Origin of the sequence: Streptomyces sp. NPDC052225 (assembly GCF_040679615.1) — a bacterium.
Classification (GTDB): Bacteria; Actinomycetota; Actinomycetes; order Streptomycetales; family Streptomycetaceae; genus Streptomyces.
In genome coordinates this window covers 1-112024 of the sequence record NZ_JBFAVD010000002.1, presented here as the reverse complement: position 1 = coordinate 112024, position 112024 = coordinate 1, and the positions used below count along the sequence as shown (strand labels likewise).

104 protein-coding genes and 7 pseudogenes are annotated in these 112024 nt (G+C 69.6%); 60 read left to right on the top strand and 51 right to left on the bottom strand.

Annotated features, from left to right (window positions below):
• Positions 1–101 precede the first annotated feature (101 nt).
• Together AB0L37_RS03630 and AB0L37_RS03625 are read left to right on the top strand one after the other, a co-directional pair.
• Positions 102–761 (top strand): NAD(P)H-dependent oxidoreductase, encoded by a 660-nt coding sequence (locus AB0L37_RS03630; protein WP_365499503.1) that lies wholly within the window; start codon positions 102–104, stop codon positions 759–761.
• Positions 758–1081, top strand: coding sequence for a multidrug efflux SMR transporter (locus tag AB0L37_RS03625; protein WP_365499500.1), 324 nt, complete (start codon positions 758–760; stop codon positions 1079–1081). Before AB0L37_RS03630 ends, AB0L37_RS03625 begins: the two co-directional genes overlap by 4 nt.
• 106 nt (positions 1082–1187) lie before the next feature.
• On the opposite strand, the gene AB0L37_RS03620 is transcribed toward AB0L37_RS03625, so the two are convergent.
• The 3 genes from AB0L37_RS03620 to AB0L37_RS03610 form a co-directional block, all read right to left on the bottom strand.
• Positions 1188–1949, bottom strand: a complete 762-nt coding sequence (locus AB0L37_RS03620; protein WP_365499497.1) for an alpha/beta fold hydrolase — start codon at positions 1947–1949, stop codon at positions 1188–1190.
• 199 nt (positions 1950–2148) lie between these two features.
• Positions 2149–2730, bottom strand: a complete 582-nt coding sequence (locus AB0L37_RS03615; protein WP_365499494.1) for a sigma-70 family RNA polymerase sigma factor — start codon at positions 2728–2730, stop codon at positions 2149–2151.
• 140 nt (positions 2731–2870) lie between these two features.
• Positions 2871–5987, bottom strand: a complete 3117-nt coding sequence (locus AB0L37_RS03610) for a BTAD domain-containing putative transcriptional regulator (protein ID WP_365499491.1) — start codon at positions 5985–5987, stop codon at positions 2871–2873.
• Between the two features lie 399 nt (positions 5988–6386).
• Here AB0L37_RS03610 and AB0L37_RS03605 point away from each other — a divergent pair, with 399 nt between their 5' ends.
• The 3 genes from AB0L37_RS03605 to AB0L37_RS03595 all read left to right on the top strand — a co-directional run bounded on the left by AB0L37_RS03605 (position 6387) and on the right by AB0L37_RS03595 (position 9666).
• Entirely contained in the window at positions 6387–7535 is a 1149-nt protein-coding gene (locus tag AB0L37_RS03605) for a serine hydrolase domain-containing protein (RefSeq protein WP_365499488.1), read from the top strand.
• Positions 7536–7899: 364 nt separating this feature from the next.
• Complete coding sequence (locus AB0L37_RS03600) at positions 7900–8730, top strand: alpha/beta hydrolase (protein ID WP_365499485.1); 831 nt, start codon at positions 7900–7902, stop codon at positions 8728–8730.
• 102 nt (positions 8731–8832) lie between these two features.
• Positions 8833–9666, top strand: a complete 834-nt coding sequence (locus AB0L37_RS03595; RefSeq protein WP_365499482.1) for an alpha/beta hydrolase — start codon at positions 8833–8835, stop codon at positions 9664–9666.
• Positions 9667–9848: 182 nt separating this feature from the next.
• On the opposite strand, the gene AB0L37_RS03590 is transcribed toward AB0L37_RS03595, so the two are convergent.
• The 3 genes from AB0L37_RS03590 to AB0L37_RS03580 all read right to left on the bottom strand — a co-directional run bounded on the left by AB0L37_RS03590 (position 9849) and on the right by AB0L37_RS03580 (position 14211).
• The gene (locus AB0L37_RS03590) at positions 9849–11039 is read right to left on the bottom strand and encodes a chemotaxis protein (protein ID WP_365499479.1); all 1191 of its coding nucleotides are present in this window, start codon (positions 11037–11039) and stop codon (positions 9849–9851) included.
• A 431-nt stretch (positions 11040–11470) separates the two neighbouring features.
• Positions 11471–13066, bottom strand: coding sequence for a cation acetate symporter (locus AB0L37_RS03585; RefSeq protein WP_365499476.1), 1596 nt, complete (start codon positions 13064–13066; stop codon positions 11471–11473).
• 278 nt (positions 13067–13344) lie between these two features.
• On the bottom strand, positions 13345–14211 hold the full coding sequence (locus AB0L37_RS03580) for an alpha/beta hydrolase (RefSeq protein WP_365499473.1): 867 nt from the start codon (positions 14209–14211) through the stop codon (positions 13345–13347).
• Positions 14212–14426: 215 nt separating this feature from the next.
• Between AB0L37_RS03580 and AB0L37_RS03575 the strand changes: the two genes are divergently transcribed.
• The 5 genes from AB0L37_RS03575 to AB0L37_RS03555 all read left to right on the top strand — a co-directional run bounded on the left by AB0L37_RS03575 (position 14427) and on the right by AB0L37_RS03555 (position 17423).
• Entirely contained in the window at positions 14427–15038 is a 612-nt protein-coding gene (locus tag AB0L37_RS03575; RefSeq protein ID WP_365499470.1) for a CAP family protein, read from the top strand.
• Positions 15039–15305: 267 nt separating this feature from the next.
• Entirely contained in the window at positions 15306–15485 is a 180-nt protein-coding gene (locus AB0L37_RS03570) for a hypothetical protein (protein WP_365499467.1), read from the top strand.
• A 108-nt stretch (positions 15486–15593) separates the two neighbouring features.
• Complete coding sequence (locus AB0L37_RS03565; protein ID WP_365499464.1) at positions 15594–16199, top strand: class I SAM-dependent methyltransferase; 606 nt, start codon at positions 15594–15596, stop codon at positions 16197–16199.
• A gap of 104 nt (positions 16200–16303) precedes the next feature.
• Positions 16304–16867: a cysteine hydrolase gene (locus AB0L37_RS03560; RefSeq protein WP_365499461.1), complete on the top strand. Its 564-nt coding sequence runs from the start codon at positions 16304–16306 to the stop codon at positions 16865–16867.
• Positions 16868–17264: 397 nt separating this feature from the next.
• Entirely contained in the window at positions 17265–17423 is a 159-nt protein-coding gene (locus AB0L37_RS03555; protein ID WP_365500615.1) for a hypothetical protein, read from the top strand.
• 309 nt (positions 17424–17732) lie between these two features.
• Here the strand turns inward: AB0L37_RS03555 and AB0L37_RS03550 are convergent, their stop codons facing one another.
• Positions 17733–17912, bottom strand: coding sequence for a hypothetical protein (locus AB0L37_RS03550; protein ID WP_365499458.1), 180 nt, complete (start codon positions 17910–17912; stop codon positions 17733–17735).
• Between the two features lie 195 nt (positions 17913–18107).
• On the opposite strand from AB0L37_RS03550, the gene AB0L37_RS03545 reads away from it, so the two are divergent.
• Together AB0L37_RS03545 and AB0L37_RS03540 are read left to right on the top strand one after the other, a co-directional pair.
• Positions 18108–18479, top strand: a complete 372-nt coding sequence (locus AB0L37_RS03545; protein WP_365499455.1) for a hypothetical protein — start codon at positions 18108–18110, stop codon at positions 18477–18479.
• A 315-nt stretch (positions 18480–18794) separates the two neighbouring features.
• Positions 18795–19325, top strand: coding sequence for a MarR family transcriptional regulator (locus AB0L37_RS03540; RefSeq protein ID WP_365499453.1), 531 nt, complete (start codon positions 18795–18797; stop codon positions 19323–19325).
• A gap of 143 nt (positions 19326–19468) precedes the next feature.
• Here AB0L37_RS03540 and AB0L37_RS03535 read toward each other — a convergent pair whose 3' ends face one another.
• A complete protein-coding gene (locus tag AB0L37_RS03535) occupies positions 19469–19828 on the bottom strand; it encodes an STAS domain-containing protein (RefSeq protein WP_365499450.1) in 360 nt (119 codons plus the stop codon).
• A 293-nt stretch (positions 19829–20121) separates the two neighbouring features.
• Here AB0L37_RS03535 and AB0L37_RS03530 point away from each other — a divergent pair, with 293 nt between their 5' ends.
• Positions 20122–21321, top strand: coding sequence for a PP2C family protein-serine/threonine phosphatase (locus tag AB0L37_RS03530; RefSeq protein WP_365499448.1), 1200 nt, complete (start codon positions 20122–20124; stop codon positions 21319–21321).
• A gap of 87 nt (positions 21322–21408) precedes the next feature.
• Here the strand turns inward: AB0L37_RS03530 and AB0L37_RS03525 are convergent, their stop codons facing one another.
• From AB0L37_RS03525 to AB0L37_RS03500, 6 genes and pseudogenes are all read right to left on the bottom strand, one after another.
• A complete protein-coding gene (locus AB0L37_RS03525) occupies positions 21409–21516 on the bottom strand; it encodes an LPXTG cell wall anchor domain-containing protein (RefSeq protein ID WP_365499445.1) in 108 nt (35 codons plus the stop codon).
• A gap of 123 nt (positions 21517–21639) precedes the next feature.
• A complete protein-coding gene (locus AB0L37_RS03520; RefSeq protein ID WP_365499442.1) occupies positions 21640–23226 on the bottom strand; it encodes an FMN-binding glutamate synthase family protein in 1587 nt (528 codons plus the stop codon).
• A gap of 80 nt (positions 23227–23306) precedes the next feature.
• Positions 23307–23831 (bottom strand): MarR family transcriptional regulator, encoded by a 525-nt coding sequence (locus tag AB0L37_RS03515; RefSeq protein ID WP_365499439.1) that lies wholly within the window; start codon positions 23829–23831, stop codon positions 23307–23309.
• Positions 23832–23885: 54 nt separating this feature from the next.
• A complete protein-coding gene (locus AB0L37_RS03510; protein WP_365499436.1) occupies positions 23886–24359 on the bottom strand; it encodes an STAS domain-containing protein in 474 nt (157 codons plus the stop codon).
• Positions 24356–25435: a cobalamin-dependent protein gene (locus AB0L37_RS03505; protein WP_365499433.1), complete on the bottom strand. Its 1080-nt coding sequence runs from the start codon at positions 25433–25435 to the stop codon at positions 24356–24358. The genes AB0L37_RS03510 and AB0L37_RS03505 overlap by 4 nt, the downstream gene beginning before the upstream one ends.
• Positions 25432–27088: pseudogene (locus tag AB0L37_RS03500) on the bottom strand (GAF domain-containing SpoIIE family protein phosphatase). The gene AB0L37_RS03505 and the pseudogene AB0L37_RS03500 overlap by 4 nt, the downstream one beginning before the upstream one ends.
• 455 nt (positions 27089–27543) lie before the next feature.
• Here AB0L37_RS03500 and AB0L37_RS03495 point away from each other — a divergent pair.
• A complete protein-coding gene (locus AB0L37_RS03495) occupies positions 27544–27699 on the top strand; it encodes a DUF6131 family protein (RefSeq protein WP_365499430.1) in 156 nt (51 codons plus the stop codon).
• Positions 27700–27972: 273 nt separating this feature from the next.
• A complete protein-coding gene (locus AB0L37_RS03490; RefSeq protein WP_365500530.1) occupies positions 27973–28314 on the top strand; it encodes an ATP-binding protein in 342 nt (113 codons plus the stop codon).
• 318 nt (positions 28315–28632) lie between these two features.
• Here the strand turns inward: AB0L37_RS03490 and AB0L37_RS03485 are convergent, their stop codons facing one another.
• Both AB0L37_RS03485 and AB0L37_RS03480 read right to left on the bottom strand, forming a co-directional pair.
• Positions 28633–29022: a hypothetical protein gene (locus tag AB0L37_RS03485; protein ID WP_365499427.1), complete on the bottom strand. Its 390-nt coding sequence runs from the start codon at positions 29020–29022 to the stop codon at positions 28633–28635.
• A gap of 145 nt (positions 29023–29167) precedes the next feature.
• Positions 29168–29572, bottom strand: a complete 405-nt coding sequence (locus AB0L37_RS03480; RefSeq protein ID WP_365499424.1) for an ATP-binding protein — start codon at positions 29570–29572, stop codon at positions 29168–29170.
• A gap of 496 nt (positions 29573–30068) precedes the next feature.
• Between AB0L37_RS03480 and AB0L37_RS03475 the strand changes: the two genes are divergently transcribed.
• The 4 genes from AB0L37_RS03475 to AB0L37_RS03460 all read left to right on the top strand — a co-directional run bounded on the left by AB0L37_RS03475 (position 30069) and on the right by AB0L37_RS03460 (position 33065).
• On the top strand, positions 30069–30437 hold the full coding sequence (locus AB0L37_RS03475) for an STAS domain-containing protein (RefSeq protein WP_365499421.1): 369 nt from the start codon (positions 30069–30071) through the stop codon (positions 30435–30437).
• A 123-nt stretch (positions 30438–30560) separates the two neighbouring features.
• Positions 30561–30962 carry an ATP-binding protein gene (locus AB0L37_RS03470; protein ID WP_365499418.1) on the top strand — a complete coding sequence of 134 codons (402 nt, stop codon included), beginning with the start codon at positions 30561–30563 and terminating at the stop codon, positions 30960–30962.
• A 174-nt stretch (positions 30963–31136) separates the two neighbouring features.
• Complete coding sequence (locus tag AB0L37_RS03465; protein WP_365499415.1) at positions 31137–31793, top strand: hypothetical protein; 657 nt, start codon at positions 31137–31139, stop codon at positions 31791–31793.
• Between the two features lie 255 nt (positions 31794–32048).
• Positions 32049–33065 (top strand): helix-turn-helix domain-containing protein, encoded by a 1017-nt coding sequence (locus tag AB0L37_RS03460; protein ID WP_365499412.1) that lies wholly within the window; start codon positions 32049–32051, stop codon positions 33063–33065.
• Here the strand turns inward: AB0L37_RS03460 and AB0L37_RS03455 are convergent.
• Complete coding sequence (locus AB0L37_RS03455) at positions 33032–33913, bottom strand: hypothetical protein (RefSeq protein WP_365499409.1); 882 nt, start codon at positions 33911–33913, stop codon at positions 33032–33034. The genes AB0L37_RS03460 and AB0L37_RS03455 overlap by 34 nt on opposite strands.
• Before the next feature lie 113 nt (positions 33914–34026).
• Positions 34027–34422 (bottom strand): hypothetical protein, encoded by a 396-nt coding sequence (locus AB0L37_RS03450; protein ID WP_365499407.1) that lies wholly within the window; start codon positions 34420–34422, stop codon positions 34027–34029.
• A gap of 470 nt (positions 34423–34892) precedes the next feature.
• Between AB0L37_RS03450 and AB0L37_RS03445 the strand changes: the two genes are divergently transcribed.
• Complete coding sequence (locus AB0L37_RS03445; protein WP_365499404.1) at positions 34893–35570, top strand: DUF2238 domain-containing protein; 678 nt, start codon at positions 34893–34895, stop codon at positions 35568–35570.
• On the opposite strand, the gene AB0L37_RS03440 is transcribed toward AB0L37_RS03445, so the two are convergent.
• Together AB0L37_RS03440 and AB0L37_RS03435 are read right to left on the bottom strand one after the other, a co-directional pair.
• On the bottom strand, positions 35550–37532 hold the full coding sequence (locus AB0L37_RS03440) for a hypothetical protein (protein ID WP_365499401.1): 1983 nt from the start codon (positions 37530–37532) through the stop codon (positions 35550–35552). The genes AB0L37_RS03445 and AB0L37_RS03440 overlap by 21 nt on opposite strands.
• Before the next feature lie 62 nt (positions 37533–37594).
• Positions 37595–39415 carry an RICIN domain-containing protein gene (locus AB0L37_RS03435; RefSeq protein ID WP_365499399.1) on the bottom strand — a complete coding sequence of 607 codons (1821 nt, stop codon included), beginning with the start codon at positions 39413–39415 and terminating at the stop codon, positions 37595–37597.
• Positions 39416–39587: 172 nt separating this feature from the next.
• Between AB0L37_RS03435 and AB0L37_RS03430 the strand changes: the two genes are divergently transcribed.
• Positions 39588–40832, top strand: coding sequence for an ROK family protein (locus AB0L37_RS03430; RefSeq protein ID WP_365499396.1), 1245 nt, complete (start codon positions 39588–39590; stop codon positions 40830–40832).
• A 23-nt stretch (positions 40833–40855) separates the two neighbouring features.
• On the opposite strand, the gene AB0L37_RS03425 is transcribed toward AB0L37_RS03430, so the two are convergent.
• On the bottom strand, positions 40856–42163 hold the full coding sequence (locus tag AB0L37_RS03425; protein ID WP_365499393.1) for a phospholipase D-like domain-containing protein: 1308 nt from the start codon (positions 42161–42163) through the stop codon (positions 40856–40858).
• A 234-nt stretch (positions 42164–42397) separates the two neighbouring features.
• On the bottom strand, positions 42398–42661 hold the full coding sequence (locus AB0L37_RS03420; protein WP_365499390.1) for a hypothetical protein: 264 nt from the start codon (positions 42659–42661) through the stop codon (positions 42398–42400).
• Positions 42662–42935: 274 nt separating this feature from the next.
• On the opposite strand from AB0L37_RS03420, the gene AB0L37_RS03415 reads away from it, so the two are divergent.
• The 4 genes from AB0L37_RS03415 to AB0L37_RS03400 all read left to right on the top strand — a co-directional run bounded on the left by AB0L37_RS03415 (position 42936) and on the right by AB0L37_RS03400 (position 44711).
• Positions 42936–43073 (top strand): hypothetical protein, encoded by a 138-nt coding sequence (locus tag AB0L37_RS03415; RefSeq protein ID WP_365499387.1) that lies wholly within the window; start codon positions 42936–42938, stop codon positions 43071–43073.
• A gap of 380 nt (positions 43074–43453) precedes the next feature.
• Complete coding sequence (locus tag AB0L37_RS03410) at positions 43454–44017, top strand: DUF4383 domain-containing protein (protein ID WP_365499384.1); 564 nt, start codon at positions 43454–43456, stop codon at positions 44015–44017.
• Positions 44018–44309: 292 nt separating this feature from the next.
• Complete coding sequence (locus tag AB0L37_RS03405) at positions 44310–44438, top strand: hypothetical protein (protein ID WP_365499381.1); 129 nt, start codon at positions 44310–44312, stop codon at positions 44436–44438.
• Between the two features lie 9 nt (positions 44439–44447).
• Positions 44448–44711 carry a hypothetical protein gene (locus tag AB0L37_RS03400; RefSeq protein ID WP_365499378.1) on the top strand — a complete coding sequence of 88 codons (264 nt, stop codon included), beginning with the start codon at positions 44448–44450 and terminating at the stop codon, positions 44709–44711.
• 73 nt (positions 44712–44784) lie between these two features.
• Here the strand turns inward: AB0L37_RS03400 and AB0L37_RS03395 are convergent, their stop codons facing one another.
• Positions 44785–45393 (bottom strand): sigma-70 family RNA polymerase sigma factor, encoded by a 609-nt coding sequence (locus tag AB0L37_RS03395; RefSeq protein ID WP_365499376.1) that lies wholly within the window; start codon positions 45391–45393, stop codon positions 44785–44787.
• A 114-nt stretch (positions 45394–45507) separates the two neighbouring features.
• Complete coding sequence (locus tag AB0L37_RS03390) at positions 45508–45732, bottom strand: hypothetical protein (protein WP_365499374.1); 225 nt, start codon at positions 45730–45732, stop codon at positions 45508–45510.
• A 180-nt stretch (positions 45733–45912) separates the two neighbouring features.
• Here AB0L37_RS03390 and AB0L37_RS03385 point away from each other — a divergent pair, with 180 nt between their 5' ends.
• Positions 45913–46944 carry a MerR family transcriptional regulator gene (locus AB0L37_RS03385; RefSeq protein ID WP_365499371.1) on the top strand — a complete coding sequence of 344 codons (1032 nt, stop codon included), beginning with the start codon at positions 45913–45915 and terminating at the stop codon, positions 46942–46944.
• 45 nt (positions 46945–46989) lie between these two features.
• Here AB0L37_RS03385 and AB0L37_RS03380 read toward each other — a convergent pair whose 3' ends face one another.
• Genes AB0L37_RS03380 through AB0L37_RS03370 form a run of 3 tightly spaced genes read right to left on the bottom strand, consistent with a single transcriptional unit; the run spans position 46990 to position 50485 of the window.
• Positions 46990–48528, bottom strand: a complete 1539-nt coding sequence (locus tag AB0L37_RS03380) for an NAD(P)/FAD-dependent oxidoreductase (RefSeq protein WP_365499368.1) — start codon at positions 48526–48528, stop codon at positions 46990–46992.
• On the bottom strand, positions 48525–49247 hold the full coding sequence (locus AB0L37_RS03375) for a class I SAM-dependent methyltransferase (RefSeq protein WP_365499365.1): 723 nt from the start codon (positions 49245–49247) through the stop codon (positions 48525–48527). The genes AB0L37_RS03380 and AB0L37_RS03375 overlap by 4 nt, the downstream gene beginning before the upstream one ends.
• A 50-nt stretch (positions 49248–49297) precedes the next feature.
• A complete protein-coding gene (locus tag AB0L37_RS03370; RefSeq protein ID WP_365499362.1) occupies positions 49298–50485 on the bottom strand; it encodes a lycopene cyclase family protein in 1188 nt (395 codons plus the stop codon).
• 217 nt (positions 50486–50702) lie between these two features.
• Between AB0L37_RS03370 and AB0L37_RS03365 the strand changes: the two genes are divergently transcribed.
• From AB0L37_RS03365 to AB0L37_RS03335, 7 genes are all read left to right on the top strand, one after another.
• Positions 50703–51965 (top strand): polyprenyl synthetase family protein, encoded by a 1263-nt coding sequence (locus AB0L37_RS03365; RefSeq protein WP_365499359.1) that lies wholly within the window; start codon positions 50703–50705, stop codon positions 51963–51965.
• On the top strand, positions 51962–53500 hold the full coding sequence (crtI, locus tag AB0L37_RS03360) for a phytoene desaturase family protein (RefSeq protein ID WP_365499356.1): 1539 nt from the start codon (positions 51962–51964) through the stop codon (positions 53498–53500). Before AB0L37_RS03365 ends, crtI begins: the two co-directional genes overlap by 4 nt.
• A complete protein-coding gene (locus AB0L37_RS03355; RefSeq protein ID WP_365499353.1) occupies positions 53497–54540 on the top strand; it encodes a phytoene/squalene synthase family protein in 1044 nt (347 codons plus the stop codon). Before crtI ends, AB0L37_RS03355 begins: the two co-directional genes overlap by 4 nt.
• Positions 54537–55544 (top strand): DUF5914 domain-containing protein, encoded by a 1008-nt coding sequence (locus AB0L37_RS03350; RefSeq protein ID WP_365499350.1) that lies wholly within the window; start codon positions 54537–54539, stop codon positions 55542–55544. Before AB0L37_RS03355 ends, AB0L37_RS03350 begins: the two co-directional genes overlap by 4 nt.
• 1173 nt (positions 55545–56717) lie before the next feature.
• Positions 56718–57236 (top strand): GNAT family N-acetyltransferase, encoded by a 519-nt coding sequence (locus tag AB0L37_RS03345; protein ID WP_365499347.1) that lies wholly within the window; start codon positions 56718–56720, stop codon positions 57234–57236.
• 232 nt (positions 57237–57468) lie between these two features.
• Positions 57469–57897 (top strand): NUDIX domain-containing protein, encoded by a 429-nt coding sequence (locus AB0L37_RS03340; protein ID WP_365499344.1) that lies wholly within the window; start codon positions 57469–57471, stop codon positions 57895–57897.
• A 282-nt stretch (positions 57898–58179) separates the two neighbouring features.
• Positions 58180–59094, top strand: coding sequence for an SDR family oxidoreductase (locus AB0L37_RS03335; RefSeq protein ID WP_365499341.1), 915 nt, complete (start codon positions 58180–58182; stop codon positions 59092–59094).
• Between the two features lie 95 nt (positions 59095–59189).
• Here the strand turns inward: AB0L37_RS03335 and AB0L37_RS03330 are convergent, their stop codons facing one another.
• The 3 genes from AB0L37_RS03330 to AB0L37_RS03320 form a co-directional block, all read right to left on the bottom strand.
• Positions 59190–59528, bottom strand: coding sequence for a hypothetical protein (locus AB0L37_RS03330; RefSeq protein WP_365499338.1), 339 nt, complete (start codon positions 59526–59528; stop codon positions 59190–59192).
• Between the two features lie 155 nt (positions 59529–59683).
• The gene (locus AB0L37_RS03325; protein WP_365499335.1) at positions 59684–60253 is read right to left on the bottom strand and encodes a suppressor of fused domain protein; all 570 of its coding nucleotides are present in this window, start codon (positions 60251–60253) and stop codon (positions 59684–59686) included.
• Positions 60254–60528: 275 nt separating this feature from the next.
• Complete coding sequence (locus tag AB0L37_RS03320; RefSeq protein WP_365499332.1) at positions 60529–61008, bottom strand: GNAT family N-acetyltransferase; 480 nt, start codon at positions 61006–61008, stop codon at positions 60529–60531.
• Positions 61009–61439: 431 nt separating this feature from the next.
• On the opposite strand from AB0L37_RS03320, the gene AB0L37_RS03315 reads away from it, so the two are divergent.
• Positions 61440–62681, top strand: coding sequence for a serine hydrolase domain-containing protein (locus AB0L37_RS03315; RefSeq protein WP_365499329.1), 1242 nt, complete (start codon positions 61440–61442; stop codon positions 62679–62681).
• Positions 62682–62969: 288 nt separating this feature from the next.
• Here AB0L37_RS03315 and AB0L37_RS03310 read toward each other — a convergent pair whose 3' ends face one another.
• Complete coding sequence (locus AB0L37_RS03310) at positions 62970–63176, bottom strand: hypothetical protein (RefSeq protein WP_365499326.1); 207 nt, start codon at positions 63174–63176, stop codon at positions 62970–62972.
• Positions 63177–63787: 611 nt separating this feature from the next.
• On the opposite strand from AB0L37_RS03310, the gene AB0L37_RS03305 reads away from it, so the two are divergent.
• The 3 genes from AB0L37_RS03305 (at position 63788) to AB0L37_RS03295 (ending at position 67946) form a co-directional block, all read left to right on the top strand.
• Positions 63788–65014 carry a SpoIIE family protein phosphatase gene (locus AB0L37_RS03305; protein ID WP_365499323.1) on the top strand — a complete coding sequence of 409 codons (1227 nt, stop codon included), beginning with the start codon at positions 63788–63790 and terminating at the stop codon, positions 65012–65014.
• 883 nt (positions 65015–65897) lie between these two features.
• Positions 65898–66101, top strand: a complete 204-nt coding sequence (locus AB0L37_RS03300) for a cold-shock protein (RefSeq protein WP_114041062.1) — start codon at positions 65898–65900, stop codon at positions 66099–66101.
• 954 nt (positions 66102–67055) lie between these two features.
• Positions 67056–67946, top strand: coding sequence for a LysR family transcriptional regulator (locus AB0L37_RS03295; RefSeq protein WP_365499320.1), 891 nt, complete (start codon positions 67056–67058; stop codon positions 67944–67946).
• A gap of 79 nt (positions 67947–68025) precedes the next feature.
• On the opposite strand, the gene AB0L37_RS03290 is transcribed toward AB0L37_RS03295, so the two are convergent.
• The gene (locus AB0L37_RS03290) at positions 68026–68532 is read right to left on the bottom strand and encodes a DinB family protein (protein ID WP_365499317.1); all 507 of its coding nucleotides are present in this window, start codon (positions 68530–68532) and stop codon (positions 68026–68028) included.
• The gene (locus AB0L37_RS03285; protein ID WP_365499314.1) at positions 68529–68936 is read right to left on the bottom strand and encodes a VOC family protein; all 408 of its coding nucleotides are present in this window, start codon (positions 68934–68936) and stop codon (positions 68529–68531) included. The genes AB0L37_RS03290 and AB0L37_RS03285 overlap by 4 nt, the downstream gene beginning before the upstream one ends.
• 360 nt (positions 68937–69296) lie before the next feature.
• Between AB0L37_RS03285 and AB0L37_RS03280 the strand changes: the two genes are divergently transcribed.
• Both AB0L37_RS03280 and AB0L37_RS03275 read left to right on the top strand, forming a co-directional pair.
• Positions 69297–70667: a hypothetical protein gene (locus AB0L37_RS03280; RefSeq protein WP_365499311.1), complete on the top strand. Its 1371-nt coding sequence runs from the start codon at positions 69297–69299 to the stop codon at positions 70665–70667.
• 148 nt (positions 70668–70815) lie between these two features.
• The gene (locus AB0L37_RS03275) at positions 70816–71298 is read left to right on the top strand and encodes a hypothetical protein (protein ID WP_365499308.1); all 483 of its coding nucleotides are present in this window, start codon (positions 70816–70818) and stop codon (positions 71296–71298) included.
• 136 nt (positions 71299–71434) lie between these two features.
• Here AB0L37_RS03275 and AB0L37_RS03270 read toward each other — a convergent pair whose 3' ends face one another.
• Both AB0L37_RS03270 and AB0L37_RS03265 read right to left on the bottom strand, forming a co-directional pair.
• Positions 71435–72973, bottom strand: a complete 1539-nt coding sequence (locus AB0L37_RS03270) for an ISKra4 family transposase (RefSeq protein WP_365499305.1) — start codon at positions 72971–72973, stop codon at positions 71435–71437.
• A gap of 69 nt (positions 72974–73042) precedes the next feature.
• Positions 73043–73570 carry a hypothetical protein gene (locus AB0L37_RS03265; RefSeq protein ID WP_365499302.1) on the bottom strand — a complete coding sequence of 176 codons (528 nt, stop codon included), beginning with the start codon at positions 73568–73570 and terminating at the stop codon, positions 73043–73045.
• Between the two features lie 171 nt (positions 73571–73741).
• Between AB0L37_RS03265 and AB0L37_RS03260 the strand changes: the two genes are divergently transcribed.
• The gene (locus AB0L37_RS03260; RefSeq protein WP_365499299.1) at positions 73742–74239 is read left to right on the top strand and encodes a hypothetical protein; all 498 of its coding nucleotides are present in this window, start codon (positions 73742–73744) and stop codon (positions 74237–74239) included.
• A gap of 656 nt (positions 74240–74895) precedes the next feature.
• On the opposite strand, the pseudogene AB0L37_RS03255 reads toward AB0L37_RS03260, so the two are convergent.
• Positions 74896–76018, bottom strand: a pseudogene (locus AB0L37_RS03255) (IS630 family transposase).
• Positions 76019–76489: 471 nt separating this feature from the next.
• Between AB0L37_RS03255 and AB0L37_RS03250 the strand changes: the two are divergent.
• Complete coding sequence (locus tag AB0L37_RS03250) at positions 76490–77704, top strand: SMI1/KNR4 family protein (RefSeq protein ID WP_365499296.1); 1215 nt, start codon at positions 76490–76492, stop codon at positions 77702–77704.
• Positions 77705–78172: 468 nt separating this feature from the next.
• Here the strand turns inward: AB0L37_RS03250 and AB0L37_RS03245 are convergent, their stop codons facing one another.
• Positions 78173–79084 carry an AraC family transcriptional regulator gene (locus AB0L37_RS03245; RefSeq protein WP_365499293.1) on the bottom strand — a complete coding sequence of 304 codons (912 nt, stop codon included), beginning with the start codon at positions 79082–79084 and terminating at the stop codon, positions 78173–78175.
• Between the two features lie 105 nt (positions 79085–79189).
• Between AB0L37_RS03245 and AB0L37_RS03240 the strand changes: the two genes are divergently transcribed.
• The 3 genes from AB0L37_RS03240 (at position 79190) to AB0L37_RS03230 (ending at position 81981) form a co-directional block, all read left to right on the top strand.
• The gene (locus tag AB0L37_RS03240; protein WP_365499290.1) at positions 79190–80086 is read left to right on the top strand and encodes an MBL fold metallo-hydrolase; all 897 of its coding nucleotides are present in this window, start codon (positions 79190–79192) and stop codon (positions 80084–80086) included.
• Positions 80087–80888: 802 nt separating this feature from the next.
• Positions 80889–81335: a VOC family protein gene (locus tag AB0L37_RS03235; protein ID WP_365499287.1), complete on the top strand. Its 447-nt coding sequence runs from the start codon at positions 80889–80891 to the stop codon at positions 81333–81335.
• Between the two features lie 166 nt (positions 81336–81501).
• The gene (locus AB0L37_RS03230) at positions 81502–81981 is read left to right on the top strand and encodes an SLATT domain-containing protein (protein ID WP_365499284.1); all 480 of its coding nucleotides are present in this window, start codon (positions 81502–81504) and stop codon (positions 81979–81981) included.
• 769 nt (positions 81982–82750) lie between these two features.
• On the opposite strand, the gene AB0L37_RS03225 is transcribed toward AB0L37_RS03230, so the two are convergent.
• Positions 82751–83098: a hypothetical protein gene (locus AB0L37_RS03225; RefSeq protein WP_365499281.1), complete on the bottom strand. Its 348-nt coding sequence runs from the start codon at positions 83096–83098 to the stop codon at positions 82751–82753.
• A 268-nt stretch (positions 83099–83366) separates the two neighbouring features.
• Between AB0L37_RS03225 and AB0L37_RS03220 the strand changes: the two genes are divergently transcribed.
• Positions 83367–84464: a barstar family protein gene (locus AB0L37_RS03220; protein ID WP_365499278.1), complete on the top strand. Its 1098-nt coding sequence runs from the start codon at positions 83367–83369 to the stop codon at positions 84462–84464.
• 144 nt (positions 84465–84608) lie between these two features.
• Here the strand turns inward: AB0L37_RS03220 and AB0L37_RS03215 are convergent.
• The 5 genes and pseudogenes from AB0L37_RS03215 to AB0L37_RS03195 form a co-directional block, all read right to left on the bottom strand.
• Positions 84609–84895, bottom strand: a pseudogene (locus tag AB0L37_RS03215) (hypothetical protein); the annotation flags it as partial.
• 121 nt (positions 84896–85016) lie between these two features.
• The gene (locus AB0L37_RS03210) at positions 85017–86351 is read right to left on the bottom strand and encodes a glycoside hydrolase family 125 protein (protein WP_365499275.1); all 1335 of its coding nucleotides are present in this window, start codon (positions 86349–86351) and stop codon (positions 85017–85019) included.
• A 106-nt stretch (positions 86352–86457) separates the two neighbouring features.
• Positions 86458–87495 (bottom strand): LacI family DNA-binding transcriptional regulator, encoded by a 1038-nt coding sequence (locus AB0L37_RS03205; RefSeq protein ID WP_365499272.1) that lies wholly within the window; start codon positions 87493–87495, stop codon positions 86458–86460.
• Between the two features lie 53 nt (positions 87496–87548).
• A complete protein-coding gene (locus tag AB0L37_RS03200) occupies positions 87549–88496 on the bottom strand; it encodes an ROK family protein (RefSeq protein ID WP_365499269.1) in 948 nt (315 codons plus the stop codon).
• On the bottom strand, positions 88493–90205 hold the full coding sequence (locus AB0L37_RS03195) for a class I mannose-6-phosphate isomerase (protein ID WP_365500527.1): 1713 nt from the start codon (positions 90203–90205) through the stop codon (positions 88493–88495). The genes AB0L37_RS03200 and AB0L37_RS03195 overlap by 4 nt, the downstream gene beginning before the upstream one ends.
• 307 nt (positions 90206–90512) lie before the next feature.
• Between AB0L37_RS03195 and AB0L37_RS03190 the strand changes: the two genes are divergently transcribed.
• The 5 genes from AB0L37_RS03190 to AB0L37_RS03170 all read left to right on the top strand — a co-directional run bounded on the left by AB0L37_RS03190 (position 90513) and on the right by AB0L37_RS03170 (position 98207).
• Positions 90513–91826: an extracellular solute-binding protein gene (locus AB0L37_RS03190; protein ID WP_365499266.1), complete on the top strand. Its 1314-nt coding sequence runs from the start codon at positions 90513–90515 to the stop codon at positions 91824–91826.
• On the top strand, positions 91823–92782 hold the full coding sequence (locus AB0L37_RS03185) for a sugar ABC transporter permease (protein ID WP_365499263.1): 960 nt from the start codon (positions 91823–91825) through the stop codon (positions 92780–92782). The genes AB0L37_RS03190 and AB0L37_RS03185 overlap by 4 nt, the downstream gene beginning before the upstream one ends.
• A 3-nt stretch (positions 92783–92785) precedes the next feature.
• Positions 92786–93601: a carbohydrate ABC transporter permease gene (locus AB0L37_RS03180; protein WP_365499260.1), complete on the top strand. Its 816-nt coding sequence runs from the start codon at positions 92786–92788 to the stop codon at positions 93599–93601.
• 118 nt (positions 93602–93719) lie between these two features.
• A complete protein-coding gene (locus AB0L37_RS03175) occupies positions 93720–94916 on the top strand; it encodes a glycoside hydrolase family 76 protein (RefSeq protein ID WP_365499257.1) in 1197 nt (398 codons plus the stop codon).
• A 138-nt stretch (positions 94917–95054) separates the two neighbouring features.
• Positions 95055–98207: a glycoside hydrolase family 38 C-terminal domain-containing protein gene (locus AB0L37_RS03170; protein ID WP_365499254.1), complete on the top strand. Its 3153-nt coding sequence runs from the start codon at positions 95055–95057 to the stop codon at positions 98205–98207.
• Between the two features lie 231 nt (positions 98208–98438).
• On the opposite strand, the gene AB0L37_RS03165 is transcribed toward AB0L37_RS03170, so the two are convergent.
• Positions 98439–98738 carry a hypothetical protein gene (locus tag AB0L37_RS03165; RefSeq protein ID WP_365499251.1) on the bottom strand — a complete coding sequence of 100 codons (300 nt, stop codon included), beginning with the start codon at positions 98736–98738 and terminating at the stop codon, positions 98439–98441.
• A gap of 251 nt (positions 98739–98989) precedes the next feature.
• Entirely contained in the window at positions 98990–99976 is a 987-nt protein-coding gene (locus tag AB0L37_RS03160) for a hypothetical protein (RefSeq protein ID WP_365499248.1), read from the bottom strand.
• A 185-nt stretch (positions 99977–100161) separates the two neighbouring features.
• On the opposite strand from AB0L37_RS03160, the pseudogene AB0L37_RS03155 reads away from it, so the two are divergent.
• The 4 genes and pseudogenes from AB0L37_RS03155 to AB0L37_RS03140 all read left to right on the top strand — a co-directional run.
• Positions 100162–100362: pseudogene (locus AB0L37_RS03155) on the top strand (ISL3 family transposase); the annotation flags it as partial.
• Positions 100363–100736: 374 nt separating this feature from the next.
• A pseudogene (locus tag AB0L37_RS03150) lies at positions 100737–100868 on the top strand (hypothetical protein); the annotation flags it as partial.
• A 150-nt stretch (positions 100869–101018) separates the two neighbouring features.
• On the top strand, positions 101019–101768 hold the full coding sequence (locus AB0L37_RS03145) for a transposase (protein WP_365500524.1): 750 nt from the start codon (positions 101019–101021) through the stop codon (positions 101766–101768).
• 188 nt (positions 101769–101956) lie between these two features.
• Positions 101957–102238, top strand: coding sequence for a hypothetical protein (locus AB0L37_RS03140; protein WP_365499245.1), 282 nt, complete (start codon positions 101957–101959; stop codon positions 102236–102238).
• Between the two features lie 303 nt (positions 102239–102541).
• Here the strand turns inward: AB0L37_RS03140 and AB0L37_RS03135 are convergent, their stop codons facing one another.
• Positions 102542–103000, bottom strand: coding sequence for a hypothetical protein (locus AB0L37_RS03135; RefSeq protein ID WP_365499242.1), 459 nt, complete (start codon positions 102998–103000; stop codon positions 102542–102544).
• 153 nt (positions 103001–103153) lie between these two features.
• Here AB0L37_RS03135 and AB0L37_RS03130 point away from each other — a divergent pair, with 153 nt between their 5' ends.
• On the top strand, positions 103154–103786 hold the full coding sequence (locus AB0L37_RS03130; protein WP_365500521.1) for a hypothetical protein: 633 nt from the start codon (positions 103154–103156) through the stop codon (positions 103784–103786).
• Positions 103787–104089: 303 nt separating this feature from the next.
• Here the strand turns inward: AB0L37_RS03130 and AB0L37_RS03125 are convergent, their stop codons facing one another.
• Complete coding sequence (locus AB0L37_RS03125) at positions 104090–104437, bottom strand: hypothetical protein (protein WP_365499239.1); 348 nt, start codon at positions 104435–104437, stop codon at positions 104090–104092.
• Positions 104438–104715: 278 nt separating this feature from the next.
• Here AB0L37_RS03125 and AB0L37_RS03120 point away from each other — a divergent pair.
• Together AB0L37_RS03120 and AB0L37_RS03115 are read left to right on the top strand one after the other, a co-directional pair.
• A pseudogene (locus tag AB0L37_RS03120) lies at positions 104716–104888 on the top strand (IS701 family transposase); the annotation flags it as partial.
• 372 nt (positions 104889–105260) lie between these two features.
• Positions 105261–105638, top strand: a complete 378-nt coding sequence (locus AB0L37_RS03115) for a hypothetical protein (protein ID WP_365499236.1) — start codon at positions 105261–105263, stop codon at positions 105636–105638.
• Positions 105639–105664: 26 nt separating this feature from the next.
• Here the strand turns inward: AB0L37_RS03115 and AB0L37_RS03110 are convergent, their stop codons facing one another.
• From AB0L37_RS03110 to AB0L37_RS03095, 4 genes and pseudogenes are all read right to left on the bottom strand, one after another.
• On the bottom strand, positions 105665–106054 hold the full coding sequence (locus AB0L37_RS03110; protein WP_365499233.1) for a MazG-like family protein: 390 nt from the start codon (positions 106052–106054) through the stop codon (positions 105665–105667).
• Between the two features lie 215 nt (positions 106055–106269).
• Positions 106270–108165: an ABC transporter ATP-binding protein gene (locus tag AB0L37_RS03105; protein WP_365499230.1), complete on the bottom strand. Its 1896-nt coding sequence runs from the start codon at positions 108163–108165 to the stop codon at positions 106270–106272.
• Between the two features lie 209 nt (positions 108166–108374).
• Entirely contained in the window at positions 108375–109022 is a 648-nt protein-coding gene (locus AB0L37_RS03100; protein WP_365499227.1) for a hypothetical protein, read from the bottom strand.
• Between the two features lie 184 nt (positions 109023–109206).
• Positions 109207–109371, bottom strand: a pseudogene (locus tag AB0L37_RS03095) (IS256 family transposase); the annotation flags it as partial.
• A gap of 200 nt (positions 109372–109571) precedes the next feature.
• Here AB0L37_RS03095 and AB0L37_RS03090 point away from each other — a divergent pair.
• The 3 genes from AB0L37_RS03090 (at position 109572) to AB0L37_RS03080 (ending at position 111709) form a co-directional block, all read left to right on the top strand.
• A complete protein-coding gene (locus AB0L37_RS03090; protein ID WP_365499225.1) occupies positions 109572–110165 on the top strand; it encodes a CbrC family protein in 594 nt (197 codons plus the stop codon).
• A gap of 4 nt (positions 110166–110169) precedes the next feature.
• Positions 110170–110451: a hypothetical protein gene (locus AB0L37_RS03085; protein ID WP_365499222.1), complete on the top strand. Its 282-nt coding sequence runs from the start codon at positions 110170–110172 to the stop codon at positions 110449–110451.
• 643 nt (positions 110452–111094) lie between these two features.
• Positions 111095–111709, top strand: a complete 615-nt coding sequence (locus AB0L37_RS03080) for a hypothetical protein (RefSeq protein ID WP_365499219.1) — start codon at positions 111095–111097, stop codon at positions 111707–111709.
• Positions 111710–112024: the final 315 nt, after the last annotated feature.

Genomic DNA, 112024 nt, shown 5'->3' with positions numbered 1-112024 from the left:
CACTCTACTCCAACAAGTGGACGGCGCGTCCGGTTAGGGCTATGGTCCTGCTGTCCTAAGTGGACGCGACGTCCATTTAACAGTCGACCGGAGGACCCGTCATGCCGCACCTGCTGCACCTCGATGCCAGTGCCCGCCGCCGATCCTTCTCCCGCGAGGTCAGCGGCGCGTTCGCCGACGCGTGGCGCGAGGCCGACGGCACCGTCACGTACCGAGATCTCGCCGCCGACCCGGTGCCGCAGATCACCGAGGCCTGGACCGAGATCTGCGACAACCTCCTCGCCGACGGCATCCACGACCTCGACCGGCTCGGCGAGGGCGCGCGCACGCCCGAACAGGCCCTCGCCTGGCGGACGATCGAACCGCTGCTGAACGAACTCATCGCCGCGGACGTCGTCCTCATCGGCACCCCGATGTACAACTACGGCGTCCCCGCGTCGCTGAAGGCGTGGATCGACCAGGTGACCTTCCCCCGGATGTCACTGGCGGGACGGACGCTGGTCGTGGCGAGCGCCCGGGGCGGTTCCTATCTCCCCGGCGCCCCGAAGGCCGCATTCGACCATCAGGCCCGCTACCTACGGGACTTCGCCGCCGGCCACCTCGCCATCACCGACGTCACCTTCCTGTACGCCGAATTGGCCAACTCCGTCATCGACCCGCACCTGTCCGACCTGCGCCCCCGGCACGAGGCATCCCTCGCCGAAGCACTCAAGGAAGCCCGCGACCTCGGACGGGAACTCGCCACAAGGACGACCACATGAACTGGCTCTTCCTGGCCCTCGCCGGAGCGGTGGAGATCGGCTGGTCCCAGAGCATCAAGCCGACCCAGAACTTCACCCGCCCCCTGCCCACCGTGCTCTGCTTCCTGCTGGCCGCCGGTGCGGTCTACCTCCTCACCCTCGCGATGAGGACCATCCCCGTGGGCACCGCGTACGCCGTGTTCACGGGCATCGGAGCGATCGGCGCCATCACCCTGGGAGTCGTCGTCAACCGCGACCCCCTCACGCTCCTACGTGTGGCGGCGTTGGCGCTCATCGTCGGCGGCATCGTTCTGGCTCGCATAGCTTCCCCCGAGAGCTGATGCCGTCGCACCGGGAGCGGAGCGCGGGGTGGCCCCGCTCCGCGCTCGCACCCGTCACGGTGGGCCCGGCCGTGGAGGCCGGGCCCACCGTGACGGGATTCTGTGATCAGGACGCGAAGAAACGCGCGATCTGTCCCAGGACGACGGTGTCCGTCAGGTATCCGAGGTGGGTCTGGCAGGCAACGTTGTTGTTGGTCGCGCCATCGAGGCGGGTGCTCGTGTAGGGGATGATGATTCCGTCGCACGCCGAGTACCAGGTGGCGTACCTGGTCGTCCCGGGCGTCTCGTCACCGGATGAGATCTGGGAGATGAAGGACGAGCCCGGGTACATCTGCTGACAGGTCACGTAGATCAGGCAGGCGCCCGCGTACGTGGTGCCGTGGTTGGCGCCCGCGATCGAGGCGAGGTGGCTGACGCTGGTGTTTCCGCCCAGCACCTTCAGGTAGTACTGGCTGACCAGGCCCCCCATCGAGTGGTTGACGATGGCGACCTTGCTCGCGCCCGTGCGCGCCTTCACGGTGTTGACGTAGGAGGCCAGCCCCTGGGCGTTGGTGATGTTGTTCCCGTACGAGTTGTACTCGTAGGCGAAGAGGTTGGAGGAGGCCCAGCCGTTGGCACGGAAGACGGCCATGGCGGTGGTCCAGTTGGAGGCGTTGCCGGTGTAGCCGTGCACGAAGACCACGGGCGTGCTGGTGGACAACGGCTGCGCCGCGTCCGCCGCGGCCGTGTGCGTCGTGGTGGCTCTGGCGACCGTGGCCGACGCGCCGTCGGCGCCTGCGGTGGTCGTGGCCGAGGAGAAGAAGGCGAACGCGGCGGCGGTCGCCGCGAGTGCGCCGAGCAGCCGACGACGTGGACGAATGGAGCCCATGGAGCCCTCCTGAGGGGGGTGCGGGTACCTGGTCCGCATCAGGGTGGCGGCAATGGGTCCCGGCGCCATCGGCGAAATCACCAGTGCGCGCGAGCAGTTCCGCGACGACCGGCCGCGCAGTGGAGCTTCAGTCCGCCGTGCCGGGCACCATGGGTTGCCGCCCGGTGTGCCGGCCGGCCCGTGTGGACAGCGGCAGCGGCTACACCGCGTCGACTCCCTGCTTCGCCAACGCCTTGCGCAGTGCTCGCACGGCGTAGAAGGCGCGGCTCTTCACCGTGCCCGGCGGTACGCCGAGGTGCTCGGCCGCCTGGGCCACGCTGCATTCCAGGTAGTACATGAGACGGATGACGGTCCGCTGCTGCTCGTTCAGTTCCCGCAGGGCTCTGAGCACCGCATGAGTGGTGACCGTGGATTCCGTGCTGTCCCAGGACGCGTCGAGGTCCTCGACCGGCATGAGGTCCAGCGGCCGGTTCCGCCGGGCTCTGTGGTGGTCGATGACGAGGTTCCGCGTCACGGTGAACAGCCACGGCCGGAGGTGATCGCCGCGGGGGCCCAGGAACTGACCGTGCTTCCAGGCGCGGGCGGCGGTCTCCTGGAAGATGTCCTCCGCCTTGTGCCAGTCGCCGTCGAGCAGCCGTGCGGCGTACCGGACGAGCAGAGGCCCGTACCGGTCGTAGACGTCTCGTACGAAGGCGTCGCAGTCGGCGTTCGCTGCGACGTCCCGCGTGGGGGACCGACGCGGAGCGGGGACGGTGGTCCGCGCTTCCAAGAGCCCGTTCATGGTGGTGCCCATTCCTTTTCGAGTGTTCTGTGCCCTGCTCTCCCGCATGTGCGGTCGAGTGGCTCAACACTCGTGGGGGGCCCTTGGCCGAACCTTGTCGTCTTCTTGTCGTGCCCGGTTCGGGGTCGGCGCTGTGCGGGCTACGGGCGCACAGAGCTACCGTTGTGCGGAACCGGGAGGCGATGGTTTCCGATCACCCGCTCCGGCACGGCGGGCGTGGGGTCCGCATCCATGTCCAGGGCGGTCAGCCGGTCGCGTACCTGCTGGGCACTGTGACGCATGGCCCGCTCGTCCGCGTGCGCGAGGGCCTTGACCCAGTCCGCTCGTGCGCCGTCCCGGTCGCCCTGGGCCAGACGGGAGTCCCCGAGCCGCATCAGTGTGCCGATGGCGTTCCTGTGGTCACCCAGTTCCTCGAAGGCCCGCGTCGCCCGCTGGTACGTGGCCACCGATTCCTCGTGACGGCCGAGAGCGCGGAGGGTGTAGCCCACGATGTCCCAGCCCTGGGCCAGCTGCCACGGTGCGTCCAGGCGCTGGAACAGGGCGATGCCCTCCTCGCTGTACTGGAGGCTCTTGTGCAGTTGCCCCAGATTGGCCTGGAACCAGGCGAGTTCGAGAAGGCACTCGGCCAGCCACAGTTCCTCACCGGTCTCCCGGGACAGCTCCAGGCCCCGCTCGGAGTACGTCACGGCCTCCTGGACCCGGCCGAACAGGAACAGCGCGCACGCCATGACGTAGTGGGCCCGCGCCTGTTCACCGGTCGCGCCGAGCTGCTCGAAGATCGCGGTGGCGCTTCGCAGGTGCCGCAGGGCCTCTTCCTGGTGGCCGAGGTAGCCGTGGATGCTGCCGAGGTGGCGCAGGCAACGGCCCTCTTCGAGCCGGTCGCCCCGACGCCGGGCCACGTCGAGGGCGGGGGCCAGCGCGGTGATGGCCTCGGGCCAGAACTCCTGGCGTTGGAGGTGTTCCTTGAGCGACCAGGCCAGCCCGGCGGTGTGATGGTCGAGCCGCCGGCTGATCGCGTGGTGCAGCAGGCCGGCCAGTACGGGGTGCTCGGCGCCGAACCACTGGTTCGCTTGTCTGGCGCCCGTGAACTTCTCCGGGGTGACGCCCGGGCCGGGTGCTCCGAGTTCGAGTTCGGCCGTCGTGTCCTGCTTGAGGAGTTGGTTGGCCTGGTAGGCGGTGAACAGGTAGTGGTCCAGGACCCGCAGGGTGGCGTGGTGGCGTTCCTCGGCGGTGTCGTGGATCTGGTTGAGCTCGCCGGCGTAGGAGCGCAGGAGGTCGTGCAGGCTGTAGCGGCCCGGCACGGGCTGTTCCACGAGGCAGGCCCGCGTCAGGGCGGCGAGGGCTCGGCGGGTCTGGGCGAGGGGGAGACCGATGAGGCCGGCGGCGGCGGGGACGGTGACGTGGGGGCCGGGGTGCAGGGCCAGGTGCCGGAAGAGCCGGGCGGCGTGCTCGTCCAGCAACCGGTAGGACCAGGAGAAGACGGTGCGCACGTCGGTGCTGCTGTCGAAGCCGGTGAACGCGTCGAGGTCGCCGTGGGTGTGCTCCAGGTCGTCGACCATGGCGCGCAGGGGAAAGGACGGGTCGAGTTCGGCGCGGGCGGCGACCACGGCCATGGCCAGGGGGAGCCGGCCGCACAGCCGGATGATCTCGGCCGTGGCGGTGGGCTCGGCGGCCAGCCTCTCGCTTCCCAGGCGCCGTTCGAGCGCCTGGTGGGCCTCGGTCTGCGAGGGCAGCGCGAGCGTCAGGGACTTCGCGCCGTCGGCGGCGATCAGGCCGGCGAGCTGGTTGCGGCTCGTGATCAGGGTGAGGCAGCCCGCTCCCGCCGGGAGCAGGGGGCGTACTTGCTCTTCGTCGCGGGCGTTGTCCAGCACCACGAGCATTCGCCGGTCGGCAAGGAGGCTGCGGAAGAGTGTGCTGCGGGCCTGAGTGTCCTCCGGGATGCGCTGCGCGGGAACGCCGAGGGCCGTGAGGAACCCGTGCAGCACGGTCCCGGGGTCCACGGCGGGCGCGTGCGGGTGAAATCCGCACAGGTTGACGAAGAGCTGTCCATCGGGGAAGGACGAGGCGATGCGGTGGGCGTGGTGGACCGCGAAGGTCGTCTTGCCGACCCCGGGGGCACCGCTGATGACGACGACGGAGGCCGCCGTCGGTCCCGGCAGGTCCGGTGAACCGCTCACAGCCGACAGCCACGCACCCTCCGCGGCCCGTCCCGCGAACACCGCGAGCCCGCCGGGCAGTTGGGCCGGACGCGGCCGGGGCGACGGTGAGGACTCCTCGTCGGGGGCCGGAGCGCGAGGTGCGTCGCGTCGGCCGGTCGGGTCGGCGTCCTGGCCGGCGCACGAGGCGGCCCCGCCCTCGTCCGGCCCCTCGGACACGTCCGGCCCGATCGGACGGCCGCCCTGCCCGGTGTCCGCGCCGGGGGTGGATGCCGCGCGAACTGGGTTGGGCCCACCGGCTGTCCGCAGGGGCGGCAGGTCGTGGTGGAGGATGCCCTCGTGCAATGCGCGCAGCGGCGGCCCGGGTTCGAGACCGAGTTCGTCGGCAAGGTGACGTCGCAGTTCGGCGTAGCGCTGTAGAGCTTCGGGATGCCGGCCGGCGAGATACAGGGCACGCAGCAGCAGGGCCCAGCCGGTTTCCCGCAGAGGGTGCGTCGAGGTCAACTCCTGTGCCGCGTCCAGGGCGTCGGTGATCCGGCCGTCCATGAGCAGAGCGGTGGTGCGGATCTCGCGGGCGGTCTGCCGCAGTTCGTCCAGGCGGGCCGTCTCCTGGGCGGCGAACAGGTGGTGCGCCGCGTCGGCGAAGGCCGTGCCACGCCACAGGTCCAGGGCGTTCCCGGTCTCTTCGACGGCGCGATCGGGCCGGTCCTGGTCCATGAACAGGCGTGCTTGGGTGAGAGACCGTTCGAAGCGCACGGTGTCACGGCTCTCGGGCGGCACGCGCAGGGCGTAGCCCAGCGGCTCGGTGACCAGCAGCTCGTAGGTGCCCTGCCGACGCAGATGCGGGGGTTCCAGGACCGCACGCAACTTGCTGACATGGGCGTGCAAGGAGTTCAGCGCCCCGCTCGGGGTTCGCCCCGGCTCCTGCGGCCACAGTTCCTCGCACAGCGTCCGGGGCGACACCGCCCGGCCGTCGGCGAGCAGCAGACGGATGAGCAGCAGCCGCTGCCTGCGCCGGCCGGGATCGAGCACCGCGCCCGCCCGCCGTACCACCAACGGACCCAGCAGCCCGAAGTCGAGCCCCTGCCCCACAGCTGTCATCGCATCCACCCGGACTCCCGCTCGAGGGCGCCACCCTGGGGGCACACCCATGACCATGGCCCGCGGGACAGCTCGCGACCGTTCCCGCGGTGACGGAGACCGGGCGCGTGCCCACCCGGACGTCCGCGCGACCTTCGTCGCGGTGAGCTGCCCGCCGAGCGGGGGAGTGGCCGGTGCGGGTGTCCGGAGCGGCGAGGACCCCGTCGTCCGCTGCCCGCATACCGGACAGGAGGTTAGCAGCAGCCCGTTCGCGCGATGCCGGCGCAGGCGGGCCGTGCCGTTGAGCGGCGCACACGTGGTGCCGGACGGCGGGTGGTCCTTCCGCGACGCGAGGTGAACCGGCGCGGGGTCCCTGGCGTTGTGGGACCGAACGGACGTCGTCACGAATGGGGAGAAGTCATGGTCACTGTCGAAGGAACGAGCAGCGCACGGTTCGCACCGGTCCGGTCGGCGCTGGCGGCGCACTTGGAGTCCGGCGAGGAGTTGGGGGCGTCGCTCGCCGTGGACGTCGACGGCGTCATGGAAGTCGACCTGTGGGGCGGGCACACCGACGAGGCGCGGACCGTGCCGTGGCGCCAGGACACCTTGGTCAGCCTGTGGTCGACCACCAAGACGCTGAGCAGCCTGGCGGCCCTCCTCCTCGTCGACCGGGGCGCGCTGGATCTGCGCCGCCCGGTCGCGTACTACTGGCCCGAATTCGCCGCCCAGGGCAAGCAGGACATCGAGGTACGCCACGTTCTGTCCCACACCTCGGGGCTCTCCGGCTGGCAGCAGCCCTTCACCGTGGACGACCTGTACGACTGGCCGACCGCGAGTGCCCGGCTGGCCGCGCAGGCGCCCTGGTGGGAGCCCGGGAGCGCCTCGGGCTACCACGTGCAGACGCATGGGCAGCTGATAGGGGAGCTCGTCCGGCGGGTCAGCGGGCGGACCCTCACCGAATTCGTCGACACCGAGATCGCCCGGCCCTGCCGGGCCGACGTGCAGATCGGCGCGCGGGAGGCGGACTGGCCGCGTATCGCCGAACTGGTCGCCCCCTCACACGTGTCCGGGATACCCGCCGGCCTGGACCCCGAGGGAATCTTCGCCAGGACGCTGCTGGGCAGCCCCGCCCGGGACGAACACGTCGACACCCCGCAATGGCGCCGTGCCGAACTCGGAGCCGTCAACGGGCACGGCAACGCAAGTGGGCTGGCCCGCGCCCTGTCCGTGATCTCACGGCACGGCCAGGTGAACGGCCACCGGCTCCTCTCCGCGGACACGGTCGACAAGGCCCTGGACGTGCAGGCCGACGGAGTCGACCTGTTCCTGGGCGTTCCCGTGCGCTGGGGCCTCGGCTTCGCGCTCGCCGACGGGAGGACGATGCCGCACATGCCCACGGGGAGGGTCTGCTTCTGGGTCGGCCGGGGCGGGTCGATCGTCGTGATGGACCTCGACCGGCGCGTCACGTTCTCGTACACGATGAACCGGTTGGGCGAGGGCATCCTCGGTTCGGAGCGCACCCACAGGTACCTGAGGCAGATCTACGACATCTTGGGCTCCGCGGTCTGAACACGGCGCGAGGGGGCTGGTCGCCCCGTCGGCGCCCTGGTGAACGAAAGTTCGTCGTTCTCGCGGTGAACCGGTGCGGGCCTGCCGTCGTAGGACAGAACGCAGGACACGCCCTCCGGTACACGGAGCCGGTGGCGCTTCCCGCCCAGGTGACGCGGAAGCCGGACACGCGCGCTTCCTGCCGCTGCGACGCGTCGCCCCGCTTCCTCCCGCATCCCCGCCATCGGCGCCGGCCATTCGGTGCGCGCCGCACCCAGCAACTCACTTGTCGACAAAGAAACTCGGTGCCTCGGCTCACGAACGCACCGTGCCAGCTCGCCGAGCCCGCTCCGGGCCACGGCCAAGGAAAAAGGAACGTTCACCCATGCGCACCACCCTTCTCAGCCGCAGATCCGCCCTGGTCGGTGCCACAGCTGCGGTAGGGCTGTCCGTGGCCGCCGTCACCCTGCCCGGTGCGGCCAGCTCGGCGCCCCTGCGTCCGCAACGACCGACGATCGTGCTGGAACACGGGGCGTTCGCGGACGCCTCGAGCTGGGACGGCGTCGTCACGCGCCTGCACCGCGCGGGCTACCCCGTGGTGTCAGCCGCCAACCCGCTGCGCGGACCGGCGACCGATGCCGCCTACCTGCGCAGCGTCATCGACCGTATCGACGGACCCGTGGTCCTGGTGGGCCATTCCTACGGCGGCACCGTCATCAGCCAGGCGGCCGCGGGCCTGGAGGACAAGGTGAAGGCACTGGTCTACATCGCCGCGTTCCTGCCCGACATCGGCGAGAGCTCGCTCGGCCTGACGGACACGTTCCCCGGCAGCACCCTCGGTCAGGCCATCGAGTCCGTCAACTACACACTGCCCGACGGTGGCCAGGGCGCCGACGTGTACATCAAGGCGGAGAAGTTCCGCGGCCAGTTCGCCGCGGACGTCCCGGCGGACGAGGCCGCGCTCATGGCAGCGGGACAGCGTCCGATCGCGGCCGCCGCACTGGAGGAGAAGTCGACGAAGGCCGCCTGGAAGACGATCCCCTCCTGGTCCCTGGTGACCACCCAGGACCTCAACATCCCTGTGGCCGCCCAGCGTTACATGTCGGCCCGCGCGGGGGCCCGCACCACGGTCGTCGACGCGTCCCACGCGGTGTCGGTCTCCCGCCCCGACGCCGTCGCCCGCATCGTGGAACGCGCGGCCCGCACGGTGCGCTGACCGGCGGGACGGTCACCGCCTCGCACCTCACAACTCCGCATACCAGCAGGGCACTTGGGCTCTGTCCCTCCCCGCTGTTTCTCATCGAAAGGCAATGACACCATGGCATTCATCACCGTTGGCCAGGAGAACTCGACCGACATCGAGTTGTACTACGAGGACCACGGCGCAGGGCAGCCGGTCGTGCTGATCCACGGCTATCCGCTCGACGGCCACTCCTGGGAGAAGCAGACGGCCGCCCTGCTGTCGGCCGGCTATCGCGTGATCACCTACGACCGGCGTGGTTTCGGCCGCTCCAGCCGGCCCACCACCGGCTACGACTACGACACCTTCGCCGCCGATCTGAACACGGTCCTGGAAACCCTCGACCTCACCGACGCCGTCCTGGTCGGCTTCTCCATGGGAACCGGCGAGGTCGGCCGCTACCTGGGCACCTACGGTTCCGACCGGATCGCCAAAGCCGCCTTCCTCGCCTCCCTCGAACCCTTCCTCCTCAAGACGGACGACAACCCCGAGGGCGTCGACGGCGCCGTGTTCAAGGGCATCGAAGGTGCGGTCACCGCTGATCGCTACGCCTACTTCACCGCGTTCTACGAGGACTTCTACAACCTCGACGAGAACCTCGGCGTCCGCATCAGCGAGGAAGCCGTCCGCAACAGCTGGAACGTTGCCGCGGGAGCCTCCGCGTACGCCTCCCTGGCCTGCGTGGCGACCTGGTCCACCGACTTCCGTGCCGACCTGCCCAAGATCGACGTCCCGGCACTGATCCTGCACGGCACCGCCGACCGCATCCTGCCCATCGAGTCCACCGGCGCCCTCTTCCATCAGGCGCTTCCGCAGGCCGAGTACGTCGTCATCGAGGGCGCGCCCCACGGCCTGCTGTGGACCCATGCCCGGGAAGTCACCGCGGCCCTGCTGGCCTTCCTGGCCAAGTGACACATCAGCGGTTCTGAGGCGCCTCACCGGGCAGGGCCGGCCATGCGTACGGCTTGAGCGACCTGGTCGTTCTCCAGCCCGAGGTCACCTCTGCCCGGGGCGGGGTGCCCCGACGCGCTGACGTGTCGGTGCACCCCGCCCGAAGGTGCGGCGAGCTCGCGTCCCGCGGGCCGCCGGACGGTTCAGTAGCGCAGGACCGCGGCCATGTGCCCGACCCCGGACAGCGTCCCGTCCGGCACGAAGACGACCTCGGCGCCTGTCTCCAGCACGGATTCGACGATCGCGTCGACGATGTCGTGGATCGCGTCCGGGTCGTCGTCCTCGGCCGGTTCCAGGTGGCCTTCGGCGGCTCCCGCCCGCACGGTGACGCGGTAGTTGTCCTCCACCACGAGCCGGCGTATCCGGCCGGTCGAAGCCTCCTGCCAGACCTCGTCCACACCACCGGCGTACTTGTTGGCGCTGCGCGCCCCGTCCAGGTCGGCGAGGGCGTCGGCGACGGTCCGGTCGGCGGCCTCGGCGCGCGCCGGGGCGATCCCGCGGGCGACCGCGTCAGGGGTGGAGGCGTGCGCGAGACCGCCGACCGGCACATGGACCGCGTCGCGTGCGGCGGTGCCGACGTTCGAGAGGAGGGTGAGTGCGGCGGCCTCACCGGTCACGTACAGCGACCGGCCCTCGGTGGAGAGCAGGCCGGCCAGGGCCGCGTCCGCGTCCCGGAAGAACTGCCTGGTCTGTTCGTCCTGGAAGGTGCTGGGCAGGTCGCCGACCCGTTCCTTGCGTTCGGCGTCCGGGTCTTCCAGGCTGCGCGTGAGCGGGAAGCCGTGACCGCTGTCCTCCGTGACACGGTCTCCCCGGCCGTCCCACAGCGCGATCCGGTCCGCGGAGACGGTGAGTACCCAGTAGGGACGGGCGGCGGCGGCCGCGGCCACCAGATTGCGAGTGAGGAAGGTGTCGGCCACCACGACGCGCTCGGGCACGGCCCGATCGAGGGGCCATGTCTGGTGCTCCCCGGGCGCGGCGAACAGAACGAGGCCGTCTTTCGCGTGCGCGAGATCCAGCTCCGCCACCGCGGCCCTCAGCTGCCCGAGGACGTCGTCCCGTCGTTCGCGGGTGACAGCGGGGTCGGCGCCCAGCCGTCGGTCCACGTCGCTGAGCAGGTTTCCGAGCCGCACCCGGTCCTGGGCGCTGTCCGAATGCCGTCGGTGCGTCGGCATCACCACGGACACCGCGGGATAGGAGCGCGGCCTGCGGAGTTCCGCGAGAACGCTCGCGGTCCGCGACGTCCGCGGGGTGAGGGGCCCTTCGTCCCGGCCGAGCGAGGCGGGCGCCCCGGGGAGAGTGACATCGGTCAGCGGTCGGGTCTGAAGATCGGTCATGGTGAACTCCTGGGAGTACATGAGCGGTTGGGCCGCCGACGTGGGCCGACGGATCGGGGGACGCCATGGGGACGAGGCGTAGGGAACGGATAATGATTTATCCGCTTTGACCCCCAGTGTGCTCTATCTAACGGTACAAGCGATTTATGTGAATTACGAAGAAAATGCTTCCTGGCTTCTTCGCGGGACGTCAGTCCCGTGGACGCAGAGACCAATGCCCCGGTTGGGGTCAACGACAGGGTTTCCGGGCTGAGTTGCAGCGGTGCCGTGCGGTCGCTCGCTGGGTGAATCAGCGGGGACATCCCTGCTCTGCCGTGTCGTCGAAGCTTTCTGCGCGGCTGATGTCAGGAAGAACGTCCCGCGGCCGGGCCGAAAGGCCGGACGAAAGACCAGGCCGAAGGTCCCGGACCGCGTTCAGCGGCATGCCTGCGCTACCCCCGTGTGCGGCCGTCGTGGCCTGCGCTCACCGGGTCTCGCCAGGTGAATCGGGGCGCCGCGCCGGAACGGGTGCGTCCCGTGAGCCCGAGCAGGAAACCGACGGGGATGGTGATCAGCCCGGGGGTCTGGAGCGGGAACCAGTGCAGGTCGTGGTCGGGGAAGACCGCGGTGGGCGTGCCCGTGGCGGCCGGGGAGCCGGCGAGCAGCAGCACGACGAGGGGGATGGTCGCGCAGACGGTCCGGCGCACGCCGATGGCCGTGTACCCCGGCAGGAAGAGCGCGTACAACAGGACCGGGGCGAGTACGGAGGCCGCGACGGTGAAGGACAGCGAGATCAGGGTCAGCCTGCCACGGTCGGCGAGGAGAACCGACAGCGCGACGGCGACGGCTCCCACGAGAACGATGCCCAGGCGCGCCCGCCGGATCTCGCCGGCGGCGGACCGACTCGTGGCGCCGGGGGCCGACCCGCGCCCCAGGTCGCGGGTGAGGCTGGAAGCGGCGGCGAGCGTGATGCCCGCCACGGCGGCGAGAGTGGTCGCGAAGACGGCGCAGGCGACGATCGCGAAGAGCATGCTGTGCCGCGCACTGCCGGCGACGGGGTCGAGAGCGCCCGTCACCATCAGAAGAGCGCTCGCTCCTCCGGGGTCGGCGGCCCTGATGGCGTCACGGCCGATGAGGGCGCAGGCCCCGAGCCCTGCCACGGCCACACCGGTGCACACTGCCGCGACCGGGCCGACGGCCCACGGCACGGCCCGCCGTGCGGTCAGGGCATCCCTGAGCGGGTGCAGCCGCATCGTGAGGTGCGGCAGACAGGCGGCGCCGAGGAGAAGAGTGGTCTCGAAGCTGATCAGATCGAGGCGGCCTGCGACGGAGTGGCCGAAGTGCAGCCCTGGGTGTACGTAGTCGGCTCCGGCTCCCGAGCGGTCGCGGGCGGCGTCGAGGAGGCCCAGGGGCGACCAGCCGAACCGGGCGAGGACGATCCCGACGAGGAGGGTCAGGGCGATCAGCACCACGCCGACCTTGAGGATCTGGACGTATCCGACGCCGCGCATTCCACCGATCGCCGCGTAGGCGATCATGAGCGCACCGCCGGCGACCGTGCATCCGGTCAGTGCGCCGTCGGACAGGCCGAACATGGCGGCCAGGATGCGTCCGGCGGTCGTGAGCTGCACCAGGAGCAGCGGGGCGAGGACGAAGAGGCTCGCGACGCCGAGCGCCCTGCGCACGGACGAGTCGCCGAGCCGGTCGGTGAGGAAGTCGCCCAGAGTGAAGACGCCGGTGCGCCGCAGGGGTTCGCCGAGGATCCGCAGGACCAGGAACAGCGACAGGACGGTGGCCCCGCCGAACAGCATTCCGTCGGCGCCGTCGAGTGCGACCGCCCCCGTGGTACTCAGCAAAGTGGCCGCGGAGATGTAGTCACCGGCGATGGCCAGCCCTCCGCCCACCGGACCGAAAGCCGCGCTGCCTCCCGCGTAGAAATGCTCGGGGTCGTCCAGGTCGGCCGCCGCCAGCCCGCACAGCAGCAGCGATACGGCGACGAATCCGAGGAAGACGACGACCGCGAGGGACTGTCCGTCGCCGCCAGTCACGCCCGGAACCCCCGTGCCCCCAGCCCCTGACGGCGGGGCAGAGCGATCCTGATGAAAGGCGAAGCCGGAGTCGGAGTGCGAGTCGCACGCGAGGCGCTGGAGAACATGCCGGGCATGCCATCAGGCACCCTGAGCGCGCGTACAGCGGTACGGGTGTTCCGAAGGCGTACGCACAACAGGGCGGCCGCGATGTTGTGCGGCCTCACAGAAACGGCCGGGACTGCCTGATCTGATCGGGCCGAGGGCAGGGGCGCGCCCGCGGCGGAGCGAAGGAGCTGTCAGTCCGCGAAGAAGTCGCCCAAGGCTGCGGAGAGCGGGCCAGGAGCTTCCTCGGCCACGTGGTGGCCGGCGTCGATGCCGTGGCCTCGGACGTCATCGGCCCAGTCGCGCCAGATGGCGCGCGGATCGCCGTACAGGTCCTCCAGATCGTCCCGCAGCGACCACAGGACCAGGACCGGCCAGTCGATGCGTGCCCCGCGGGCGCGGTCCGCCTCCTCGTGTTCGCGGTCCACGGTCAGCCCGGCGCGATAGTCCTCCAGCATGGCGCGAACGACATCCGGATTCCTGGTGGCGGCTCGCCACTCGTCGTGATTCTCCTGGCCCATGGCCTCGGGGTCGCCGCGATACCAGGCGTCGGGATCGGCGTTGATCACACGTTCGGGGATCTTCGGCTGGGCGAAGAAGAACCAGTGCCACCATGCGGTGGCGAACCGGGCGTTCGCACGTCTCAGGTGCTCGCTCAGCGGCAGGCCGTCCAGGAACGCCACCCGGCGCACCACGGAGGGGCGGTCCAGCACCAGCCGCAGCGCCACGGCAGCCCCGCGGTCGTGGCCGACGAGGCCGAAGTGCTCGTGCCCCAGGGCCTGCATGACCTCGACCATGTCCTGGGCCACGACACGTTTGGAGTGCGGGACATGATCGTCCGCGGGCGCCGGTCCGCGGGAGGACCCGTAACCCCGCAGGTCGGGGCAGACCACGGTGAAGCCACGGCGTACCAGGTCGGGTGCCACCCGATGCCATGTCGCCGATGTGCGCGGGTGGCCGTGCAACAGCAGCAGAGGCGGACCCTCGCCCCCGTACCGGACGAAGACGGACGCTTCTCCGTCGCCTGTCCGTACCGTCCTGGTCGCAAAGTCCTCGAACATGCGATGCCCCTCTCCGCTCCGGAGCCTCGTCGATGCGTATCGCCGTCCCACCTGCCCCTGTTGGGCACCGGTACGCATCCGCACGGCTCGTCCATCAGTGGCAGGGCCGCGCCGAGCGTCCCGGCCCGCCGCCTCTCCTGCGCGAGAAGCAGGTCGCCGTAAATGGTGTATAGCTTCCCGAAGTTACGTAAAAGCATGGTGATCGTTTACTCGGCGTGAAGACAGTCAAGTACCTCATCGCCCTGGCCCTTGCCGGGGCGGCACTCGCCCCCCTTCCGGCTCTCGCCGACGCGCCCGCGCGCGCACCGCAAGCGGCGGACCCGCGACCTCCGCTGCCCGACACCACGGACGAGGCGTTCAACGAGGAATGCCTCGCGGCGCACAACCAGTACCGGGCCCGACACGGCGCCCCGCCGCTGGCCCTGGACGACGCGGCCGTCGCGCACGCCGTGCAGCGGGCCCGGGACGCCTCGACCCTGGAGGAGCTCACAGCGCCCCCGGGGCCAGGGGCGAGGGGCTACGGCGAGAACCGCTATTGGTTCGCCACGTACGAGAACGAGCCGGCGACCTGCGCGGAAGCGGTGAAGCTCTGGTACGAGGCCCGCTGGACGGGCGGCTACGACTGGGACAGGCCCGGCTACTCGCCCGAGACGGGCACCTTCACGCAGGTCGTGTGGAAGGACACCGACGTCCTCGGCTGCGGCCGGGCCTCGGGGCATCCGGACGGTGGGGAATCACTTCAGACGTTCATCGTCTGCAGCTATGGCCCGGCGGGGAACATCGTCGGCCGCTTCCGGGCCAATGTGGGGGAGCCGGTCGGCGGCTGAGCCCCTGACCGGTCGATCCCCCTCCGGTATCCGCAGTCATTCCGCTGCGGTTGCTGATGACGTCCGCGGGGTCGCCCTTGCGGACGCGGGAAGGCCCGGGCGCGACGTTCCGCACCCGGCCTTCCCGCAGGATCCCCGGTCATACCGGCGGTGAACGGGGGCACACGCAGGGGCATGAACACTCATGAGAGCGGAGCGGAGAGTCAAGGGCTCGGCCCGATGGAACGCGGAACGCCGCAACGGCTCGCGGCTCGTCAGCGTATGTGGGTGCAATCGTGGACGGCCCTGTGCGTATTGGCCGCCTTGTGGTCGCTGGCCTGGGGTGTGGGCTGGATGAGCGGAGCGGCGGACAGCTGGGTCTTCGCCGCGGCGGGGCTGGTGCTCCTCGGCTGCGCCTCGTGGGCGCGCCGTTCAGCGGTCCGGAACACTCCGCCGCGCCATCTGTGAGCGGGTGATGCGACAGGTGGAGGACAGCGCCGGATCGCCGGGCGGCCAGTGGCCGGGCCCCGCGAATTGACCTTGCCCGCAAGGGGGTTGTCCTCGCATCATCTGCGGATGGACGATACGCCGAGCGTGATCCCGACGGCCCTGTCCGCGTTGCGCTCCAAGGCGCGCGACGCGGGCTTCATCATGTCGAGCGAGGACCGCACCGGGAGCCTTCTGGCCGCACTCGCCGCCGCCGCGCCCGCAGGCCGGGTCCTCGAACTCGGCACCGGAGTCGGAGAAGGAACGGCCTGGCTCCTCAGCGGGATGGACTCCGCGTCCCGCCTGACCACCGTCGAGCTCGATCCCGATGTTCAAGTCATCGCCCAGGAACATCTGGGAGACGATCCGCGGGTGACCTTCGTCACCGGGGACGGCGGCACGTGGCTGGAGGACTTCGACGGCGCTCCCTTCGACCTCGTCTTCGCGGACACCTGGCCGGGCAAGTTCACCCATCTCGACCGGGCCCTGGAACTCGTGGCACCCGGCGGCACCTACCTGATCGACGACCTCATTCCTCAGCCCGGCTGGCCGGAAGGTCATGAGGCCTCTGTCGAACGCCTCCTGGCCGAGCTGGAAGAACGCGACGACTTCCGATGCGTCCGCATGGCGTGGGCAAGCGGCCTGCTGATGGCGGTCCGCACGGCCGGCGCTCAGCCCGGCGGCAGCTCGGTTTGACCCACGGCGCCGTGAAGTCCCGTGAGGCATCTCCGAAACCGCCACCTCGGCTTGGTTGATCGGCCAGAATCGCTGTTGTTTCCGAGGCGGAGGGGGCGGCAGGCATGGGGAGCAGCGCGCTGCTGGTGATGGACGTGCAACGGGACGTCGTGGCGATCGCCGACGACGGTTCCGGGTATCTGCGGCGCTTGCGCAGCGCGATCGACGGTGCCCGGGCCGCCGGCATCCCCGTGATCTACGTGGTGATGGAGTTGCGGCCGGGTGATCCGGAAGTCAGCCCGCGCAGCCGGGTGATGGCGAACGTCATGCAGGCCGGCCTGTTCACCCAGGGTGCTCCTGGCACCGAGATCCATCACGATGTCGCGCCCCAGCAGGGAGACGTGGTGGTGACCAAGCGGCGGGGGAGCGCCTTCTCGGGCAGCGACCTCGATCTGGTGCTCAGGGCACGTGACATCGACAGCCTCGTTCTCACCGGCATCGCCACCAGCGCCGTGGTGCTGTCCACTCTGTGGCGCGCCATCGACCTGGACTTCGGCCTCACCGTGCTGGCGGACGGCTGCCTCGACACCGACCCCGAGGTCCACCGGATGCTCACCGAAAAGCTGTTCCCGCAGTGGGCGGAAGTCCTCGCCGTCGAGGACTGGCTTCAGGTCATCGCACCGCAATAGAGAAAGACCGTTCCTCCCTCCGTCGCCTCTCCCGGAACCGCGCCCCAGTTGAGCCGCGCGAGCCACCCCCACCCGTCCCAGCAGCGGCTCCTGGCTCGCCAAGTCGCGCATCGATGACAACGCCCCTCTGCATGCGGCCGGTTGGCCTGCGGAACTTGTGAGCGATTCATCGAGGGTCTGCATGCGTGCGCCGGTGATTGCGGGGAATTCGCAGATGTGGAAGGCGAAACGGTACGAGTACGGGAGGCCACTGATGGGGTCAGCGGTGTATCGGTGAGACTTCTGCGTCTCTCTCAGGCCCGCGCTATCACAGTGGGGTAAGGGGACTGAGCTCCCGGAGATCGCTTCGTACATTTCGATCCCTCAACTCAATCCCTCAACTCGAACGAATGGAGTCGTGATGATTCTTCTTGGTCTGATACTGCTGATCATCGGTTTGCTGGTGGGCATGGGCCTGTTGACGACCATAGGCGGTGTTCTGATATTGGTCGGCGCCATCCTGTGGATTCTTGGAGCGACCGGTCGTGCCGTCGGTGGGCGCAGGCACTATTTCTAGTTCGAGAGCTCGCGCATGGTTCGCGGTGGCCCGCCCTGTGCCTGAAAACGGTGGAGGCGGCGGGCACCCCGCTCCCTCGGCAACTACCGGGCGTCATGGTCTCGGCCAGCTGTGCCAGGTACTGGTGTGGGTTCTGCTGTGCCGGCCTGTATCGGCACGGTGAGCCTGCTCATCAGGCCGCTATCGACGGTACGTACCTGATGACTGCGGCGGCCGGGACGAGTTGGCCGCCAGATCCCGCGCCGCTCGTCAACAGTGGGCACGGAATGCAGGGCACGGACCCCGTCGACCGGCCGCCCCCGCGTGAACTCAGCGCCGGCGCGAGGACCGACTGCGGGCCCAGCCGCCGGCTCCCGCCAGATGAAGGGCCATAGCGGTGAGGCCGAGCAGCATCAGGTTCACCGAGGAGAAGACGTCGTTGGTCGAGATCTCGGCGGCGTTGACCAGGAAGGCGAAGAAGAACAGTACGGCTGCGGCTATGGCGAACATGGTAACTCCCGTTCAGTGTTTGGTTGTTGACGTCCGTATGCCCCCGTTCGTGTTCCGTACCGCATTACTTTTGCCACCGGGGGAGCGGAGTGATTCGGTGCCCTACGGCTTTGCCGGCCAGGGCGGGATCACGGTCCGGCGAGACAAGCGGGATCATGGGGTGAGCACGACCGGACCGTAGAACAGGGAATCCCCATGACTTTGCAGGAAGGCCAGCGGGTCAAGCTGGCCGCCGATCTCCGCCTGACCGACCCGATCGAGGTGTCAGGGGCGGTCATCGGCATCCTCTCGCTCGCCGCCGACACCGAGGGAACCGTGGAAGAAGTCGTCGAGCAGGTCCGCGAGGACACCGACGTCCGCGAGTACGAGCGGCTCAAGTCGCTGCTCGACTCCTACGGTGACGGCATGCCGCCGGAAAGCAGGAGGCAGCTGGAGCAGAAGGTCGGCGCGCTGGAGCCGGTGTGGCTCGCGTTCCAGGAACAGGGGCCGCAGGTGACCGTGCGGGTGCGCTTCGACAACGGGCTCGTCCTGAGCGCATCACCGCAGGACCTTTACGCCCCGGTGTGAAGCGGCGGGGCGGCGTGTGTCCGGCCGGGCCGCTCGAGCGGGTCGACGCCTGACTGCCCAAGCGGCGACTCGGCGGGGCTCGCCGAACTCCCGCTGGCAGCACTATGCACCCCGAACGGCGCCTGGGTCAGGGGCTGTTCGGTTCTTTGCAGGGTCCGACGCCACCACTCTCCTCACGGGGCCCAGGCCTCCCGTCGCAGGCTCCGCGCTTGGCCTGCGGGTGTCCGGGACGGCGCCGAGAAGGAGATCGGCGTCAACCTCGTACTGACAGGGCGACCAGAAAGGTGGCACAGTGGGGCGATGCGCCCAAGCCCTATGACCACCTCGGAGACAGCGGACCTTGCTGCCGAGGTCTCAGGTCTGCTCGGCGTCGTGCGTGGGCGGGCTCATGGCAGGACGCCGTCCGGTCCCGTTCCTGTCTCGCAGCTGCGCGCTCTGCTGGCCATCGGACGTCTTGAGGGCGGCAATCAGCGGGCGTTGGGTGAAGCGCTGGGATCGAGCCCGCCGGCGACGAGCCGTCTGTGCGACCGTCTCGAGGCCGCCGGCCTCGTGGAGCGGCGCCTGAGTGAGACGAGCCGCCGCGAGTTGCAGCTCTTCCTGAGCAAGCGGGGGAGAGCACTGCTCGACGAAGTCCGTGAGGCAGAAGCGGAAGAAGTTCGTCCAGTGCTGGACGCGATGCCCGCGCATGCGCTCACGCAGCTCGCCGAAGGTCTGGCGGCCTTCCGCGATGCCGCGGCGGCCTTGGTCGACGGGGCGGGGGCGGACGTCGCAGGGACGGAACCCCGTGAGGCCGACTCCGACGGGGCGGGCGGCCAGGGGCGCCTACGCATCGCACGTCCGGCCTGACCGGTACGGGGAGTTGCGCCAGAGGAGGCACCCCCCCCACGGGGGTAGGGTCGGCTCCCCGATCGGCGAGCGCCCTGAACGCCGGCGGCCTGCATGCCGCCGCCTCGACGCCCGACCTGAGCCGGACTTCTACGTCGCGTCGGTCAAGTTGCCCAAGCGTCGACCCGCCCGCGGGCCGATGCGGTGTCTAGGGCGAAGGCGTGGTCGACACCGAGAAGATCCAGCAGTCGGCGGACCGGCCGGGACGTCGCCGAGACGCGCAGGCGTTCCGCGAGATCGAGCCGAGCCCGTAGCAGCGTGTTGACGATCGCGGTGTCCGCGAACGTGATGGCGGACAGGTCCACCGAGACCGGCAGGCTGCTGCGGTGTGTCGCTGCCGCCAGCGCGAGTCGCAGCGGTTCCACGGTGTCGATGTCCACCTCCCCGGCCACGATCAGGTGCAGTGTGTCGGGGGTGTCCAGGACGACAAGACGCAGGTGCTGACGGGTGTTCCGGGCATCCACAAGGGGCCCCTCACATGGTGGTGGCGGCCGTCCGCTCAGGTGAGGGGGACGGGTTCTGCCGTGCTCAGGAGACCCGCGGAGCTGCGGATGGCGGACGGTCCGTGACCGAGCTGAGACTCCGTCACCATAGGTTCAATAGTTGCCGTATGGCAATACTTGTCAATCGTTAACCTCGATGCCGGGCCGACGTCACGGGTCGCGTGGCCCCTCTGTCGGGGTACCGGTCACCGGAGCCCCCGGAGCGGTCGTTACGCTCCGTCCGACATATCCCGATACAACGAAGGCAGGTCGCCATGAGTGGATTTCTGGCAGTGGAGCGGGCCGTGCGCACAGCCGACCCCCATGCCTTGCTCGATGCCGTGCGGAGCGCTCTCACCGAGCACTACGAGGCACTGCGCGTGGAACTCCTCATGGCCGACTACGGGCTCACCGTCCTGCAACCGGTCACGTCGCTGCCCGAGACCACCCAGCCCTTGCCCCTGCACACGAGCCCCGAGGGCCGCGCGTTCGGCAGCCAGGAGCCGTACGGGCAGTACGCCGCACAGGACGGCGCCGTCGACCTGCATCTGCCGGTGACGGTGCGCGGCGACAGACTCGGCATTCTCACGGTGCGCCTCAGCAGACACAGATGCACGCCGCAGGCCGTCGAGGAACTCACCGCTCTGGCCGAACTCCTGGGGCACGAGATCGTCGTGGCCCAGCGGGACACCGACCTCTATCTGCAGGCCCGCCGCGCCAGCCGGCTCACCCTGGCGGCCGAGATGCAGTGGCAACTGCTCCCGGGGCGGTCCTGCACGCGCAAGGAGTACGCCATAGGCGCGCAGTTGGAGCCCGCGTACGCCATCCACGGTGACAACTTCGACTGGGCGACCACGGCCGAGACGCTCACGCTGAGCATCACCAACGGCATGGGCGAGGGCATCCAGGCCTCGCTGCTGACCAATCTCGCGGTCAACGCCCTGCGCAACGCGCGGCGGGCGGGCATCGACATCGCCGATCAGGCGGCTCTGGCCGACCAGGCCCTCTACGCCCAGCATCGTGGCGCACAGTACGTGTCCACCCTGCTGCTGTCCTTCGAACTCGCCACCGGGCGGGTACGGGTCGTCGACGCGGGCTCCCCGCAACTGTGGCGTCAGCGCGACAAGGTGGTGGAGCGCGTCCCGTTCGAGGCCCAGTTCCCGCTGGGCATGTTCGAGGAGACGCCCTACGTCGCCCAGCACTTCGAGGTACTCCCCGGCGACCGCCTGATCTTCGTGAGCGACGGCGTGTACGCCACGCACGGCACGGCCGATGAGGCCTACGGCGAGCGCGCGCTCGCCCGGGCCATCCACGCCGCCGGTCTCCTGCCCGCGGCAGCCGTACCCCGCGCGGTGCTCCGCGAACTCGCCGAGTACCGCGGAGCGAGCCCCGCGGACGACGACGAACTCGTCGTCTGCGTGGACTGGTTCGGGCGCGATGCCGCGGACACCGCCGAGGCGGGCACGAAGCCGTAGGGCGCGACGCACCGGCTGTCGGGAGTCCAGGGAAGGGTTCGGTGTCCGGCCGGGCTCACATGTGTGCCGGTATCAGGCCGCTCGGGCTCACCGGTCTCGGCGTGCCTTCGAGAACCAGATGGCGGCGATGACGATGACGGCCAGGATGATCAGCAGCTTCATGGGGGTCTCCTGCCCCGTGGCGGGGGAGGCCACTCCGCACCGGCGCGTCCGGGTGGCCTTCCTCCGACCGTGCCCGTAGGCCGTGGTGGCTGTGGGAGATCCTCCGATGGGGCAGACTCCGTCCGCGCGCTGACGAGACCAGGATGCGCGCCCCGGTCAGCCGGCGAAGGAATCCGGGTCGGCCGCCTTCCAGTCCTCGGCCCAGCCGTGCGGCGGACCGTTCAACAGCTCGCCCGGAGTCAGCCATGCGTACAGCTCCGCGTACGAGCGGAAGTCGTCGGCGTCGGTGGCGCGCCGCCGAAGATGTCGCGGAGCGAGCTCACTCAGGTCGGACACGCCCATCGCCGCCATGATCTGCATCGCGCTGCGGACGGTCGCCTCCTGGAAGCGACGGACGCGCTCGGACTTGTCGCCGACGTCCAGAGCGCGGGCGCGGCGCGGATCCTGGGTGGTGACCCCGGTGGGGCACCGGTTGGTGTGACAGCGCTGAGCCTGGATGCAGCCGACGGCGAACATCATCGCCCGCGCGGCGTTCGTGTAATCGGCCCCCATGGCGAGGCGCTTGACGATGTCCGACCCGGTGGCAACCTTGCCGCTCGCACCGATGCGGACACGGTCCCGCAGCCCGGTGCCGACCAGGCAGTTGTGGACGGTGATCAGCCCTTCGGTGAGGGGCATGCCGAGGTTGTCGGCGAATTCGAGGGGAGCTGCCCCGGTACCGCCCTCGGCACCGTCCACGACGATGAAGTCGGGTGTGACGTTCTCGGCGAGCATCGCTTTGCAGATGGCGAGGAACTGCACCCGCGATCCCGGACAGAGCTTGAACCCGGCCGGCTTGCCGTCGGCGAGCTCGCGCATCCGGGCGATGAACCGCACCAGCTCGCGCGGCGTGGTGAACACCGTGTGGTACGGCGGCGAGATGACGGTCTCCCCCTGCGGCACACCCCGGACCCGGGCGATCTCCGCGTTGACCTTTCCGCCGGGCAGGACACCGCCGATGCCGGGCTTCGCTCCCTGGGACAACTTCAAGGAGACGCACTTCACCGAGGGGTGGGCCGCCTTCCGGCGGAACTGGTCGGGATCGAACTCGCCGTGCTCGGTCCGGCAGCCGAAATACCCGGTGCCGATCTCCCAGATGATGTCGCCGCCCGGCTTGAGGTGGTATTCGGACAACCCGCCCTCACCGGTGTCATGGGCGAAGCCGCCCCGGGCGGCGCCCGTGTTCAGGGCGAGCACGGCGTTGGCCGACAACGACCCGAAGCTCATGGCGGAGACGTTCAGGAGGGCCATGTCGTACGGCCGCGTGCAGTCCGGCCCGCCGACCCGCACGCGGGGCGGCCGCTCGGGTACGTCGACCGGCCGCAGGGAGGGCACCAGGAACTCGTAGCCGCGGCTGTACATGTCCCGTTCGCTGCCGAACGGCTCTTCGGCGTCGACCCCTTTGGCCCGCTCGTAGACGATGTCCCGGGTGTCGCGGTCGTAGGGCCGCCCGTCGAAGCTGCGCTCGACGAAGTACTGCTGCATCTCGGGCCGTATCGCTTCCAGGAAGAAGCGGGCGTGACCGAGCACGGGATAGTTGCGCAGTACGGAGTGCCACGGCTGCACCAGGTCGTAGACCCCGACGGCGGCGGCTACCACCGCCGGCACGGCGAGGAGCCACCACCACGGCGACACGAAGAGAGCGGCGATCAGCCCTGCGACCGCGCACACCACCAGAAAGACCACAGCTCCAATGCGCTTCATGGCCTACCTGTAACCGTGATCGGGGCCCCTATGTCAGCCCGGCCCGGCGGAAGCGGTCGTGAACGCTCCCGGGGGGACTCCTAGGCCGTACGGGACTCGGCCGAGCGCGGCGCGGCGGTGGAGACGGCTTGGACGAGGGGGACGGCGTGAGGTGGGCCGGGCCGGGGCGCCAGAGCTCGATTGAGGTGCCCGAGTGCCGTGGACAATGCCGTGCTCTGCTCTGCGGGCAAGGTTTCCAGAGCCTGGACCAGAAGGCGTTCGCGGTGTTCGCGGACGCGGGTCAGGTGGGTGTGTCCCGGGCGGGTGAGGGTGAGGGTCACTTCGCGAGCGCTGTCGGGGTGGGGGTGGCGCTCGACGTAGCCCAGCGCTTGGAGGCGATCGACCAGCCGGGAGACCGACGGGGCGGAGGAGCCCAGGCGCCGGGTGAGGTCACGCATGGGGATGCCGTTGTGGTTGTCGATGACCGACATGACCCGCAGCTGCTGGGCGGGTATCAGCGGGGGAGGGGACTCATGGCGTGCCTGTTCCCACAAGAGGTCGAGGAGTTCGGCGAGCAGGGCGACCTGGTGGGCGCTGCGGTGAGCCTGATCGGTGGGCTCGCTCATGGGTGTCCCCGTTCGAGAAGCTGACCCCTCGCAGTGAGGGAGGTTCGGCGGCCTTCAGAGGGTGGTTTCCGGCCTGCTGGCCCGCGGTCCGGCACCAGGGGGGTCGGCGGACATGCCGTCCTGCGGCTCTCGACCATAGGCCATGTCGACGTTCCGGCGGCGCGCCCTGGACGTCGGGTCGGCGGCTGCGGGGGCGAGGTAGGGCAGGGTCCCGGTGAGGTTGAGCAGGCGCTCGAGAAAGGCTGGCCGGGACTCGAGGCGCAGCGTGACGCCGGCGGCCGTGGTGCGGCGGTGCAGCATGAGAAACACGGAGAGGCCGGTGGAGTCGATGCCTTCCAGGCCGGAGCAGTCCAGGCGGAGGTCGTGCAGCTCGGGTCGGGCCGTCATGTGCCGGGTGGCTTCTTCGAGGAAGTCGTCGCCGTTCTCGTAGTCGAGGAGTCCCTTCACCGCCAGGTGCAAGGTGGTGCTGTCGGCTGCCGGGACGACGTCCAGGTACAGCCGCGGGCTCAGGTGGTGGGTCGGCTTCATGCGGGCTCTCCGGTCAGGTCCGCGGTCTCCGATGCGGTGAGTCGGTCTGACGCCTGTCGCAGCAGGGACAGGGCGCGGGGGAAGTCCTTGAGTTGATCGCCCAGCAGGCCCAGGGCCGGGAGCAGGGCGTGCGCGGGTACGTCGCGGGCGCTGAGGATGTCGGCGGTCCAGGTGATGAACGTGGTGAACAGGCCGGAGTCGCCCACGTAGAGGGCGGTGGCCAGGAAGTCGACGATGTGGGCGGTGTCCTGGGCCGTGTGTTCGCGCTGGGCCGCCGTGTAGTGGCGCATCGCGGGAAATCGCTCGTCGAGGCCGTCCATGACCGCGCGCACCAGTTGCGGACTGCTGCGGGTGACCAGGGTGTACTCCTGATCGGTCAGGTGCGGCAGGTCGTCGATCGGCTGGTGAGCTGCCGCGGGCCGCGGAAGGGGAGCCCGGTCGAGGCGGTCCGCGGCCGCGCGCGCGTCGGGGGCCCAGGCGTCGGCGCCCAGGAGGGCGGCGTACTGGCCCTGGGCACCGAAGGCGGCTCCGCCGACCAGAACGGGGGTGGCTGTGGCCTGGACGGCGGTGATGGTGGCGTGCGCGGTCGGCAGTCGGGTGGGGATGGAGCTGGAGAGGGCCACCAGGTCCGGGCCGGTGTGGTGGACATGGGCGATCAAGTGGTCGGCGGGGACCTGGGCGCCGAGGTAGTCGACCTGCCAGCCACGCAGCTTGAGGACTTCGGCGAGCAGACGGGCGGGCAGCCCGTGCCACTCGCCGTCCACGCACGCGACCGTGATCCGGCCCTTTCCACCCGGCGTCGGTCGGGGCGTGACGTGGTGGGAGAGGGCGGCGACAGCGCGGTCGTTGATGGCGGAGGCGGCGTGCTCCTGGGCGACGGTGAGCCGGTTGGCCGCCCATTCCTCACCGACTCGGCGCTGCACCGGTGCGATCAGGTCCAGCAGGACGTCCTGTGCGGGTATGCCCGCCTCCAGGGCGCCGAGGGCGGCGCGCGTGGCGGCCGCCTCGTCGCCGCGCACGGCGGCCTGCCAGAGCAGTTCGAGGTGGCCGGAGAGGGTCAGAGCGGTACCGGTCATGAGGTGAACCTGCCGCGGGCGTATCCGCCCCCCATGCTCAGGTGGTGAGTGCGGGGGGCGGCGATCACCATGATCGCCATGTCGTCGTGGCGGCCGGCGCCGACCCACTGGGAGGCGAGCATCTGCACATGCTCCACGACGGCCTCGGCCGGCATGCCCGCGCAGTGCGACAGCGCCGCGTGCAGCCGGTCGTCGCCGAAGAGTTCGTCTCCCAGGGGCCCGCCCTTGGCCTCCGTGAACCCGTCGGTGAACAGCACACAGAACTCACCCGGAGCCAGCGACTCCCGCACCGTCGTGGCGCGGACCTGGGGGAGCACACCGACGAGGCTTCCACGAGAGGCGCTCTCCTCCACGGTGCCGTCCGCGCGCACGATCAGGGACGGCGGATGCCCGGCGCTGGTCACCTTCAGCTCGACCGTGTTCTCCGCGCGGACCGCGGAGGCCATCACCAGCGTCGCGAACCGCGTGTGGTGCGAGCTCAGCAGGGCCCCGTTGAGGAGCTCGACCATCCGCTGGTGATCATCGGCCATCGGCAGGAGCGCGTGCAGAGTGTTACGGATCTTGCCGGTCAGGACGGCCGCTTCCAGCCCCTTGCCGCACACGTCTCCCAGGACCGCGAAGGACGGCTCGCCCTCGACGCCGGCGGGATGGACGTCGTAGAAGTCGCCGCCGATCCGGTCCCGGTCCTGTGAGGGCCGGTACCCGCCGGCGAACTCCACCCCGGAGATCTGGTGCAGCGCCGGGGGCAGCAGCTCGCGCGTCAGCACCTGCGAGATCTGCGTCTGCTCCGCGTACAGGCGGGCCGCGGACAGCGCCGCTCCGGACCGCGCGGCGAACAGCCTGGCGAAGACTTCCTCGGCCTCGCTGAAGGAGGGGTTACCGCCGCGGCGCAGCAGGATCAGGACACCGGCGGACACTCCGTGCCCGGGCAGGGGGGTGACCACGATCGAACCGACGTCCCCGAATCCTTCGGGGCACCAACCAGTCCGGCGCGTTCATCGGGTTGATCCACCGCGAGGGCACCGGGGGGAATCCTTGCAGGGCCTCGGCGAGGCCGGGCACCTCCTGCGGGTCGACGTTCCACCGGGAGCGCCGGACCCGCCCGGCGTGCTCGCAGGTCGCCACCGGCAGCCCTCGCCCGGCGCCGGGCGTGATGACCACCGCCGCATCCGCCAGATGTTCGGCCGCCAGCTGCGCGGTGACCTCCATGCACCGGTCCAGATTCAGCGAGGAGAGCAGGGTGTTGGAGGCCTCGGCCAGGAACGCGGTCCGCTCCCGCTGGATGCGCAGGGCCTCCCGGGCGAGGCGGTGATCGGTGTCGTCCACCAGCCACCACACCACGTCCGTCCCGCCGTGCACGCTGGGGTGCGCCTCGTACGTCCGCTCTCCGACGGGTCCGGAGGCCACCGGCCCCGGCTCCGCGGCGCCCGCGGTCACCTCAGCGTGCGCTCGGGTGAGCCAGCACGGCACGCTGTCTCTCAGGTCCGCCCCGGGGAGCGCCTTGGGGAAGAGCTGCGTGGCCTGCGGATTGGTGTGCAGTACCCGTCCGGACCGGTCCACGATCAGCACGGGGCAGGGCACCGACGTCCAGGCCAGATCGGCCGGAGTGCGGCCGCTCACCGCAGGGTCTTGCTGAGTGGAAGTCACAAACATCAAGGCCCGCTGTGCGAACCCCTCACCTCAATCGCTCGGAATTATTGCCGTGCGGCAACCATCTACCCTCGGTCGCCTCCTGGCAAGTACCTCTCGAAGGGGACGGTCCTGAGCGCGGATGACAAAGAGGCAGGTCGAAGTTGAGCGATTCCATGAGCGTTGTGTGCGTGCAGCGGTGATTGCGGGGCATTCGGAAGTGCGGAAGCGAAACGGTTCAAGGACGCGAGGCGGCTGATGAGGGCAACAGTGGCGGCGACGGACAGGCCCCAGTGGGATGGCCTGCCGCCCTGGGATCTCACCGCTCTCCTCGTGGCCCTGACCCTGGCGGCCGTGGCTGCGGTGGTCATTTCACTGCGGAGCTGGCACCTGCCCGGCCGTCTCGCGGCTACGGCCGCAGCGGGCCGGAGACCGTTTCGTGCACATCGACCCGCAGAACTCGAACGGATGGAGTCGTCATGATTGTCCTTGGACTGATCCTGTTGATCATCGGCCTGCTCGTGGGCATGGGGCTGCTGACGACGATAGGCAGCGTCCTGATTGTGGTCGGCGCCATCTTGTGGCTGCTCGGAGCCACGGGCCGTGCCGTCGGCGGACGGAAGCACTACTTCTAGCCCGGGAGTGAGAGCATGTCGGCCGGGCAAGACGGGACGCCCCGTCTTGCCCGGCCCGTGTGCTCTGATCCAGCCGGGCAGATTCATCTGGCATGGGCGCGGTACGGTCCTGTTTCGGGGGTATGGGGGTTGAGCTACTAACGGCGCTTCGGATGTGAGGCGGACTTCATGGACCTTGTTGTGCAGACCCCGCGCCAAGAGGCGCACATCGGTAGGCCGCCGGCGCGCGGTGCGGCCTTCGACAGCAGTGCGGAGATCGCGGCTGCGCGGCTGATGGCCCGCGAGTTCCTGGTGTCCTTGCAGGCGGAGTACGGTCTGCCGGTGTCGCCCCAGGCGATGGGTGTGGTCCAGCTGGTCGTGAGCGAGCTGGTGACCAACGCCAGTAAATACGCGCCGGGCCCGTGCCTCGTGGACCTGGAGCTCAGTGGGACCGCCGTGGAGATCAGCGTGTGGGACAGCGGTACGACGCTCCCGACGGTCCAGGCGGCAGACCCGGAACGGATCGGGCAGCACGGGCTGGAGATCGTCATGGCGGTGTGCCAGAGCTTCAGTGTGCACCGCGCGCCGGTCGGCAAGCGGATCACTGTGTCCGTCGCGCTTGCTGACGCCCGCTGACGCGACGCCCCCTGAACCGGGCCGGCTACGGAGGCGTTCCTCTATCCGCGCGACATCGAACCGGCGGCGCGGCCGCCTCGTAGGGCCGAGGCCGGCGTTGGGTCACACCCGGCGGAAGCGTCGCGCTCTTGCTGTGGTCGGCGGCATTCATCGACTCCGTGGCTCGCGAACCTCTCGCTGCTTCTCGGGCTCGGTGAGCTGAGACGTACGGGCTCGGCTCCGAAAGCAACCCCCTGTTATGAGTCCGCAGCCGGGAGCCCGGCCACCATCTTGGGGCCGGGCTCCCCGACTGCGGGCGTCGAGGGTTCGCGCGTGCGGTCAGAACCGTCCGCCGGTCCACCGGGTGATCGGGCCGTGACCGCGCCGGGCGCTCGCCCGCCCCAGCGCGTAGGCGCCCGCCAGTCCGGCGAGGACGCCGCCGCCTGCCCCGGCCGCGATCGCCTTGCGGTTCTTGATGACGCTCCAGGCGGTCGTCGCGGCCTGGAGGGACTTCGCGGGAACGGTGGACAGCAACGCGCCGCCCGCCTTCGCCTTGGAGGTGAGAGCGCTCACCTGGCCGGCGCTCTTGTCGCGGAGGTCCGACGCTGTCGACGACGACTTCTTCGCGGCCGCCGACGCCTTGGAAGCGGCGGACTTGCCGGCCGATCGCGCCGTCGTGGCGGCCTTTGTGTTCTGTGCGGTCTGCGTTGTCTTCGTATCGTCAGCCATGCGTTCCGTCTGGCCGTGACTTCGCGGATCAAACAGGTTTGTGAAAAGAACATGTCCCTGATGCGCAGATGGCGTGTGCGGCCGCGGCCAACTCGCAGGCTGCCCCGCTCTCTTCGCCGGTTCCAGCTGACCGTATTTCAGTTCTTCAGTGCTGCGGCGCGAAAGGGAGTGCCAGCGCGGCCGTGACCGTCTTGCCCCACGCGTCCGTGGTGACCTGGAGGCGCGAGCACAGGCGACGTGCCATCGACCAGCCGTAACACCCCGGCCGGCCGGGCTCGTTGTCCAGCGCGCGCGGGCTCGCAGCGCTGTCGTCACTGACCCGGAGCTGAAGTTCATCGCTGCTCAGCCGGATGCTGAAGCGGGTCACCCCGCCCGCGTGCCGGAGCGCGTTCGCTATGAGCTCGCTGACCACGAGCAAGGCGTCGTCGCGCAGGCGCCGGACCTCGGGCAGCGGGGGATCGCAGCACACCTCGGCCAGTACCGAACGGAGCTGGGACCTGGCGTCCGCGCTGCTGATGCCCTTCGGCTCCGTAGGGTCCGCGACGCTCATGGCGTGCCTCGCTCTCTTCGTCGTATGGGCTCGGTGGCGACCGGGGGTCGAACGCTCCTCCCCGGTTCCCCCGCATCACCGGCCCCACGCCCCTGCGCCCGGGCTCGGCGGCATCGAACGCCGGGCCGCAACAGTGCCCCGCGATCCGCCCGTGTCATCAGTGGCGTACGGGGCACAGGCAGAGGCATGGACACTCCCTCCGAAGCCCGTGCAGAGCCATCGAGGTTCCTGGAGGCCTTCGCGCTCCCGTCCCCGTTGCACGGCAGCGACTGCATGTGGTGCGGCCTCTCGCGCCGGAGCGGTCGGCCGGAGGCCGGGCCCCGGCAGGAGGCGGAGACTGCCGCGCCGGGGCGGTCCCGAGCGCAGTGGACCTCGCTGCCGTAGCCGACGGGCAGGAGGGACGCCGTCCTCTGAAGGAGCAGGGCAGCACGGGGTGTCGGGGCGGACGTCCGGGGTCCGGTGCGGTTGCGCCGCCGGGTGTGCAAAGGTACGGGCCATGACATCAGGCAGAAGCGACACCCGCGTCGAGCAGCACGGAAGCGTCACCACCGTGACGGTCTCCGGCGAGGCGGACCTGCAGAATCTCGCAGAGGTCGTCGAGGCGTTCGCCCGGGCTCTGCGTGACCCGCACACGAAGAGCACCGTGATCGATCTGTCGGCCCTCACCTTCGCGGACAGCGTGCTCCTCAACCAACTCCTCACAGCACAGGCCGACCACCGGGCCGCGGGCCGCCCGCTGCGTGTCGCAGGACCTCTGCACTCCGGCGTCGAGCGGCTGCTCGAGATCACGGGCACCGACGAGATCCTCGACATCGCGCCGGACCTCGCAGCGGCCCTCGACGAGCTCGACTCCGGGCCCCGCTAGAGGCCCGGATGCCCGGCCCGCGGCGCTGCCCGCGTGTGCCGGGGCTCCGGGCGGGCAGGCGGGCCGGTACACGCACCGGACGGAACAGACCGAACGCGTCCGGAACGGCAGAAAGGTGCCAGGATGGCGAGCCCGCCCGACCATGGGACCACCAGCCTGACCTGTCCCGAAGCACGAAACCACGTCAGAGCGGTGCTCCGGCCACTGTGTGACGCGCTCCCTGCGCGACAGGCGGAACTGCTGCTCCAGGACGCCTGTCTGATCACCAGTGAGCTGGTCACCAACGCGATGCTGCATGCGGGAGGCGTCACGGACTTCGACGTCAGTGTGGAGGGCCGGACGCTGATCATCCGTGTCAGCGACGGATCTGCCACTCTGCCGACGCCGCGATCCTCGAATCCCGCGGTCCCCGGTGGCCACGGCTGGTTCGTCGTCCAACGGCTCAGCACCGACATCACGGTTGAACCCGACGTACACGGCAAGACCGTCCGCGTCACTCTCGACGCCTCTCGCATGGCCGTCTGAGGCAACCCCGCATGCCGCGATGAGCGCGTCGCGCGGGTCCGTGCGCCGTTCTGTGCGTTCGTTTCACGGGGTAGGGCAGACGAGTCACCTCGTGAAGGAGCTGGAGCACATGGCCGCGTGGCAGGACAACGCGCTGACGTACGAGCTCAGGATGAAGGGCCTCGAGTGAAGGCGATGGCCCGCCGGGGTCCGAGGCTGCACTTCGACGGCTGGATCGCAGGCGTCGGCACCGCCTCCGGGACCCGTCTGGTCGTCGGGTACTGGCCACGGTCTCCCTGGGGTCCGTTCGCCGACGTGATGGTGGAACACCCGGACGGGTACCGGGAGTTGCTCGCCCCGACGCCCCGGGTCGCCGACTTCGTGGCAGCGACCTACACCTTCGACACCGTCACCATGTGCCCCGTCGCCGTCGTGCCGGCACCCGACGCATGGCACGTGTCTGCCGGACCCCTGCTGCTGCGCGTCACACCGGGGCGCAGGGACCTGCTCGGCCATGTGCTGCGTTCCGTTCCGCGCAGGGTGGCGGCCCAGCCGGTCTGGGCAGCCGTGTGCGACCTGCCCGCCCGGTGGCTGCTGTCCGGCGTCCGTACGCGCGGCAGCGCCGGGGGAGGCCGGCGCGAGTGGTACGCGGCCCTCGATCACCGCCTGGTGACCGCCGTCGACGCCACCTGGGACGGCACGGACCTCGGGGCGCTGCGCGCGGTGGACCCTCCCGTCCGCTTCGGGTTCGGCTCCGTTCCGCGTACGCCGTCGCTCACCCGCGTCGTCTCCACCGTGGAGCTGCCTTCCGGACATGCCCCGAACACGCGGACTCTCAACAGGGGTACATAGAGCGCTGATGCAGAGGGGCTTCCGGTTCAGCTTCTGACCCGGCGCCCTCGGCGATCCCCTTGGCGGGCTTCATCGACGACGCTCCATACGACCGAGGCCCACGGCCTGCCGGACGGCATCACCGCCAAGGTCATCCGGGTGGTGAACGACGCGGCGTGGCCAGTGGCGCGAACGTGTTCGATAGATCAAGATGCTGACGGCCTGCGGGGGCGGGGGCCCTCGCGTCGGAAGGCCGCGAGCGGGGGAGTGCCGACGGTGTGGCAGCAGATGACGGCGGCCGACGTGCCACCGGAGGGAAGATTCGAGTGGTTCGCGCAGACGGTTTCCCAGGTCCTGCTGCCCACGGCCTTCGATACCGCGGACCCGGACGGGTTCTATGCCCACGGGGGACAACTTGCCTTGGGTGAGGCCCGTCTGGCCCGCTTCGCCTACGCTCCGCTGCGCTCGCGGCGCACCCCGGCCCTGATCCGTCAAGGAGACCCGGAGCAGTACCAGCTCGCCCTGGTGACCAGCGGATCGGCATGGTTCGCCCAACAGGACGGGGAGGCCGAGCTGACGGTCGGCGACATGGCGGTGTGGGACACCTCCCACCCCTACCGGTCCGGCTCGGGAACGGACGGCCGTGGCGTGGGGGTCCTCGTCCTGCAGATCCCGAAGGCTCGTATGCCGTTGCGCTCGCAGCACATGAACAGGCTCCTGGCGCGGCGTATCCGTGGTGGCGCGGGGATGCCCGGGATCCTGGCCGGCTTCCTGACGGATCTCGCGCGCAAGGGCCCCGACTGTGCGCCCCGCGAGCTGGACATGCTGCACGACACGGTGCTGGATCTGACTGCGTCGTGCCTGGCAGGGCACCTGGGCTCGACCACCGAGCAGTCTCCCGCCCAACTCCGGTCGCAGCTGTTGCTCCGCCAGGTCAGAACGTTCATCGACCGTCATCTGGCAGACCCGGATCTGACACCCGGCCTCATCGCCGAGCACCACCATCTCTCCCTGCGCGGCCTGTACGACCTTTTCCGTGACGAGCCCGAGAGCGTGGCCGCGACGATCCGCCGACGCCGGCTCGAACACTGCCGAGCCGATCTCGCTCGTCCCGACCTGCGTCGGCAGCCGGTCCAGAGCATCGCTGCCCGCTGGGGTTTCACCGGCGCCGCAGCCTTCAGCCGCACCTTCCGCGCCGCCTACGGTCTCAGTCCTCGCGACTACCGCGCCCAAGCTCTGCAGTACGTGAAGGAGAACCTTCAGGGGGCCGGGAACGAGATCTGTATGCCGTAGCGCTTCTCAAGTTCGTGGATCTTCGCCGGGAGCGCGGTGTTGAGCCTCTTGAGCTCGGACGCATGGGCGGCGCGGAACTGGGCGTTCAGCTTTTTGCGCAGCGGTTCACGGACGGCTTCCACGGGGGTCATGCAGGTCGCGTAGACGTTGCCGAGGTGCTGGGCCCCGGCCGTGTCACCGGCCTGCATGCGCCGGTCGGCCAGGGCGAAGAAGGCGTTCTCGTCCTTGGCCGGCACGTCGTGGTCGGACAGGCACGCGCCGAAGTGCCGGAACGCGGCTTCGACACGAGGGTCGCGCCGCAGCGAGGCTGTTCGGGTCCACCACTTCGACTGCAGCGGTACGTAGATGTCCTTCAGTTCCCGCCCTGCCTTCATGCCTTCCCGCGTGCAGCGCTGCTGCGCGGGGCTCGGGGAGGCCGGGGCCGCGGCCGGAGCCGCGGTGGAGGACTCCCCGGGGGCGAAGCCGCCGTCGAAGCCGTGCAGGCGGATGAAGGGAAGATCCGGAATCTCCATGATCCGGAAGAACATCCCGGGCATCGTCTGAGGCATCGTCACGCCGTGAGAGTCCGCGCAGGACCGGGTCGCGGCTTTGGCCGCCAAGGTGCCGAAGGTGTCCAGACCTTGAGCCCAGCGGGTCTGCGGGCCCGTCGACGGCAACAGCACCGCCGCGATGTCCGACGGCATCGCACGGGTCACCGTGGTCGGTGGAGCGGGGGCGGCCGACCGGCTGGACGCCTGAGCGGTGGGCTGCGGGCTCGAGCACGACGTCAGGCCCGGGAGCAGGAGCGTGCCCACGAGGGCCAGAGTGGTCCCGACGGACCTGCGCGGGAACCGGGTGGCGCGTCGCATGTGCTGCCTTGTCTCCAAAGGTACTTGGTGTGGTGTGGCACAGATGCTGCCGACAGACGCGGCTGGAGCGCAGGCGTCTGTCGGCAGCGTCACGGGCCGTGCGGCCCGCAGTGTCAGTGCGCGATGGTCACGACGCCCCAGCCGGAGTTGTACTCGGAGACGCCGAAGGTACGGCCCGAGGTGAGGTTGGAGACGAGGACGACCGAGCCGAGGCTGTAGTAGCCGTCTCTCACCCAGTGGTAACCGGAGGCGCCCGGCGTCCAGTTGCCGGAGGAGTTCACGTACCAGCCTTGGTAGCCGTCATAGCCGGTGCCGCCCGCTGCGCCGGCCATGGTCAGGTTGAGGTCGTGGCAGCCGTCGGCCGCCTTGTTGGCGGTCCAGTTGACCGTCTGCCAGCCGGTGTACAGCGTGTCCTGCTGGCAGCTGAGTGCGGAGGCCGACGGCGCGAGCGCGATGGCGGACGCCGCCAGGGTGCCCGCAAGGCCGAGAGCGGCCGTGATCTTCTTCATGGTGTTCCCTCGTCAGGAGGCGTGTGCGGTGGTGGAAAGTGCACGGTCTGCGCGGCAGGCGTTCGGTGCTCTGCCGACCGTGCGGCCTTGCTGCGCAACGGAGCCTAAGTCGGCACATTGCGGGACGGTGTGCAGTGCGTGCGGGCTTCCTTGGCATTGCGTGCGCAGCGCAGAGGCTTGGTGATGTGCCGCTCAACCGGTCGCCGAGCGCGCGTCGTTCGCGAACGGGCCCTTGGCGCAGCTTGCGCAGTGGGCGGCGGACGACCAAACCGGACTCGCCGCCCCGCCCACCGCCACCTCATGAACCGCCTGGCCCGCTGTCGGGCGGGCGCGCCCGGTGAGCGGACTTGCCCTGATCACTCACCCCGACCGAGGAAGTGCTACGCGGTGATCTGAGTACCCGTACTCATGAGGGTGGGCGGGGCTGAGCCCGAGAGTGGTGGCCCGCACCGAAATCTGAGGAGCAGGCCATGACCGCCACCCACCGCGCCCCCGCCCCGACGCCGGCCGTGAGCCTGTCGCCCCGGCGCCGTCTGCCTGCTGTTCTCGCCGTCACGGTGGCGGTCGCGCTCGTCGTGTCACGGCTCGGCGCGGACGATCCGACGACCTGGCTGCTGGAGACGGTATGGGTCATGGCGGGTCTGCCGCTGGCGATTGTGCTGCGCCACCGTTTCCCGTTGAGCGGACTTCTGTGCGGGCTGCTGGCGGCGCACGCCCTGGTCCTCATCGTGGGAGGCCACTACACCTACGCCGAAGTGCCCGCGGGGGACTGGGTGCGCGACTGGCTCGGATGGAACCGCAACCCCTACGACCGCTTCGGCCACTTCATGCAGGGCTTCGTTCCGGCCGTCCTCGTACGCGAACTCCTCATCCGCACCTCCCCGTTGCGCGACAGCCGCTGGCTCGCCCCCCTCACCCTCTGCGCCTGCCTGGCGTTCAGCGCTGTCTTCGAGATGCTGGAATGGCTCGCCGCGGTCGTCGGAGGCAACGCCGCCGACGCGTTCCTGGGCACGCAGGGAGACGTCTGGGACACCCAGTGGGACATGTTCTGCGCCCTGATCGGCGCCACCTGCGCCTTGCTGCTCCTGAGCCGTGTCCACGACCGGGCCCTGTCCCGGCTGGGGCTGTCAGCCCGCGCGACGACGTGACGTCGTATGGGTGTCGGGGTGGGGACGGAGGTCGAGGAGGAGCCAGCCGTGGTGGGGCAGTGTCGCTTCAACAGTGGGCACGGTTCTCGGTTCCGCGAGCGGGGTGAGGAGGTGGGCCTCGGCGGGGAGCTGGTCCGGGGTGGCGATACGGGGTGTCGCCGGGTCGGCGCTGCCGTTGGCCACGGCGAGGTGGTGGCCGGTGGGGGTGCGGAGAAGGTGGGGGATGAGGTGCGGTCCGCCGCTGATGAGCGGTAGTGCCGGCTGGGGGCCTTCGAGTGCGCGGATGACGCCGTGCAGGTGGTGCTGGTGGTCGTCGCCGTAGGGGAGTTGGTCGGGGCGGGTCGCGGCGAGGACGGCCACGCGGCCGCCGAGCCGGTTGGTGTGCAGGGTGCGGCCGGTGCCCCACGTGTGTCCGTCGGGTGTGTGGATGGTGGTCAGGAGGGCGGTGTCCGGGTGTGGTTGGAGGTGTGCGAGGGCGGGCTGGGTGTTGACGCTGTACAGGTGGTCCTCGTCGGGTGTGGTCTCGTACGCGTAGGACCCGTGCTCACGGTCGACGAGTTCGGCGGCGGTGACGCCGATGAGCGGGGCGTAGCCGCGTCGGGTGAGGATGTGGGCGGCGGTGCCGTCGAGGAGGAGCCCGCCGGCGAGCAGGCGGTGGAGGTCGTCGTCGTCGACGGCATGGGCAGTGGGTCCGAAGAGGGCGGCTGTGGGCGCGTGTTCGGCGGTGACCGGGATGCCGTTGCGGAGCAGGAAGTCGGCGTACGGGGCGGTGTGGAGGGTGAGGTCGTCGATGTGGCCGGAGCGGTGTGTGCGGGTGTGGGCCGCCGCGTCGGGGCGGACGACGAGGGAGACGCCTGCCGTGCCACGTGTGCGGGCGGTGCGGGAGTGGACGAGGTCGAGGGCCGGGCGTGCGCGGCGCAGCAGGTCGGCGATGCGCGGATGGCGCCCGGCCCGGCCGCTGTGCGTGGGGTGCAGGTTGAGGAGCAGGGCGTCGGGACCGGAGAGCTGGGCGGCGACCATTTCGGACCATGTCTGGGTGTCGGACTTGGACCAGGCGGTGTGCGGCCAGTTCTCGATCTCGGGTTCGCTGCGTACGTGGGCGGGGCGCATCGCCCGTTGTTCCTCGAGCAGCCAGATGCCGCTGCTCAGGGCGCGGGCGGGGGCGTCGCTGTAGGGCGCGAAGTGCGGTCGCTGCACCGCCTCGCCGCCGATCGACAGGGCGTCGAAGAGGCGGGCCCAGTCGCGCCCCTCCACGCTGTGCGCGCCGGGCACGGAACTCATCAGGCCCAGCCGGGAGCGTCCTTGGGAGTGCTGGTCCACGCAGGCGGCGACCAGCGCGGCGACCTCCAACTGCGCATCGCGCCAGGTCTGTTGGAGCAGCGCCCGCCAAGGGTGCGGGGCGCCGGGCGCGGTCACCGCGGACACGAGCTGCTCGCGGGTGACGTGCTCTCCGGCGAGCCGGGCGAAGCGTTCGAGCATGAGGGGTTCGAAGCCGCCGCCCCAGGTGAGGGGTGCGTGGTTGTGGTAGCGGAAGTCGTCCTCCAGCCACAGCACGCGGAAGCCGAGCGGGGCGAACCGGCTGTAGTGGGCGGTCAGCCAGGACCGCCATCGGGGGCAGGCGAAGGACGCCTGGGCTCGGGCGGCGGTGCCGTCGGGGGCGACCATGGGGGCGAAACCGTGCCGGTCGCGCCGGCCGCGGTCGGCGTGGCCGGTGGTGACCCACGGGTTGAGGCTCACGGTCGTCCCGGCGTCCCGCAGGGTGGTGGCGGTCAGGGACAGGCTCTCGTAAAGGATCTTTTCTTCGGCGGCCGTGGGGTGCCCCGTGTGGAACTCCTCTGCGGCCAGCAGCAGCACGACCTCCTCGACCCCCGTCTGCCCGCAGAAGAGGGCGAGTTCGGTCGCATGGCGCTCGGCTTCGTGCCCGGGGGCGATCTGGAAACGCAGGTGGTAGCGGGCGGGCACGAAGGTTCTCCTAGCGGGCGGTACCGGGTGGGCTGATTGGACAGGGGGGCAGGGCGTGGTGGTCAGCGGTCGGTGAGGTGGAGTGTCTGTTCGTCGGCGGTGCGGCCTGCGCCGAGAGAGCTGCCGGCCGGTGCTGTCCAGGCGCGGACCGGTGTGGTCTCCGCGGCTCTCGTGGGAGTGGCGGACAGGCTGAGGGGCAGTCCGCTGTAGCGGTTGACCAGGCGGAGTGTGCCGTTCGGGCGTCCGTCGGCGTCGCGGCCGGGGATGACCCACCACTGCTGGCCGGTCGTCGGGCCGGAGCCGGGTGCGGCCGTCACGGTGGGCTTGGCCGTCCAGGCGCGGCCGGCGTTGCTGGTCGCGTCGACGCTCAAGAGGCGGTGCGTGGCGGTGTTGGTGAGGGTGTAGGCGCCGTCACCGGTCGGCGTGAACATCCACCGGCCGCGCCCGGTGAGTCCGTCGGCGGTCACCGATGAGGTGGTGTTTCCCCGCGCCTGGGTGAGGTAACGGCCCGTTCCGCTCGCGATGGCGTGGGTGCTGCCCGCCGCGACCGGGGCGGCGGGCCGGGCGGCGTCGATGGTGGCGTTGTAGTACTCGCCGTCGGCTCCGTTCGAGCACTGGAACGAGCAGTAGTTGCGGAAGGTTCTGCCGACGATCTGGGAGCTGGTCCTGGTGGCGGTGTCGAGGAACCAGCGGTACCAGGAGCCGGTGCGGTAGTTTCCGGAGTCGCCGAGCAGCCGCCATTTCTGTGTGGCGAGGTTGTCGGTGGCGTAGAAGCGCTGGGGCTCGGTGCTGTCCTGGTGGATGGCCTCGGGCGTGCCGATGTAGAGGCCGAGGTAGGCGTTCCAGGCGATGTTCATGGTCAGCAGGTCGGCCTTGGCGGGCAGTTCCCCCGCGTCCTGCTGCTCCTTGACGGATCCCGTGGTCGCCGGATCGTAGTCGTGCTCGACGGGGGTGTATCCGCTGTCGTCGGCCGTCCGGACGGGGAGCATGTTGCTCTCCTTGCCGCCGATACCGGGCTGCGACCACGCGCCGTCGTACCACTTGGTCCACGAACTGGGCGCCATCTTGGCCGACATGGGCGCGCGGGCGACGTGGGCGAGGCTGGCGTCGGTCCAGCCGCCCGGGGAGCCGGGCTTGGGGATGGCGCGTGAGTTGTAATAGACGTAGAAGTAGCCGGAAGCGGTGTCCACGAACAGGCGCGGGTCGCCGTCGCCGTAGTAGTACGTCTGGTTCGGGAACGCGGCCGTGTCGCCGCGTTTCGTGCTGTACGGCGAGGTCAGGACGTGGTCCTTGATCGTCCAGGTTCTGCCGTGGTCCGTGGAGACGGCGTAGTCGATCGCGTCGTAGTGCAGGCCGTCGCCGAACGGGCTGGGCGTGAACTCGTTGTGCACGAGCCCGTACCAGTGGCCCGAGTCCGGGTCGACCCACACCCCCATCAGGTCGCAGAAGTTCTTCTGCGCGTACGAGGATCCGGCCGGCGCGAACGTGGACTCGCGTCCGGTGGGGGAGTTGTTGCACCGCCAGGTCGTGTCGTCGTTGCGGTCGGCCGGATCGGCCGGGTCCACCGCGGTGTTGAGCTCGGTGTCGGGCTGCGCGGTGTCGAAGTCCTTGCCGGTCCAGAACTTCCACTCACGCGGGTCGTCCTTGCCGTAGAGGGCGTGTGCGGACTGGTAGTGGAAGGTGCCGTCCGTGTCGAGGAACGGGGCGGCGGGGGAGTCGTCGGGGTTGGTCCACTGGCCCTTCGCCCCGATGGTGACCGTGTACGGGGACGCCGGGCTTTCAGCGGACGCGGGGGCGGCCACCGCGGTGCCGGTCAGCGCGGTGAGGGCGGCCGCGCCGAGGACGGCGAATCTGGTCGGGGCGGTGCGGCGGGCTGGGGACACAGGGGCTCCTCTGGATCACAGCAGCACAGCGAACAATTAGTTCGACTACGATCCGAACTAATTCGAGGAGTGTCAAGGCCCGCCGCAGCCTCAACTGCCCTGCGCACACAGGGCTTTGCGATGATGTGACCGTGCCGGGCACCCCCGGCAGCCGGGGAAAGACGAGGAACACGTGAAGGCTGAACCGCGCGCGAGCCACCCGCTCGGACCTCCGTCCGCCCGCGACCGCGGCTCCGTCCGCCGCACGAACCTCGCTCTCGCGCTCCGACTGCTGCGCGATCAGGGCCCGCTGTCCCGCTCCCGGATCGCGGCCAGCACGGGCCTGCCCAAGCCGACGGTGACCAGCCTCGTCGCCGAACTCGTCGACCTCGGCCTCGCGGCGGAAGGACCCACCCAGCGCGAGGGAGCCGTCGGACGGCCGGGCACCCTGGTGCATATCGACGGCAGGCACATCTGCGGTATCGGCGTCGAGATCAGCAGCCACTACATCCACGTCCTGGCCCTCGCCCTCGACGGGGCGACAACGTTCGAGCACCGCACAGCCCTCACGGCCGCCGACACCGCAGCCGACACGGTCCTCGACCTGACCGCCCGCACCCTCGCGCGGTGCACGGCCGCACTCGAACAGGCAGGAGCCCGCGCGGTGGGGACGGCCGTGGCCGTGCCCGGCGTCATCGACACCCCGACCGGCACCGTTCGCTACGCCCCCGCCCTGGGCTGGCGCAACGTTCACGTCACGGAAGGCCTACGCCACCGGCTCGGCACCACCACGCCGGCCCTCACCCTCGACAACGACGCGAAACTCGGCGCACTCGCCGAGTACGCCCACGAGCACGCACAGGTGGCCGACATGGTGTGCATCACCGGCCAGTCCGGCATCGGCGCAGGCATCATCAGCGGCGGACGACTGCTGCGCGGTGCCGCCGGCTTCGCCGGCGAAGTCGGTCACATGCCCCTCGATCCCCAGCAGCGCCCGTGCGTGTGCGGACGCACCGGCTGCTGGGAGACCATGGTCGGACTCGACGCCCTGCTGCACCTCGCGGCCGACCCGGACGACCACCTGCACGACCCCGGCGTCGAGTTGGAACACCGTCTGACCGTGCTCCACGAGCGGGCCGTCGCCCACGACGCGCGCACGCTCGAGGCGCTGGAGCGGGTCGCGGACGCCCTCGGTCTGGGCATCGCGCTGCTCGCCGACGTCCTCAACCCCGGGCGCGTCGTACTCGGCGGCTACTTCACCCACATCGGCGACCTGATCCTCGACAGGGTACGCGCGGCCGTCGACCAGCGGGTCATGGCACCCGACGGGGGTGGCTGCGAGGTGGCCCTGTCCCCGCTGGGCTTCACCGCCGCGGCCCGCGGCGGCGCGCATCTGGCCCTCGACGCCGTGTACCAGGACCCGGGGGCGGCGCTCTGACGATGCGGTGGCGCCGCAAAGGCCTACTCCGGGATCTGCTTCGGGTCGATCGGAATCTCGCGTGCCAGATCCTCGGCGCGCTCCTCGGCGGTCAACTCCCGCGCCACGGTGCCACAGCAGCGATTGTACTGGTTCTGCCAGTCGGTCATGAACGTGTCGTAGTTCGCCTGGCCGGTCAGCTTCAGGTCCGACTCGTCGTTGTGCCAGACGCCGTTGCTCGTCCAGTTCGAGGAGCCGACGAACACGAGTCGGGAGTTGGCCGTACCCGCGTAAGTGCCGCTGACCATCATGTACTTGTCGTGCGTGTAGTGCAGGGCGTTGCCGTTCGCGTCGGTGCCGCGGGTGGTGTCGTGCACGTCGATGTTCGTACGGTCCTTCAGATAGTTCTGCACGCTGCCGTCGACCTGGCCGGCGGTGAAGAGTATGTGGATCTTGACGCCGCTCTGGGCCAGGCTCACCAGCTTCTTCGGCAGTTCGAGATAGTTCCGGTCGCCCGGGTCCCCGTGAGAGGTCCACTCGAACATGGCGATGTTGATCGTGGCCGGCGCCTTGATGTTGTTCAGGAAGTCGACCCAGGTGTCGCTCTTGGAGCGCGCCTTGGGCCACTGGTAGGAGGGCGGGGACAGGGTCCTGGCGGCCTGGCCGTTGGCGGAACTGTAGTAGTCGGGCACGAGCGGGCCCGGGCCTCCCACCGCTCCCTTGGCCATGGCGCTGAAGTAGCTGACGTAGGAGTTGTACAGACTGACGTTGCCCTTGACGGTCGCGGCGCTGTTCCACGCGGTCCTCGCCTGGGCGGGGGTGGGGTTGGCGCTGGTGACGGTCACCGTGCGGTTCGCGTCGCTGCCGCCGCTGAGCATGTAGAACTTCGCGTGCAGGGCGGAGCCGGAGTAGTGGGTCAGGCAGCCGCCCGGACACAGCGCGGCGAAGCTGGAGGCGCGCGGATCGTTGCCCAGCTCGGCGACCATCGTCTGCCAGATCGCGTTGTCGCTGTGCGCGTCCATCAACGCCTTGACGATGACGCCGCGCTGGTGCGCGGCTATCAGGGCATTGGCGAAGTCCGGGCCCGGCGCCGTGTTGCCGATCGAGTACATGGCGACGCGTATGGTCTGCCCGCAACTGGCGCTGTTGATCGACTCGATGATCGGGCCCATGACGTTCATCTGGGCGTCGGGGTTCTCCGGGTCGTTGAAGGTCGCGCCCGGTTGTGAGACGAACGTCCGATCCTCGCAACTGAGCGGGGACTTGGCCTGCTTGACCGCCGCGTGTGCCGCCGCCGGCGACAGGGCGGTGACGGCGGCCAGCGCGGTGATCAAGGTGAGTGTTCGCTTCATGGACGGGCCTTTCGCTGGGCTGTTGACGGTGACGAGTGTGGTGTTGCTGCGCTGATCGACCGGTGAGTGGTCGCCGTTGAGCCCGGTGGCCGAAGTCGCAGGACTGGTCTGTGGGGCAGTTCGGGTGGGTCCCCGTCCGTCGGCGGCGTCCGCCCCGGACATGGGGCAGCCGTCGTCGGTGAGCCCCAGTGGTGGGGCGAGCGGGTCGGGGAATCCGCCGTGGTTGAAGTCGCCTCAGGCACTGACCCGGCCGAAGCCGTCACCCGCCTCGTAGAGGCCGGGCGTGCTGGTGCTGCTCTGCTCCCACGCGGTGCGGTCGCTCCACGTGAAGCCGTGCGCCGCCCGGTATCGGGCGACGAAGTCCCCGCAGCCCTCCCGTTCGCCCGTGCTCGCTGACGCTGTCAGGAGTCCGCCGGTCGGATGAGCCGCCACGGCGCTCGGCGTGGAGACGCGGAGGCGAGTCGGTGGCGGGGCGGGAAGACGTCGGTGTTTGGCCATGCGTTGAGCTCCTGCAGGGAACAGGGACATCCGGTGGGCATCCCGCGTTGATCTGGTGCCGTTTCGCTGGTTTTTGTCTGGAGTTGTCCCAGGTGTGATCCAACGTTTGACAATCAGGAGACGCGTAAAGGCGTCCAAGGGTTGCACGAGGAAGTAGGGAATCAGGCAAGGGGAGTTGAAAGCGGGCGCAGTCCACCGGAACGCTGCCCCGACAAGGTCGCCTGACGCGGCCCCTGACACGGAGTTCCAGAGGGTCTTCGAGAGGAGCGCCGGCGTGAGCAGTCCTGGCCCCGACTGCGTGGTGCTGGACATCCCGCAGGGACCGCGGCTCGGTCCCCTCGGTCCGGTCGCCGAAGTCGGCCAAGTCCGTGTCGTCGCCGACCGGGCCGGACGGCGTGGGACATCGAGCTGATCGAACGGCCACCGGGCGCCCGGCCCCGCAGGATCCGTCCGCCCGCGCGGCGCGTCGTCCTGCTGAGAGGTCTCCAGGGCATTGCCGGGTCCGGACGTCGCCTGGCTGTACCGGAGGTGCGGGAACGGGTCGGCACCGAGCCGCCCTCATTCCCGTACGCGCGCTGCCCCGCTCACGTTCCGCTGCCGCCGGATTCCGACCGATCACCGTGCGGATCGCGACGCCGCGTCACGACGCAACTCTCGCTCTCGGCGGACCGGCCCCCTCTTTCCAGGCCCGCGTTGTAGATAGCTGCCCGTAATGCAACCAATGACCGCGTTTGAGGCGAAGGGAGTGTCAGGGGGCGCGACACGACGAGTGAGCAGAAGGGTGCCCGCACCATGGAACTCAAGGACGAACTTCCCCTCGACCACAAACTGGCCAGGGTCTACCGCTGGGGCGCCGCGGGATGCGGCCTCGTACTCCTGGTCTTCGGCTGCCTCGGCCTCGCTGATGCGTTGAGCCCGTTCGACACGGATGGCGACCGGATCGCTGGCATGAGCACGAACGGCGTGCTGAGCCTGATCTCCGTCGTCGTCGGGCTCGCTCTCGTCGCCGGCGGCATCGTCGGCGGCAACTTCGCCTCGACGCTCAACATGACCGTGGGCGCCCTGTTCCTGCTCAGCGGCTTCGCCCACATCTTCGTTCTCGACAAGAGCGCGAACGTGCTCGACTTCGGCATGACCAACGTGATCTTCAGTTTCGTCATGGGGCTGGTCATCCTCACGTTCGGCATGTACGGCCGGGTGTCCAGCCGACTGCCGCACGACAACCCCTATTGGCGGCGCCGTCACCCCCGGGAAGCGGCGCTGGAGGCGCGGACCCGTCGCCCTCTGCCCGCCACCGCGCCCACCGTCACGCCGCTGCGTCTGGGACGGGCCGAAACCCCGAACAGCAGTCAGTGATCACCCCGCCGGCCGGGGCGGGGTACGACGCGCCAGGGAGTGGTGAAGGTGGCCGAGGCGCACGCTGGTGGGAGCACCGACGTCGTGGTGATCGGAGCCGCGGTCGCCGGCCTCGGTCGGGCCTGTCCGGCGTCTTCCTTGATGACGAACTCGAGACGTCCAGCCGCGTCTTCCGTCTGGTGTGGCGCAGCATGGTGCGCCACACCCGTGCCTGCCCACCCGCAGGATCGAAGCGGTTCCCCGCGCTTTCGCGCGGCGTCTCGCGCCCGGCGCGGTGCGTTTGGAGACCGCCGTGACGCGCCTGGACGAAGCCGGCGTCGTGCCCGCGGCGGCGGTGGTGGTGGTCGCCGCAGGGCCGAGCACCACCACCACTTTCGTTCCGGAGGTCGAAGTGCCCGCCTACCGCACCGTGACGACGTAGTACCACGGCATGGACAGGTCACCGCTGCGCGAGCCGATGCTGCTGCTCGACGCACGCCGCCGCTTGCTGAACACCTGCGTCCTGTGCGAGGCCGTCCGCTGGACCCTGTCCGAGGTGTACGACACCGACACGAGCACGTGGGAGCTGGTGTGCACCCGGACCGTCCCGCGGGCGCTTCCGGTGATGACACCGCCGCCCGCGTTGAACAGGTCCGCACGCGTCGCGCGCGGCCTCTACGTGTGGGGTGACCTGCGATCCACCGGATCGGTGTAGGGAGTCATGGCCTCCGGAGCGCGGGCCGCTCGCGAGGTGCTGCGCGCGTTGAGGTGACCACCCATGTACGTGGTCACTGCACATCGGCCGCGACGAGACGCAGGCGCAGGCGGTTGAGTCCGCGCCGGGAGTGGCTCTTGACGGTGCCCAGGGGCCACCCGGTCACCTCGGCGATCTGGGTGTGCGTGAGATCGCTGTAGAAGGCGAGTTCCAGAACGCGCCGCTGGGCGGCGGGCAGTCGGGCCAATTCGTGGAAGACGACCACCTGGTCGAGGACCCGCCGCGCCGTGTCCTCGGCGGACGACGGCCGTGTACCGAGCAATGCCTGCGCGGCGGCCACGAGATCGGCCCGGCGCGTCCGGGCGGTGAGGGCATCCGCCACCTTGCGTCGGGTGATCCCGACGATCCAGCCGGCGAAGGCGCCGCGCTGCGGGTCGTATCCCGCACGACCGCGCCACACATCCAGAAAGACCTGCTGCGTGACGTCCTCGGCCTCGCGGGCGTCCCCCAGGGAGCGGTACGCCAGTGTGTGCACGAGTGTGCCCCAACGGCGGTACGCGGCCTCCAGATGGGCCTGTTCCCCGCGCTTGACGCCGGCTGCGATCTCCTGATCGGCGAGCGACTCCTCGACGGGTGCCCACAGGCTGTCGCCGGCCTTGCGGGGGATGCTGTGCGCGCGCATGGGCCCTGCCCTTCCATCGCCGATCAGGTGAGCTTCACTGTGGCGAGATGCGCGTACGGAAACGACTCGCATCGAATCTGCATCGCTTCGGTGAGGTCCCACCGGATCCGGTGGTTACAGGCGCTTGCGGATCTGCTCCCAGAGACCGGCGGGCGGCGGTACCGACGGTGTCGGCCCGGCCCGGCCGGCCTCGAAGGCACGGCGGAACTCCGCCAGCGTCGACCTACAGGTCACGCACCGCTCCAGATGCCGCTCGGCGGCCTCCACGGCGTCGCAGCCGAGGGCGATCAGCGCAAGGTCCCCGGACGAGGGATGGCGGGTCTGGGGTGGGGCCGGCATCGCTCACCTCTGGCTGCGGGGGGTCAAGGAGCGGGAGGGGCCCACCGGAGCGGGGGAGCCGTATCACCGTCACCGATCGTTCAGGCCGCTACGGCGAAACAGATGCAGCGGACCGTGGATCTCGCGCGCTGGGCAGCTCTCTCCTGAGAAGCATCGATTCTGCGTCGATATGCTTGGCGTATGCATGCTGACCCACCTGCCCAACGGCCGAGAGCCAGCCACGTCCCGCCCGGCGCGGACGTCGACGCCGGCATCACGTCGGGCGCACTCGCCCGCCGACTGGGTATCTCTCCAACGACTCTGCGGTCGTGGGGCCGGCGCTACGGCCTCGGGCCGGCCCGGCGTGAGCACGGCCGTCACCGCCGCTGGTCACCCCAGGACGTCGCCATGATCGAGGACATGTGCCGGCTGACGGCCTCGGGAGTGCCGCCGGCCGAAGCCGCGCGCACGGCCAAGGAGCGAGCCGCCGCCGCGCACCCGGACGCACGGCCCGGCGGGACCACACCGTTCGTCCCCGAGGGCACCGATGCGCACCCGCCCGGTTCCGTGCCGTCCGCGGTGGTGCGCACCGCATGCCGCGGTCTCGCCCGGGCCGCCGTGCGGCTGCAGTCCGACGCGATCGAGGAGCAGCTGAACACCTTCATCCGCCGTCACGGAGTCGTGGCAGCCTGGGAACAGCTCATGATGCCGACCCTGCATGCGGTCGGCCGTAAGTGGGAGACCGCCGGAGACCGCTATGTAGAGGTCGAACACCTCCTGTCCTGGCATGTCTCCACCGCCCTGCGCAGCGCGCCGTTCCTCCTCGGCCCGGCACCTGAGCGCCGCGACGGCCCGCCCGTCCTGCTGGCCTGCGTCCCCGGCGAACAGCACACCCTGCCGATCGAAGCGCTCCACGCGGCGCTGCTTCAGCGCGGCCGGTCCGTGCGCATGCTGGGCGCCGCCCTGCCCGCCGAGGCACTCATCGCCGTCGTACGCCGCACGGGCCCGGCCTCCGTGGTGCTCTGGTCGCAGACGCGGTCCCTGGCGAACACCCCGCTCGCCCATCACCTCCTGACCATGGCCTGGGGGCCCAGCGGCGCACGACAGCAGGCCGGTCTGGCCCTCGCCGGCCCCGGCTGGCGCGGCTGCGCCGTCGCGGGAGCGCTGCACCCTCAAGGTCTCAGCGAGGCCCTCGCCCTCCTCGCACCAGAGGCGTCGGCGCGGGTGCGCTGAAAGCGGGGTGCCCGCCCGAGCGCGCCGACCGAGCGGTTCGCGCCCTCACCGGGCCAGCCGTCGCAGCAGCCGGCTCCGTCCGCGCAGCGGAACACTCCACACGTCGTGTCCTCGCACCCGCCACTGCCGCAGCAGCCCGTTCGCCGCGAGGATGCCGCTCGTCGCAGCCCGCTCCATCAGCGCGACCGGCAGGCCGGTGCGGACCAGGTCGCCGGCGACCATGAGGCGGGGATGGGACGTGTGCACGGTGGGGCGGTCGTCGTATCCGGACACCGGGAACATCGGGCAGTCCTGGCGCCACTCGTGCCGGGCGTCGACGATCCGGGCCGCGCGGGTTTCGGGATACACCCGGTGCAACTGGTCGAGGAGAGCCTCCTGCGTGGTGGCCCGGTCGGTGCCGTCCGCGACCGCGTAGGCATGAAGCTCCACCACGGAACCGCCCGTGCGCCGGCTCCAGTTGTGCGCTTCGTTCTCCCAGCGCTCCAGCACGCTGACGTTGTCCAGGCCCCCGTAACCGCTCGTGCCGAGAAACCCGGCCCGCTCGGGCGCGACCGGACGGTCCAGCCACAGCCGGGACACGAGGAACGGGGGAGCGGTGCGCAGCCGGGCGACGCGGGCGTACCAGGAGGGGGCGGCCAGGGCGGGACTGTGCGCGAGCAGGTGTTGCAGACCGCCGGTGTCCAGGGCGAGGACGCACGCGTCGTAGCGCCCGGTGTGCGTCCCCGCGGTGAGGGTGAAGCCGCCGTCGGGATGCGAGGCGAGGTGGTCGACCGGCTGGGAGACGCGGACGTCGGCGCCGAGCTTCTCCAGGTAGTGCGCGAGCGGATCCCACAAGGCGGCCGGGAACGGGTCGTCGGGCACGTCGAACAGGAGCCCTTCGGCGGAGCCCAGGAAGTAGATGTGGAACATCAGCACCATCTCGGCTGCCGACAGGTGCCGCGGATCCGCGAAGAAGCTGCGCGAGAACACCTCGAACGCCAAGTGGTGGGCGGCCTCCGGGAAGCGGATCGCGTGCAGGAAGTCGTGCGCGCTGACGGAGTCCAGGCGCTCGTACACCTCGGGCACCCGCACGTCCATCAGCGGGAGGGCGGCGCGCGCGTTCATCCGGGGCAGGTCGCGCAGGGCGAACGTGGGGCTGTGCAGAGCGAACCCGAGGGCGCTCCACGGGGGCGTCCGCGGAACGTGCCGGAAGCTGTCCCGCATCCCGTCGGCGTGCCACAGCGGGTAGTCGGGCAGCGGTGTCAGCCGCTCCAGACACGGGTCGGTCCGGCGCAGCAGCGCCCGGAGGTTGTAGTACTGGCGGAAGAAGGCGTGGAAGCCGCGGCTCATGGTGACCGGCGAGCCGTCGGCGAGCCGGGTGTCCCAGCCGGCCACGCGCCCGCCGAGCACGGCCTCGCGCTCGAACAGGGTGACTTTCACGCCGCGTTCGGCGAGGGCGACGGCGGCAGCGAGCCCGGCGATCCCGCCGCCGACGACAGCCGCCGTCGGCGGCGCTCCCGTGACACGCGAGGATCCGGCCGCCGCCGGGATGCGGACGGCTCGGCGGTCGAGGATGCCGGGCGGCGTGCCGTGTCGGCGGTTCATACGCGGGTCCGATCCTGCGGCACCTGGCCGACGAAGGTGTGGGTGATGCCGGTCTGCCAGCCGGGCAGCGGCAGGATCCGTACCCGCTCGAAGCCCGTGGAGGTCAGTCGGTGCGCGAATCGCTCGGCAGTGTCGAACTCGACGACACTGCGCCACAGATGCCGGTAGAGGGCGCCGTCCCCCAGCGCGGTGGTGACCGGCAGCAGTCCGGCACACACCGCCGACCACAGGACCCGGTGGCGCCGGGCGCCGCTGAGCGTGTACTCGTGCACGGCCAGCCGGCCACCGGGTGCCAGGAGCTGCCGTACGGAGCCCAGGATCCGGTCGGGATCGGCGGTGTTGCGGAACAAGTAGGCGGCGAAGACCGCGTCGAAGGAGTCGCCGATCCCCGCCGTCGCCAGTTCCTCCGCCGAGGAATGGGCGAAGGTGACACCGGCCGGCCAGCGCTTGTCCGCCGCCCGCTCCAGCATGCCCGCCGAGGCGTCGACGGCGGTGATCCGCGCTTGCGGCAGCACCGACAGCAGAGCGGCGGTGGACGCACCCGTGCCGCAGCCCAGATCCAGGATCCGCAGCCCTCGCCCCGGGCCCCGCAGACCGAGGCGGCGCGCCGAGCGGCGCAGGTGGGCGTGGTAGCCGGGGTTGGCGGTGACGAGAGCGTCGTAACTGCGCGCGGCGTGGTCGAAAGCCGACGCCAGTGTCGCGTCGCGCATGGTGGTCATGGTTCTCCTCGACGGGGAGCGGTTGAGGTCAGGGGCGGTGCAGAGGTGTTTCACGGCGCGGAGGCGGGCCGCCATGGACGGGTGGGGAGTTCGGCCGCACTGCGAAGGAGGGGGCGGACGGGACTGTGCAGACCGATCGAGAGGTCCTCGTGCAGGGCCGTCGTGCCGTCGAGGAAACGCAGCAGCCGCTCGGCGGGTACGCGTGAGAACAGGCGGGTGAAGAACGCCGCTCCGTCGACGTGCCCTGCCGCGAGCCCGTGCAGGAGCACCGCGTCCATGGCCATCGACCGCCGCGAGTGAGGCCTCGGCGGCGCGGGGTCGCGCCCCGCCAGCAGCGCGTCGGCGATCAGTGACGACTGGCGCTGGATGGCGGCGAAGGTGTAGCCGGTCGCCGGACGGGTGGCACCTCCCGCCGCGCCGATCCGGAAGATTCCGGGTCCCGTCCGGCGTGCGAAGCGGGCGTCCGTCATGGGGATGACGCCTCCTTCCCGCGCCTCGACGCTGAAGTCACGGACCGCCAGAACGTCTTGCATGTAGGCATGCAGCGCCTGCTCGTAACGCTCGGTCGGCAGTACGGACGCGGAGAACTGCGTGTACTCCACGAGGGCGGTGCGGGCACTGGTGGGCAGGACATAGGTGAAGGCCAGACCGCGCCGTGGCTGCGGAGTGCGAAAGTCCATCAGCTCGACGGCCCGCGGGTCGAAGACGGGCTGTCGCGTGCGCACGAACCAGCCGCTGAAGTGCTGGAGCAGGGTCGTTCGGGCCGGCGGCAGACTGCCCAGGGGCCGGGAGTCGAACACCCAGCGCGCGGCGAGACTCTCGCATCCCCCCAGGGGGGTGCGCACCAGCACGCGCGGGCCCCCGGCACCGCCCTCGACGCTCTCGACGGTGCCCTCCGTGCGGACCAGGCCGGGGCGTGAGGCGAGTCGGCGCTCCACCACGGCCTCGAAGTCGGGGGAGCGGATCATCTTGTACCGCAGCCTGCCCGTGCCCGCGTCGATGGCACGGCCCCGGGGGCCGTGCACCCGCAGCCGGTCCCAGGACGCCGTGACGGCATCGTCGTACCGGCCCTTGCCCTGCTCCCAGAAGCACCAGGTGCGCGGTGCGGGGCGCAGCGGTCCCGCGGGCGCCTCGACGAGACGCACGGACAGGGCGGGCCGTGCCGGGGCGGTGCACAGCCGCTCCGCCAGGGACAGGCCGGCGGCTCCGGCTCCGATGATCACCACGTCCGACCGCACGCTCACCTCCGGGGTTTCGTCCTCGTGCTCCGCACACCCCTTCTACCGCCGCGGCGGGCACGGATGCGCGATCTCGGCGATCGGAAAGATCTTCGTGGCGCGCCCCCGCTCCGGGAGCGTTGCTCCGGTTGCCGCAATCCGGCGCATCCGATCGCGGCGAGGGCAAGGAATGGACCTACACAACACCTCTGGTCACAGCCACACCTAAGGAGTCGACATGCCCCCCGACGAGGCAGCGGGCGCCACCGCGACGGCGGCGCCACCCGACGGGGCGGACCGAGGGGCGGACATGGCGCGCAGCTATGGCGCCCACCAGGTGCGGTCCGTGCGGGTACGGCAGATCGATGCCGATGTGGCGCAGGCCGTGGAGCACCGTCTGGCCCCGCTGCTCGCCCACCGCGTCGCACAGGCCACCACCGTGAACGCGACGTTCGGCGCCGATGTCGCCGGACGCGTCGCACGCTTCACCCTCGACGGCGGACGGCGGCTGCGCCCGCAGTTCCTCTGGTGGGGCCTGCGCGCCTGCGGACTTCCGGACGAGCCGCAGGTGGACGCGGCCCTCCAGTTGAGCGCCGCGCTCGAACTCATACAGACCTGCGCCTTGGTGCACGACGACCTCATGGACGCGGCCGCCACCCGGCGCGGCCACCCGGCCGTGCACGCCGACTTCGCGGCGCAGTACGCGGGCTCCGCTCCTGAGGGCGGCGCACCCTTCGGCGTGTCGGCCGCGATCCTCGCCGGCGACCTCGCGCTGGCCTGGGCCGACGACGAGGCCGCCGCCCTCGACCTGCCGGGCCACCAGCTGCGACGGATCCGGGAGACGTGGTCGCAGATGCGCCTGGAGATGGTGGCAGGCCAGTACCTGGACATTCAGGGAGAGCACACCCGGACCCGGTCCCTCAGCCACGCCGTCCGCGCCGCCTGCCTGAAGACCGCCCTCTACACCGTGGAGCGACCGCTGCACCTGGGCGCCCTCCTCGGCAACGCGGACGACACCACCGTGCGCGCCCTGTGCTCGTCGGGCCGCGGCGCCGGACTCGCGTTCCAGTTGCGCGACGACCTCGAAGACGCCTTCGGCGACGCGGACCGGCGCGGCAAGCCCGCAGCGGGCGATCTGCGAGCCGGTAAACCCACTTACTTGGTCGCCCTGGCCCACACTCAGGCCGAACGGGACGGCGACCGGCACGCACTGCACGTCCTCGACACCTGCCTGGGGCGGCCCGACCTCGACGACGCCGGTCTCGACGAGATCCGGCACGTGCTCGAACGCACCGGCGCCCGCCAGGCCGTCGAGGAGAAGATCCGCCGGCTGATCGGGCAGAGCATGCGCCATCTGAACGCGGTCCCCCTCGATCCCGTCGCGCACGCCCGGCTGCGCCTGCTGCTCCAACGGGCGGCCGGATCCACCACCGTCCCCACACCCCTCACCGCCTCGGCCCGGCCGACCGCGACCTCCGCAGCCCAGGGAGCAGCCAGGTGAAGACCGTACGCGGAAAGACCGATCACGTGGTCGTCGTGGGCGCGGGCCTTTCCGGCCTCGCCGCGGCCCTGCACCTGCTGGGCGCCGGACGCCGCGTCACCGTCGTCGAACGCGACGAACAGCCCGGCGGACGCGCCGGGCGCCTCGTGCGCGGCGGCTACCACATCGACACCGGACCCACCGTACTGACGATGCCCGACCTCGCCGACGAAGCCTTCGCCGCCGTCGGTGAACGCCTGTCCGACCGGGTGGAGCTCCTTCCCCTCCACCCCGCCTACCGCGCCTCCTTCGCCGACGGCAGCACCCTGGACGTGCACACCGACGCGCAGGCCATGCAACAGGCCGTCGAGGACTTCGCCGGCCCCCAGGCCGCGGCCGGGTACGTCCGTCTGCGCCGCTGGCTGCACCGCCTGTACCAGGCGCAGTCCAAGCACTTCATCGACACCAACTTCGACTCACCGCTGCAACTGCTCACCCCCGACCTCGTCCGCCTCGCCGCACTGGGCGGCTTCGGCCGCATGGACGCGCAGATCGGCCGGTTCATCAAGGACGAACGCCTGCGCCGCGTCTTCTCCTTCCAAGCCCTGTACGCCGGAGTGCCCCCGGCCCGCGCCCTCGCCGCCTACGCCGTCATCGCCTACATGGACACCGTCGCCGGGGTCTACTTCCCGCGCGGCGGCATGCACGCCCTCCCACAGGCCATGGCGGACGCCGCCCGCGACGCCGGCGCCGACCTGCGCTACGGCCAGAGCGTGCAGCGTCTGGAACGCAGGGGGGACCGCGTCACCGCCGTCGTGACCGGCGACGACCGGATCCCCTGCGACGCGGTCGTCCTCACCCCCGACCTGCCCGTCACCTACCGACTGCTCGGCCGCATCCCGCGCCGTCCGGCCCCCGTGCGGCACGCCCCCTCCGCCGTGATCCTGCACGCGGGAACGGACCGCACCTGGCCGCAACTCGCCCACCACACGATCTCGTTCGGCTCCGCCTGGCACGAGACGTTCGACGAACTCACCCGCGCGGGCCGCCTGATGAGTGACCCGTCCCTCCTGATCACCCGGCCCACCGCGACCGACCCCACCCTGGCGCCCCCGGGCCGGCACCTGCACTACATCCTGGCGCCCTGCCCGAACACCGACATCGGCCCGAGCCCGGCCCAATGGGGCGACCTGGCACCCCGCTACCGCGCCGAACTCCTCACCGAACTCGAACGGCGCGGCCTGGACGGCATCAGCGACTCGCTCGACGAGCAGTGCCTGGTCACCCCCGCCGACTGGCACGCCCAGGAACACGCCGCCGGCACCCCCTTCTCCGCCGCGCACACCTTCGCCCAGACCGGCCCCTTCCGCCCCCGCAACCTCGTCCGCGGAACGGCCAACGCGGTCCTCGCCGGCTGCGGCACCACACCCGGCGTGGGCGTGCCCACCGTGCTGCTCTCCGGCAAGCTCGCCGCGCAGCGCATCACCGGAACCCCCACTCCCCGCGCCTCCCGGGGCCGCGCCCTGCTCAAAACCGTTGGAGGAACCCCCTCGTGACCGCCCGCGAACTCGACGCTGCCGGCATCACCGACCCTGCCCTGCGCCGCGCCTACACCCACTGCCGAAGGCTCAACGCCCGGCACGGCAAGACCTACTTCCTCGCCACCCGACTGCTGCCCGCCCACCGGCGCCCCGCCGTGCACGCGCTGTACGGTTTCGCCCGCTGGGCCGACGACCTCGTCGACACCCACGACAGCCGCGGGACCCCGCTCGAACGCGCCCTGGCACTGGAGGACTTGGAGACCAGCCTGCGGCACGGCCTCCGCACGGGCCACAGCCGCGAACCCGTCGTCCAGGCCCTGGCCGACACCGCGCGGCGCCACGCGATCGACCCGCGGCACTTCCACGACTTCATGTCCGCCATGCGCGACGACCTGACGGTCACGGACTACCCCACGTACGCCGACCTCAGGGGCTACATGCACGGATCCGCGGCGGTGATCGGTCTGCAGATGCTCCCCGTCCTGGGCACCACCGTGCCGCGCGCCGAGGCGGAGCCGTACGCCGCGGACCTCGGCGTGGCCTTCCAGCTCACCAACTTCCTCCGGGATGTCGGCGAGGACCTGGACCGCGGCCGCGTCTACCTCCCCGCCGACTTGCTCGCCGCGCACGGCGCCGACCGCGAACTGCTGCGCTGGAGCCGGGACACCGGGCGCCGCGACCCCCGTATCACCCGTGCGCTGAAGGCGTTCGAAGCCCTCACACGTGATGTCTACCGGCGGGCCGTCCCCGGAATCGCCCTGCTGGATCCGGTGTCCCGCCCCTGTATCCGCAGCGCCTTCGTCCTCTACGCCGGCATCCTCGACGCCGTCGCCGACGACGGGTACGACGTCCTGCACCGGCGGGCCGTCGTCCCGCGGCGGCGACGCGCCGTCGTCGCCCTCGACGGACTCGTCCGCATCGCGCACGCCCGGATCCGGCACGGCTCGCCACCCCTCGTGACCACCCCGCATTCTCCTGGCGCCGGTCACGGACCCGACGCCTTCGACCTCGCCGCCCCGGTACGCCGGGAGGCCCGGGAAGGGAGGGCGGCATGAGGGACCAGCCCCGTCGGCCCCGGCTCCCGCTGACCGTGCGCAGGCACCCCCAGGCGTGGGAACGACAGGAGCCCACCTGGCGCCAGGCGCGGCCCGCGCTGATCGAGACGGCCCTCAAACGGTCGCAGACCCGCCCCTCGGGCAACTGGTACGTCATCGGCGCGTCCGGCGACGTACCCGCCCAGGCCCCCCTCGGCCGCACCGTGGCCGGCCGGGAGCTGGTCGTCTGGCGCGACGGGGAAGGCCACCTCGTCGCGGGGCCGGGATCCTGCCCGCACCTGGGCGCACCCCTCAAGGACAGCCCCGTACGCTGCGGAACCCTCGTCTGCCACTGGCACGGCATGGCGCTCGACGCCCGGGGCGCCCCGGGCTGGCCGACGCTGCCCGTCCACGACGACGGCGTCCTGATGTGGGTCCGCCTCGACGGCGTCGACGGCGAGCAGCCCCTCGACCGGCCCGTGATCCCTCCGCGCCCGGACCTGGCACGCTCCGTCCGTGCCGTCTACACCGGCGTCGGCCGCTGCGAACCCGAGGACATCGTCGCCAACCGCCTCGACCCGTGGCACGGCGCCTGGTTCCACCCGTACTCGTTCGTCGACCTGAAGGTCACCGACAGCCCCCGGGGCGATACCGGGGACCCCGACCGGTTCGTCGTCGACGTCTCCTTCAAGCTCACCTCCCGGCTCGTGGTCCCCGTCCGCGCGGTCTTCACGGCCCCGGAACCCCGTACCGTCGTCATGCACATCACGGACGGCGAAGGACGCGACTCGGTCGTCGAGACCCACGCCACGCCCCTGACCCCGCCCGGACACCGCACGCCCCGCACGGCCGTGGTGGAGGCGGTGCTCGCCACCTCCGAGCGCCCCGGCTTCACGGTCGCGCGCCACGCCTCCTTCCTCCTGCGCCCCCTCATGCGCAAGGCGGCAGGACGGCTGTGGCGCGACGACCTCGCCTACGCGGAACGCCGCTGGACGCTGCGCAACCGTCCGCCCCTGCCTTACTGACATCTTGGTGCCGCCTCGGCCGGGGCCCTTGGAACAACGGGCCTCGGCGAGGGAAAACGCGCGCAAGTCAGGAAGATGCCCCGGACCGCGCGGCCCCATCGGCGCGCTGGCCCGGCCCCAGCGGGCCGGTCTGGCGGGCAGGTGTCTGCTTTCCCTCCGGCGGGCACGAGCCGCACCGCGACGTCTGGTCACCGATGATGTGCACGCTGTCCTGTTTCGCGCCGTAGACAGCACGCGCCATGGCGGCGACTTGCCGGTCACTCACGACGTAGAACTCGGCTCCCCGGCGGTGGGCGGACCTGCCGCCGGCCGGGTGCCGGCACCTTTACCTCACCAGAAGTAACGAAATCGGGGGACCGCACGCTGAAATGATCAGCGCTCCCCGGCTGTCGGCGGTCGGGGAGCGCCTGGCCTCGTCGGTTCGAGGAACGAGGCCAGGCCTCCACGAGGAGAGCCGGCTGCGGAGTGTGCACTTCCCCCGGCGCGCGTCTCAAGGCGCCAAGTTCCACAGCCGGTCTCCGTGGTGGCAACGAGATGCAAAGCGCCACGTTCTGCCATCGAAGGATCAAGTTGACGAAATCCGTCATACCTCCGGCGTGCCTTCACGTTGCCGCCACGAGGGGGACTCGTCGATCCAGGACCCCCGCCCTAGCATGCGGCCGGACCCGAAGGGCGGACCCGTGTGGCGATCGTCCGACGGCTTTGCATGGCCCCAGTGGTGACCTGTCAGTTGGGAGCGCCTGCCGGCCCGTTTGGCCTGCTTGTCAGTGGCTCCTGGCACCATGCCCACAGGAGTGCGGAAAGCACAGAGAAGAAGACGCTTTTGGCGTTTCTCGCGGCGCAGCGAGCCAGCGTGCTGGCCGTTGTCGACGGGCTCGACATACGGGCACTGGGCACGCCGGCCATCTGGACATCGCCCGCGAACTCCTCGACGGCACAACGGGACTTGGGCCTCGCTGAACAGCGGTCCGTCAGGCATCGGTCGTTGCGTGCCCATTGCTTGCGCCACCGCAGAGCCGGAAACGGCCTGAGGGGAGGGGCGATCCGGACCGTAGCCGACTTGGAGAGCCGCAGCAGCGCACCGAGTTGCCGCTGTGTCAGGTTCTGACGACGCTCATCGCCTTCGCGGCCGGGGTGGGCAGAGGAAACAGCTTTGCGCTCTATGCAATCGGCATGGATGCTGGCTCGCCGGAGGTACTGAAGATGGTCAGTGTTGTGTTGAAGCTGTCAGCCCGAGACTTGGTGCACGCAGACCTGGCGTCGTGCGAGTGGGCGGGGTCCGGCCACCATCTGGCCGGCGTCGCCAGGCAGTTGGACCGTGTCCGGTCCGGCGAGGTCGACTACCTTGCCGTCTGCCCCGCAACGGACATCCCTGTGGCGAAAGGCGGTGTCGACTACCAGGTCAAGAAGGGCGTCGGCACTTTGTGGCAGCTGGCAGTCCACCCCGCCTTGCAGTCGTGCGGAATCGGTACGTTCCTGGTTGAAGCTGCGGAGCAGCGAATCAGAAATCGCGGTCTGCGGCATGCGGAACTCGGTGTGGAGGAGAGCAATCCCCGGGCACGTGCGCTCTACGAAAGGCTGGGTTATGTCGCATACGACCGCCAGCCGGACTCGTGGGACGTGCAAGCCCCTGACGGGTCGTTGCGCCGCTACGAGACGATGTGCACGTTGATGCGCAAGGAACTCCCGTAGGCTCAGTGGCCTTCCAAGGGCTCAGCAGACGCGTGCGGGTTCGGTGCAGGTCTTGTTCCACCGCCTGGTCCTCGCCGAGCGTACTTGCAGGTGCACGCGCTCAAGGCGGTTGCCGCGATTCGTCGTCCTGCCCCGACGGTGGGTCACCCGGAGCACGTACCGTCCGGGGCGGCGTCGGAGCGGGTGCCGACGGCCGACGAGGCTGGACACGCGCCGTGACAGGGTGACCGGTATGACGAAGGATGCTGTTGTAGCCGGTCAGACGGATGGAACGCTGCGTGTCGCGGCAGCCGCTGTGGTGGTCGAAGGGCGCTTGCTCGTGGTCAGCAAGACAGTTGCACCCGAGGTGTTCTACTTGCCCGGAGGGAAGCCGGATCCTGGGGAAGACGCCCTGGCCGCGCTGAGGCGGGAGCTGCGCGAGGAACTCGGTGTCGAGCCGGTGCGACCGGAGCCGCTGGCCGAGGTCGAGGCCGTGGCGGCGCTGGAGGGGGTGCCGATGCTGATGACGGTCTTCACCGCCGGCCTGACCTGCGAGCCGCAGCCCGCCGCCGAACTCGCGGACATGCGGTGGGTCGTCGGCAACGAGCCGGGGCTGGTGCTCGCTCCCGCCGTGCGGGACCAAGTCCTTCCGCTCCTGCGGAGCAAGGGCCTGATCGAGTAACCGACTCCGGGCGAGCCCTCGGGGCCCCTCCCTGTCGTTCGCCGAGTGCGAGGCGATCGCCCTCTTCAAGGCTTGGGCCACGGGCGCGCGTGAGATCGCCGCACCATCGGGCGCCGCTCAGCGGTTCGGCCGGGCAGCCGACGCGGCACCAGATCGCGCACACCGGCGAAGACCCTCGCGCGCGTGCTTCGCCGTCCGCCGAGGTCGGCGGTGCGTTTCGGGGTTCGCATGCGGGTTACGCAGTGAGGACGTCTGTATACGTGTGATCGGGAGTTCAGACTGATGACTGTGGAGCACGACGGTTCTTCCACCAGCCCGGGCAACGGCGGTGAGCCGACGCCGCCGTACCGGTTCGAGCGCCAGACGCGGCCGGGCCTGGAGTCGAAGATGTCGATGCCGCCCCGCTACCAGGCGCCGCGGTACCGCGGCTCGGACAAGCTGCGGGGCAAGGTGGCACTGATCACCGGCGGCGACTCGGGCATCGGCAGGTCTGTGGCGGTGCTGTACGGCAGGGAGGGCGCCGACGTGGCGATCGTGTACCTGCCCGAAGAACAGGAAGACGCCGAAAAGACCCGCCAGGCGGTCGAAGCCGAGGGGCAGCGTTGCCTGCTGATCCCCGGCGACCTGTGCGATCCGGACTTCTGCCGACACGCCGTGGACACGACGGTGAGCACCCTGGGCGCTTTGAACATCCTGGTGAGCAACGCTGCCCGGCTCAACAGCCAGAACTCGTTGGAGGACTTGGACTTCGAGGAGTTCGACCTGGCGTTCAAGACGAATGTCTACGCCTACTTCCACCTGGTACAGGCCTCCCTGCCCCATCTGAAGCGGGGAGACGCGATCATCGCGACGGCGTCGGAGGAGGGGCTCAAGGGCAGCGATCTGATGATGGACTACGCGGCGTCCAAGGCCGCGCAGATCATCTTCACGAAGTCGATCGCCCCGCACCTGGCCGCACGCGGGATCCGCGCGAACGTCGTGGCACCCGGTCCCACGTGGACTGTCCTGAACCTCGCGGGACAGCGCTTCACCGACGACTACCTGCGGGAGAACCTCGCCGCTTCCGACCCGCTGGGACGCGCTGCTCAGCCGGAGGAACTCGCCCCGGCCTTCGTCTACCTCGCCTCTGAAGCCGATTCCAGCTACACGATCGGCGAGACCATCGCCGTGACCGGCGGGATGACCGACACACGCTGACGCCGTCGCCAGGCGGGCCACGTCGGCACGCAGACCGAGGATCCGCCGACCGCCCCGCCCTGTGCGGGCCGGACTGCCGTACCAGTCGGGACCGTTCAGGCGGGCAGCGCGTCCCCGGGGAAGCCGTGGCACGGGTAGACCTCGCAGTGCATCATCCCGGCCTGGACGCAAGGGTCCTCAGCCATGATCTCCATGGCTTCCTTGGCCGGCACGGTCATGATCGCGGCGCCGGCCACGGTATCGGAGGTCACCGGACAAAGGATCGCGATAACCCCTTCCGCGCGCAGCGACACCATGCGCCGCTGGTGCTCGAGTTCGATCGTGTCCGCGCCTTCCCTGGCTCGCTCCGGTCCCCACTGAAGGAGCGCCAGACTGTAGGGCTGCGCGGTTGCGGCCAGTGCCTGAATCTGTTCGTCGGTCACGCTCTTGCTCATGAGATCCCCTACGGCTGGAAGTGTTGGCGCGAGCCACCAAGACGCTGCTCGGTTTCCAGCGTGATGGCCGCAGGTGAGATGCCCGGCCGTGCTGGGTTCGCACTCCTACACAAACGAGTGTTGCTCGCCCGGTGTCACCCATCAAGGCATCCGAATCAGATCGCGGGCCCGCGCAGCACGTCAGTGGGTACCCACTCGCTTCTCCAGAAGGCTTCAAGCCCACGCTCGTTGATGAACTGCCGCTCCACCTCGTGGATGGGGTACATCCCCTGGACGTTGATCACATCGTGTCCCTCGTGTCCTGGCACACCGACGTCGATGCCCAGGTAGTCCTCTCTACTGAGGACCATCGGAGCGAAAACGCAGAATGCCGTCATGCGCGACTCCGGCACGATTCGCTCCCCGAAGTCAATGGTGCTGCCGTAGGTGAAGGGGCAGGTGCCACGGAGCTGCTCGGCGAGGAAGCCCACCGCGTGGGCCCAGATCACGTCGGTCGAATTCACGCTGAGGCAGAGCTCCGGCGAGCCGTGCTGCCAGTCCGGGTGTTCCACCAGCGACAACCCGTAGGTGAGCGTCGTGAGAAGCCCCTCCGGCAGGTCGTCGTACACGATCTCCGTCACGCCCCGCAGTCCCTGCTTGGTCGATTCGACAGGGAAGAACCGCGGCTCTCTTCCGCCGGAGAGCCGATCAAGATGGGCGAGGTATTTCTCTATGCGACTGGCCACGCGACCAGCCTGCACGATCACGCGGACGCGGACGCGACCGGGGGCGTTGCCGGCGACGCTCCGCGACGGGTCAGCGGTACCTGAGGCTTAAGTTCTGTGCAGTAGAGCAAACCCGTGGTGCCTTGCGTGCCGAGCACGAGGTCGATCGATCGACGAAGGCCGTTCTCCAACTTCACGTCCAGTGACTGCACCGCGATGTCCGCGACCGCCAGGAACAGCAGCTCTGTGAGCCGGAGTACGACCGCTCCTTGTGGCCGCGGCTGCAGGGCCTTTGGCTACTCTGCCGGGTGCCATTCCATGAGGAGGTCGCGCCCTTCTCGTGCCACGGGGCGGAAGCCGGCTTTCTCCCATGCCCGCACTGCTCGCAGGTTGGCCGCGACAGGATCAACGGTCACCCGCCGCCAGCCACGCTCCGAGCACAGATACGTGACCAGAGCCCGAGCCGCGTCAGGTCCCAGGCCCCGTCCCTGAGCGTCAGGGGTGAGAACCATGTCGATGCCGCCCCCGGTCGCATCAGCGTGCCAGTACTGGGCGTAGCCCACCGCCGTGCCGTCTGCGAGTACCAGGTAGGAGCCCACGTGCGGGCGTCGCCGCCCCAGGTACTTCTCGGCGACCTGCTGCCGAGTCAGTGGCATCCCGCCCCAGTTCTCCACGAAGTCGGGATCGGCGAACCATGAGGCCAACAACTCGAGGTCGTTCTCGGTGGTCGGGACGAGCCGCGTCAGCACACCGTCGAACGCAACGTCACCGGTCAACGAACAACCCCCATCAGAGAACTCGCCCGCCCTGAAAGATCAATAATCACTCGGCGTACGGGGCCACAACAAGTGGGCCAGAGCCCTTCCTCGGAGTCGTTCGACGATGACTTTGGGGGTCCCCCCACGCAGTGGCCCCGCGATCGGCCTCCGACACGAGGGCGCGTTTTCACGGCACCGTGACCGTCGCGGCCCTGGGCCTCTGGCTCCCCGACCACGATCTTGCCGACGTCACAGATGTGGGGGCGACCGCGTCCAGCTTGGGATTCCAGGCCGCTCGTACTCGGCTGTTCGAACCAGAGTGGTTCCCCGAACTCCGAGAGCTGCCGGGGGGTAACCCCACCCGCAAGCCGGTGGCTTGCGGTATCCCGGACCCGGACGTTGATCAAAAATACTGGGCTCAGTCGTCGCCACCACCCGAGGAGTCCTTCATGTATGAGCACCCGCACGCGGTCGACGAGGCGCGTTCGTCCAAGCGCGGCGGTCCCCGGCCGCCGGGCCGCAGGATGCGAGTCGCCGCAGCCGGGGTGATGGCGGCCGCCGTGATGAGCGCCGGACTCACCCTGCCCGCGTCGGCCGAGAGCCCCCGGGCCACGACCGCCGCGGGGGCGGGACACGAGGCCACCCGGAAAGCCTTGGAGTCGATGGTCCGCGACGGGCCGCCCGGTGGCATCGTGCTCGCCGAGACGGGGCACACCGCCTGGGCGCATCGTGCGGGCACCGCGGATCTGTCGACGGGGCGCAAGCCGCGTACCGATGGCCGGTACCGCATCGGCTCGATCACCAAGACGTTCGTGGCCACGGTGATGCTCCAGTTGGAAGCTGAGGGCAAGCTGAGTCTGGAGGACACGGTGGATCACTGGCTGCCGGGTCTGGTGACGGGGAACGGCAACGACGGCAGCAAGATCAAGCTCCGCCAGCTCCTGAACCACACCAGCGGCCTCTACAGCTACACCGACGACGAAGGCTTCAAGCGGCAGGAGTTCAGCACCGCCTTCCTCCAGCACCGCTACGAGACCTGGACACCCCGGCGCATCGTCCGGCTCGCCATGGCGCACCGGCCCACCTTCGCTCCGGGTGACTCCTGGGGCTACTCGGACACCAACTACGTCATCGCCTCCATGGTGATCAAGAAGGTCACCGGCCGTTCCTACGCCCACGAGATCGAGGAACGTATTCGGCGCCCCCTGCACCTGAACTCCACCAGCGTGCCGGGCAACCGCGTCGGAGTCCCCGGCCCCAGCGGACGCGCCTATTCGAAGCTGACCGGTGAACTCGCCGGTCCGGGCGAAGCCGACGGCGCTGTCTACGACGTCACGGAGATGAACCCCTCCTTCGCGGGCGCTGCCGGAGAGATGATCTCCAACAACCGTGACCTCAACCGTTTCTACCGGGCCCTGTTCTCCGGCCGGCTCCTGAAGGAGCGTGAGCTGAAGCAGATGATGACGACCGTGGAGATCAAGGGGCTGCCGAACTTCTCCTACGGCCTGGGACTGATGAAGATGACGCTGGCGTGCGGCACCGAGGTGTGGGGGCACAACGGCGGCATCCAGGGCTCCATCTCGCAGACCATGGCGACGGCGGACGGCGATCACGTGGTGTCGCTGAACTTCAACGGCGACTGGAACGTCCACGAACAGCGGGTCGTCGACGCCGAGTTCTGCGGCGCCTGACTCTCTGGCACATATCTTTCCGATCCGGCGGAGTCACCAGATGCGGTGCTCCCCCCCCACACACACAAGGCGTCCAGGCCATGGCCTGTCACGGACGTCGGCGGCGGCCGATGCGACGCTCCAGACGGGCAGGGGACACCTTGGGGTGTGCCGCGGTGCAGGAACGCCGTCGGACGGATCGGGCCGGCATCCGCGCCCGGTGTCGTAGACGTGCGTCCCTTGGTGGTCGCCTGGGTGGACTCCGCAATGGAGAGGGGTCCCCGCTCGGCTCCCGACGGCCCCGGCCCATCACGCAGCGTGCGTGCGGGGCGGTTGGTCGTCGGTCACGGAGTCGGGCGCTGGGCTGCTGATCAGCCTCAGGTGACGGCGCCGCTGCCGACGGGCGTGGCGTGGGGAGGGTGGATGGACCGGCGCGAGGATCCGGTCCTCGACGCGGTCGAGGCCGAAGAGCAGGAGGGCGAGTGTGGGCAGGAGCAGCACGGCGACGACTATCACGGCGAAGGTCCCTCACGGTCGGCTGTGCTGTCCGGATGCCCGGTACGGGGCAAATTAGGGGTATGGGCATGTGAAGGAGATGTGACGCGTTCAGTGGTGCCGTGCGAGCGACGGGAGAGAGCGCGGCGGAGGGTTTGATTGCTGCGGGCGCGGTGAGATGGTGCCGTGCGGCCTCGGGACGCCCTTGCCGGGTGGCCCGGTGGCTTGTCCTCGCGCGTGTCCGGTAGTTGGGGCTGCCGGCAGCGCACCGCGTCGGCCCCGTCCTCTTCCGAGGGCGGGGCCGACGCAGCTCGCGGCGGAGCCGCAGCACCTCAGGGGCGGGGCCGGGCAGGGACGCCAAGCCGCTCGGGCCCGGTAGGAGGCGGGCTTTCACGCTCGCCCGGGCAGTGACATGGGCCATCAACGGGTCGGGGCAGGCCCCGTCCTGGAGGGAGGGCCGTCCAGCCGCAACAGCTGCCGAGAAGACCGGCGGACCTGGTGCGCAAAGTGCCGGTGATGCAGCCCGGACGCCGCTGACCGCAGCGCACTCGAGACTGGCAGAGCGAGCCGGATACGGCGGCCGAATTTATGGTGGGTACTCCAGGGTGTTCTCGTAGGGCAGGCAGGCGGTCATGGCGGACCCGGAGATCGACTACGCCGCTGTGTTCCGGGCACTGCCGGGCATGGTGGCGCTATTGACGCCCGACCTGCGCTACGTGGATGCCAACGAGGAGTTCCAGCGCGTCTCCGGGCGGACGCGCGATCAGCTGGTGGGCCGCTATCTCTTCGACGTCTTCCCGGACAACCCGGACGACGAGGGGGCCAGCGGTGTCAAGAATCTTGCGGCCTCATTGGAGCGCGTTCTGTCGACCGGAGCGCGCGACACGATGGCGTTGCAGCGCTACGACGTGGAATCAGTCGAGCGGCCCGGCGAGTGGGACAAGCGGTACTGGAGCCCGGTCAATGCCCCGGTCCTCGATGAGGACGGGCAGGTGATCCTCCTCCTCCACCGGGTGGAGGAGGTAACGGAGCTGATCAAGGCGCGCGGTGCGGCCGGAGGAGACAGTGCCCGCCGGCTGGAGGCCGAGCTCTACATACGCGCCCGGGAACTCCAGGAGGTCAACGAACGGCTGCGCAAGGCTCACGCCCGCGAACGCGAAGTGGCGCTCGCCCTCCAAGAGGCGATGCTGCCGGCCCCGGGCCCGGTGGGGCATCACCACGCGGCGGTGCGCTACCGACCGGCGCTCGGCTCGCTGAACGTCTGCGGCGACTGGTACGACCTCGTCGACCTTCCTGGGGATCGCATCGCGGTAGCCGTGGGGGACGTGGTCGGTCACGGACTGCGAGCTGCCGGGGTGATGGGACTGCTGCGCAGCGCGCTCAGCGCGGCGTGCCGGGTCGCAGACGGCCCGGCGCAGGCCCTGGACGTCCTGGGGTTGTACGCCCGCAGCGTGGAGGGCGCGCAGAACACCACAGCCGTGACGGCATTCATCGACTGGGACACCCACCTGCTGACCTACAGCAGTGCCGGCCATCCGCCACCCGCGCTCCTCCGTCGTGGGGGGAAGGTCGAGTTCCTCGACGGGGCGACAGACCCGCCACTGGGCGCCCGCCCCGATCACGAACCCCGACCGCAGGCGCAGACGCGCTTCACCGAGGGCGACACGCTCGTCCTCTACAGCGACGGGCTGATCGAGCGCCGCCACGAGGATATCGACAGCGGCCTGGCCCGACTCGTCGGTTCACTCGTACGACACCGCGCTGCCACGCCGGAGGAACTGGCCGACGCCGTCCTGCGGGAACTCATCGCCCCAGCCGGCGCCACCGACGACACGGCCCTCGTCATCGTGCGCCTTTGACTCTGTCGCCGGGCACCCGGCGCCGCGCTGGACCGGGTCGCGCTCCATCGTGTGGCAGGTGTGCGGCCTGATGGTGTCCGGACTCCAGTTGCTCGGCGTCGGCGTTATCGACGAGGGCGAGGTGTTCGCGCCGACTGCCACGGGCGACGCTCTGTGCGGCGCCCACATCGTCGAGCGCGACACGGTGATCGTTGGCGTACGGGCGAGAGCGGCGAGATCGCGGCCGCGATGCTCGGTGCGGCCCTCTGACGGAGCCGCCCGCTTGCCCCCCGTCCTCGGCAGTTCGGGCGGACAGCCGCGACGACCGAACCAGGAGCAGTACCTGCCACGTCGACTGCCTTCTTCCTCTCAGCAGGTGTTGATGGAGTCCAGCAGGTCGGCGTTGAGCTGTTTCTGATGCGTGATGTACATACCGTGACTGCCGGTCCTGGATGGCCTCGGGCAGCTCGTACGAGCCGACGAGGAGCACGGCGAGGAGACCGGCAGGATGATCAGCGCGCGGACAGGGAGGGTGCCTGATGCTGAGGGCCGTACGCGGCCTGCTGGCCGTACCGGAGTGAGGACGTCACCAGGCCGTCGCGGCGGAGGCCTCCCACACTGATGCGACCGAACGACCTCCACGGTCGCGCAGTTGCGACGACGACCGTCGCCAGGACGTCTTCCGCTCGCCCGGCACGCGCATTGGTGTCCGGCTGGCGTAGCGAAAAGAAGCGTGAAGCGGGGCTGTCCGGGTAACGTCGGGTTAGCAGTCATGGTTCGAAGTACCGCCCGTGAGCGCGCCAGTTCACGGGCAGCTTGCTGTTCGCAGTCTCTGAGGACCAGGACGATCACCTTCGGTTTCCGCAGGGTGCGGGAACCGGCATCGAGTCTCCTTGGAGGACAGATGGCTACGGGCACTGTGAAGTGGTTCAACTCGGAAAAGGGCTTCGGCTTCATCGAGCAGGAGGGTGGCGGCCCGGACGTCTTCGCCCACTACTCGAACATCGCCGCCCAGGGCTTCCGTGAGCTTCAGGAAGGCCAGAAGGTCAACTTCGACGTCACGCAGGGCCAGAAGGGCCCGCAGGCGGAGAACATCACGCCTGCCTGATCTTCACGCCATGACGCCCGCCCCCGTCTGTTCGGGAGGCGGGCGTCGTGCGTGGGCGTACCAGGGGGAGGGGCAGTTGCTGGACCCGTTCGGTCATCGGTGGGGGCTGACGCAGCGTCTCCGTGACGTGTCGCAGGCCGATCTCCAGGAGCTCACTACCGAGGCGTTCTCGGAACGCGGCTGACGGTTGACACGAACACTCTGGGGTCTGATCAGGGTTGAGGCAGCCCCTGAATAGGATCACCCGCATGACTCAGGGGTCCGGAACGGAGCAACAGGCCGTAAGGCGGCAGAAGTTCACTGGCATGCGCCCGACGCAACCGCCGCCGACCGGAGCGGATGCTCTTGAGGTGACCAGCCACTACCTGGAGCATTTCAGGAGGGAGTACGCCCCGCGAGAGTCCGGGGCGAGCATGAGGCGCTGGCCGGCGAGCCCGCAAAGTCGCCTTGGGCCGCCCGTGGTGCACATGCTGTTCCACCGCCGCCGCACGTGCTGCAGGGTGCCGAGGACTTGGCAGAGGCTCAGGCCGGGCCCGGTGGTCTGGAGTGCAGCGGACGGAGGGTAAGGAAAGCCTGGGCGGGAGTGACGACCCGAACACGCAGATCAGCCCACGGGGAAGGGTGCCTCCTACCGCCAGGTCAGAGGCCCCCGACCGCCTGGTCCTCCTTCAGCCGGACAGACAACTCAGCAGCCTCGGCCGGAGTTGGTCCGCTCGTTGTCGGGTCGCGGCCTTGTGCGTCTGCAGCTCTTCCGCCAACGGCACCACGGCGCCCCTCCTCCACCGCGCCGCGTCTTCCCAGCTCAGCTATCCGGAAGCAGCCGCACCCCGTCCGGTTGCCGCGGTCCTGGCCCGGCTATGTGAGTGGTCGGCTACAGGCCCAGCCATCCGTACAGCGCGGGTCGCATGATCAGATAACCCCGGAGTTATCGGCGACGACCGGTGGGGGACGGCAGTGGAGCTGCGGGATATCGAGATCTTTCTGACGTTGGCCGAGGAGCTTCACTTCGGGCGGACGGCGCAGCGACTTCATGTGACTCAGGCGCGCGTGAGCCAGTCTCTTGCCAAGCAGGAGCGGCAGATCGGCGCTCGCCTGTTCACCCGCAGCAGCCGCCACGTCGAGCTGACGCCCATCGGAGCCCAGTTGCACGAAAGCTTCCGCGTGGGCTACCAGCAGATCTGTGACGGGATACGGGACGCGTCCGCCGCCGCCCGCGGCGCCAGGAGCACGCTCACGCTCGGGCTGCACGGGCCCCAGGCCCACGACCAGGCCGACCTCCTTGACCTGTTCCGCAAGCGGCACCCTGACGTAGAACTGCGTATCAGGGAGATGAACTTCACCGATCCCTTCGGCCCGTTGCGCGACGGCACCGTCGAGGTCGCATCCGCCTGGCTGCCCGTTCGAGAGTCCGACCTCACCGTCGGCCCCGTGATCGACGCCGAACCGCTGCTGCTCATGGTGGCCACCGACCACCCGCTGGCGCTACGGGACGAGGTGGGCATGGAGGATCTCGCGGACTGGGTTCTGCCGTACTCGGGGCCGCCCACTCCCGAGTACTGGTTGCAGACGCTGGTGCCCACCCACACGCCCAGCGGACGACCCATCCGGCGCGGACCGAAGGTCACCACCTTCCAGGAAGTGGCCGCGGCTGTGGCTGCAGGCCACGCCGTGAGTCTCGTCCACGGGGACGCCGCTCGCTACTACCGCTGGCCCGGCCTGCGCTACCTGAGCCCCCACGACGCCCCCATTGGCCAGTGGGCTCTGATCTGGCCGACCGCATCCGAGACTGACCTCATCCGAGCTCTGGCGCGCGCGGCACGAGAGACCGGTCCGCGCACGGGCTGAGGCCCAAAGGCTGCCCTGGGGGGTTGCTGTGGCCCGGAGGGAGGTCTGCCCGGCCGCGGTGGCGTGGCCGGCGGCGGTGTCAGGTGAGGACCATCCATTGCCGTCCGTCGAGGAGTTCTCGCGCCGTGTCGAGGTGACCTGCATGGCAGGCGGTCTCGGTGATGACGTGGAGCAGGACGTCCCGATGGGTGTGCAGGTGTGGCTCGCCGAAGAGGTGGTGGGGCCACCAGGCCAGGGGAGCGTCCAAGGGAGTGGCGCGGATGATGGTGTCCGCGAGGCCGGTCTGTGCGCGGTACTGCTCGAGCACCTCGGCAGCCGGAACCTCTGCGTCCACCTGCCAGGCGTCGCCGTCGTCGCTCAGCGACGTGATGACGTCCTTCTCGCCGCGTACTACCGCGCGGAACCAGAACCGCTCGACATCGAGGGCGAGATGCTGGACCAGGCCTAGGCAGTTCCAGCCGGAGGGCAGCACGGGTTGGCGCAGGGCATCGGGTCCGAGGCCGTCGAGTATGCCCAGCACGTGGCGCCTCTGTCCTTCCAGGACCGGCAGGAGTGTCTGGATCTCGGGGTTCGGCGTCGCGGTCACTGGGCGATTTCCCAGATGTGGCCGCCGGGGTCACGGAAGCTGGCGGTCCGTATGCCCCAGGGCCGGTCCATGGGGCCGTTGAGCAGGGTGACGCCACGGGTGGTCAGTTCCGTGCACATCGCGTCCACGTCGTCGACGGGCAGCGTGAGTTGGAGGCGGGAGCCGACGTCGGGCTGGGCGACGCGGGCGGGTGCGATGAGCTCGGGCGCTGCGGTGGCTGTGAGCAGGTTGATGATGGTGTTGCCGAATTCGAAGACGGCCGAGTTGTCGTTCTCGAAGGCCACCGGCAGTCCGAAGACCTCTTGGTAGAACTGCTTCGTGGCGTCGAGATCCTCGGTGAAGAGAGTGATCGCGCTGATGCCTGTGGGCCATGCGGGAGTGCGAGTGCGAGCTGTGTCTGTCACAGCTATAGGACTATCCACGAGCGTGCGGGACACGTACAGAGGTGGAGCGGAAAGATCCTCGGGCCACAGGAACGGGGCATCCCCGTGCCATCACACCGAACGTTCAAGGAAGCGCCCGCGGCAGGTCCACCCGCGCCTCCCGTTCTCGTCATTGATAACTCCTTGGTTATCTGACGATGCGAAACCCGTCATTGTTGACGCTGGGCTCGCAGGGCAAGCTGAGGCGCGAACATGCCAGGCGGAAAGGCCTGCAACGGCAGGTCAAGGCGCCGGATGAGTCTCGAGGCGACGCCCCGAAAAGGGGCATGCCGGCAGTTTCGTGGCGACTGTGCCGCCTGTGCGGGCGCGCGTCGTTCCCGCGTGGGGACGGCGTCGTACCAGGGAACGGGGGATTTCGTGCGCAGCGCTCGATGGTCGGTCGTGGGCGTGATCTGCGGGACTTTGACAGGTGTGATCCTGCTGGCCGGTTGTTCCGGTGACTCGGCGGACGGCACCGGTTACCGCCGCCCGGTGCGGGACGAGGCATCGGCAGTTCCCGCAGCCAAGGCCTATGACCCGCCGCGCAAGTTCACCGGCGGCGGGGTGCGGCTGTCGGCCACGGAGGCCGAGCACACGGAGACGACGCTGTGGAAGACGAAGGCGTTCGTCCTGACCGAGACCGGCCTGAGCGCCTACGACACACGGGGCAGCGGCGGTCCGGCGTGGTCCGTGAGGAAACCCGCGGGCATGTCGACCGGCGTGGACGAGCGCGCACGCGTGTGGGAGAGCACCCAGCCATCCGTGGTCCATCAGGGCGGACGGACTCTGGTGCTGTTCGCCTACCAGAAGTACACCGACGGCACGGGCACGGCCAAAGGAAGGTCCACGGTGAGCCTGCGGGCCGTGGACGCCGAGAGCGGCAAGGCCGCTTGGACGGTCGCTGTCCCGACGCCCAAGGGGATGAGCTTCAACTCGGACTCCAGTCCGTCCGTGGTCGGGGTGGAAGACGGCATCGCCGTGCTGACTGCCCGCACCACCCCCGACTTCGACGACGTGTATGACGACCCGCGCAGCATGGTCACCTACGGGATCGATCTCGCCGCGCGCCGCGTCGACTGGCTGGAAAGCGGGTTCGGGGCGCGGGTGGTCGCCGACGGCGTGATCGCCGGCGAGCAACTGCCCCGGCAGGCGGAGATCGGCGACGTGAAGTGGACCGCTCCCGACGGAGGCATGCGCCTGGTGGGCCGGTCCGTCAGCGACGGGACGGTGCGCTGGAAGGACTCCCGCAACCTGTTCGGCCTGAAGATCGAGAGCATGGGCGCCGGCCTGATGTCGGTCGACATGGTTCTGGAGTTCAAGGAGAACCGTCAGACCTACGCCCTGCTCGACGCCGCGACGGGCAGGCGTCCCGCGCGGATGACCGAGGCCGGTGAGCGCGACTTCGCCTACGAGGGGCGCTCCTGTGTGTACGACGAGCGCTCTGTCATTGTCTGCGGATCTGCGGACCACAGCCTGGCAGCCCTGGATTCCCGGACGCACACGGTGCTGTGGGAGATCAACGAGGACGACCCCACCCGGGACGTGCCCGCACTGAACAGTGCCTGGCACGGGGCGGTCTACGTCGGCGCCGGCGTCATCCTCGATGCACGGACCGGCAAGGACGACGGCACGTTCTCCGCCGGATACCTGACGCACGTAAACGAGTACGGCGGTCTGGACATGGACCTGACGGTCTACGAGGCTGCAGGCTGACGCGGGAGTCCGGCATCCGGGGCGGTCGAAGGGCCGGAGGATGGAAGCATGCCCGTAGCGGGATGCACGGTGAGGCAGTGTGGGGGAGACGCGCGTGAGGAATCGTCACGCCAGAACGGTGCGGATGCTCCGTAGTGCCGGTGCGGCCGTGGCTCTGTCGCTGCTGGCGGCGGGATGCAGCCCGCCGGAACTCCAACTGGTGGCCGTCAGCAAAAGCCCACAGGGCGACGTGCTGGCCCTGCTGCGGCCCTGTTCCAGCGCCACTCACATGGAAGAAGTCAGCATCCAGCACGTCGCTGATGAGACGGTCGGCGCGGAGCCCGAAGCCCTGGACCACTGGTCGGCCACGCCACCCCAGTCGATCACAGGAGAACAGCAGATCAGCCTCTACGAGCCGCCGAAGAACTGGCACGGCCCCGCACAACCTGCCAGGAAACTGTCTTCGGCCGGGTTCTACTCAGTGGACTTCATCGTCGGACGGAAAGACACGCAGTCCATCATCGTGAAGTACCGCGGGATCGGAACCTTCAAGGCCGCAGACATCGACGGCCTGGCCCCCGGACAGTGGTGGGCCGATGGAAAGGTCATGAGCCGCTCCCAGTTCCGGGAACACGCCGACGACATCTGCTGACCCTCACCCGCCCGCGAAGAGCAGCTCGCCCGCGCAGCCCGCTGCCGGACCGGCCCGCCCGGGCTCCTGCTGTGCCGTCGCCGGCAATGGGCCATCCCCGGAGTTGGGTGTGGATCCTCTGGAGTGATGGTCGGGATCAAGCGGTGAGGCGGTAGCTCTGCTGGTCAGGGCTGGCGTAGAGGCGTTGATGTTCGCGGGCGGTGTGGAAGGTCCAGTAGTCCTCGAAGTCGCCGTTCGTGATCAGTGCGCGAAGTTGAAGGACGGCTTCGGCCCCGTCAAGTCCCCAACGGGCGCCGGTGATGTCGAGGCGGTCGGCGATCAGGTGTCGGCAGGCGCCTTCAACGGCGCCGGTCGCGATCGGCCAGCCGGCCGCGAGGGCGGTGTCGTAGTGGAGCTGATCGAGGTGACCGTTGAGGTAGCGGGCGCAGGTGGTGACGGCGTCGCGGCGGGTGGCCGGAAGCTGTTCGGCCGTGGCTTGGGCGGTCATCTCGGCGGCTGCGCGGCCGGCTTGTCCGGCAAGGATCGCGGTGAGTTTGTCCGCGGCCCAGGTCTCGGCCTGGCGGCTGCCGACTGGATGGAAGGCATGTGCGGCCGCCCACGTGTACTCCGCGACGTGCACGAAGTCGAGAAGGACATGGATCTGGATGCCGCGGCGGGCGGCTTCGGCCTGGATCAGGTCGAGTTGGTGGCGGGCGCCGTCGACGAGCACAATCCAGTCCCGCAGATGCTGCGGGTCGCGGGAGACTGCCTGGGCGAAGGCGTCATGGACGACTTGCTCCGGGGAACGGATCACCGAGGCGGTGCACCATTTCCGCTGAGCTTTCGGACCAGGCCGCACCGGCCGGGCTTCGCTGCGGCCGCCGGGTGGATGAATGATGTCGTGCGGCCGACGCGAGGCGGGAACGGTGTCGAAAACGCAGGCCACCGTTGCCATCCTCTTGCGGTTGGGCTTCTCGCCGGGGGAGAGGCGTCCGCGCCGCCCGGCCGCCGCGCTCTTGGCCGCCGCCCGCCGGGTGGCCTCGCGCAGGGCCTCGGGGCGCATCACGACTCCCTTCCCATCGACCTGGATGACCAGGGGCATCTCGCGGGTGCACGGGGTGGGGATCTTCGCCGCGTAGTAGGCGGCGATATCGATCGCGGAGGCGACCAGCAGTTCTTTGAGGCGGCGCTTGCCCAGCACCTTGCCGCATCGTCGATCGATCGCGGCGGCGGCCTGGTCGTACGAACCGCGGACTGCTTCCAGGGCCGCGAGCCGGGCCAGTCCTCGTGAATGCCGGCCAGCGGGCAGCGACAACGCTTCGTCCGCTGGATGCACGTTGGCAAGGCCCCGGCCGCGATAGGCGATCCGGGACACCCGAACCGGCCCGAACACACAGGTCAGCAGGCGACGGTGGCCCGTCTCCCGCCAGGTCCGCGGTTGTCCTTCGGGACCGAGTAGCAGTGGATGCCCTCCGTCCGCTCGCACCGCGGCCTCTTCCTTCCTGGCTCGCTGATCGAGGTGGTTCTGCATCAGCTGCCGCAGCAGTTCGCGTCCCAGCTGTTCGAGCTGCACTTCCAGTTCGTCATGCGGCATGTCCGCTGCCGGACCGTCGGCCAGCGTCGATATGAGGCGTTCGAAGGCAGCACGGGAGGCGGAGTACGGATCAGGCTCGGGTAAGGCGTCATACGGTTCCATCGAGGGCTCTTCTTCGGGAGTGATTCGTTCTGGTTGGCACCTACGAATCTACGAAGAAGAGCCCCTTGGTCACTGGGAGTTGGTCCGCTCACGTCCCGGACCTTGTCGGGCGAGGGTGAACTGTCCCGGTGCGTCCTCGTCCAGCCAGCCGCGCTCGACCAGACGTTTCAGCTTTCCCCGGGTCCCCTCGATCTTCCCGGTCGTCGTCGGCAAACCGATCCGCGGCACGAGCTGCTTGGCCTGCAGCGGCCCTGGCGCATCAGCGATGATCTCCACGATGTCCCGGTACACATCCGGCAACACCGCCACGACCAGCCCTTCACGCCACGGCGGGACCATCATCACCCCAACACCATGGGGCGCCGACGATTCATTCGTCTCCGTCGCACCGCCCGCCGCCGCGTCCGGTTCGGCCTCCGCGGCCGACAGCTCCGCCAGCACCTGCGCGACGGTCTCCCGCGTGATCTCCAACCGCGATAGATCCTCCCGCGCCTTCTCCAACCGCAGGGCCAACTCCGCCGACTCCGCCTGGAGTTCCTCGACTTGGCGCCGAGCTGCGGCCTCTCGTGCCCGAAGCTCTTCCGGCAAAGACACCATGGCACCCCACCTCCACTCTGCAACGGTAGAAGCAAGTCGCCGTCTCCCGCCCTGCCAACCAGCGTCTTCCCAGGTCACCACCCCAGACAGAAAGCACACCCCAAATCTGTTAGCGCTGACCCGACGGGGATGCGAGGCTGCCGTCCCACGGCACCGATGGAGAAGGCCCAGATGACGCACGAAGAGGCGCTCAAGCACCTCAGCCACCTTGCGCACGAGAGGGCATTCGGCAGGCATGTCGGATCCGACCGCCTCATCCAGGCCGGGGTGGATGCCCTGATTGCCGGCGTTGAGAGCCCTTCACTCGCCATGCTGGCGGGACTTTTTCGTAGCGAGGAGCCCGAAGCACCCGAGCTCTTTGATCAGGTGCTGGAGGAGCTCGGGCTGGCCTTTCACCCTCCGGCCGATCCCTGGGCCGCGAAGTGGGCGATGGCCTACTGGGTCGCCGGCCAGATCGCGGATGGGTCTCTCGATCCGGCCACCGGGACACACCTCATCTGGGCAGACATCGCTTACGACCTTGGATATCCGGAAGACCTGGAATCCCTCGTTCACTGCGCACACAATCTGGACGGCTGGGACGAGAACTGGGGCGTCTCGCTCGAAGAGCTCAACCGGGAAGCAGTCGAGGCTGCCAACCAGTTCCTGAGTAAACGCTCCGAGCACTGACCCAAGAGCACCACTTCAAAGGATCCGCACCCCCCGGAGTTCGGACGGGCAGCGGGGAGGGAGGTGGCGTGCTGGAAGGCATGGAACACCGTGCAGTTTCACCAGAGTTCGCCCAGCTAGTGCTCTGACCGGGAAGGTTCGCCGGGTTCGCGGGTGGGTGGGTGGCGAGTGAGGACTTTCGATGACGGAGTTTCGCCCCATACGATCTTGAGTCCAGACCATGGATATCGGAGGTCGACGATGGAAGAGCCGCGAATACGCCTCGGCAACGATGACGTGTGGCTGGATCTGGCTCGGACCCGTGCGGACAGCTGGCAGATCACCGCAGATTGGTCCTCTTGGCTGACAGCTGACTTCACCGCGGATCTCAGCGCTGCGGAGGTCGTGGACTTCGTGGCCCGCATGCTCTCTCACTTGCGCGCGCCGTCCAGTGGACGCTTCTCGGCGGCGGTGACTCCCGGTCGGAACAATCCGATGACGTTGAAGGCGGAACCAGTCGGGGACGGTTTCGCCTTTTTCGTGCGTCTGACTCCCAACGGCGACGACGACGTGTGCCACTTGCAGATGGAGATCGATCCGATCGCCACGTTGGAGCTCCGTGAGAGGTTCAGTGCGCTGCACGCGGCGCTGGTGGTCTGGCCCTCGGAGCGTTTTGGTCAGGCTGCCGTCGTGAGCGGGCGCCCGCCCCAGCGGATGCCCTTCTCGCTTCGTATATGCGAGCGCGTTCCTTGCGTTCGGCGGCCAGGACGTCGCAGTGGCGGGCGTTGGCGTTGCGCCAGCGCAAGTAGGCGTGCAGGGCCCGGGTCTGCACGGGGTGGTTGGGGTGGTGGGAATTGGCCATGGTGAACTGCCTCAGCGGTCCGAAGTGTGCCTCGATCGGGTTCGCCCATGAGGCGTAGGTCGGGGTGAAGCACAACTCGACCCTGTGTTTCTTCGCCCAGCGGCGGATGTCGGCGCCTTTGTGGGCGGACAGGTTGTCCAGGATGATGTAGATCGGTGCGCCGTCCGGCCGGGCGGCCTGAATCGACTTCAGCGCGGCCAGCGTGTTCGCGGCACCTTTCTCGCGGCGGTTGGCGCCCGACAGGCGGTCGTCGCCAACCGAGTAGCAGCCGTGGAAGTAGCGCACCCCGTGGGTGCGGTGGTAGGTGGCCGGCATCCGGTCGGGATGTTTTCGTTCGGCCCAGCCGGAGCCTGCGGTGGGCCGGATTCCGAGCGGTCCGACTCATCGAAGGCGAAGGCCCGGTCGGGGAAGCGGTCCAGGACCTCCTCGATCCCGTCCAGCTTCGCTTCACGGTCCGGATCTAGGGATTCCTTCCATGTCTTGGTGCGCTGGAAGGTGACACCGCGGTGGGCGAGCAGGCTGCGTAACGCCTCGCGGCCAAAGCGGATCACCCGGCCGTGGACTTTCCGCAGGTAGGCGACGAGTTTGCGCAGGGACCAGCGGGTGAAGGGCTGGCCGAACTCGGTGGGGCGAGTAGTGGCAGTCGGGATGACGAAGTCCTCGTCGTCAGTGCTGAGCAGGCGGGGACGGCCTCCCGCCCGCCGAGGGTCCAAGCAGGCCAGGCCCCCTTCGTTGAAGCGGTGGATGACATCGCGGACGCTGTCCTCGTCGGCCTGCACCAGCTGGGCAATCACCGGCACCCGGTTCCCGCCGGCCGAGGCCAGCAGCATCATCGCCCGCCGGTAACGCATCGAACTCGTGCTGCCCCGGCGCGCGATCTGCTGCAGCCGCTGCCTCTCTTGGTCAGTCAGTCTGCGCACACGGACAGGCTGAGCCACCGCGCCTCCAGCGGTCGGAACGGACGTCACCGCCTATCCAACTGCCACGACGGCCAACCCGGCGAACCAATGCGGTCAGACACCAGCCGATGCCCACTGGATCGACACCCCACCGCTGGGTATGTCCGACGCACGGGTGCTGTGTGGAGGCGATCGCGATGACGTGCGAGCCGTCTCCCTCACGCGAATCCGAGCCTTGATGCTCGGCCTGGCAGGAGCCTTGATCGTGATCGGTTTTGCTTCGGCTCTGGTGTAGTTCATGTACGTGCGGTGGTAATCGGCCTCGCCTGGCGACAGGTGCGGCAACTGAAGGACACGGTGGCCCGGCCGCTCACGCGTGCTGTGGCACCGCCCGTGAGCCGAGCGATTCAACCCGAGGACGGCCGAAACGCCAGTCAGGGGGCGGGTCAGCGCCACGAGCGGAGCCAGGTCCCCGTCTGAATGTCGGTGGGGGGTGTCATCCTCGGCTCCATGGATCACTCTGCCCGGATCACCGCATTCACAGGCCTCGTCGGACCGCCGCCCGGCCCGGTAACCGCCGTCGACTGGCCGGCGGTCGAGGGCTGGCTCGGCACCCCGCTGCCCGGTGACTACAAGGCGCTCGTCTCGACGTACGGTGCGGCCGAGATAGGCGGCCCGGATGCGGCGATCCGGCTGCACCCCCCGTGCGTCAGTACCGACGGCCGCTTCGAGTACGCCGCATGGATCGTCGAGACGCACCGGCACTCGGCGATCCGGCCCACCATGTTCACCGCGGATCGGCGCCCCTTCCTGCCCGAGGAGGGCGGCCTGCTCGCCTTCGCCACGACGAGCAGCGGCGACCACCTCTTCTGGAACACGGGCGCGTCGGACGACCCCGACGAGTGGCCCGTCACGCTCATGACCACGAATGTGGCAGTCGGGGTGAGCGAGCCCTGGGTGGACTACGAAGTGCCGTTCCTGGAGCTGCTGTTCACGCTGCTGCGCACGGGCGTGGCACACCCGGGCGAGCCCGACGGGCTGCTGGGCCCGCTGTCCTCACAGATACGGGCCTGGCCGCCGCTGGCCGGGGCCGCACCCTGGTCGCCACCGCCTGCGGGCACCGCCGTGGACGCGCGGCAGCACGCGGCGCTCACCGAGGGCTCGGGCCTCGACGCCGTCGTGGCGCTGGTTCCATCGCCCCTGGAGCCGTATCTGGGCGACGGCACATGGGAGCAGGTCTTCGAGCGGCTCGGAACCCGGCTGCCGCCGGACTTCGTGGCGCTCGCGGAGCGGTATGGGGCGGGCAACTGGAGCTGGTGGCTGGACATGAGCGCCCCACTGTCCCTGGACCGGCCACGGCAGCAGGGGCTCGCGGCGACCGTCGAGGGCATGCTTGACGGATACCGCCAACTGCGCGCCGCCCATCCCCAGTACTACCCGATGCCCGCGTGGCCGGAGCCCGGCGGCTTCCTGCCGTTCGCGTCGACGATCGACGGGGATCAGATCGGCTGGTGCGCGGACGGCCCGCCCGAGACATGGCGCGTAGCCGTCAACCCACGCCACTCGGACCAAGGACCGCCCCTGCCAGGCGACTTCACGGCGACCCTGCTCACGTGGTTGCGCGGAGGCCCCGCCGAATCCGGCTTCCCCGGTCTGACCGGCCGGGACCTGCAACCGCTGGACGTCATGTTCTTCGAACCGTTCGGGCCGGGTGCGCCGTGGTGAAGGCCCCTTGTGACGACGGGCTGGGGCCTCATGGCCGAGGACCTCGGGGTCAACACCGAGTCCTTGGCCACGCGGGCACGTGCGGCGCAGGCCGGTGCCGTGGGGGCGGGCGATGAGCCGTTGACGTCGGCCGAGTACGAGGAGCTGAAGCGAATGCGCAAACAGGTTCGCGAGCTGGAGTTGGAGAAGGAGATCCTGAAGCAGGCGGCCCGGCATTTTGCGAAGGAGATGAGTCGACGAGCAGCCGCTGGCGGTTCGTCTCCGCCCAGCACCGGGAGTACGGCATACGGATCGATGCCCGGCTGGACGCCACCCCCACAGCACCAACCCGCACGTCCCGCTTCGCGTTCGCGTCCCCGCCCTTCGCCGGACAACAGCGGAATTCGACTTCGCCGACAGGGGCCTTCAACGAGCGGGCCATTTCGCGTCCGCTTCCGCACCAGACCCCAGGCGTAGGGAGACCGGTGTTCAGGCAGTGGCCACGGCCGTAAGGCCCGCCCGGTACCGCCCGGGAGTCACCCCGAACTCCCTGAGGAACGCGTGTGACAGCGCGTACGGCGAGCCGTAGCCGACCTGCCTGGCCACCGATTCCAGGGGCGCGTCCGCTGTGCGCAGGAGGGTCGCCGCGCGAGTCATCCGCCACCACGTCAGGTACGTCATCGGAGGCCGGCCCACCAGGAGTGCGAAACGCCGGTTCAGCGTGGCGCGTGAGACGCCCGTGCGGGTCGCCAGTCGCTCGGCGGTCCAGGGTTCGGCCGGGTCGGAGTGGAGCAGGCGCAGCGCCTCGGTGACGACCGGGTCGGCGAGGGCGGCGGGCCAGCGGGCGGGGGCCGGGGCCTGGGCGGTCCAGGCCCGGATCATGTAGACGAGGAGGAGGTCGAGGAGGCTCGGTACGGCCGCACAGGAGCCGGGCCCCGGGGCCCCCGCCTCGCGGGACAACAGGCTGATGGCGGAGCGGAGTTCGGGAGTCCGCGGGTCGTCGTGCGGCAGGTGGACGACGTCGGGAAGCTCGGCGAGGAGCGGATGCGTGCGGCTGTGGTCGAGGCGGTACTTGCCGCAGAGGAGCTCCACCGTGCCGGGCCCGGTCGGCGCCGGCGGGAACCCCTGGACCGCGGCGAAGGGGACGGCGCGGGCCGGATCGGTGGGGGCGTCCGCCAGCACATGGCCCGCACCGTGCGGAAGCAGCACCGCGTCGCCGGGGCGCAGGGCGAGGGCGGTTCCGGCGTCGGTCCGCAGCCAGCAGGCGCCGGTGAGGGCCACGTGGAAGCCCGCGCCCTCGTACGGGGCCAGGCGCACGCACCAACGTGCGCCCACCCGGAGCTTGTTGGCCTCGGGGCGGCCCGTCCGTACGGCGGCTATCGCGTCGCTGACCACGTCCATGGGGAGAGCGTAGAGGCAGGTGACGAGAAGGATGAGCCGATCGCGTATCGGATTGAGCCCGTCGAGCATCGATGCGCTCGCCGTGCCGTTCGTAGCGTGGCCGGCATGAATATCGACAGCGACAGCATCACGCTCGGCGACATCGAAATCATCAAGGTCGAGGAGGTGCGCGGGCCGTTCGGGGCACCCGGCGATCTGTTCCCCGGGATCGAGGACGCCTGGCGTGCGGGCGAGGAGTGGCTCGCGCCCGACTTCCAGGACCCGGGCAGCGGCGCGGTGCTCGCCGCCGTGCAGGCGTGGGTGCTGCGCAGTGCCGGCCGGGTCGTCGTGGTCGACCCAGGGGTGGGCAACGGCCGTGCACGTCCCGGCACCCCGCACTTCTCCGGCCTGGACACCGACTTCCTGGGACGGCTCGCGCGGGCGGGGGTGCGTCCCGAGGACGTGGACCTCGTCGTCAACACGCATGTGCACGGAGACCATGTGGGCTGGAACACCCGTGAGGAGAACGGGGGATGGGTGCCCACCTTCCCGAACGCGACGTATCTCGTACCGCGCGCCGACCACGACTTCTACGGGCCTCACGGCGCCGCACGCACCCCGCACGACAACCACGCTCTCCTCTTCGCGGACAGCATCGCGCCGGTGGTCGAGTCGGGGCAGGCCGTGCTGTGGGAGGGGGACTCGTACCGCATCGACGCGAGCCTTGTCCTGGAGCCCGCGCCCGGGCACACCCCGGGCTCGTCCGTGCTGCGGCTCGCCTCCGGCGCGGACCGGGCCGTCTTCGTCGGGGATCTGCTGCACAGTCCGGCGCAGTTCCTCGCGCCGACGTGCAGCAGCGCGATGTGCGTGGACCGGGCGGAGTCGGCGGCGAGCCGGGTGCGGGTGCTGCAACGGGCGGCTGACGAGAGGGAGTTGGTGATTCCCGCGCACTTTCCCGGTCCCGGTGCGGCGGAGATCCGCAGGGACGGGGACCGGTTCGCGGTCAGCCGGTGGAGGGCGTGAGCGCGGCGCCGAACTGCACACGGCGCCCGTGCCCCCAGACCGCCCGGCACCCCTCTTCGACGCCGCAGGCCTGACGCAGTGGGTCGTTTAGGCGGTTGTGCCAACGTTCGCGTCACACCGGCCCCGGGCAGCGGCGGCCTGTCGGTGGAGCCTTTACGAGGCGTCGGTTGGCGGTGATCCGGTCCGGTACGGAACGGGCCAACCGTTCTCACGGGCGGCAGGCAGGCTTGGGCAGGGCACGTCACTATTCGGAGCGCGTTCGTGATACAAACGACGCGCTTGTCCGGCGAGAGTCCGGGCCCCGGCCGGTGTCGCCGCGGGCGTGGGGGAGTGCCCGGGCCGGCCGGGGGTGGACGCCGGGGCAGTGCGTCCAAGCAGGTCGAACGCGGCCTGCGGGCCGTGGTCACGGCGGGCGCCCGCCTCGCCTTCGAGGCCGGGACAGCCGGGCCTTGCTGCTCACAGACGTACGAACACCACTCGATCGCGGTTCCGTTCGGCGGCTGCACCGAACTCTCGAACGTCAAAGCCGGCCGTCGCGCCTGCCCGAAGCGCTTTCAACGCGCTGGCTGCGGCCTCAGCCCGCGGGCGGACCGCGAACGAGCGGACACACCGGGCCGTTGGCGGACCTGGCAGGCCTCATGGCGCTGCGCAGGGATCTGAAACGTGCTCTTGAGCCGAGCCCCGCACGAAGTGAGAGCGACCACGTCGGTGCCTGACGTTGTGGGGCCCTGCCTTGTCATAGGAGTAGGGACCCATACGGATCCCGACTTCGCTTGTTCCGGATCCCGGGAAGGCACCGACCATGACGTTCACGTCCCACACTTTCCACCTCACTGTGCGCGGAGCGGATGAGGCATCGCGCTGGTATCACACGGCGTTCGAGGCCAAGGAGCTCAGCAGGCTGGTGGTCCCCGACGGCCGACTGATCCACGTCGAGGTCCGCATCGGGACCGTCTCGCTTCTGCTGGCCGACGAGTTCCCCGAGCTGAAGTCCTTCGGCCCGCAGCACTTCGGTGGCACCTACGGCGCTGTCTACCTGGATGTCGATGATGCCGATGCCGCCTGGCAGCGGGCCGTCGACGCCGGCGCCACCGTGATCCGCCCGCTGGCCGATGCGTTCTGGGGAGAGCGGGAGGGGCAGTTGCTGGACCCGTTCGGTCATCGGTGGGGGCTGACGCAGCATCTCCGTGACGTGTCGCACGCCGATCTCCAGGAGCTCACTACCGAGGCGTTCTCGGAACGCGGCTGACGGTTGACACGAACACTCTGGGGTCTGATCAGGGTTGAGGCAGCCCCTGAATAGGATCACCCGCATGACTCAGGGGTCCGGAACGGAGCAACAGGCCGTAAGGCAGCAGAGGTTCACTGGCATGCGCCCGACGCAACCGCCGCCGACCGGAGCCGATGCTCTTGAGGTGACCAGCCACTACCTGGAGCATTTCAGGAGGGAGTACACGCGTACCCGTGAGTTGATGAAGATGAAGGCGCGGCGGACCACGGTGGGCATAGCCGCGCTGAACGCGGTCATCGCGGTGCTGGGCGTGGCGGTCGCGGCCTGGCGGGCCTACGCTCCCTGGCTCGGGTTGGCCAGCACCGCGGTAGCAGGCGTGATCGGCGTCATCACGGCGTGGAGCGGTCTCATGCGTCATCACGATCTGTGGCAGCAGAGGAGCCTGATCCTCGCGGAACTCCAGCGCATCATCAGGAACGTCGAGCACCGCGAAGCAGCGGGCGACGATCGGCAGGTCATCGCGCAAGAGGCGATGGAGTTGCTGGACGTGACGCTCAGCCAAGATGCCAGTCAGTGGGGCAGCCTGACCCGCACCCCACTGGGTGCCCAACCATCGACGGTCACGACGGTCCCGACGGCGCCCGGTGACCGCTCCCAGGAGTAGAGAGGATCCGCCGCGGGAGCGGATGCGAAGCAAGCCCCCGCGAGAGTCCGGGGCGCGCATGAGGCGCTGTCCGGCGAGCCCGCAAGGTCGCCTTGGGCCGCCGGTGGTGCACATGTTGTTCCGGCGCCGCCCCATGTCCTGCAGGGGGTTGGGGACTTGGCAAAGGCTCAGGCCGGGCCCGGTGCTTTGGAGCGCAGCCGACGGAGAGTGAGGAAAGCCTGGGCCGGGGCGACGACCCGAACACACAGAGCGGGCCCGCGGATCGAGGTGATCCTGCAGCAACTTTCGGAGTATCTGGCGCCCTTGCTTTTCAAGTAGTTGCTCCACAGCGTCATGAGCCATGCCGCGTGCCGGGTTGAAGGCCAGGGTCGGGGACGAGGCTTTCGAAGGCATCGCCGGAGACGGCATACCTACCAGGCCTGGATAAACCGTTGTTGGGCTCGATCCGGGGCTATTCTCCGGCGCTTATTCGCTTCAGCACTCCCCGGATACCCCTGGTCTTCGCAGTGTTGGCCTCCAGCGCGAGCCGCGGCACGGTCTGCTTGGCCTGCGACGGGCCTGCCGCGCGACGTCGCCTGCGACGGATTCCCCCCCGGGGGCCTCCTCCAGCCGGACACAGACAACTGCGCAGGGTCGGGCTGAGTTGGTCTGCTCGCTGTCGGGGTCGCGCCCTCACGAGCCCACCGCGCTACGTCTTCCCAGCTCAGCTATCTGAGAGCAGCACCCCGTCAGGCGGGCGCGGACCTGGCCCGGCTATGTGAGCAGTCGGCTACAGTCCGAGCCATCCGTACAGGCGCGGGTGCGAGGTCTCCGCCCCACACGGTTCGTGGTCGCCCGCCTCGGCCGCGGCACCGGGGATTGATGCAGCGTCAGTGCTCGCTTCAGGACTGGGTGCTGGGCCTTCGAGCGGCACGTGCTGGTCCTGGTACTGGAAGCCGCCCTTGGCATCGGCAGGATCGTAGGTGGACCCGTACGGGTCTGAGGACAGGGTCAGACCTTCATCGGGGCAGTCGCCGCTCACGGGCTGTACCGCCCACCAGGCGAAAAGGCACAGGCCCGCGACGGTGCCGAAGATGGCGAACCAGCGGCGCGGGGTCGATATGAGGGGCGAGGTCACCCAGGGATCGTACGGATCAGTATGACGCCCGCCGACGGGCACCCCGCGTCCTGTAGCCCTTCGAGTAGATGCGTCCCATCGGCGGGTCGATGCTGCCCCCACTGACAAGTGCAGGCGGGGAAGCTCCATTGGGGGCGGGCCCGGATCGGTTTGGGCCCTCTCCTCTGCGGAGATCTGCTGTCGCACCCCGTGGCCTCGAGCCTGCCGCTACCTGCCCAGGACGATCCCGCTCCCTGGCCTCCCCGTCGACGCACAACGTGGTCGGGGCATGATCTCCGTTGTGCACGGGGACGAGAAGGCGCGCGGGAGCGCGTCGTACGCGCTGACCGAGACGGAGCATGGCTATGTCTGGGGCGTCTGCGCCGCGGTGGAGGGGCTGTTCGGAGCAAGCCGGCGCGGGACGTACGAGTTGTTCGGCTGGGTTCCGGAGGGAGCCGGTGTCTCCGGCTGGCTCGGCAGCAGAGTGTGGCTGGTGCCGGAAGATGAGGAATGCGATGCGTGGCTGCTGGAGGACGCGGAGAGTCCGGGGCGGCCCGTCGGGACGGACAGCCGGGTGCTCACCGGCCTGGACGACTACGAAGGCCCGCCTGAGGGGTACAGGGGGCGCGTTCGCGTGCACGACGGATACCGCTGGCTGGGCTCCTGCCGGGAGTTCACCCGCATCATGTCGCCCGAGCAAGTGCCTGCGCCCCTTGTCCTGCGAGGCCTCGCGCCGAGTGACCGGCTGAGGACAGCACTGGCGAAGGGCACCCGGCGGGCCCTGGAGCTGGAGGAGGCCGCGCTGGAGATACGCGACGGCCAAGGAGACCTGCTCACCGATCGGCTGCTGTGGGCCACGATCACTGCCTGGCGCCCGTCCTCTTGCGGGGCGGACCTGATCGACCTTGAGCTCGACCCGGGCCGCTTCACGCCGGTTCCCGAGTACGCCCGGTCGGTCTGGGAGCGATGGTTCGCCGGTCCGCCGGCCGCCGTGAACGACTGGGCCGGCCTCGACACCCGCCGCCGTGGAGCCTGGCATGACCTTGTGCGCGAGCGGGGCTGTCGGCGAGCCCACCGTGACCGGCCGGCCGGTCACGCCTACGAACTCGACGGCCAATACGTCGCCGACGAACCATCCCTCTACCTGGCGCTCGGCGAGGCGGTCAACGGCCCAGGCGGCTACTTCGGCGGCTGCCTCGCCGCCCTGGACGACTGCCTGCGCGGCGCCTTCGGCTTCACCGCCCCCGCCACCTTGCTCTGGCGAGACGCAGCGACCGCGCGCGAGCGCCTGTCCCAGGCCCTGACACCGGACGGCCGGCCCTACAACTTGTTCACCGCAGTCCTTGAAACCCTGGCCGAGGGCGGCATGGACGTCACCTTGGCATGATCCGCTGCCCGATCCCTGTGCCGCTCTCTCTGCGCAAGAAGTCCGGTCGGCGAACCGTGCCAACTGGAGCGCTCAGCGCGACTACACCTGAAATGGCTTGGCCCCAAGGCCGATTGCCGGCCCCGAGTACCCACCACCAGGGGGGGCGATGATCCGTGCCTCGTGGTTGGTCGACAGCAGCTCGCCCGGATCGCGCAGCAGACCGATGCCCGTCTGCGCGATCACCGTTGGCTCGGCCACCAGTGCCACCCTTCGGGGCCAGCCGGAGAAGGGCGTGATCGCCGGTGCCGCGACGAGCAGCCGGCCCAGGTGGGTAGGGGCGGCGCGGACACATCGACGACGGACGCGACGGCGATCCACGCGATGGGGACGTCGATCAGGGCCTGGCTCGCCGGCACCGGCGGAGGGAGTCCGCCGTGACCTTGGGACATGGCTCCTCTCCACACCGCCGCTGTCATGTCGGCAGCGGCAGACACGGGTGTGGTGGCGACTGCGCGGCAGGCGCTGGCACCTGCTCGCAGGCCGTGGGCGGGGCTGGAGTGAGCCGCGCCTTCACGCCCGTGGATGCGGCGCCGTGCCCGGCGTGGTGGCGGGGGACCACAGGGAACGGGTGCCGAGGCCGACCACGTCCAGGGCCAGTTCCGCGTACATCGCGTTGGCCCAGGAGAACCAGGGACGGGTGAAACGGTGCGGGTCGTCGCGGTGGAAGGACTCGTGCATGGCGCCGGTGCCCGCGTCCGTGTCGATCAAAGTGCGCAGCGCTGCCAGGCGGGTCGCGGCGTCGTTGGCCGTCAGTCCTTGGACGGCGATGGCGATCGGCCAGATGTAGCCCTCGGGGGTGTGCGGGCTGCCCACGCCACAGGCCGCGGTTCCCTCGTACCACGTGGGGTTGGCGGGGGAGAGGACGAACGCGCGCGTCGCCAGATAGCGCGGGTCGTCGGGGGAGACGTTCGCGGTCAGCGGCAGGGACAGCAGGCTCGGCATGTTCGCGTCGTCCGTCAGGAGGGCGTTGCCGAGTCCGTCGACCTCGTAGGCGTAGATCGTGCCGAACCGCGGGTGCTCGACCGTTCCGTGGCGTGCGACCGCCGCGCGCAGTTCCGCCTCCAAGCGCGTTGCCTCATCGGCGAGTTCCGTGTCACCGAGGTGGCGTGCCATCCGGGCCACGGCGTCGAGGGCAGCGGCGGCGCACAGGTTGGCGGGGACGTTGTACCCGTAGGTGCAGGCGTCGTCGCTCGGCCGGAATCCGCTCCAGGTCATGCCGGTGCGGGCCACCGGAGTGCCGCGGCCCCCGTGCGGCAGCGTGTCGGTGGCCGGGCCGCCGGTCCGCTCGAAGCGGTAGGCGGAGAGGCGTTCGTGGTCCTGCTCGGTGCGCCACACCGTCAGTACGGTGCGGGCGGTGCGGACCGCCTCCGCAAGGTGGTCGGTCCGGCCGGCGGCCCGCCAGAACCGGTCGGCGAGGAGCAGCGGGAACGCGAGGGAGTCGACCTCGTACTTCTCCTCCCACACCCATGGGTCGTCGCACAGGTCGTCGGTGTCGTGCGCCCGGCCCGACGGTTCGGCGTTGAAGGCGTTGGCGTACGGGTCCTGTTGGATCTGCTGGAACTGGCGTGTCAGCACGGCGGCCACCAGGTCCTGCAAGGCGGTGTCGTCCCGCAGCAGCGCCAGGTAGGGCATCATCTGCGTCGTCGAGTCGCGCAGCCACATGGCGGGAATGTCGCCGGTCACGACGAAGGCGGAGCCGTCGGGCATCGTACGGATGGTGCGGGCGAGCGTGTCGTCCAGGCAGCGTACGAGCAACTGGGCGTAGCGGGGCTCGTCCAGGGCGTCGAGGCGCCGTATCGCCTCTTGGACGACCGGGTGGTCCTTGACGCTGGTGGGGAACGGCATGGTCTGCCTCCTCCGTCGGGTGGTGGGCGCCGGCGAGCCGCACGGCATGCCTCGGAGACCACCGCCGCGAGCGCGACGGTGGCCGGGTGGGGATGGGTCAAGGGCGCTACGTGCCCGGCGTGGTGCCGGGGTCCGCGGCGGTGTGCGTGCCGTGCCGGACGATGTGGGTGGGGACCGTGATCCGGCGGGACGCGGGCGGTCCGGCCTCGGCGCGCTGCAGTCGGTTGATCAGCAGGCGCGCCGCTTGGCGGCCGATCTCGTCGGCGTCGTAGGAGACGAGTGTCAGTGGCAGGCCGAGGACGTCGGACAGTTCGAAGTCGTCGAAGCCACCGAGGGGCAGCGTGACCCCGGCCTTGTGCAGGGCCCGGATCGCGCCCTGGCTGATGCGGTTGTTGGCGCAGAACAGGGCGGTGGGGGGATCGGACCTGCCGAGCAGCTTGCGGGTCGCAGCCTCGGCCGTCGCGGCGTCGACGAGGCCCTGGACGATGAGGGAGTTGTCCGGCTCGACGCCGGCCTCGTCGTGCGCCGTCCAGAATCCGCGCAGGCGTTCGGCGCCGGTGTAGAGGGAGGGCGGGTTCCCGAGGAAAGCGATCCGGGTGTGTCCTTCGGCCAGAAGGCTGCCGGTGGCTTCGCGGGCTCCGTGGAAGTCCTCCACCAGGACGCAGTCGGTGTCGAGTCCCGCGGGCGGTCGTGCGGCGAGGACGACGGGGACGTGGCGCATGGCGGCGGCCAGATGCTGCTGGCGGCTCCCGGCGGGCACGACGATCAGTCCTTCCACCTGATGGTCGATCAGGCTGTCGACCAGACCGGGTTCGCGGTCGGTCTGCTCGGCGGAGTTGCTGAGCAGCATCCGGTAGCCGTGCTCGGTGGCGACGTCCTGGACGCCGAGCGCGAGGCGCGAGTAGAAGGGGTTGGCGAGGTTGGTGACGACGAGACCGATCATCCCGCTGCCGCCGAGGCGCAGGCTGCGCGCCGTCTCGTTGCGCCGGTAGTCGAGCTGGTCCACCGCGGCGAAGACTTTCTCGCGGGTCGCCTCGGACACGCCGGGGTCGTTCTTCAGCACGCGGGAGACGGTCATGGCGCTGACCTGGGCGAGCTTTCCGACGTCATGCATGGTCGGCCCGCCGGTGCGACGAGCGGTCATGCCGTTTCTCCTGTCTGCGATGGCCCGTGGCGGTGTCCCGGGCCCGGTCCCCGTCATGATCGAGCGTTCACCGAGCCCTGTACCCAGTGGGCGGCCCCGATCAGGGGTGCCTCCGCGGACTGCCGGGCGGGCAGTACGGGTACTGCCGGTCCTGCGGCCTGGGACAGTCCGCGGGTGAACGCGGGGTGGATCAAGTCCCATGACCGGGCCATGGACCCACCGATGATCACCGCGGTCGCTTCGAAGCGGGCGATGTGCGGGGCCAGGGCCTGTCCGAGGGCCTCGAAAGCGTAGCGGAAGGCGGCCGATGCGCAGGTGTCACCCTGCTGTGCGCGCACGGCGATCTCGTGGACGTCCGGCAGCGCCGTTTCGTCGGCAGGCGCGGCGAGGCCGGCGTGCCGGGCATAGTGCAGGCGGACCGCACGCCGCGAGACGGTCTCCTCCAACGGCCGCCCCCGCACGGTCAGTCGGTGCACGTGCCCGTGGGGCGGGACGCCGGCGCCCTCGTGCACGGGCCGCCCGTCGCGCAGGAAGGACGAACCCACCCCCGTGCCGAGCGTCAGGCACACCGCACGCTCGTGTCCCGCGGCGGCCCCGGCCTTGTACTCGCCGAGGGCGAAGGCGTCCGCGTCGTTGAGGAAGCTCAGCCGGTCCGCCCGTGCGCCGAGCCGCTGTCGCAGCCCGGCGCCGACGTCGACACCGCACAGCGACTCGAACTTGCCGATGCCGGTGAAGCGGCCCATCCCCGTCTCGTAGTCGAAGGGGCCGGGCATCGCCACGCCCCAGTGCGGGCTGTGGTCGGCCGGAAGCGCCAGCGCGGCCAGAGCGATGGCGTCGAGGATGCTGTCGGCCGCAGCGAGTGCGGCGAGGGGCTCGCGGATGACCGACGACGGAACGGCCCGGCTCGTCGCGGGGTCGACGAGGGCGGCCGTGACATGGGTGCCACCCACGTCGAGGACGGGCACGGGCGCGGCGGGCCGCCCGCCGAGGGCGACGGTCACGGTTCGACCACCAGCGCCTTGACGACCTGCACCGGGTCGCCGCCGAGCGGGCGCAGACGGTAGCCGCCGACCGCGGCGGGAACGGTCAGGGTCTCCGCGAAGGCCAGTGAGTGGGTGCGGCCGTCGTGGGTCTCGATGACGCAGCCCTGGCCCGCGGCCACGTTGAGAATGTGGAAACGGCCCGCGGTGTCGTCCTCGACCGCGGCGCCGGATTCGACGACCAGACGGTGCACCGCGTAGAACATCTCGGGCAGCGCGCCGATGACCTCTTCGCGCCAGCCCTCGCCGGCGCGCAGCGTGCGGGGCTGCTGGATCAGGTTCTTCGTGACGTCCTCCCCGCGCCGGGCCGTGTCCAGGTTGGCGAAGCCGTGCTCGTAGGGCAAGGGCCGGGACGCGCCGGAGGCGTCCTTGCGCAGCCAGTCGTAGAAGCGCAGGGAGTACAGGTACGGGGTGGCGCTGACCTCAAGGACCAGGTTGCCCGCCCCGGAGGCGTGCGGGGTGCCCGCCGGGATCATGTAGAGCTGGCCCACCGTCGAGGGGTGCGTCTGGACGTGGTCCTCGACGGGCACCGGGGTGCCGTGGTCGATGGCGTCCTTCACCTGGCGGCGCATGGTGTCGGGGTCCGCGTTCTCGGTCAGGCCGAGCAGTACCCGGGCGCCGTCCTCGCTGGCGGTCACGTAGTACGTCTCGTGCTGCGGGTAGGGCCAGCCGAACACGTCCCGCATGTACTGCTCCTGCGGGTGGAGGTGCAGTGACAGGTTGCCGCCGCCCATCGTGTCCAGGTAGTCGAACCGGATCGGGAACGACGTGCCGAACCGGCTGTGCACCGCCTTGCCGAGCATGTCCTCGGGGTGTTCGGCGCACAGCAGCTGAAAGGGGATCTCGACCTGCGGCCCGCCCTGTGCGCCGACGAGGACGCCTGCCTCGGGGGCGATCAGTTCGTAGCCGAGGGCCGTGTTGCCGCCCTGCGGGGTGAATCCCAGTTCCTTGACGGCCCACTGGCCGCCCCAGGGCGTGGAGTTGAAGTACGGGCGGGTGCGCACCGGGCCGTGGACGAGATGGGCCAGGGTGGCGCGTACGGCGGCGCCGTCCAGGGACGTGGGGGCAGCGCTGTCCTGTGTGTCGATCCAACGGTCGATGCGGCCGGCGAGCGCGTCGCGGTGCCGGTCGACGAGAGGCCAGTCGGTGTAGAACAGGCGCCGCAGGTCGCCGGGTTCGCCGTGACGCCCCAGGTTGGCGCCGACGGGCAACTCGCCCTGGGCGACGGCGGCTTCGGCGTACCGCTTCGGCAGGTCCGCGTACCAGAGCACGTCCGGTTCGCACAGGGCGGCGCCCGGACCGTACACCACATGGATGCCGTCTCCCGCGGGGCGGCCCGGGCGGGGCACGGCGTCGAAGAGGTCCGCGGCATTCGCCTCGGACAGGGGCGTGAAGAACGGGTCGTCGGCGGGGACGGGCCGGGCGGCGATCCGGTCGGCGGCGGACGGCGCGTGGTGATCGCGTACGTCCATGAGGGTCACGTCGCGGCCGGTCGCGCGGGCGGCGGCCGTGACTTCGGCGCTCAGCGTCTCCCAGTCCAGTGCGGCGGGGCCGTCCACGGCCAGCACCACCGGGCCGGCCGGCAGCGTGGCGACGGAGGCAGCCCAGCCGGTGGTCACCTGCCCGTCCACCGGGTCGTAGCTGGGGTGGGGGTCGTACGAACGTGACACGGACTGCTGCACATCTGCTCCTCAGTAGGACTCCAAGCCGTTGTTAACGATAACCACACGTGGCTGAACGGGTCCACCCCGTCGCCCATGGTCGAACTCGGAGACGGTCAGCGCTTTGAACTGCGTATTTAGCGAAAGTCGGGATCGTGTACGCCATCTGTCACGCCAGAACCCTTGTCAGCTCTGGAATGGTGTCGTTAACTTCGTCGCAACACCCACTCGGCGGCTCCGGGCGCTTTCCGGACTCTCGACTGCCCTGTGGTTCACATCCGGCCATGCACATGGCTCGATTCCGTGAAGGTGATCAATGTCAGCATCGGACAGGACCCGCCGCGCGGCCGTGCCGCTCGGCCGGCGTCGTCTCCTCGCCGGGGCGGCCGCGGGCGCGGCCACCCTCGTGGCAGGAGGCTGCGCCCGCGGAGACGGCACGTCCGCACAGCCCGGGACCACGAGCATCTCCAACGACAACGCCACCTGGGACGACGGTTACCGTGCCGCCGGACGCGAGCTGGCGAAGATCACCGGCTCCTCGCTGCGGCCCCTGTCGAACCCCTCGGTGACCTCGTACCAGCAGGTCGTGCAGATGACGCTGCAGACCACCAAGGCCACCGACCTCGTCAAGTGGGCCTCGGGCTACCAGCTCAAGCGCCTGGCGCGGGCCGGCGGGCTCACCGACCTGACGGACGTCTGGAGCGCGTACCGGTCCAAGGGGTGGGTGCGCGCCGCCTCACGCGAGTCGGTCTCCTACCGCGGGAACGTGTACGGCATCCCGCTGTACGAGTCGTACTACGTGCTGTTCTACAGCACCCCGGTCTTCAAGAAGCTGGGGCTTTCCGCCCCGCGGACCTGGGACGAACTGCTGCACTGCGCCGAGGTCCTCAAGCGCAACAGGATCACCCCGTTCCTGGCGAGCCAGGTGGGCGGCTGGCCCGCCATCGAGTGGTTCCAGGAACTGGTCAGCAAGGTCGACCCGGTCTTCTACCAGAAGCTCGTGGCGGGCCAGGCGTCCTACACCGACGCCCCGGCACGCCAGGCGATGGACATCTGGCACGACTTCATGCGCAAGGGCTGGATGACCTCACCCGACTTCGACCAGGCACGCGGCCCCGGCGCGCTGAAGGCCGGCACCGTCGGCATGTTCCTGCACGGCAGTTGGCAGGCCTCGGGCATGACCGCCGCGGGCATGAAGCCGGGTGTCGACTACGGCGCCTGCATCCTGCCCACCGTGCGCACCTCCACCCCGAAGAGCGTGATCACCGAATCGGGAGTGTTCACCGTCCCCAGCCGCGCCTCGTCGCACGACGCCGCCATGGCCAACATCGGGTCCTGGCTCGCCCCTTCCGTGCAGCGGGTGTGGAGCGACTTCCTGCAGGACAGCTCCGCCAACCCGACCGTGCGCTCGGCCAACCCGGTCGTGGCCGACCTGCAGCGCGACATCGCCCGCGAGCGCCGGATCCCCTTGATCCGCTACTGGGAGGCCAGTCCGCCGAGCCTCATCCAGGGCAACACCGACGACCTCGGGGGCTTCATGGCGGGCCAGACCTCGCCCGCCACCACGCTGCGCCGGATGCAAGCGCGGGCACACGACGAATGGGCAGCCTGGAGGCGCGACGAAGCATGAGTACTTCCCTCACCGACCGACGCCCACCCGCCGCGGGCAGCGATCCGACGGCACGTCCGGACACGACCGGCGGCCTGCTGGCGCCGCGGCCCCGGCGCAACACGCGCGAACGCCTGGTGGCCGGCGGGTTCATGGCCCCGGCCGTCGTCCTGGTCGCGCTGTTCCTGCTGGCCCCGTTCGTCTGGACCGTCTACCGCAGCTTCTTCAGCGACACACGGACCGCGCCGTTCAGCTGGTTCGACAACTACACGCTGTTCGCCTCCGACCCGGCCCTGTTCCAGTCCATCCAGAACACGCTGATGTGGGTGGTGGGCACGGTCGTTCTGCCGTCCGCGCTCGGGCTCGCGATCGCCGTCATGACCGACGCCGGCCGCTTCTCACGCCTGGCACGGCTGTGCGTCGTGCTGCCCTACGCGCTGTCGGGCTCCGCGGTGGCGGTGGTGTGGAACTTCATGCTGACCACCGACGGCGCCGTCAATCAGGTACTCACCGCCCTGGGCCTGGACTCGGTGGCCCAGGGATGGCTGCTGACCTGGCCCGGCAACACCGTCGTGATGATCCTCGCCAACGCCTGGCAGGCCACCGGCGTGGCCGTCATCCTCTTCCTCGTCGGGCTGCAGTCCATCCCGAAGGAGACGCTGGAGGCCGGAGCCCTGGACGGTGCGGGCAGCTGGCAGCAGTTCCGGCACATCGTCCTGCCCCAGCTCCGCCCGGTGTCGATCATCGTGATCGGCATGAGCCTGGTCAACGGCCTCAAATCCTTCGACCTGATCTGGGTGCTCACCCAGGGAGGCCCCGGGCGGGCCACGGAGACGCTGGCCGTGTCCATGTACAACGAGACCTTCCTGGAGCTGCGGCCCGGAGCGGGAGCGGCGATCGCGGTGGTCCTCACGGTGATCGTCCTCGCGGCCTCCTGGGTCTACCTGCGCCGTCAGCTCGACGTGAAAGGCGTATGACTGATGTCTGCTGGCCGACTTCTGCGCAACGGCACCATCGCGGTGCTCGCCCTCCTGTGGCTGATCCCCACCTGGCTCCTCGTGGTCAACGCGCTGGTGCCCGCCGCGAGTTACTCCGGAAGCCCGCACTGGCTGCCCAGGGAATTCGGGCTGTTCGACAACATGTCCCAGGCCTGGGAGAAGGCCAACCTCGGCCCCGCCCTCGGCAACAGCCTGCTGTACTCCGTGGTCAGCGCCGTCGCCGCCGCGGTACTCGCGGGCTTCGCGGCGTTCGCCACGATCATCATGCCTGTCAAGCGGCAGGCCCTGTGGTTCTGGGTGATCTACTCCGGCACGCTGCTGCCCCTTCAGGTCTTCATCCGGCCACTGTTCCTGTCGTACGCCCACACGTCCCTGTACGACAGCCAGGTCGGGCTCGTCCTGATCTACACGGCGATCGCGGTGCCCTTCGCGTTCTTCGTCATGCGCAACTACGCCCTCACGCTGCCCCGCGAAGTCGTGGAAGCGGCCCGGATGGACGGGGCGTCGTGGTGGCGGCTGTTCTGGCAGATCCACGTCCCGCTGACCCGGTCCGCCATGATCGCCGTCTTCGTGTTCCAGTTCGTGGCGGTCTGGAACGACCTGATGTTCGGCATCACGCTGGTGACCAGCCGCAACATCCGCCCGGTCATGGCCGCGCTCGCCGATCTGCAGGGCAACTACTCCAACGTGGGGCCGCCCGTCGTGCTGGCCGGCGCCCTGCTGGTGTCGTTGCCGACCGTGGTGCTGTTCTTCTCCGCTCAGCGCTTCTTCGTCAGCAGCCTGCGGATCCATCGCTGACCCCGCACCCGGCACGACCGCCGGCACACGCCGTCTTCTCGGCGGCGGTGCCGTACGGGTTCCAGCGCCGGGACCGCATCGCACGCCGCCCTCCTCACCCTCGCGAAGGGGAACCTCCATGCTGAGATCGCTGCTGACCCGCGCCGCCGTGCCCGCCGTCTGTCTGGGCCTGCTCTGGGGCGCCGCCCCCGCACACGCCGGCACCCCGGCCACGGCCCGGCCGGTCTCCTCCGCCGCGTGGGCCGATCGCGCCACGAGCACCTACCGAGCCCTGCAGTCCCACCTGTACGAGGGCTCCGAGGCGAGCGGCCTGTACCTGGAGCACACGCCACGGCAGGCCACCGACCAGGCACACTCGTACCTGTGGCCGTTCCGCGAGGCCGCCCAGGCGGCCGTCGACATGCAGGAACTCCCGCGCACCGGAAAGGACTTCGCCGCGGACGCGGCCCAGCGGTTCGACACGATGGAGCGGTACGCCGGCCCCACCGGCTACCAGTCCTATCTGCCCGCCCCGCTCGGCGCCGGCGGCGACGTGTACTACGACGACAACGCCGTGGTCGCCCTGAGCCAGCTCGACCAGTACGAGGCGACCGGGGACCGGACCCTGCTCGGGCGCGCCGAGCAGGCCGTTCCCGTCGTCTCCCGCGCCTGGGACGACGACACCTCCAAGGCGTGCCCGGGCGGCATGGACTGGTACGACTCACCCAGCAACAGCATCCGCGCCACCAACGTCACCGCCCTGTCCGCCCAACTCGCCGCCCGGCTCTACGAACGCACCCACAACCGCAGCTACCTCGACAAGGCCGAGCAGTGGTACGGCTGGGTGTACTCGTGCATGCGCAAGGCGCCCGGCCTGTACGTCAACGACCGCGGGGACGACGGCAGCACCAACGAGACCCTGTGGACCTACAACTCGGGCGCCATGATCGGCACCGCCACCGCCCTCTACCGCGGCACCGGTGACGCCACCTACCTCGACAAAGCCGTGGCGGACGCCCAGGGCTCCCTGGCCCACTGGACCGAGGGCACCCGCCTGCACGATCAGCCTGCCGTGTTCAACGCCTTCTACTTCAAGGACCTGCTCGACCTGGACCGGGTCCGCCCCGACGCCGCCTACCTGCAGGCCATGAGCGCCTACGCGGACAGTACGTACCGGACCAACCGGGACGCCACCACCGGGCTGTTCCGCTTCCAGGCGTCCGGGGGCGGCGACTACGACCCCCAGGCGCCGGCCGGAACCCTCCACCAGTCGGCCATGGTCCAGATCTTCGCCACGCTCGCCGACGCCACGCGCAAGAGCCACCGCTCGCAGTAGGCCGCCCGCCCCTCCCGTGCAACCACCGCCCGCACCAAGGCCACCGCCGCCGGCGAGGCCACCGGCCTCTCCGGCCCGGTGCGGCGCAGCGCGGTGCCTCGCCCGCCCGTACCCCGATCGCAAAGGACCTCCCGCACCATGCCCAAGCCACCGCTGACCCGGCCTTCCTGGTGGGACTCCGACATCGCGCGCGACCTCCTGAAGAAGCGTGTGGCCACCACGACCGGCCTCGGCGATTTTCAGGTGGAACTGTCCGGTGAGCCCCTGCTGCGCCACGACGGCAACGGCGGGCTCCTCCAATCCGTCCGCCTGCGGGTGAGCCGCCCCGGCGCGGCACGTCCGCGCGTCACCAGGGTGCACGTCACCACGGAGGGCGGCACCGCCGTCCACTGCGAGATCCTGGACGGGCCCGAGGACGACATCCGCCTGCTGATCCCCGAAGTGGACGCCGTCACCCCCCTGTTGATCGAACTGCCCGACCTGGAGGAGGGGACCCGGATCCCCTTCGAGGCCCGGCCCCAGCGGCACTGGACGCTGCACCTGGTCCAGCACTCCCACCTCGACATCGGCTACACCGACCCGCAGGGCCGGGTCATGGCCGAGAGCCGCTCCTACCTCGACTCGCTGCTGGAACTGTGCCGGGACACCGACGACTGGCCGGAGCCGGCGCGGTTCCGCTGGGCTGTCGAAGGCTTCCACTCCTTCCAGGACTGGCAGGCCAACCGGCCCCGGCGCCAGGTCGAGAACTTCCTCGACCGGGTGCGGCAGGGGCGCGTCGAACTCACCGCGATGCCCTTCAACCTGCACACCGAGACCTGCTCCACCGACGAACTGCACGAACTGCTACGCCCCGTCACCGAGTTGCGCGACCGGCACGGCATCGACATCACCACGGCGATGCAGACCGACGTACCCGGCCAGGTGGTCGGCCTGCCCGACGTCCTGGCGGACAACGGCATCCGCTATCTGTCCGTCGCCCACAACTGGGCCGGCCGGGCGGTGCCCCACCTCGCCGGCGGGGAACACCTGCCCCGGCTGTTCCGGTGGGAGACGCCGAGCGGCAACAGCGTCCTGGTCTGGCGCACGGACACACCGCACGGCCTCGCCTATATGGAGGGCTCGATCCTCGGGTTCGACGAGTCCTACGACCGCGTCGACGACCTGCTGCCCGCCTACCTCGGCGCGCTGGCCCGCTTCCCCTATCCCCACGAGGGGCGCGGGATCCCCGGCTTCTCCGCCCTCGACCTGCCCGACACCGCCGAGCCGTACCCGTGGGACGTTCTGCATCTGCGCGTGCTCGGCAAGTTCGCGGACAACGGCCCGCCGCGCCGCGTCATCTCGGACACGGTCCGCCGCTGGAACGAGCAGTGGGCCTACCCGCAGCTGCGTGCCTCCCGCAACCAGGACTTCTTCGAGGACGCCGAGAAGCGCGTCGGGGACCGCCTGGAGACCTACCGGGGCGACTGGACGGACTGGTGGGTCGACGGTGTCGGCGCCGGCGCCGTCCCGCTGGCCGCCACCCGCCGGGGCCAGGCCGCACTCGCCGAGGCGCAGACCGTCGCCGGGTACGCGCAGCTGATGGGCGCACCGGGCACCACCACGATCACCGCGGGCGCACCGGCCGTCTACCGGTCCGCGTCACTGTTCAACGAACACACCTGGGGCGCCGGCGACCCCTGGACGCACGGCGACCACGGTCACGGATCCGGCGAGAAGCAGTGGCACTGGAAGTACTCCCAGGCGATGCGCGCCCACGACGACGCCGAGACCCTCCTGGACGCCGCCTCCGCGCTGCTCGGCGAAGCCTTCACCCCGGCCGAGGACGCGGCAGCCTCCTTCTATGCCGTGAACACCTGCAGTTGGCCGCGCAGCGAGACCGCACGGCTGTTCCTGCCCGAGAGCACCGTCGCGCTGAGCGACGCGGTCCATGTCGTCGACGCGCGCACCGGCGAGCGCCTGCCCTTCTCGGAGGAGGCGCAGAGCAACGAACGCCACCGCGCAGCCGGCCGGTTCCTGCACGTGCCCGTCGCGGATGTCCCGGCCTGCGGCGCGGTGCGCCTCGACATCACCGCCGTGACACACCCCGTTGCGCAGGGCGACCCGACCACGGACACCTCCGCCGCCACGCCCGACCCGGCCGCCGCGACGCTCCTGAACATCCTGGAGAACGAGCACCTGCGTGTCACGGTCGACCTGCGCGAGGCCTGCATCGCTTCCGTCGTCGACCGGCACACCGGTCGCGAGATGGTGCGCCAGGACGCCGTCATCGGCTTCAACGGCTATGTCTACGACGAATACGCCACGGCCGGCGGGTTCAACCACCAGTCCAGCAAGACGGTGGCCGACGACTCGATGCATCTCCTCGCCTCCCGCACCACCGCTCCGCCCGCGGCCCTCGTCGAGCGCACCAATGACGCCACCGGCCAGAGCCTGGTCTACGAATGCGCCCCGGCGGGCGCCCGGCGGCTGCGCGTGACGGTGCGGCTGCCGCACGGCGCGGCCCGCATCGACATCGAGAACCGCCTCGACAAGACGGCGACGCTGACCAAGGAGAGCGCCTACTTCGCCTTCCCCTTCGCCCTGGACGACCCCACCGTGCGCACCGAGGCGACGGGCGGCGTCCTCGGCACCGACCGGGAGACCGTGCCGGGTTCGGCGCCGCACATGCGCGCCGTCCGGCGCTGGATCAGCCTGAGCGACGGCACCCGTCACGCCGCACTCGCCACGGCCGATGCCCCGCTCGTCCAGCTCGGCGGGATCGCCGTCCCCTACGTCCCCTACCCGCAGTCCCTGCCGCAGGAGGAGCCGGCCACGGTCTTCTCCTGGGTGCACAACAACATCTGGGACACCAACTTCCCCTCGCGGCAGGCCTTCGACCACGTCTTCCGCTACACCGTCGCCTTCTCCACGGACAGCGCTCCCGAGGCCGCCGACAGACTGGCGGCACGCACCGCGGCGGTCACCAGCCACCCGCTGGTGCCGGTGCGCGCCCGCGCCGAGAACCGGAGCGAACCGCCGGCGCAGACACAGTTCCTGACGGTCCACGACCCGCGGATCCGTCTGGTGGGCCTGACCGTCCCGGCCGAGCGCAGGCTGATGGTCCGTCTCCAGTCCCTGGCGGACACTGCGGTCAGATGCCGCCTGAGCACCCCGTTCGCGGTCACGGGCGCGATGCGCACCACCTACCTTGGCCACGACCCGCGCGACATCGCTCCGGAGACGGACGGCTCCGTCACGGTCGAGGTACCGGCGCTTGGCACAGCGGCGGTGGTCCTTCACCTGGACCGGTAGGCCGGGGGAGCGCCGCGGATGCACTTGCACTCCGCCGCGTCCGTGCATCCGCGGTGCTCCCGGTCAGCGGAGATCCGCGCGTTCGGGACTCGGCCTCCCGTAGGAGCGTAGGAGCGCCTACCTCGGGTTCGAGCGGGATCGGGTGGCGCGGATGCTGCTGGCCGTGGGGCTGGTGGCGGGTGTCGCCTGACCGGGAACACATGTGCGCCCACGGCAGGTTGCTGACGGTGTTCAGTCCCACATCTGGTTCTGCGCAAACCAGTCGCAGTACCGGATGACGATGCCCAGACCACGGTCGGCGGCCTGTAGGCACTGGCCGGTTGCCTTGTGCTGCAGGTGCCAGTGGCCGTTTTTGTACACCTCGTACCACCGTTGCCAGTCGTTTCCGCTGCCCTGCTCCGTGTAGACGTCTTGGTCCTTGTACGCGGTCAACCGCGACCGCTCGACCTGTGCGAGCGACTTGCCCCGGGCGACACCATGCTCAGACCTCGCCACCACAGTCCCGGACTCGTGACGAACCTGCAGGTTCATTATCGCCTCAACCTACCGCCCAGAGAAGCCGCAGCCCACCCAATCCCACGGAAGCTCAGTCCCGTGAGACCTATTGCGAACCCAGCGGTGGAGTTGCCACAGTCCGCGATCTCCCACAAGAAGTGGGCCAGAGCCTCACGGTCGGTGTTGGATGGAAGGCGGATCCGACACCATGCTGAGATTCGCAGGTCGCAGTAGGCAAGAGAGAGCGCGGTCAGTGGGTTGCTGCTTTTCTACGTTGGTGCCCACGGTCACTCGTTGGGGGACTCCGTTGCCAGCGGGATGCCGCACTGCAGGCACCCGTTCGCGTGGTCGTCCCGGCAGACGTAGCCGATGCCACCATCCACGCACCATTCGGCGGCCTCCTCCGACAGCAGGTCGGGCCCGGCACGGAGCAGCCGACGAAGTTCCGTGGTGTCGGCGATGTCGACCGGGCGGTTGGTGAACCACTCGTCGAACCAAGGCTTGTCTCGGTGCACGTGCCAGTGCGCATTCTCCCGGTCGTCGACAGCCGTGGTGAACCGATCGACGATGCGCCCCCAACTCGGTGTTCCGAACCAGCCGTTGTCGGACGCGCAGAAGAATTCGATCAGGGTTCGCAGGCCGAATGTCTTCTCGCGAAGGCAGTACGCCCGCCCCCAAGCGATCGCGTCCTGTGCCATCTCCGCGAGTTCTTCGCGCGGATCAGCCTCGTGCGCCGGGTCGAAAGGATTGTGGCAGGCCAGCCCGAGCTCGAGAACAGACTGCCCGGTCGGTAGAACCCGGGACGGGTTGATGATCGTGAGACCGAGACCGATCCAGTCGACATGGTCGAACGACAGCAGCGAGCGCACGAGTCGGGTGGTTGCCGTGTTGATCCGCATCATTGTGCCGTCGTGGAGCGGACTCTTCCCGGCATGCCAGTTCTCGATGGGTGTGTTGCGCCACACCGCGAGCGTGACGCGGGCGGCAGCGAGCCACAGCAGCGCGTCGTCGTCGAGATGCCCGAACCGCTTGGCGCACTCCTGGGCGCCGTAGGGAATCAACTCTTCCGGGTTCGGCCACCTGTGGCTGTCGGGCCCTTCAGGCGCGTACTCGTAGTCGTCGGCGTACTCGTCGAGGATCGCGCTCAACTCGGCAGCGTTGTAAGCCTCGCTGTACTCGGAGCTGTCCGGCTCCTCGACGGTGTACATGTCGTGGTCCCAGGAGACGTACACGTCGCGCCAGAGCAGTGGTGGTCGTTGCGGCGTGTTGTACATGATCAATGTCAGTGACTTTTGGGTTCTGGCACAGATCTTGGGGAGTCGTCGCGGAGCGTTACCTCGACGTTCGATTGCGAGGAAACGGGTTCGTGTGAGACGGCGTACGCCTTGTCGTCCCATGGACAGAATTGACGCTCCCTCAGGTGTCTGCCGATCGCTGCTGCGGTCGGTTGGGGACGGTGATGGTGCTGGTCATGCAGACCGATGCACCGTTCTGGGGCTCACTGGTGTTCGAGGGAATGGACGATGTGGATGTCGAGGCGGTTACGGCCGCGTTCGGCACGGTCGAGGTGGTGGCGATAGGCCGCGCGGCCGGGGCTGCGTGTCCGGACTGTGGCCGGTTCTCGGGGCGGGTCCACGACCGATACCCGCGCAGGCTGAGGGACCTTCCACTCGCTGAGCAGGGCTTCGTGATCCGGCTGACAGTCCGGCGCTTCATCTGCGGAGCGGCGGACTGCCCGCGACGGACGTTCGCCGAGCCCTTCTCGCGGCTGGCTGCCCCGCACGCACGGTTCACCACGCGGCTCAACCGTGCCCTGGAACGGGTGGGGCTCGCGCTAGCCGGGCGGGCCGGCGCTCGGCTGGCAACCCAGCTGGGCTTCGGAGCTGGCCGGATGACCTTGTTGCGCAGGGTCATGGCATTGCCCGATCCTGCGTTCAGCACGCCGCGTGTGTTGGGCGTGGACGACTTCGCGATCCGTCGCGGCCAGACGTACTCCACGGTCTTGACCAGCGTCGAAGACCATCGCGGGTCGATGTGCTCCCGACGCGTGAAGCAGGACCGCTGGCGGCGTGGCTTGTTCGTCACCCCGGCGTGGAGACCATCTGCCGGGACCGGGCAGGCGCTTATGCCGAGGGTGCCCGCCGCGGTGCCCCTGATGCTCTGCAGGTCGCTGACCGGTTCCATCTGTGGCAGGGCCTCGGTCGCGCCGTAGAGACCTGCGTCGCCGCTCAACGCGACTGCCTGAGCAAACCTTCGCCCAGTGGCACCCTGCCGGAGGCTACCCGGCTGGCTTCCGGTCTGCCGCAGGACGACTCGGTGCCCGTCGGCCGGCGGGCCGAGCGGAAGAAGGCAGCACATGGCCTGGTCCACGAGCTTCTTGCTCAAGGTCACTCACGCCGGGCGATTTCACGGCACCTGGGCTGGGGCGGCCTCAACGCCGTGCTCAGATACGCGAACGCCGCGAACTGGCAGGACACCATCCGCGAAAACCGGCCCCGCCCCAGCAGACTGGACCCATACAAGCCTTACCTGGAGCGACGCTTCGCCGCAGGGTGCACCAGCGTTACCCAGCTCCATAGCGAACTCGTCGCCGACAACGCGCCCGTCACCTACCAGATGGTCCGTGCCCACATCGCCACCCTCCGCGGGACTCCCGTCGGCACGCCGCCCCGACCTCCGACGGTGCGTCAGGTGACCGGCTGGATCACCCGCCATCCCACCGCCCTGACCGAGGAAGACCGCGCCGGCCTCAAGGACCTCCTGACCCGCTGTCCCGAACTGGACGCAGCAGCCGGACACGTCCGCGACTTCGGCGAGATGCTCACCAGCCGCCTCGGCTCCACACTCCCCACCTGGATCGACGCCGTCGATGCCAGCCAGCTGCCCGGCCTCATCGGCTTCGCACTCCACCTGCGCCGAGACCTCGACGCCGTGACCGCCGGCCTCACTCTCGACTGGAGCTCCGGCAGCATCGAGGGAGCGATCAACCGCATCAAGAAGATCAAGCGTCAGCTCTACGGCCGAGCCGGATTTGAACTCCTCCGCAAGATGATCCTGCTCCAATAACACTGCGCGAGCAGCCGCCCAGCCGTGCCAGGATGGCCTCATGTTGATTCGAAAGGGCGATGCCGCGTAGGCGTCCCAAGGCCGTCCGCGCAGAGCGGTGGCGGCCACGACGGCAATGTTCGGTCCTGAGAGTCCGCGGTATCTCCGCGCGGACTCGTGCAGCGATCCGCCGGGTTGAAGATCAGGAGATGTGGCCCAACGCGGTCGCCAACGCGCTCTCGTGTTTCGAGCGAGGTTTTAACCAGCCGGGACGCTACCTGGACGCCTCCGAGTTCGAATCGCCCGGGGTGGGAGATGCCCGTGATGACCTCGAGTGGGCGATGCGGCGCCTTCCTCCCGGAGCGCAAAGGGACTTGGGCCGACTGATCGCATGCATCGATGAGGAATTCGAGCGCTGCACCCTGCCCGACCCCAACAATATTGAGCTGGCGGTGTTCGGTTGGTGGTGGACCAGAATGCGAGAACGCTGACGGGCCCCGGACCCTCGCCCTCAATCGAACGACACCGTCACCCTCCGCGACCACTCCCCAAGATCCGTGCCAGAACCGACTTTCGGTGTCGCATGTAGGTGCGGCGGTCGGTGGGTTTCCAGGACGGCTCGCTTGGCCATGACGAGAGTCGGCGAGGTCCGTCAAGGGCGCCTGATGTCCTAATCTGAAGGGCCCGCCGGGCGTGTACTGGGCGGACCGTGCAGTGCCTTTCGGTACGAACAGCCCTTCGGCGGGACTGGCGCCTTCCTCGCCACGGCCGAACCTCTCGCGGCAGGAGCCCCGTCAGCGGCTGATCGCGCGGAACCAGTACTCCCGAATGGTTGTCTGCTTCTGGTCAAGCTCGATATCCGTCATCCGGTTGGTGACCGTCCCTGGCATCCCGAGCGAACGCCCACGGACCCTGACGACCCGAAGGTCGCTCCAGATCCCGCTCCGGCTCACGCGCTGCCGCGTCTCGATGGCGGCGACCTCGCTCCAGGGGATGGCTCGTCTGCTGACGAACGTTCGGAACTCCAGCCCCCGCTCGGTCAGCAAGGACCTGCCATAGATCAAGTTGACCGTACTGACGAACATTCCCACAACGAAGGCCCCCAGGCCGCCGACCCACCACCATGTGCCCGGCTCATGCGTGGTCAAGGCCATCGCCGCCACCACTCCCACGAGGACCAACGTCCCAATAACGTTCCGCCACCAGTACCTACGCCGATCGCACGCATTGAAGCTGATCCACACCTCGGACATGTCCATGATGCTATCGACGCATATCCGAGTACCCCTTTCTGCTCAGGGCGGTACAACCAAGGTGCTCAGCTTCGTGAGTCGAGATGAGGGTGCTCGGTGCAATCGAAAGGCGATACTGGCCGGGGATGAGGAAGACTTCGCCGGGTGATCGTGATGCAGCCTGTCCCGGAGATATACAGACCTGACGGCTTCGACCTCTGGCCGGTCGCAGAGGTCAAGGCGTTCGGCTTCCTGCCACTCAGCGGCGAGCTCTCACCCGCTGAGGTCGGGACGGCGGTGATGCGCATCGCCAGCTGCAATGACGTCGTCCCCAACGGCGACCGCCCGCCTCGTCCGGCCGACGCACTTGACTCGTTCCTTCACGGACTGCTGACCTTCGACAAACTCTTCGCAGCCGGCGGCCTGCGGGTCACCGACACCTCCACAGGCGTCACCTTCCTGCCTGGCTGCTGCGATGGACTGGAAGACTGGCGCGCCTGGCACCATTTCGTTGACGGAGGCAGTCTGCTCGGATTCGGCCACGACCCCTTGTCACCGGTTGCGGAGCGCTTCGGCGACGCCGTCCGGCTCACCGTCAACGCCGACCAGAGCGACAGTCCGGTGGTCGAGCTGCCCATCACCGACCTCCGTAACCTGGTCGCCGGTGCCGAGCGCGACCTGGCCGACTTCCTCGCGCTGGCAACCGACTGGGCCTCCAGGTACCTGCCTGGCCACTGCGCTCCCGTCACAGCCGCCCTCGCCCGCGTATTCGACCTTCCCGCGCGGGCCGTGCCGCCGAAGCGGTAGGACGGCGGGCCTGGCCCAGCGTGCGACGCGATGAGCTGTTCGCGCGTACCTGCCTGGGCACTTCGAGGTGTACGCCGCCACCTGCTGCTCTCGTCCACGCTGCGCTCCTGGATGCAGAGTCCTGGCCGTCGTGGACCTCCCACTACGAGGCCGAGTGACCGGCACGGGTAAGTGATCTCCGCACCATCCGTTCTGGCCCGCTGGCGGGACAGCCATGCAGAGCCGGAGTCCAACTTCGCCCCCGAATCTCCGATCCGTGTCTGGACCGAGCGCCCGGCCCTGGCCGCCTGACGCCGGCTCTCGCTACAGCTCCACGCGCCGTTCGGAAGCAGAGGGATCCGATGCGGGTCCGTAGCGCAAGACCACATTCGCCGGGCGGAACGGCAGGTCACGCAGGACAGGTGCCATGACGGCGAAGAGCGCGTCGGCATCAGGGCCGTAGGCGAAGAGTGCCGCCTCGCCGTCTCCGAACTCGTTCCCGTCGAACTCACCGACATCGACTCGTTCGATCGCCTCGGCCAATAGGTTTTGGGCCGCGCGGACAGCCGCCCGATCGCCCGGTTCGCCGAACCCGTCGCCCGTCAGTTTGTACCGTGCGATGACCGCGTGTTCGACGCTTCCCTCCGCGCCGCCATCAGCTGCATATGTCATGCAGGAACGATGTCACCCCGGACCAACATCAGCGGATTCCCCGTCCACGATCCGAGCCGAGCCACGCGCTCAGTCAGTGTCCCTGACGCGAGACGCCATGGGCTCCGGGGAATCAGCGCCGTCCGCCGGCCCGACCCGTGCTCCGCGCTTGTCGGCACCACCTCGGATCGGGGGCGGGGAACGCCGCGATGCTGCTGCTGCACACCAGAATCATGAAGACTTAAGAAGTGTTCTGGGTGCGGTGTGGCAGTGCAGACATCCGAGTTATCAGCCTCGCCCAGATCGGCGTCTTCGCTGCCTACGCCTCAGCCCGTGGTTGGGCTCTGTCGACCGCGAGCTCTAACTCCCAAAGTCACGGACGGAGGGCCGGGAACGCTGCGGCACAGCAAGGGTCCCCGACGAGCGCGAGTTCGCCACCAAGGGCGAACTGGCTCAGCACATTGTGCTGCGGCCCCCTTGCCTCGCCGCTGGCTGTCGCCTGGGCGAGATCCGGATGCCATCGCTGTCCGAGCAAGGGTGCAGCAACGCCCGCACATCACCGGCCGCGCCTTGCCGATCGCAACCAGCGCAAGCTCGGGCGGAGAGCAGCCCGATGCCAGCAACATCAGGCTACGGCCACACTCGCCGCGAACGATGTGCGTGGCGCAGCCGTCAGATCGTGCCCATTCAACGTTTGCAAGAGGAACTGCAGAAGCGGCCGGGTCAGAACGGACTACAGTTGGTTTAGGTGAATGCTCCAATGCATTGTTCGCCTTCATCACTGGGGACGCCCCGAAGCGTCGGGGCCCGGTCTTCGCACACGTCGCCCCAAAGGTTCAGGATCATGAACCAGCATGAGCAGGAGACGGGCGCACAGTGGTCGCCCCGCCTTCCTCGAAACGCACCGAGCACTCCTCCGCACCAGCCGATGGTCGGCACGCAGCCTGCCGGCCCCTGGGGTCATCCTCCGCCGAAGAAGCGACGACGTGTTTTCATGTGGATATTTCTCGCGATCCAGGTGCTCTTTCTGGTCTGGGTCATCACGGGCGCCAGTGCGGCCTCGGGCTCGCCTGGCGACTGTGGATCTCTGGATGCGGAAACCTGCAACGATGCCTCCGACGCAGGAACCGCGATCGGCGTCGGCCTTGTCATCCTCCTGTGGGCTGTGGTCGACATCATCCTCGGCATCACCTACGCGGTGGTCCGGATCGCACGCCGGTAGGCGCGTGGGACGTCTTCGTGAGGAGGTCAGGTGTGTTTGTCTGTGGCTGACGTGTCGGGGGCTGTTGGCTCGGGGTGTTGCATGGCGGATGTCACTGGGGGGTTCGGGTCCGGATCGCGGTCTGTGATGTGCTGAGTGCGGTGGGCAAAGATGGCTTCAGCGTCAGGGGACAGGCGCGTCAGGGCGACCATGGCGGTCACGATGACGTCGCAGACCTTCGCTTCAAGGTCCCGTTGAGTATGAGTGACCCCCTTCCTTGGGTTTTCCCCGGCCAGGCCGATTGCGGCCTTGGCGACTTCGCCGGCCTCCTCTTGGATTTTGAGGAGTTGGTAGGGGATGCGTGTGTCGCGCGGGAGCGAGGAGTGGGCGTCCAGGCGGTGGGTGAGGTCGGTGATGGTCTGCCTGGTGTCGGTCATGTGCGTCTCGATTCTGCTGGAGGGGGGAAGTGCAGGTCAGCGGTCGTGTGTCAGGGCGGTGCGTGAGGCGAAGTCGCCTAGGTGGTGGGCTAGTTCGTCGTGCGTGTCCTGCTGGCCGATGCGCTCCGCCGTCGCGGGTACTTGTCGGGGAGGCGGGCTTGTCCAGGACGAGGATCGGGGGAGAGCGCCGTACTTGCGGGCGTTGCGCCTGCCGGCTATCGGGAACGGTCTTTCGCCAGGGTGAGAAGGTCGCAGAAGAGCCCTCCGGAGTGGGCTAGGTCGTCGTACCGGCCGGTTTCGATGATGCGGCCGTGTTCCATCACGACGACGCGGTCGGCGATCTTTGTGTTCTCCAGTTGGTGCGTGACCACGATCGTGATGCGGTCCGAGGCGCCACTCTTGATCTTCTCGAAGATCTGATGCTCGCCTCGGGCGTCCATCTGCGAGGTGGGTTCATCCAGAATGAGGAGTTCGGGGCGCCTGTAGATCGCGCGCGAGCACGCTAGACGCTGCCACTGACCTCCCGAGAGTTCAGCGCCGCCGAATACCTCCCGAGCGAGCAGGGTGTCGATGCTGTCGGGCAGTGCATCGACCGCCTCGCGCATTCCGACGGCGTCGATCGCCTCCCAGACCTGGGCGTCGTCGTAGGTTCGGGGCTGGCCCAGGTTCACGTTTTCGCGCACCCGAAGGGGCCATTGGGCGAAGAGTTGTGGCACGAGTCCGGTGCGGGCCCAGACTGTGTTCTGGTCGAGGTGGGCGAGGTCCGAGCCGTTCCACAGGATGCGTCCCTTGTCGGCGAGGTAGATGCCGGTAATCAGGCGCAGGAGGGTGGACTTGCCGCTGCCGTTCTCGCCCACGATCGCGAGGATCTCTCCGCGGCGCATGGACAGGGAAACACCGTCGACGGCCGGCTTCGTCTTGCCGGGGTACTGGTAGACGGCGTTGTCGATCCGGATCTCTTCGACGGTGGCGGGTGCGGCCAACTCGCCGCGCTGCGGGGCTCGTTCGCCGGCCTCGTCGAGGAAGTGCTGCATGTCGGTGAGGTACAGGCTCGTATGGAAAAGGGCGGCCCCGTTGAGGACGACCTGGGACAGGGCGGCCAGCGTGGTCTGCACGGCAACGACCGCGGTCGCCGCGACGGCCAGTTCGATCCTGCCGGTGGTGGCGAGCCAGGCCAGGGCTGCCCAGGTCAGCAGCAGGAAGAAGCCGCCGGTCGCAGCGGAGAGCAGGACGATGCGCAGGGTGCGCGGCGCACTGGCGAGGAGGCGGCGGTCGATCCGCTGGGACAAGGACCGGTACCAGAACAGCAGGTAGCCGGTCATGCCGTTCGCGCGGACCTCGTCGCCGTGCTTGGGGGTGGTGGCCCACCAGCGCATCATGTGCCGCACGTTGCGGTCGGAGACGTTCGCGTAGTGCATCTCGTAGTCGACCCGCGCGGTGAGTACTGCGCCCGCCCCGGCAGGCAGTACGGCCAGGAGCAGCAGGGGCAGCATGAGCCAGTGCAGCACGGCCAGGACGCTGCTCGCCGCGAGCATTCTGATGAGTGCGGCGACGAACCTTTGGGCGTCGTTCACCATCACGTGGGTACGTACGACGCCCATTTCTGCGGCTTCTTGCCGGTCGGCGAAGCCGTCCTGGGCGTAGGCGGCTGCCTCGACTCGGCAGACGGCTTCCACGAGCGCGCTGTCGGCGTGGGTGGTCAGCAGCGGGGTGAGCCTGCGGTCCGCGTACGAGGCGACCGCGCTGGAGGTCCTTCCGAGCCCGGCGGTGCCGGCTACGACGAGGAGCGCGGGCAGCGCCTGGCGCAGGCGGTCGTCGACGGCGCCTGCGCCGAGGATGTGCTGCATGGCGCGCGCGGTAGCGGTCAGGCCCACGGCAGCGGCGGCGCCGGTCACGAGCTGGCAGGTGATGAGGAGGAGCACGGCCGTGCGGTCGAGCTGCCAGGCCATCCGGCCGATGCGGCGCAGTACCGACGGCAGCCGGGCGCACAGGTGCGAGAACGAGACGTTGCCCAGCGGGTTGATCGAGTACTCGCCGTTGAACCGGATCTCTGCCGGGGGCGGCGGCGGGGGTGTCTGTGCGCGCGAGGTGGGGGTGCCGGTCGTGGTCAACTGCGCTCCTTCGTACGGTCGTTGGGGTTCGGCATCACGATGTCCGGGTCAACGACGGTGCCGCCTCTTTCGAACACGCGTGTTTGAGACGGAGGCGAATCCGCGAAGTCACGCGCGTTCGAGCGGACGGGCTGAAGGGAGGGCGGGCTCGGCCCGGTTCGGCGGGTGGCCAAAACGCCGACGTCGATACGCGTGTGACGCATGAGGTTTCAGGAGGTGGGCGTCTGTGTCCGGGGCGGAGTACGCACGAGCACGTCGGGGTGAGCGTGCTGGAGCGCTAGCTCCGCCTGTGCGGCTTCGATGGCCCGGCAGCGGCCCGGCGCCGCGCGCGGGCGAAGCGGGCCCACTCGCGCACCGGGGTGCGGTCGATACAGATGGCCCGCCGCACCCCGGTCGACCACCGCACTCTGCACGGTCTTTTGCAGCACGCTCTTGCCACCGCCCAGGTCACCGACGACGGCGAGCGTCGCGGAGGCATTGCGCGTGGGCGTATCCGCCACAGGGACCATGACGGGGCGGGTGGTGCCGCGATCCGGATTGGTGCCCAGCCAGGTGCCGTTGGGGTCGCCGACCTCGCTGCGGGTGAACGCACCCGACATCGCCCAGTCTTCTGCGACCTGATGCCGGGGGAACTCGCGCACCGCCCGGGGCCGCACGCTGCGGGGCAGCGCGAGCGTGAACAGCTGCGCCTGCAGTCCGACCGGTCGCAGCACCCGGTGGTCCACGCCGGCCAGCAGCTTTTCCAGCGCCCGCGTCCGCGCGTCCCACAACTCGGCGGAATGCGCCCGCACGGCGAGCACGGTGACGGTCCGCTCGTCGAGCGCGGTGAAGATCCCGTCTGTCAGACGGGCCGCCATCCGTGGCGCCTTGGGCTTCGTCAGGCGGGTGGGCCTGGGCGTCCGGCCAGACAGATCTCGGCGGGGGATGCGAAGCGTTGCAGCAGGGTCAGGACAGCGGGTGCTGCATCCGCGGGCCCAAGACCCGTTCCAGATGCGGGTGGACCTGGGTGAACAGGCCCCGGGCCGGTTGATGTGCGCCGGTGACCGCCCGCCAGCGGGCCTGGGCGGAGTCCTCGAGCTTGAACACCGTCGCGAGCCCGGCGGCGAGACAGCCGGCGCCGCGGGTGACCTTGGTGCGGAGCTTGGCGGTGGTGAACGTGGACTCATTCGGGTTGGTGGTGGGCAGATGGATCCGGTACTCGGCCGGGATGAGGCCTTGCACGCTGCACGCCGAGGGCCACACCCGTGACGCATCCCTCGACGGTTCCGGCGGAACTGCCGCTCGCTGAACTGCGCTGCCTGACAGTCGAGGTTCAAAAAGAGCTACTCAGCTTGCCGTTCAACCTCTGATCTTCGCGTGAACGGGTGCTGCAACGCGGCCTGCGGTAAACGGATCCCAGCTTCGCGGTGCCCGCTTCTGGTTGGGATGATGGTCCCGTGGCAGAGCCGACCTTTCGATACCACCCCGATCCGCTGGCCTCCGGGTCCGCGTTGCGCACGGACCATGTCTGCAGTGTCTGTGGCATGGATCGACAGATCCGCTATCTAGGACCTGTCTACGGTCGGCAACCTGATTCCCTCTGCCTCCACTGCATTCAGTCCGGGGCAGCGTCACAGGCCCTGAGCGTCTCAGGCGGAGGCGATGGGGACTCCGACATGGCTGCGATGTTCAGTGATGCTGTTGACGTCCCCGACGACGTGCCTCTGTCGGTCGTCGAAGAAGTCACCCGACGCACTCCCGGCTTTGCGGGTTGGCAACAAGAGTCCTGGCTGTACCACTGTGGCGACGGCGCGGCCTTTCTCGGCCCTGCCGGGTATCACGAGCTCGAGGCCCACCCAGAAGCCCTCGCCATGCTCCGTGAAGATCACCGGCGTTACGGCTGGTCGCCGACGGATACTGAGGAGTTCTTGCGAAGGCTGGACCGCACCGGCGAGCCGACCGCCTACCTGTTCCGCTGCTTGCACTGCGATACGAGCCTGGCATCGTGGGACATCGGCTGATCTGATGAACCCCTCCCTGGCCCGCCTGACCGGACTCCTGCCGCCGCCGCAGGCGACGCCCAGGGGCTGGGCGGCGGTGGAGGAGCAGTTGGGCGCCGAACTGCCGCAGGACTACAAGGAACTCGTCGACACCTACGGAAGCGGCCTCTTCGACGACAGCGTGGGGCTGCTGGAACCCGGCTGCCCGCGCCCGCGCTACGACCTCATCTCGATGGACGTACAGTGCCGCGAATCGCTGCAGCAACTCTGGGAGCGCGGCGAGCCCTGTCCGATGGAGCTGGACTAGGAAGGCGCCCGGCTTATTCCCTGGGCCTCCGAGGACGAGGGCGGTGAAGTCCTCTATCTGCTGTGCTGTCCATCCCCGGCCGGAAGCCCGAGAACTGGCCTGTCCTGATCAACGAAGGCCGCGGCCCCGAATGGGAGAGCCACCCGGCCCGGGCACCCAGTTCCGCCTCTACCTCCTGACGAGGGAGTGGCCGAATTGGATACTTCCCGGACCTGCCCCTGGACGAGCACCTCGTCGAGACGAACGAAGAGGTCTTCACCAACGGGTAGGGCCCGGCTTCACTTGGTGAACCGCCGGTGTACGGGGTCTTCCCGGCAGACGTCCAGGGACGCATCCTGGGCGGCCACCACAGCATCGGCCTGCAGGTCTGGCCGGAGCCGAACCCCAGCTCCAATGGGACGGGGTGGCGATCTCCGACGTTTCCTCTGTAGAGGAAACGTCCTCAATGGTCCAGCAGTCACGGCCGGTATGGTGCGCGCCTTCTGCTAGCCCACGTCCGTATAGTCGTAGTCGGTACCAGCCCTGGGTTTCTGGGGGCTTGCGCGGTGCCTCGGGCTGCCGAACTTTGATGGGGCGGCCGTCCTCCCGCTGGCGGGACTCGGCGGGGGAGCTGCTTGCGGACGAGCTGGTCTACGCTCGCCGCATGGGACTGTGCATCGAACTCCTGATCGTCGACTGCGCCTATCTGGAGGCCGTCCCGGTCGAGTTGCGAGCCGAGCTGGTGGCAGCTGCTGCGTTCGGGCCTGACGATCCCGAGGAGTGGAATGTTGCAGAGGGATGGACATGGCCCGATGCCAGCAGTCGTCCCTGGTACGGACGTTATGAGTTTCCCAACACGCTGACCTCGTACAAGCCACACTTCTGGGGCGGTGAAAAGTGGGAAGAAATGCGGCCTTCTGCGCCACCTCAACTGCGAGTGGCGCTTGACGAGTTCAGTGCCCCACTGTTCTGGGGCGAGTACAACTGGGCGTTCGTGGAACCTCCCTTCACCCCGGCCGTAACCGACCGGGACAACCATTGGTGCCCCCAGGCCATGCGATGGCTCTTGCCCGAGGACGTGATCACCCTTCGTCGCTTCTGGACCCAGGTCGAGCCGGACCTGCTCTCTCTGCGCGAACCATTCGAGCGGCATGCTGCACAGCCGCCGACGGGGCCAAACGATGACTTCTCGGCGTTTGCTGCACTCGTTGTTCAGTGGGGAGAGGTGGTCACCGAAGCCGCAGTGCGCGGGTGGGGGATCATCGGTCTGAAATGCTGAGCGGGGCACGGCTGCTTCTGTCCCCCTCGCCACTCCCGCAGAGGTCTCGCCCGAGCCGTGCCAGACGCCTTCTGCGCGGGAAGGTTGTGGATGCACAGGCACTGTCGGGGTCGACCGCTCCGAGTCATGCCGCCCGCCGAAACAGCTCGTTGCAGGGGCGGCGCTCGTGGCAGTCAGGAGTTCGCAGATCGCCGGGAACGGGGGCGGGGCCAGGCACAGGGGTCAACGGGTGCCTGCGTGGTGGGGTGGGGAGGACGGGGGAGTCGTGGTGGAGTGGTGGTCCGTTGCGATGGTGGTTGAGCGCAGCGGTGAATG

Coding starts and splice junctions, on each gene's coding strand:
- AB0L37_RS03235 (WP_365499287.1), top strand. CDS start 80,889: ATGACGTTCACGTCCCACACTTTCCACCTCACTGTGCGCGGAGCGGAT.
- AB0L37_RS03600 (WP_365499485.1), top strand. CDS start 7,900: ATGCGCACCACCCTTCTCAGCCGCAGATCCGCCCTGGTCGGTGCCACA.
- AB0L37_RS03515 (WP_365499439.1), bottom strand. CDS start 23,831: ATGAGCGAGCCCACCGATCAGGCTCACCGCAGCGCCCACCAGGTCGCC.
- AB0L37_RS03540 (WP_365499453.1), top strand. CDS start 18,795: ATGACCACCTCGGAGACAGCGGACCTTGCTGCCGAGGTCTCAGGTCTG.
- AB0L37_RS03510 (WP_365499436.1), bottom strand. CDS start 24,359: ATGAAGCCGACCCACCACCTGAGCCCGCGGCTGTACCTGGACGTCGTC.
- AB0L37_RS03505 (WP_365499433.1), bottom strand. CDS start 25,435: ATGACCGGTACCGCTCTGACCCTCTCCGGCCACCTCGAACTGCTCTGG.
- AB0L37_RS03135 (WP_365499242.1), bottom strand. CDS start 103,000: ATGTCCGAGGTGTGGATCAGCTTCAATGCGTGCGATCGGCGTAGGTAC.
- AB0L37_RS03305 (WP_365499323.1), top strand. CDS start 63,788: ATGGCGGACCCGGAGATCGACTACGCCGCTGTGTTCCGGGCACTGCCG.
- AB0L37_RS03315 (WP_365499329.1), top strand. CDS start 61,440: ATGTATGAGCACCCGCACGCGGTCGACGAGGCGCGTTCGTCCAAGCGC.
- AB0L37_RS03455 (WP_365499409.1), bottom strand. CDS start 33,913: ATGCGACGCGCCACCCGGTTCCCGCGCAGGTCCGTCGGGACCACTCTG.
- AB0L37_RS03520 (WP_365499442.1), bottom strand. CDS start 23,226: ATGAAGCGCATTGGAGCTGTGGTCTTTCTGGTGGTGTGCGCGGTCGCA.
- AB0L37_RS03610 (WP_365499491.1), bottom strand. CDS start 5,987: ATGACAGCTGTGGGGCAGGGGCTCGACTTCGGGCTGCTGGGTCCGTTG.
- AB0L37_RS03625 (WP_365499500.1), top strand. CDS start 758: ATGAACTGGCTCTTCCTGGCCCTCGCCGGAGCGGTGGAGATCGGCTGG.
- AB0L37_RS03630 (WP_365499503.1), top strand. CDS start 102: ATGCCGCACCTGCTGCACCTCGATGCCAGTGCCCGCCGCCGATCCTTC.
- AB0L37_RS03240 (WP_365499290.1), top strand. CDS start 79,190: ATGAATATCGACAGCGACAGCATCACGCTCGGCGACATCGAAATCATC.
- AB0L37_RS03560 (WP_365499461.1), top strand. CDS start 16,304: ATGGGGAGCAGCGCGCTGCTGGTGATGGACGTGCAACGGGACGTCGTG.
- AB0L37_RS03615 (WP_365499494.1), bottom strand. CDS start 2,730: ATGAACGGGCTCTTGGAAGCGCGGACCACCGTCCCCGCTCCGCGTCGG.
- AB0L37_RS03130 (WP_365500521.1), top strand. CDS start 103,154: ATGCAGCCTGTCCCGGAGATATACAGACCTGACGGCTTCGACCTCTGG.
- AB0L37_RS03530 (WP_365499448.1), top strand. CDS start 20,122: ATGAGTGGATTTCTGGCAGTGGAGCGGGCCGTGCGCACAGCCGACCCC.
- AB0L37_RS03425 (WP_365499393.1), bottom strand. CDS start 42,163: ATGAAGCGAACACTCACCTTGATCACCGCGCTGGCCGCCGTCACCGCC.
- AB0L37_RS03190 (WP_365499266.1), top strand. CDS start 90,513: ATGTCAGCATCGGACAGGACCCGCCGCGCGGCCGTGCCGCTCGGCCGG.
- AB0L37_RS03205 (WP_365499272.1), bottom strand. CDS start 87,495: ATGACCGCTCGTCGCACCGGCGGGCCGACCATGCATGACGTCGGAAAG.
- AB0L37_RS03400 (WP_365499378.1), top strand. CDS start 44,448: ATGGACAGGTCACCGCTGCGCGAGCCGATGCTGCTGCTCGACGCACGC.
- AB0L37_RS03580 (WP_365499473.1), bottom strand. CDS start 14,211: ATGTTCGAGGACTTTGCGACCAGGACGGTACGGACAGGCGACGGAGAA.
- AB0L37_RS03260 (WP_365499299.1), top strand. CDS start 73,742: ATGACGCACGAAGAGGCGCTCAAGCACCTCAGCCACCTTGCGCACGAG.
- AB0L37_RS03390 (WP_365499374.1), bottom strand. CDS start 45,732: ATGCCGGCCCCACCCCAGACCCGCCATCCCTCGTCCGGGGACCTTGCG.
- AB0L37_RS03330 (WP_365499338.1), bottom strand. CDS start 59,528: ATGAGCAAGAGCGTGACCGACGAACAGATTCAGGCACTGGCCGCAACC.
- AB0L37_RS03100 (WP_365499227.1), bottom strand. CDS start 109,022: ATGGCGGCCCGTCTGACAGACGGGATCTTCACCGCGCTCGACGAGCGG.
- AB0L37_RS03270 (WP_365499305.1), bottom strand. CDS start 72,973: ATGGAACCGTATGACGCCTTACCCGAGCCTGATCCGTACTCCGCCTCC.
- AB0L37_RS03340 (WP_365499344.1), top strand. CDS start 57,469: ATGACGAAGGATGCTGTTGTAGCCGGTCAGACGGATGGAACGCTGCGT.
- AB0L37_RS03495 (WP_365499430.1), top strand. CDS start 27,544: ATGATTGTCCTTGGACTGATCCTGTTGATCATCGGCCTGCTCGTGGGC.
- AB0L37_RS03620 (WP_365499497.1), bottom strand. CDS start 1,949: ATGGGCTCCATTCGTCCACGTCGTCGGCTGCTCGGCGCACTCGCGGCG.
- AB0L37_RS03590 (WP_365499479.1), bottom strand. CDS start 11,039: ATGACCGATCTTCAGACCCGACCGCTGACCGATGTCACTCTCCCCGGG.
- AB0L37_RS03550 (WP_365499458.1), bottom strand. CDS start 17,912: ATGTTCGCCATAGCCGCAGCCGTACTGTTCTTCTTCGCCTTCCTGGTC.
- AB0L37_RS03395 (WP_365499376.1), bottom strand. CDS start 45,393: ATGCGCGCGCACAGCATCCCCCGCAAGGCCGGCGACAGCCTGTGGGCA.
- AB0L37_RS03180 (WP_365499260.1), top strand. CDS start 92,786: ATGTCTGCTGGCCGACTTCTGCGCAACGGCACCATCGCGGTGCTCGCC.
- AB0L37_RS03445 (WP_365499404.1), top strand. CDS start 34,893: ATGACCGCCACCCACCGCGCCCCCGCCCCGACGCCGGCCGTGAGCCTG.
- AB0L37_RS03125 (WP_365499239.1), bottom strand. CDS start 104,437: ATGACATATGCAGCTGATGGCGGCGCGGAGGGAAGCGTCGAACACGCG.
- AB0L37_RS03375 (WP_365499365.1), bottom strand. CDS start 49,247: ATGACCACCATGCGCGACGCGACACTGGCGTCGGCTTTCGACCACGCC.
- AB0L37_RS03605 (WP_365499488.1), top strand. CDS start 6,387: ATGGTCACTGTCGAAGGAACGAGCAGCGCACGGTTCGCACCGGTCCGG.
- AB0L37_RS03250 (WP_365499296.1), top strand. CDS start 76,490: ATGGATCACTCTGCCCGGATCACCGCATTCACAGGCCTCGTCGGACCG.
- AB0L37_RS03470 (WP_365499418.1), top strand. CDS start 30,561: ATGGCGAGCCCGCCCGACCATGGGACCACCAGCCTGACCTGTCCCGAA.
- AB0L37_RS03420 (WP_365499390.1), bottom strand. CDS start 42,661: ATGGCCAAACACCGACGTCTTCCCGCCCCGCCACCGACTCGCCTCCGC.
- AB0L37_RS03210 (WP_365499275.1), bottom strand. CDS start 86,351: ATGCCGTTCCCCACCAGCGTCAAGGACCACCCGGTCGTCCAAGAGGCG.
- AB0L37_RS03185 (WP_365499263.1), top strand. CDS start 91,823: ATGAGTACTTCCCTCACCGACCGACGCCCACCCGCCGCGGGCAGCGAT.
- AB0L37_RS03380 (WP_365499368.1), bottom strand. CDS start 48,528: ATGAACCGCCGACACGGCACGCCGCCCGGCATCCTCGACCGCCGAGCC.
- AB0L37_RS03410 (WP_365499384.1), top strand. CDS start 43,454: ATGGAACTCAAGGACGAACTTCCCCTCGACCACAAACTGGCCAGGGTC.
- AB0L37_RS03165 (WP_365499251.1), bottom strand. CDS start 98,738: ATGAACCTGCAGGTTCGTCACGAGTCCGGGACTGTGGTGGCGAGGTCT.
- AB0L37_RS03345 (WP_365499347.1), top strand. CDS start 56,718: ATGGATGCTGGCTCGCCGGAGGTACTGAAGATGGTCAGTGTTGTGTTG.
- AB0L37_RS03245 (WP_365499293.1), bottom strand. CDS start 79,084: ATGGACGTGGTCAGCGACGCGATAGCCGCCGTACGGACGGGCCGCCCC.
- AB0L37_RS03300 (WP_114041062.1), top strand. CDS start 65,898: ATGGCTACGGGCACTGTGAAGTGGTTCAACTCGGAAAAGGGCTTCGGC.
- AB0L37_RS03085 (WP_365499222.1), top strand. CDS start 110,170: ATGAACCCCTCCCTGGCCCGCCTGACCGGACTCCTGCCGCCGCCGCAG.
- AB0L37_RS03140 (WP_365499245.1), top strand. CDS start 101,957: ATGTGGCCCAACGCGGTCGCCAACGCGCTCTCGTGTTTCGAGCGAGGT.
- AB0L37_RS03595 (WP_365499482.1), top strand. CDS start 8,833: ATGGCATTCATCACCGTTGGCCAGGAGAACTCGACCGACATCGAGTTG.
- AB0L37_RS03385 (WP_365499371.1), top strand. CDS start 45,913: ATGCATGCTGACCCACCTGCCCAACGGCCGAGAGCCAGCCACGTCCCG.
- AB0L37_RS03465 (WP_365499415.1), top strand. CDS start 31,137: ATGGCCCGCCGGGGTCCGAGGCTGCACTTCGACGGCTGGATCGCAGGC.
- AB0L37_RS03450 (WP_365499407.1), bottom strand. CDS start 34,422: ATGAAGAAGATCACGGCCGCTCTCGGCCTTGCGGGCACCCTGGCGGCG.
- AB0L37_RS03160 (WP_365499248.1), bottom strand. CDS start 99,976: ATGTACAACACGCCGCAACGACCACCACTGCTCTGGCGCGACGTGTAC.
- AB0L37_RS03110 (WP_365499233.1), bottom strand. CDS start 106,054: ATGACCGACACCAGGCAGACCATCACCGACCTCACCCACCGCCTGGAC.
- AB0L37_RS03170 (WP_365499254.1), top strand. CDS start 95,055: ATGCCCAAGCCACCGCTGACCCGGCCTTCCTGGTGGGACTCCGACATC.
- AB0L37_RS03335 (WP_365499341.1), top strand. CDS start 58,180: ATGACTGTGGAGCACGACGGTTCTTCCACCAGCCCGGGCAACGGCGGT.
- AB0L37_RS03480 (WP_365499424.1), bottom strand. CDS start 29,572: ATGAGCGTCGCGGACCCTACGGAGCCGAAGGGCATCAGCAGCGCGGAC.
- AB0L37_RS03365 (WP_365499359.1), top strand. CDS start 50,703: ATGCCCCCCGACGAGGCAGCGGGCGCCACCGCGACGGCGGCGCCACCC.
- AB0L37_RS03265 (WP_365499302.1), bottom strand. CDS start 73,570: ATGGTGTCTTTGCCGGAAGAGCTTCGGGCACGAGAGGCCGCAGCTCGG.
- AB0L37_RS03475 (WP_365499421.1), top strand. CDS start 30,069: ATGACATCAGGCAGAAGCGACACCCGCGTCGAGCAGCACGGAAGCGTC.
- AB0L37_RS03115 (WP_365499236.1), top strand. CDS start 105,261: ATGAACCAGCATGAGCAGGAGACGGGCGCACAGTGGTCGCCCCGCCTT.
- AB0L37_RS03080 (WP_365499219.1), top strand. CDS start 111,095: ATGGGACTGTGCATCGAACTCCTGATCGTCGACTGCGCCTATCTGGAG.
- AB0L37_RS03350 (WP_365499350.1), top strand. CDS start 54,537: ATGAGGGACCAGCCCCGTCGGCCCCGGCTCCCGCTGACCGTGCGCAGG.
- AB0L37_RS03490 (WP_365500530.1), top strand. CDS start 27,973: ATGGCCCGCGAGTTCCTGGTGTCCTTGCAGGCGGAGTACGGTCTGCCG.
- AB0L37_RS03485 (WP_365499427.1), bottom strand. CDS start 29,022: ATGGCTGACGATACGAAGACAACGCAGACCGCACAGAACACAAAGGCC.
- AB0L37_RS03545 (WP_365499455.1), top strand. CDS start 18,108: ATGACTTTGCAGGAAGGCCAGCGGGTCAAGCTGGCCGCCGATCTCCGC.
- AB0L37_RS03175 (WP_365499257.1), top strand. CDS start 93,720: ATGCTGAGATCGCTGCTGACCCGCGCCGCCGTGCCCGCCGTCTGTCTG.
- AB0L37_RS03220 (WP_365499278.1), top strand. CDS start 83,367: ATGATCTCCGTTGTGCACGGGGACGAGAAGGCGCGCGGGAGCGCGTCG.
- AB0L37_RS03565 (WP_365499464.1), top strand. CDS start 15,594: ATGGACGATACGCCGAGCGTGATCCCGACGGCCCTGTCCGCGTTGCGC.